This is a genomic window from Aeromonas sp. 84A, from assembly GCF_051919345.1.
In the GTDB taxonomy this organism is placed as follows: Bacteria; Pseudomonadota; Gammaproteobacteria; order Enterobacterales; family Aeromonadaceae; genus Aeromonas; species Aeromonas veronii.
Genome location: NZ_JBQBEW010000001.1, coordinates 3,270,080 through 3,384,247 on the forward strand (window position 1 = coordinate 3,270,080; position 114,168 = coordinate 3,384,247).

The window sequence follows — 114,168 nt, forward strand, 5'->3', positions numbered from 1 at the left end:
TTTTCAAACATGGTATTCCCTGTATTCCGTTGAGTTCGTTGGGTGGCAAAGCGGCTTGATAAACAAAAGCGCTCATCTGGCGAGCGCTTCGTCAACTCTTTATATCACCGCGTTCAATGGGGGAAAACCGCTTTTTGGCTCGCTTTCAGGCCAATTTCAACCAACGGCATGCCACGCTGGCGCCAGCGCACACACCTCGGCCGACAAGCCACCATTGGACTCAACCAAACCGCTACAAACTGCTAACAATGGCTTGGGGATCCGGCTCGGTTCCCAGGGCCGGGCCTCAGTCAAAGGTTGGGCATACGCACTGAGGATGGGGGCCAGATCACGGGGCAACCACCAGCTGGCCGGACGGCCCAAGCGCTGGGCCAGCGCCTGCAGCCGATCCACCCCTGCAGGGTCGAGGGCGGTGAGATGACTCCACAACACATTGGGGGGCAAGGCGGCCACCACCTGCTGCAAGGCTAGAGGAGCCGATGGGGGAGCCCACACCAGCAAGGTACCGGGTTCAAGAGGCATCTCGGCAAAGGCGCCGACGCTATCTGTGGTGATCACCCGCTCGATACTCCCCTCCCCCCACAGGATCTTGCCAAGACCCGCCAGAGTGCGCTCGGGTAGGGCCACCTCCCCCAGCGCCTGCAACCAGGGGGCTGCGTCGATCAGGGTACCGCCGCTGAAAAAGAGGCTGAACGGCTGGGCGGCGCGCAAGCGCAACAGCTGATCGGCACAGAGCCGGATCCCCTTGTCCTCGAAATCGATCTGCTCGTTGGGGGTGAAGTTCACTTCGCTCTTGCGATAGAGCGCCGCCAGCACCCGTTCGTTGACCTGCTCCCCCAATTGCCAGCCCTGAGCATGCAACCACTCCTCGGGCTCGGGGGGCGCGGTGGCAATCTCGGCCAGCATCAGCTCGCGGGTAAGATAGCGCCGTCCGGCCGGGGTGAGCTCATAGCTGTGGCTGCCGTGGGCGAGCAGCAGCTGGTTATCCTTGAGCAGGCCCACCAGCGGTTGCCACTGGCGGCCACGGATCACCACAGGTGAGTGGCTCAGCAACTGCTGCGCCAGTGCCCGCCATTCGGGGTGACTAAAGTCGATCAATTACAATCCATCCCTGTCAGTGCTCAATCGGATAAACAGCCTGAAAAGGTACCGTTACAGACCGATGACGCCAAGCCTCCCGCGCCAATTACGTGACTTCGCTCCCTGCAATTTTCCCCAAACAGAAGAGCCCACCGTGGGGTGGGCTCTTCCTTGCATAACACTCGACGCTTATTCGACGTTAAGGCGCAGTTCGGCGTCGTGCCAACCCAGTGGCAGGGTCAACAGCTGATCGATCAGCTCCCGGCGATCGGATTTCTCCAGATAGGCGAGATAGAGCGGACGGCTCAGCGGTTGGCCCCCCTCCACCAGATGGAGCGCCCCCTTCTCGAGGAAGGGGCTGACCATGCGCCGTGGCAGGTAGGCAGCACCACCGTTGGCAAGCACGAACTGCAACGCCATGCTGGCGGAGCTGGAGTGCAGCACTGGGGTCTTTTGCAGGCTCTGCAAGCGGCTGGGTTGCGGCTCGAAGCTGGTGCCCCAGTCGAGGTGGATGTGCGGCATCTGCATCAGGTTGTCGGCATTGGCGGCCGGATCCCGGCTCACCAGCTCGAACACCAGCTCACCGATGGGATGCAGGGCAATCTCGTCGATCTTGGTGGGCTCGGAGAGCAGGGCCAGATCGAGGGAGCGCTCCAGCAACTGGCGGCAGAGATGCTCGCGGGAGGCTGTTTCCAGCCGTACCGCCAAACCGGGCGCCAGCGCATAGATGTGATTGAGCCAGTCGTTGAAATCGAGCTCCCAGAACACCGCTGGCGCGCCGATAGCCAACTGCTGGCTGAATCCTGGCGAGAGCGCCACATCCTGCTTGGCGCGACCAAGGGTGTGCAAGATGGCGTCTGCGTAGGGCAGCAGACGCTCACCGGAGGCGGTCAGGCGGATGTTGTTGCGATGACGGGCAAACAGACTGACACCCAGTTGCTGCTCTAGCTGGCGGATCCGGAAACTCACCGCCGACTGGGTCAGGTAGAGATTTTCAGCAGCCCGGCCAAAATGCCGGGTCTTGCTCACCTCGATAAAGGTCCGAAGCAGCTCGGTATCCATTAATCGATGGACTCGTCACTGCCACCGCCGCTGCCACCACCGACATCAAAGCTGCCGCCACCGCTGCTCTCTTCGCTGGCGCCGCCAACGACGGTGCAGAGGCGATGAACGCGCTTGGGACCGATCACCTTAAGGTACTTGAACCACACCTTGGCATGGGGATTGGCACCGGCTTCGCCGGATTTGACCTGCTCGACGAAGGCGGACTCGACATCGTCACGGGGTGCAAGGTTGCCCTGGTAGAGTGCCAGCATGGCGGTACCATACTTTTCCAGACTGTCCGCTTCGGCCACAGTGAATTCGCCACTGCGACGCAGGCCACGGGGAAAATGTTTGAAGTCGTTGAAACGCTTGTCTGATTCGAAGCTCATAGTGCTCTTTTTTCTGGTTAGTTTGACCTTTGCGGGCAAGTATCATCAGGCCATCGCCGAGTGCAAAATCAATTTTCTCACTATGTTAATAAATATCTTTTATCGAAGTCACTTTGCCCCATCGCTGACGCCGATTTTGTGGCATAACACACAAAAAACGTTGATAAATAATAAACTTATGTAAACGTGCAGCCAATTTGCACGTCACTTTTGGGACTTCGCAGGCAAAAATAAAGCGCCATACGGCGCTTTATTTATCACATCAGGTGAACCAGCTGAACCTTTGGTTCAAACATGCTTACTCAATCATGGCCGGTTGGGCCAGGTTGTCGGCACGCCACAGACGGTAGCGCACTTCATACTCCTGCGGCACGTAGATCACGAACGGCAGTTTTGAGTTGTAGTTCACGAAGAAGCCCTGACCGTAGATCTGGACGAAGGTCTCTTTCTGCTGGTTATCCGGGCACATCATCAGGGTGCTGATGGGGTCGGAGACTTTGCCCAGTTTCAGGTAGTTGTAGCCCCAGCCTTTGACGCTGTGCTGTTCCAGGTTGCCTGCAAAACGCGGTACGTTGCAATCAACCATCATCTTTTTGCCGACCTGCAGCTCGACCATCATGTCGGCTTCTTTCTCGACTTCAGGCAGGCGGATCACCACACGTTCCTGATTCACGTCAGCGGCTGGGAACATGCTGATATCAAATTTTTTCGGCTCGGCGGCGAAGGCATGGCCACCCAGCAACAAGGCGCCCAGCAGGCTAAAACGCAATACGGTTTTCATCTGTACCTCATGGGGTTGGTTCAACGCCGCTAGACTAACCGCTCTGCCGATTTCATGCCAGCGATCTGCTACGTAAAAACTGCGTAAAATGATGCAGATCCGGCACACCATGACGTGATCTGGCTATTTTCTGACAGGGCGCACACTCCCGTTACGGGAACCTGAAACAAAAAGCGAGGCCAATTGGCCTCGCTTTGCATTCAAATGGCGCCAGAGTGCTATTTAGCCGCCTCTTGATGGGCCTTGATGACGGCAACCGCCTTGTCGGGGAAGTCGCTGAACACCCCGTCCACATCGGCCTGATAGAGGAAGATGTTAAGGAGGTCGGTGAAGTCCTTGGCATAGGCCGGGATCTGCCCCTCATCCTGACGGAAGGTATAGGGGTGAACTTTCAGGCCCGCCGCATGGGCTTCTTTTACCATGCCGGTGAAGACCGGCTTGCCCAAAGTGCCAGGCTCGGTGACGATCATCGGCTTCCACGGGCCAATCCCTTCGGCATAGCTGGCGATGGTTTTCATCGCCCCCGGCTTGAACATCCAGTCATAGTTGTAGGGGGTCGCCTTGCCCTTGGCGTCGTAGACCATGGTCTCGTTCCAGTCGGTCTCGGCCATCAGCTGCACCAGTTTCAGATCCATACCCATGGCGGGCATCAGTTCGCTGTTGATGCGCTTGAGTTCATCGGCATCGAAGCACTGCAGATAGACCTTGTCATCCTTCCCGGTATAGCCGTACTCCTTGAGCACCTTCAGCACCGCCTTGGAGATATCCTTGCCTTCGTGACGGAACAGCCAGGGCGCTTTGATCTCCGGATAGATCCCGATGTTCTTGCCGGTGCTCTTGTTGAGCCCCTGGATCATCTCGATCTCCTCCTGGAAGGTGTGGATCTTGAAGTCTGACTTCCAAAGCGGGAAGCGGGCCGGATAGACCGGCACCTGCTTGCCATCCACCAGCTGGAACGGCTCGGTCATACGCAGGGAGCGCACCTCGTCCAGGGTGAAATCCACCACATAATAACGGCCGTCCGGACGGGCACGGCCGGGGAAGCGCGCCGCCACATCGGTGATGCCATCGAGGAAGTGATCGTGCATCACCACCAGCTGGTCATCTTTGGTCATCACCAGATCCTGCTCCAGATAGTCAGCCCCCATGCCATAGGCCAGCGCCTTGGACTCCAGGGTATGCTCGGGCAGGTAGCCGGAAGCGCCACGGTGGGCTATCACTACCTTGCCCTCATCGGCAGCCAACACGGGTAATGAGAGGGATGCCCCAAGGCTCAAGGCGATGAGGGAAACGGCGAGTTTTTTCATATGTGATGCTCTTTATTATTGTGTGTAGGTAATTGTTCTATCAGAGGTTTGTTGCATATTTACGGTGGAAAGCGGTGGGCAGCAGCGCACTGCCCACCGTCACGCATCAGCTCGCCTTGCGCAGAGCCTGATGGTATTGGTCAAGCCAGATCTTCAGCATCTGCTGCTCTGAATCGTTCAGGCGCAGCCCCAGCTTGCTGCGGCGCCAGAGGATATCGTCCAGTGAACAGGCCCACTCCCGCTCGATGAGATAACGCACTTCCGACTCGTAGAGGCCACCACCGAAGTGAATGCCGCGATCCTCTTTCAGCCAGAGACGGGCATGGGCGCCATAAGCTTCGGCAATGCGCAGGGCGCTGCGATCATCGAGCCAGTCAAACTCCAGCGCAAAGGCGCGGGCCAGCTCGCGTACCGAGCAGTCAAACTCGCCGCCGGGCAGCCGGCTGGTCGCAGTCCAGTCATCCCCCATCTGGCTAAACCAGGGCTTGAGCTTGTTGCAGGCGGCCTGCGCCAGCTTGCGATAGGTGGTGAGCTTGCCGCCAAACACCGACAAGAGCGGCGCACCGTCAGACTCGCCAGAAAGTTCGAGGGTGTAGTCACGGGTCACCGCCTGCGGTGAATCTGACTCGTCATCACAGAGCGGGCGCACCCCGGCATAGGTCCAGATCACATCTTTCGGCGCAATTTGGCGAGTGAAGTGGGCGTTGACCACCTTGCACAGGTAGGTAATTTCGGCCTCGCTGATCTTCGCTTCCCGCGGACTGCCGTGGTGCTCCACATCCGTGGTGCCGATGAGGGAGTAGTCCTGCTGATAAGGGATGACGAAGACAATGCGGTTGTCTTCGTTTTGCAGGATATAGGCCTCTTCGCGCTCATGGATGCGCGGCACTATCATGTGGCTGCCTTTAATAAGGCGAATGCCGCGGGGGGATTTCTCGTGCAGGCTCTCGTCGTAGAAGGTCTTGACCCAGGGGCCCGCGGCATTGACCAGACCACGACAGGTGACGGTGAACTGCTCGCCCCCTTCCCGCTCCAAAGTGAGCGTCCAGTGTTTGGATCCGCGCACCGCCTTGATGCAGCGAGTGCGGGTCTGCACATCGGCCCCCTTGTCACGGGCCATCATGGCGTTGAGCACAACCAGCCGGGCATCGTCGACCCAGGCATCCGAGTATTCAAACCCCTTATTGATCCCTGCGGTCAAGCCATCTTGCGGCAGGAAGCGTACACCACAGCTCCCCTTGAGCTTGTCGCGCTTGGCCAGATTGTCATAGAGGAACAGACCGGCGCGGATCATACAGGCCGGACGCAGGTGTGGACGGTGCGGCAGGCGAAAACGCATGGGACGGGCGATGTGAGGCGCCATACCGAGCAGCACCTCACGCTCCGCCAACGCCTCTTTCACCAGCCGGAATTCGTAATGCTCGAGATAGCGCAAACCGCCGTGGATCAGCTTGCTGGAGTTGGACGAGGTGGCAGAGGCGAGATCTTGCGCCTCAAACAGGGCAACCTTCAGACCCCGTCCTGCCGCATCGGCTGCGATGCCGACCCCGTTGATGCCGCCACCGACGACGACCAGATCATAATGTTCGCTCATGTTCACCTACTTTCATTTTTATGATTGCTATAACAGCAATGTTTGATTTCGCTCATTTTAGAACATGAAAATACAACAAACGAACATTTTATGATGAAAGTGTGATCGCCACATCCCGCCAGAGGTGGCAAAGGGGACAGGTCAGCGGAGCAAATGGCGTCGGGCCAAAATCGGCGGGTTAATAGCCAAAAAAACCAGATTGAATAGTGGTTTTTGCAATACCTATAAAGGGGTGAGATGGGTGCAGAGATGGGGGATAAAAAGAGAAAGGAGGCCGCCCTGACGGGCGACCGGCACAGCCTTGGCGTGTTTCGCCGTCAGCAGATGTGGCAGGCGATCTGGTGTTGCGCCATCAATCGCGTCAGCTTTTCCGGTGGCTCCTGATCGGTAAAGAGGGCGTGGATCTGGCTGAGATTGCCCAGATTGACCATGGCATTGCGACCGAACTTGGTGTGGTCAGCGGCCAGAAAGACCTGACGGGAGTGGGCGATGATGGCCTGGGCAATCTTCACCTCGTGATAGTCGAAATCGAGCAGGGAGCCGTCGTTGTCGATCCCCGAAATCCCGATGACACCATAGTCCATGCGAAACTGACCGATAAAGTCGCGGGTCGCCTCCCCCACGATGCCGCCATCGCGGTTGCGGATCTCGCCGCCGGCAATGATGACGGTGAAGTCATCCTTGGCCGTCAGAATGCTGGCCACGTTGAGGTTGTTGGTGACGATGCGCAGCTCGCGGTGATCGAGCAGGGCGCGGGCAATGGCTTCGGTGGTGGTGCCTATGTCGATAAAGAGCGATGAGCCGTCGGGAATATTGGCCGCGACCTCGCGGGCGATGCGCTCTTTCTCCTTGAGTTGCATCACTTTACGGGCGCTGTAGGCGGTATTGACGGTACTCGAATGCAGGGAGGCACCGCCATGATGGCGCCGGATCTTGTTCTGTTCGGCGAGATCGTTCAGATCCCGGCGAATGGTCTGGGGGCTGACGTCAAAGTGGGTCACCAGATCGTCGGTCGAGACAAATCCCTGCCGCGTCAGGACGTCCAGGATCTCCAGATGTCGTTGGGTTTGCTTCACGCTTGCACTCCGATGATGAGACAAAAAAAGGCCCCGGCAGATGCGGGGCCTTTTGGCAGTTTACCTGATCCCCTTTGGGATCAATAAGCTGAGGATCACGTTTTATGCCTTATGGGCAGCCGCTTTCTTGGCCGCAACGGCAATGTTCTCATGCTTGAGGGTCATCGCCAGCAGAATGATGGAGAGCACGCAGGAGACGGTCAACACCATGAAGCCGCCATCCCAACCGAAGTGGTCAACGGTATAACCCAGCATGGCGTTGGCTGCCACGGCGCCGCCCAGATAACCGAACAGACCGGTGAAACCTGCCGCAGTACCGGCTGCTTTCTTCGGTGCCAGCTCAAGAGCATAGAGGCCGATCAGCATGACAGGGCCGTAGATAAGGAAGCCGATTGCCACCAGCGCCATCATGTCGATGGTCGGGTTGCCGGCCGGGTTGAACCAATAAACCAGCACAGCCAGGGTCACCAGCACCATGAACAGGATACCGGCCGGTGCACGGCGGCCCTGGAACATCTTGTCAGAGATCCAGCCACACAGCAGGGTGCCCGGAATACCGGCCCACTCGTAGAGGAAGTAAGCCCAGGAGGAGTTGTCGACGGTGAAGTGCTTGGCCTCTTTCAGGTAGGTTGGCGCCCAGTCCAGCACACCGTAACGAATGAGGTAAACGAAAGCGTTGGCGATCGCGATGTACCACAGCAGTTTGTTGTGCAGCACGTACTTGACGAAGATCTCCTTGGCGGAGAACTCCTGCTCGTGGCTCTCGTTGTAATCCTTCGGATAGTCGTTCTTGTACTCCTCGATGGGAGGCAGACCGACCGATTGCGGGGTATCACGCATCACGAAGAAGGCGATCACCGCGATGGCGGCCGCCGCTGCCGCAGGCACATAGAAGGCGCTGCGCCAGTCGTTGAACCAGCCCATCCCGAGGATAAACAGCGGGCCAATCATGCCGCCACCCACGTTGTGCGCCACGTTCCAGACCGCAACCACTTCGCCGCGCTCTTTCTGTGACCACCAGTGCACCATGGTGCGACCGCAGGGCGGCCAGCCCATGCCCTGTGCCCAACCGTTCAGGAACAACAGCACAAACATGATGGCAATGCTGGAGGTGGCCCAGTGCATGGTACCCATCATGAACATGATGGCAGCCGAGAGCAGCAGACCGGCGGAGAGGAAGTAACGGGCGTTGGAACGGTCAGAGACGTTCCCCATCAGGAACTTGGACAAACCGTAAGCGATGGAGACCCCGGAGAGCGCGAAACCGAGATCACCACGGGAGAAGCCCTGCTCGACCAGATAGGGCATCGCCAGACTGAAGTTTTTCCGTACCAGATAGTAGCCGGCGTAACCGAAGAAGATCCCGAAAAACACCTGCCAACGCATGCGTTTGTAGAAGGGGTCGACCTTGTCAGCCGGGAGCCTGTCGATGTGCGCCGCAGGCCTGAAGAGACTAAGCATGTTCTGCTTCCTTATTGTTGTTATGGGCGGTTGAGGATGCCCTGACCATTCCGACGAACCATGTGAGTCCGCTGATTCGTAAGCGAGCCTATTGTGCTCATATGCGCTCATTTAATCTGTGATGCATGCTCAAATATTGCAGTTTTATTACAAATAAAAGCTCCAAATGAGAGATCACTCAGCAAGCGCCAGCCCTTGTGTGGCAAGGGTTGCAAGCTACCTCCTAAGTGGTAAGTGGCGGTTATCAAGATGCTTTACGTCACATTTTCTTAGCAATGAGTGGGATCTTGTCCACATTTCCTATGGAGGGGGGATGGTGAAATTATTGGGAAGGGTTATTTTCTGTCACGACCGATAACGAGCGCAAACGAGCATAACGTTTGCGCAAGACGCAAAAACAACAAGGAAACGTTTTCGGCAGCAACGGATAGACACAAAAAGATAAAACGGAACATCAAACCTCTACGGGTGGATATAAGGAACAAAAGTATGAGCATACAAAGACCCCATACCCTGCTTGGCGAGTGCATCGCCGAGTTTATCGGAACCGGCCTGCTGATATTTTTCGGCGTCGGATGTGTGGCTGCACTGGTGCTGGCAGGCGCCAACTTCGGGCAGTGGGAAATCTCCATTACCTGGGGTCTGGGTGTGGCCATCGCCATCTATGTGACCGGCGGCATTTCAGGTGCTCACCTGAACCCGGCTGTAACCCTGGCGCTGATGACCTTCTGCGGTTTCGACAAGCGCAAAGTGGTACCCTACATCATCGCCCAGATGGCCGGTGCCTTCTGCTTCGCAGCCCTTGTCTACTTCCTTTATGGTAACCTTTTCACCCAGTGGGAAGTGACCCATAACGTGGTGCGCGGCAGCGTCGAGAGCCTCGGCACCGCCGGGATCTTCTCCACCTACCCCAATGCCCTGCTGACCAATATGCAAGCTTTTGCCGTCGAGTTGGTGATCACCGCCGTCCTGATGCTGGGCATCATGGCGCTGGGTGACAACAACAACGGCGCCCCCAAAGGTTTCGCCGCCGCTCTGCTGATCGGTATCCTGATCGCGGTGATCGGTGCCTCCCTTGGTCCGTTAACCGGTTTTGCCATGAACCCGGCCCGTGACTTTGGTCCGAAACTGTTCGCGTTCTTTGCTGGCTGGGGTGATGTTGCCCTGACCGGTGGTCGTGACAACCCCTACTTCTGGGTTCCGATCCTTGGCCCCATCGTTGGCGCCCAGATTGGTACCGCTCTGTATGTCAAAGTGCTGGCTCCCTGCGTCCCGGGCAACCGTGTCGTCACCACCGAGCAAGCGACCCAAACCGCCAAAGAAGAGGCTGCCGCATAAGAGCGGCCCCCTCCAACGTATAAAAACGTGGAAAATAGAAACGTGGAGAACATCATGTCTGCTGAAAAGAAATATGTCGTCGCTCTGGACCAGGGAACCACCTCTTCCCGCGCCATCGTGTTTGATCAGGATGCCAACATTGTCGGTACCTCCCAGCGCGAATTCACCCAGCACTACCCGAAAGCGGGCTGGGTAGAGCACGACCCGATGGAGATCTGGGCAACCCAATCCTCCGTCTTCACCGAAGTGCTGGCCAAGACTGGCCTTCGCAGTGAAGAGATCGCCGCCATCGGTATCACCAACCAGCGTGAAACCACTGTCGTGTGGGAAAAGGCCACCGGCAAACCCATCTACAACGCCATCGTCTGGCAGTGCCGCCGCACCGCAGCCATCTGTGAAGAGCTGAAAGCACGCGGTCTGGAAGAGTACGTACGTGAAAACACCGGTCTGGTGCTGGACGCCTACTTCTCCGGTACCAAGGTGAAGTGGATCCTCGACAACGTGGAAGGTGCCCGCGAGAAGGCGATGAACGGCGAGCTGCTGTTCGGCACCATCGACACCTGGCTGGTCTGGAAGATGACCAACGGTGAAGTGCACGTCACCGACCCGACCAACGCCTCCCGTACCATGCTCTACAACATCCGCGACCTGAAGTGGGATCAGCGCATGCTGGACGAGCTGGGCATCCCCATGTCCATGCTGCCGGAAGTGAAACCCTCTTCCGAGGTGTATGGCTACACCACCCGTGGCGGCGGCTCCCGCATCCCTATCGCCGGTATCGCCGGTGACCAGCAGTCAGCCCTGTTCGGCCAGCTCTGCTTCGAAAAAGGGATGGCCAAGAACACCTACGGCACCGGCTGCTTCATGCTGATGAACACAGGTACCGAGCCGGTTCGCTCCAGTAACGGCCTGCTGACCACGGTCGCCATCGGCCCGAAAGGGGAAGTGAACTACGCGCTGGAAGGTGCGGTGTTTATGGGCGGCGCTACCATCCAGTGGCTGCGTGACGAACTGAAGATCATTCACGATGCCCGCGACACCGACTACTTTGCCTCCAAAGTGGGCGATACCAACTGCGTCTATCTTGTACCGGCCTTCGTTGGTCTGGGCGCACCCTACTGGGATCCGTATGCTCGCGGCACCATGGTCGGCCTTACCCGTGGCGCCAACCGCAACCACATCATCCGCGCTGCGCTGGAATCCATCGCCTACCAGAGCCGCGATGTGCTGGATGCGATGCAGCAGGACTCCGGCATCAAGCTGGCAGCGCTGAAAGTAGACGGCGGCGCCGTAGCCAACGACTTCCTGATGCAGTTCCAGGCTGACATGATGCACACCCCGGTGGTACGTCCGACCCGCATCGAGACTACCGCCATGGGCGCCGCCTTCCTGGCTGGTCTGGCAGTCGGCTTCTGGAAGAGCTCGGACGAGCTGGAAGACAAATTCAGCGTGGACCGCGAGTTCATCCCGCAAATGGACAGAGACGATCGCGCCAAACGTTACAGCGGCTGGCAGAAAGCGGTTGAGCGTTCACGCCGTTGGGCTGAAGAGGATTGATCGGGCACCCGACATTCCGTTGAGATAAACACCAGAGAGGCCGACCGCAATGTCGGCCTCTCTTTTTATGCTTTCCCTTGCCGGTATCAGCCCCCTTCCCGCTCATTGCTCCCTCCCTTTTTCTGCCGTCCTCTGTTGTTACCATCCGTCACAACGCAATTGAGTTCTCTATCTATAATCATCATCTGGGTCGCATATGCGACCTTATTTATGAGGAGAGCGATATGGAGAGGGCGATACACCGTTTTACACTGCACTCACTCTGGTCAGGGCTCGGGATCCGCACCCGGATCCTCGCTGGCGTGGCGATACTGATGGCCATCGCCATCAGCTGCATCACCTTGATCCTCGAGCAGATATCCCACAGTCAGGCCCAGCAGCGGGTCGAACGCTACGAGCTGCCAAGCAGCGTGGATCGCATTGCCAACCAGCTGACAGCGCAGCTTATCCAGCACCTGACCGAGGCGCAGGCGCTGGCCAGCAACCGTTTTGTCATCGACTGGCTGACCGCAGGCATGCCAGAGCAAGAGTGGCCCGCCATGGAGCGCTACTTTCAGGATCTGCAACGGCGGATCGGCGGCAACGTCTTTATCGCACCCCGCCAGAGCAGCACCCTGATCAACTTCAGCGGCGGCCCCACCGCCCAGAAATCGCTGAGCGAATCAGATCCGAAAGATGGGTGGTTTTTCGGCTTTCTCAAACGCAGCAAACCCTATGAGCTGAACCTCGACATCTCGGATTTTGACAAGCGCGCCTCCCTCTATATCAACACCGCCGTCACCCACGAGGGCAAGACCCTGGCAGTGGCAGGCACCTCCATCGACATGAGCGCCCTGAGCAAACTCATCAGCGGCTACCGGATCGGCAAGAGCGGTCAGGTCTATCTGGCGGACATGGAGGGCAATATCGAGATCCACCCCGAGCAGGAGGTGGAAGGCGCCGCCCACCACCAGCAATCCTTCCTCGATACCGTCAAGCGGCTTATTCCCAATGCCCGGGAACAGGTGGCCGTAGAGGCGCTAACACTGGAGGGGCAAACCTACCTCATCGCGGTGCGTTACATCCCCACCCTCAACCGGCTGCTGATTGGCGAGATCAACAGCGCCGAGCTGGAAGAGGGCCTGCAGGAATCCCGCCAGCTCATCATCATGGTCTCGCTCGCCATCGGCGGGATCGCCATGCTGGCATCCGCCTGGCTGGCTCACTCCATCAGTCGCCCCATTCGTCAGGCAGCCGATGGCATGCATCACATCACCGCCGATCGGGATCTGGCGACCCGCCTCGACTTCTCTGACGAGTCGGAACTGGGCATGATGGCCCAGAGTTTCAATCAGCTGATCCAGAGCCTGAACCAGAGCTTCTCCCGCTTCCAGCAGTCAGGCAGCGCCCTCTCCGCGCAGTCGTCCCAATCCATGCAGCAGGCCCAGGCACTGGCAGGAGAAGCGTGCCAGCAGGCCCAGAGCATTCAGGAGCTGACCACTGTGGTCACCACCATCGGCGACAACGCCGAGCAGATCGCCAGCCGCTCTGAAGGGGTCAACGACGTGACCCAACGCATCGCCAACCATATGCTCAGCATCGAGCAGGATGTGACCCAGAGCGCCGCGCAACTCGACACCTTGCGCAGCAGCATCGGCAGCTCCTCGGCCCTGCTCGATGAGGTAGTGAAAGACAGCAACAACATCACCCAGATCATGAACCTCATCCGCGATGTCTCGAACCAGACCAACCTGCTGGCCCTCAATGCGGCCATCGAAGCGGCCCGGGCGGGGGATATGGGACGGGGTTTTGCAGTAGTGGCCGACGAGGTACGCCAACTGGCGGTGCGTACCCAGACCGCCACCAAGGATGTGCAGGATCTCATCTTGCGCCTGCAGGAGGGAACGCGGCAGGCCAGCAGCTCGATGGCAGACTCCCGCAACCTGAGCGAAGAGGGATACAACCGGATGAATCAGGCCAGAGAGGTGCTGGTTGATGCCACCAGCCAGATCAACCAGACCGCCCTCGAGATCAACGAGATCAGTGCGCTGGCGCAGGCGCAGAATCAACAAATGGGGCAAGCCAGAACGGCGCTCGATGAGTTGGCCATGGTGGCCGAACACCAGCGGGAACACGCGCAGGAGAGTAATGCCGCCAGCCGCGAACTGTTCGAACTGGCCAAGGCCATCGACGAGCAGATCCGCCAATACCGGATTGGCTAGGCCCGGCGCTTCCCCCTCTCCCTCTCAATAACCAAAACGCCACCGCAGGGTGGCGTTTTCATTTTGCAAATCATTTTGCCTGCCCTCTCGAAACGGGAATAACGAACAAGACAGCAAGCCATTGATAATTAACATGAAAAAATGTGGAACAGCCATTGCTTAGTGATATCAGGCTCAACAGAGGGATATCGCCATGAAACCGACCACCAATCAAGCGCCCGTAGCTCACGTCGCCACTCAAAAAGAGACACTGACCCCCCGCGAAGGCACCTTCCTGATGATGGTGGCCCAGCTGGTGGTGCTCACCTGCATCGTACTTGCCGCCACCGTCGGCGGCCTCTCCTGGCAGTGGACCCTGCTGCTGGCCATTCCGCCGGTGATCGGCGGCGCCCTGCTCAGCCGGGTATGGGGCAAACTGCCCCGCTAACTGCGTTTCAGCTCACACACCTTCCCGAACCGGCGGCCGACCCTCAAGTCGGCCGTCTGTTTATCTGCCACCTGGCTCATGCTGATTGGCCGCAACGAAGGCGCGGCTTGTTCTTCGCCAAGCAAACCGCAGCGACGAACCGTTCAAACAAACCGCACAAACCAACCTGCACTAAAGGGTATGGCTGCCAAGCTGCTCTTTAAGAAAGTCGAGCCAGACCCGTAGCCGGATATCCCGCTGGGCATCGGAGTAGAAGACCGCATTGATGGGGCGCGAGGCGCCGCTGTTGCTGCGGGCCAGCACCTCCACCAGCGCGCCGCTCTCCCGATCCGGCCCGGTCATGAAATCTGACAGACAGACAATCCCCTGACCCGCCAGCGCCAGCTGACGCAAGGTTTCACCGCTGCTGGCACGCAGGCTGGGGGTGATGGCAAAGCGATCCCCCTGCTCGGCACTGAGCAGCGGCCAGTGGTTGAGGTGATCGGGATGCAAAAAGCCGAGCAGCTCGTGACCGCTCAGCAGATCCGCCGGTTGGCGTGGGGTGCCGCGCTCGCTCAAAAAAGCGGGAGAGGCCAGCAGCCGCAGCCGCGAACGGCCAAGGGGCAGCGCGCGCAGGGAGGAGTCGGTCAGCTCGCCGATGCGGATGGCCATGTCCACCCGCCGCTCCATCAGATTGATAAAACCCTCCGAGCTGTGCAGCTGTAGCTCGATAGCGGGGTAGCGGCGGCGAAACTCGCCGATGAGCGGCACCAGCCGGTGCAGGATAAAGGGGGTGGCGGCATCGACTCTTAACACCCCTTCGGGTTGTTCCCGGCGCATCAGCAGATGCCCCTCCGCCTCGCTCATCTCGGTCAGGATCTTCACCGCCCGCTGATAGAACCAGCTCCCCTCCTCGGTCAGGCTGACCCGGCGGGTGGTGCGATTGAGCAGCACGGTGGAGAGCTTCTCCTCCAGCCGCTTGATGCCGCGACTCACCACCGAGTTGTCCATGCCGAGGTTCTCCGCCGCCTGGCGAAAACTGCCCGCCTCCACCACCGCCACAAACAGGGTCAGTTCATCAGAATGGGTCTTCATTGCTGTTATCCGGACAAGAGTAATGGGCCTTTATAGGCGTAGCTACTGTGGATTGGCAAGCGTGCGGTGAGGAGAGTTCTTTTTTTCTACAGAGAAAGAACGTGACCGCGAGCCCACATCATGCTCGCGATTTGTCAGTACAATGCAGCCAGAAAAGCACCGTATGGCACCACTTATTTCACAAGGATCAATACCATGACATTTGAAGAGCGGCTGGCCGCCGCCCATCAGGAGCTGGCTAACAAAGGGGTCTGGCATGCCAACTACAATCCCCCGCTGTGCAGGCTGCTGCGCAGGTTCGGTTATCCCGTCAAACCGCCTCACTATGAGGGCTGGTTAACCAACGTTCTGGTATTCGGGGTCGGCATTGGTCTTGTCTGGGGCATGGCGATGTGGTTTTTCAGCTGGCACCCCATGGGGATAGATCCGCTATTTGCCCTGCGCCAAACAGCCCTGTTTGCGGGATTCTTCGGCCTGACTATGGCATCTTGGCTCTGGCTGCGGCGCAAGCAGCTTAAACTGACCCCGTGGGAGCAACTTGCTGAGCCCACCGATGCTGATGATGAGGGAGACGAACTGAATGAAAGCCCATGAAAAACTGAACTATGTGGAGTTTGCAGCCAGAGATCTTGCCGTCACCAAGGCCTTCTTTCAGGCCGCTTTCGGCTGGCAATTTGCCGATTACGGCCCCGATTATTGCGCCTTCGAGGGAGAAGGGCTGGATGGCGGCTTCTATCGCGCCGATCTGTGCAGCCAGAGTGCGCAGGGCGGCGCCCTGCTGGTGTTCTACAGCGCCGATATTGAAGCGACTCAAGCCAAGGTGAGCCAACACGGTGGCTCCATCAACCGCCCTCTTTTCGACTTCCCCGGTGGCCGCCGCTTTCACTTTGTCGAGCCCAGCGGCAATGAATTTGCGGTCTGGTCGGAGCCGGCCAGCATCTGACGGCAGGAGGGGGAATAGCAAAATATCCGCCCCTCTAGCCACACCTGGAGTAAACCAGTATCTCTTTATGCAACCAAAATATTCCTGACAGAACACCTGTTTTGTGATCTTGCAATAGCCAAATGGGAGAGAAAATGATTTACCATAGTGTTCGCATTGATATGGCAAGAATATTTTTTAACTTTATTTAATACTATTTCTATATTGAGAGGTTATAAATTGGACCCTTATGGGATAATCACTATTATAGGTCTTGCTGTTGCTGTGTATGCAACATTTCCTGTAGAGAAAAGATTGGATTTAGTTCTTAGATTTTCAATTTTTGATAGAGTTATTATTGCGCTGACTTTATTGGCAGTTCATTACATCATATACCTCCCTGTACTTGAATCCTTGGGGCTTTATATTTACCTAGGCCCTTGGAAATATGGTTTCAATGAATCAAACACCATATACCTTATGTTCTTATCCCTTAGCGTCTATATTTTCATTAGAATAAAGTCAGCAAAGGTTACACGTTCAAATATAGATACCGCATATGAACTATTTGAAACGCTTTTACTAGAAAATAAATATAGTGAATTAACTCTGTTAGTTAAAAAACATATACGAAGTATTATCGAGATTAGTGGCAGCAGAAGCTTAAGAAACTCCATTGCAGGAAAAATAAAACCACGTTCTAATTTTCATACTTTACTTTTAGAGGGAAAAACCTGTGATGAGCCATCATTATCAAACAAACTAATGGTTAATATTTATGAAAAATTAGTCCACGATGATAAAAAACCAGAGGTGGCCGCCAATATACTTCGCAGGTTGGTAAGCAATTATGGCTTCGTAAATTACATTTCAATTGCACAACCATACTTAGGAATAGATATAATAAAATATGAAAATTCATTTACAAGAGATTTTATCAGTGGATTTATATCATGCCTAATAGAAAACCCTAATAGTATTTACTACTATGAATTAGAAAACACTCAAAATTTAACTCATGGCCATAGATATTATATTTCTGACAACAATAAGTTTCTTTATTTTTTCCTTGGGGATATAAATATTGCCAAGAAATTTTCCATTTACAAACCAATTGGAGATAAAGTATGTTTCTATATTGAGAATGGCACAGAAATATCCTCTAGATTTAATCGCTCTTTAGGTACATATGTAGATCACCAAAGATTCAAATGCCCTATCTATAGCTCTATGCATTTTTTTGACATTATGATAATGGAATCTATACATAATAATGTCCGCTGGCATATGTGGTTATTTTATTTTGTATCATTCACAAAACTAATTTTAAGCAAACTAAATCCATCGGCAAATGTAGACCTTGAGGCCGAATGGCCAACACCATACCATTATACGATTTATAATATAATTACCATTATGCTTCGATGGTTAGAGGAGTCAGAATATCTAGCAGATAAATCACAGCTATATATAAAGAACCAGGATTTATCTCATGATAATGGCTCCATTATGAAGAGCACGGCACTAGCTCTTGGTAGTATCGTGTACATGGTTATAAACTCATCCAATATCACAGAAAAGTTTAAAATATATATTCTTGAGATTGTTTGTCGATACCTTGCAGATACAAAACATGAACCATTGCTAAATAATTTAAATAAAGTTCTTATGTTGTCCATATTGAGAAATGGAGTACATAACAAACATCACAATGAATATGTGCGCACACTCAGTTACTGTTTCAATAAAATAGATCACTGTTTGATATATGAACTTAAGGATTTTGAGGCGTTTATAAGTAATGCTCTCATGGAATAATAGCAATTCCATTCCCCCAAAACAAAACCTAGTTATTAAAATATCAATTACTGATTATTGCTTATGTCTCAATTCACTGCTGCGCCATTAACTCTGTTTCCAGCCAGTCACGGCAGGCATACTGACCCTTCGTTTTTGCCAAGGAGGTTCAGATGTCATCACCCGTGATTGTGATTGCCCAGCTTGAAGCCAAACCCGAATTCGCCGCCCAGTTTCGCACCGCCCTTGAGCCGCTGATTGCGGCCACCTTGCAAGAGGCGGGCTGCCAGCGCTATCAGTTGCATCAGGACTTGGACAATCCACACAGCTGGATGCTCTACGAGGTGTGGGAGAGTAACGCCGCCCTCACCGCCCATCAGGGCCAACCCCACTTTACCGAATTTGTCGCCAAGGCCAAGCCCTGGTTTGCCAGCAGCACCATTCGCCGCTATCAGCCACTGGGCGCCTGACTGGCCCTAGAGCCTGTTTCTGTTCAGCCCATCAAGGGCCAACCACCACCCCATTGAGGAACGAGATGATCAATATGCCACCCATGGGTCTGGGCACCTTCCGCCTGAAGGGCGAGCCGCTGCTTGCCACCCTGACCAACGGTCTGGAGCTGGGCTATCGCCATATCGATACAGCACAGATCTATGACAATGAAGCCGAGGTCGGTGCCGTGCTGACCCGCAGCACTGTTGCTCGCCACGAGACCTACCTGACCACCAAGGTGTGGACCAGCGAGTTTGGCCCGGGCAAGCTGATCCCGAGCCTTGAGGTGAGCCTCGAAAAACTGGGCACCGACTATCTGGATCTGGCGCTGATCCACTGGCCCTCCCCCAAGGATGAGGTGCCGATGGCAGTCTATCTGGAGCAGCTGGCCGAGGCCAAGGCCCGGGGCCTGACCCGGGAGATCGGGGTCTCCAACTTCACCGTGGCCCAGCTCAAACAGGCTATAGAGATTTTGGGGCCGGGGGCCATCGCTCACCAGCAGATCGAGGTTCATCCCCTGCTGCAAAACCGCAAGGTGGTCGAGTTCTGCAAAGCCCAGGGTATCGCCGTCACCGCCTATATGCCGCTCGCCTATGGCAAGGTGCTCGCCGAGCCGCTCTTGATGGAGATTGGCAAGCGCCACGGGGTATCGGCGGCGCAGGTGTCGCTGGCCTGGCTGCTGGCGCAGGAGATGACAGTGATCCCGAGCTCCACCAAGCGGGAGAATCAGGCCGCCAATCTGGCCGCTCTCGATATCACCTTGAGCAGCGAGGAGATGGCCGCCATCGCCACGCTGGATAGGGGCGAGCGCTGCGCCAATCCCGACTTTGCCCCTGCATGGGACTGACGCGAAAGGCGTGAGACTAACGCGAAAGAAAAGCTGGCTCGCCAGCAAGCCAGATATAACAGGGAGAGCATCATGCTCTCCCTGTCTCTTTTCTTGCCTCACGCTTTGCAGCGCTTGCTGAACGTCCAGCCGCCACATTGATGCCAGATGCAGCCCCGCAATCAGGGCGCGTTCTGGCAAAGGGCGGGATCGAATACCTGATTCCAGTCTGATTTCATATCGACCACCACCCAGCCCCGCGCTTTTGCCTGTGCCAGCCCGTCGATCAGCTTGCCGCTGGCTGGCGGATGGCTGTCGTAGGCGTATTCGCGCTTGGCATCGGTGTGGTGCACCAACAAACCAAAAGTGTGGTAATCCGGGTTGGTCGAGGTGTATTGCAGCATGGGCACGTCGCCATCGCTGTTACCAAAGGCGCCGACCGGACGCTGCCCCATAAAGAGGTGAATGGCGGCCGGTTTCGCCTTGCTGTCATCGAAATAGGCGCCGTTCATGGTCTTGCGGATCTCGCTGCCCTCCCCGGTCAGGGCAAACTCGCCGAGGGTAAAGGAGCCAATCACCTGCTGGGGCGGGATGCCATACATCTGCTCGGACATCACCCGCATAAAATCGACGCCGCCGCCGGAGACAATCCAGGTCTGGAAGCCATTATCCCGCAGATACCCCAGCAGCTGCTTCATCGGCAGATAACCGAGCTGATCGTAGTGGCAGCCAAAACGGGGATCCTTACTGCTGTTGACCCAGCGAGTGACCCGCTCGGCAAACTCGGTGGTGGTCATGCCGCTGTGGGTCAGTCCCACCAGCTTGGCGAGCCCCTTCTCCCCCGATTTGGCCACGGCCTTGAGGTCGTTGTTCAGCACTGCCGTGACGATGGGGTCGGCCTTCCACTCCGGGTGTTCCGGCGCCAGGCGCTTGATCTCGTCCATCGCAAACTGCAGCTGATAGGTCATGGGCGCTTCCGGCCAGAGGGTGCCGTCATTGTCAAACACCACATGGCGCTTCTCTGGCGGAATAAAAGTGGCCTGCTGCTGATCGGTGGCATTGGTTACCCAGCGGGTGATCTCCTGCTTGGCCGCCGTGTCATTCCAGGCAGAGAGGGGATCGCTCTGGCCAGCCTGTACCGCAAAGGCGCCGCACAGCAGCAAAAGAGAGGAGAGTCGGTTCAATGTCATCATGTTACCTGTCAGCTGGATATTGCCTGTAGATGAAAGCGCACGGCCATCACAGCACCGGCGCACATGGGTTTCATAGGAAAAATCCTATGGCTGCCAGCTTGTACTGGAGCTTAAGCAAGCTCAGAAAAGGAGCAGCGGTCATCCCGTTCTGCGAGGCAGATCACTGCGTTGCGCTCACGCCGCGGGCAACACAATCCCCTCCTCCCCATCGCCATTGCTGCTGATTTGGCAAAAGTAATTTGATGTCACCGTCATTTTTGCCAACAAAACCCATCGGCATACTGGCGCCATTCTCCCGTCGGGAGTCCCAAACCAAGGAGTTGTTATGCCACTGGCGTTATTTGCCCTTACCCTGAGTGCCTTTGCGATCGGCACCACCGAATTTGTGATTGTGGGGCTTATCCCCACCATCGCCGAGCAGCTCAATGTCTCGCTCCCCTCGGCGGGCCTGCTGGTCAGTCTCTATGCCCTTGGGGTGGCCATCGGCGCCCCCGTGCTCACGGCGCTCACCGGCAAGGTGCCGCGCAAGTGGCTGCTGGTGGGGCTGATGGCGCTCTTTACCGCCGGCAACCTGCTGGCCTGGCAGGCCCCCGGTTACGAGAGCCTGATCGTGGCCCGCATCCTCACCGGGCTGGCCCATGGGGTCTTCTTCTCGGTGGGCAGCACCATCGCAACCGGCTTGGTCGCCAAAGAGAAGGCGGCGAGCGCCATCGCCATCATGTTCAGCGGCCTTACCGTGGCGCTGGTGACCGGCGTACCGCTCGGCACCTGGATTGGTCAGGTCTTTGGCTGGCGGGAAACCTTTCTGGTGGTAAGCCTGCTCGGCCTCGTCGCCATGGTGGGTAGCCTGCTGCTGATCCCGAACAACCTGCCCAAGGGGGCGGCCTCGACCATCCGCGAGCAACTCTCGGTACTGACCAAGAAGCCGCTGCTGCTGGTCTACGCCAAAACCGCCCTCGGTTATGGCGGCGCCTTCACGGCTTTTACCTTCCTCGCCCCCATTCTGCAGCAGGTGAGCGGCTTTAGCGCCGGTGCGGTGAGCCTGATCCTGCTGGTCTACGGGGTATCGGTTGCCGTCGGCAATATCTGGGGTGGCAAGCTGGCCGACAAGATGGGCCCTCTGCCCGCCCTCAAGCTGCTGTTTGCAGGTCTCGCATTGGTGCTGCTGGCCCTCACCTTCACCGCCCCCCATCCGGTGCTGGCCGTGCTCACCGTGCTGGTGTGGGGCGCCTTTGCCTTCGGTAACGTGCCGGGTCTGCAAGTACTGGTGGTGAAGCAGGCCGAACTGCACACTCCCAAGGCGGTGGATGTGGCATCGGGCCTCAATATCGCGGCCTTCAACGTTGGCATCGCGCTGGGCTCCGTCGTCGGTGGCTTGGTGGTAGAGCACCTCGGCCTGATGCACACCCCCTGGATCGGCGCCCTTATCGTGCTGCTTGCCTACGGGCTGACACATGTCAGCGAGCGCCGCGAAGCCGTCCGGCTCGCCGCCTGTCAGGCATAAGCTGCGCCAGCAGGCGTCACGCAAGAGCGTGGCGCCTGCTGCAATCGGCGCGGCAGGCTTCTATGCTGTGACACAGAGTTAACCCGGCAACCATTTCAGCAACTGTTTCAGCAACCAAGCCTGTCACCCTCGCATCATTTGCCACGGAGTCTGTTATGAAGGTGCTTATCGTCTATGCCCATCCCGAACCCAAAAGTTTCAACGGTGCCCTCTTCTGCCACGCCATCAGGGCGCTGGAGCAGGCGGGCCACACAGTGATGACCAGCGATCTCTATGCCATGGGCTTTGATCCCGTCTCGGATCGGCGCAACTTCACCGCCGCCAGCGATCCCGATTTTCTCAAGCTGCAGCTTGAAGAGCTGGCTGCCACCGAGCAGGACAGCTTTGCCCCGCAGCTGGAGCAGGAGATGCAAAAGCTGGAGGCGGCCGATCTGCTGATCTTCCAGTTCCCGCTCTGGTGGTTTGGCCTGCCCGCCATCCTCAAGGGGTGGGTGGATCGGGTCTTTGCCATGGGACGGGTCTACGGTCAGGGTCATATCTACGAGAGCGGCAAGTTTCGCGGCAAGCGGGCGTTGCTGAGCCTCACCACCGGCGGCCCTACCGAGACCTATCTGCCCGACGGCTTCAACGGCGATATCGACGGGGTGCTGCGCCCCATCCAGCGCGGGATCCTGCAATTTGTCGGCTTCGATGTGCTGCGCCCCCATATCTGCTATGCCCCGGTGCGGGTCTCGCAAGAAGAGCGGGAAGCCTGGCTCGCCCAGTGGGCCGAGCGCCTTGGCCAGATTGAGCAGGAGTCCCCCATCGCAGTCGGCCGCTACCAGTAGCGGCTGACGCAGCTGATACTCTCCCCACACAGCACAAAAACAGCGAGCGGCCCCCGGCCGCTCGCTGTTTTTCACGCTCTGTCGTTATGGTTTTTGTTATCCGTGGGCAAGCCTTATACCGCCTGTTGCACGCCTGCTTTGCCGGTCACCGCCCGCTTGAGCCAGTAGTCGAGGCTGACGTAGCGGCCCCCGCCGTAAACCAGCAGCACCAGCAGCATCACAAAGTAGGTAGCGGCAAACTCCATCCCGTTGTTGAGCATCACGGGATCCCCGAGCTCAGTGATGTAGTTGTAGCGACCGGGGAAGTTCGCCGCCAGCCACTCGATAAAGCCGTTGAGGCGCACAGTGGCCTCCATGCTGCCGGTGGCGATGGCGTCCCAGCCGTGCTTCCAGTGCACCATGGCGCTCGCCACGCTCATCAGGAAGATGGTGGGAATGGCCATGATGCGGGTAAAGAGGCCAAGGGCGATGCAGATGCAACCCAGTACCTCGGTGCCCGCCGCCAGAAAGGCGAGCAGGGTCGGGAACGGCAGGTTGAGCCCCCCTTCCGAGACCGGGGCCCCAAACCAGGCGACCGTGCCGGCAAAGCCCATCACCTTGGAGTGGGCCCCCACATAGATGACCGGAATGAGATAGAGGCGAATGGCCAGCAGGGCCAGAAAATCGAGCCGCTTGCACTGGGCCACCGCCCGCTCGTACCACTGGATAAGAGTGTTGTTCATGGGAATTCTCCTTGGTGTTTGCTAGATGAGGGCAAGGGCGCGCCAAACTGGCGCTCGCCAACGGACAAGGTCAGCAGACCCAGCCGGTGAAAATGGCGTGCCCACCTGGTCAGATCAAAGTCGCTGCGAACCTGTTGTACCTGTTGTTGGAACCCGGCTTGGGTGATCCCCGGCTGCTGTTGCAGCAGCTGGATCAGCGCCACGTCCCATTCACGCAAGCGCTGGGTCACCACCTGATGATCCGGGCTGCGAAACAGGCCATAGAAGTGGTTGCCCTGCCGGGTCGGCACCACGCCGCTGCGACGAATGGCGAAGGGGAGTTCAAGCAGTTGCAGGGTGGGATTGAGCCCGAGCGGACTCTCCGCAGTCACCTCCTCCCCCGCCATAACTTGCGGCACCACCCCTTCATCAATCTCGACACAGAGGCAGGCCCACTCGTACTCCAGCAGCGCCAACCGCTGCCTGGGCCAGTTGAGAGAGCCTTCACTGTGGCGATGCTGCACATAGCGGACAAACTCGGTGGCGATATGGTGAAACTCGGGGGCCTCGGCGCCGTGCGCGATGACAAAGCCCTCCACCAGTTGCCACCTGTCCACCGGTGCCCAGTGAGCGTGGGTGAGCGGAAAAGCGCTCTCCAGCACCGACTCCACATTGGCGCGCACGCTGCGGGCATAGTGGCTGGCGATGCCATCCTGCGGCAGCCGCACCCGGCTCGCCAGCCAGGCGGTCTGCTGCTGCATCCGCTGCGGTGCCGTTTTAGGCGCAGTGATCAGGGATAACCGTCTATCCATAGCGCACCTCCCGCACCTGACTGTCGATCGCCTCGCAACAGGCGCCGTGCACCCGCGCCAGCTCGGCCTCCAGCTCTGCCAGCGGTGGCAGATGGTGATCCCGCTCCAGCAACAGGGGACGCAGGCCATGGGTCTGCACCGTATAACGGGCCAGCGCCACCACCTCCTCGCACACCGGTTTGCCATGGGTATCCAATAAAGTGCCGTCCACCTCTTCCAGATGACCGGCGATATGGAAATAGCGGATCGCATTGCCCGGCAGCCCGGCGATCATCCGCTTGGGGCAGTAACCGTGGTTGCGGCTGTTCACAAAGACGTTGTTGATATCGAGCAGCAGCTCGCAGCCGCTGCGTGCCACCAGCTCGGCGAGAAAATCCTCCTCCAGCATCTCGTGGTCATAGCCGTGGTAGTAGGAGATATTTTCCAGCACCAGCGGGCGGGCCAGCGCATCCTGCACCTGCGCGATCCGCTCGGCCAGATAGGGGATGTTCTCCCACTGGCGCGGCACCGGTAAAAGCTCGTAAAGATACCCCTGCTGGTCGCGGGAAAAGCTCAGGTGCTCGCTGTAGATCTCGATGCCGAACTCGTCCAGAAAGGTGCGGATCTGGCTGAGCAAAGTGCGATTGAGGGGCTGACAATCGCCGAGGGAGAGGCTGAGACCGTGGGCCACCAGTGGGTAACGCTCGGCCAGCTGATGCAGCTGCGCCCGCCTGGCGCCGCCGATGGCCATCCAGTTCTCCGGCGCCAGTTCGAGAAAGTCGATGCCGGGGCGGACGGGGCCAACGCAGAGCGCATCCAGATGCTCCTGACGCAGCCCGATCCCCCGACTGCGGGAGCTTATTGGCCGCATACCCCCTCCGTCATCTTGCTGCCGTTGCTGGATCTGTCGCCATCAATCCCCTCGCCCGCCACGCCACACTTGCCATCGCGGGCGCGCACCAGCCGCCCCTGCGGATCGCTGTCGAGGACATGCTTTTCAAAGCGCTTCTCGGTGCCACACTTGCCCGCCGCGCACTTGCCGCCGTGCTGTTCGCTGGGGGCGGCCTTGACCGGCGCATCGCCCGGGGTGGCCGCCAGCGCCAGCCCCGGTGTCAGGGCAATCAGGCTGGTCATGGCGATGGAGAGGGTCAGTTTGCCGGTGGTTTTGTTGCTGCTTGAGTTACTCATGGGTGGACTCCTTGACGGATGAAACGGGGTAGCTGGAGAGATCGCGGGCGGCCACGATCTGGCCGTGGAACTGCTGTTTGACGATGGCCATCGCCTCTTTCTTGTGATTGAGGCCGACCCCCATCCAGTGGTTGAGCACCAGCAACTTGGGGTTCACCTCGGCGGCAATTTTGGCCACCACAGATGGCTTGGCATGGAGCGAGGCGGAGACCGGATCGGCCCCTTCGTGGATGGCGAGCGGCATCACCAGAATGTCGGCCCCCTTGGCAAACGGCACAAAGGCCGGGTTGCTGCCGTTCTGATCTGCCGAGATAACGATGGTCCCCTCGGCGCTCTCGATACGATAGGCCAGACAGGGCACGTCACCGTGGGGGATGCCGAGCGCGGTGATGGTCAGCCCATCCTGCTGATAGACGGTGTGGGGCTGCGGACTCTGGTAGGGCACATCGTGCAAGGTGATGGGGAAGAGGCCATCGGTGCCATCCTTGAAGCCGCTCAGGTAGGCATAGGCGCCCTTGTCCTTGTTGAAGAGGGCATCAAAGTAGCCGCTCATGCTGGGAAAGGCCGAGCCGGCCTCTGGCCCCGCCAGATCCAGCGGATCGCTGCGTTCGAAGAAGTAGGCCCCCTTGAGCAGGGCGGGCAGGTCGGTCACATGGTCGGTGTGGAAGTGGGTGATGCCGATAAAATCGACCTCTTCGAGCTTGGCCCCCGCCTGGCCGAAGCGCAGGTAGACGCCGCCACCGGCATCGATCAGGATGCGGGATTTCCCCTTCCACCAGATCACCTCGCTGGAGGAGGCGCGCAGATCGTCGGAGATGGGGCCACCACTGCCGAGCACCTGCAGGGTGAAGGTTTTATCCAGTGGTGTCAGTTGTACCGGCTCGGCACAGGCCGGGGCGACGGTGAGCGCGCAGCCGATGGCCAGCGCCACCGCTTTCAATCTCTGTTTCATCACAATTACCTGTCGGTTGGTTGTCGGTTGAAAGTGTGTCGTTTGTGTCGTTTGTGTCGTTTGTGTCGTTTAAAGAGGAGGAGAGAGGGGCCGATGGCGACGTGTGAACGCCAACCACCGGCCGTGGCGGGGCGCGAACCCCGCCGTCAGTTACCGTCCCTTTCATCGGCCTGCCAGCGTGCTTCCAGCCAGAGCAGGTTGCACAGGCCCAGCAGCAGGGCGAATCCGAGGCCCAAAATCCAGGTGAAGTACCACATAGCAGATCCCTTGAGGTCAGTAGAGTTGATGGCTGTCGCGCTTGATGCGGGCACGGTCGAGCTTGCCACGCACCACTCGATAGACCCAGCCGGTGTAGCCCAGGTTGACCGGCATCAGCACCAGCACGAGGCCGAACATGATGGCCAGGGTCTTGTAGCTGGAGGTGCTGTCCCACAGGGTCAGGCTGCTGACCGCATCGAGGGATGAAGGCAACACGAAGGGGAACAGGGCGATGGCCACCGCGCAGAGCATGGCGGCGCAGGCGATCGCGCTGGCCAGCAGCGCAATCCGGCCCCGCTCCAGCCAGGAGGCAATCCCGCTCACCAGCGGCGCCAGCGTCCCGATGATCGGCACCAGCCACAGCAGCGGATAGTCAAAGTAGTTGCGCAGCCAGCCTCCGGCGTGGGGGATCACCCCTTTCATCAGCGGGCTGATGGCGACATTCGGGTCAAAGGGTTGTGTGCCGACACCGGTCAGCTGAAACCCTTGCAGATCCACCAGATGCCAGCCGGCCAGCAAGTAGCAGAGGCTCACCAGCGGGGCCAGCAGAATGGCGATGCCCCGTGCGCGCACCGCAGGCGTCCCCGTGACCTTGGCCTGCAAGAAGCTGGCGCCGTGCAGCAGCAGCAAGGCGATGGCGGTGGCCAGTACCGAGAGCAGCCAGCCCCAGTGGAAGTCGAATGCGCCGTAGTGCAGACGCAGCGCCGTGTCGAAGCGAAACGGCAAGCCCTGCACCACCAGACCGATGGCGGCGCCGAGGATCAGGGTCGGTATCAGGCCCCCCGCCACCAGCGCCCGATCCCACCAGCGGCGCCACATCGGGTCGGTCAGCTTGCTGCGGTAGTCAAAGCCAACCGGGCGCAGAAACAGGCCGAGCAGCAGCACCACCATGGGGATGTAGAGCACCGAGAAGGCGGCGGCATAGACCAGCGGCCAGGCGGCAAACAGGGCGCCGGCACCGGCAATCAGCCACACCTGATTGCCCTCCCACACCGGCCCCACGCTGTTGATCACCAGTCGCCGGTCGTCGTCATCCTGCGAGACCACCGGCAGCAGCATGGCGATGCCGAGATCGAAGCCATCCATCACGATAAAGCCGACCATCATGAAGAGCAGCAGTGCCCACCAGATGAGTTTCAGGGTTGCGTAATCCATCAGGCGATCCTCGCAAGTTCGGGTTGTTCACTGCTGTAGCGGCCGGTATGGAGAATGGCGGGCCCCTTGCGGATCACCCGGCGCAGCAGGAAGAGCTCCACCACCAGCAACAGGGTGTAGATGGAACAGATGGCGATAAGGCTGAACCAGAGCTGGCCCGGAGTGAGCAGGGAGACCGAGGTCGACACCGGCAGCACGTCGCTGATAGTCCAGGGCTGGCGACCAAACTCGGCCACAAACCAGCCCGCCTCGATGGCGATCCAGGGCAGCGGAATGCTCCAAAGCAGGGTCTTGAGCAGCCGTGGCGAGTCTTGCAGCCGGTTGCGGCAGAGCTGGACAAAGCTCACCACCATCAGCCCCAGCATCACGACGCCCAGCCCCACCATCAGACGAAAACCGAAGAAGAGCGGCGCCACCTGCGGGATGGAGTCCTCCACCGCCTTGGCAATCTCTGCCTCCCCCGCCTTGGCGATATTGCTGGCATAGGGGGTGAGCAGCAGACCGTAGCCGAGATCCTTGCCGTGTTTGGCAAACAGCGCCCGGTTTTCGGCCGAGTCGTTGCCGGCGCGGATCTCTTCGAGCGCACCGGACGCCACCATGCCGCTGCGAATGCGCGCCTCGTGCTGCACCTTGAGATCCTTGATGCCGGTCACCGCCTCATCGAGGGAGCGGGTGGCGATGATCCCCATCAGATACGGGATCTTGATGGCGGCGTGGGTGGTCTCCCCCTGCTGATCCGGAAAGCCGAACAGGGTAAAGGAAGCGGGCGCCGGCTCGGTGTGCCACTCCGCCTCGATGGCGGCAAGCTTCACCTTCTGCACCTCGCCGGTGCGATAGCCAGACTCATCCCCGAGCACAATGACCGAGAGAATGGCTGCCAGCCCAAAGCCGGAGGCAATAGCGAATGAGCGCAGGGCAAACTGCACCTCGGTTTTGCGCAGCAGATACCAACTGCTCACCCCCATCACAAACATGGAGGCGGCCACATAGCCCGCCGCGACGGTGTGAACGAACTTCACCTGCGCCACCGGGTTGAACAGCACGGCGGCAATATCCACCAGCTCCATGCGCTGGGTCAGCAGGTTGAACTCGGCCCCCACCGGGTTTTGCATCCAGCCGTTGCCGATCAGGATCCAGAGCGCGGAGAGGTTGGAGCCGAGCGCCACCAGCATGGTCACCAGCAGGTGCTTGCCGCGAGAGAGCTTGTCCCAGCCGAAGAAGAAGAGCCCCACCAGGGTCGATTCGAGGAAGAAGGCCATCAGCCCCTCGATGGCCAGCGGAGTACCGAAGATGTCCCCCACATAGTGGGAGTAGTAAGCCCAGTTGGTGCCGAACTGAAACTCCATGGTGATCCCCGTGGTGACCCCCATGACGAAGTTGATGCCAAACAGTTTGCCCCAGAAGCGGGTGATGTCCTGATAGATCACCTTGCCGGTCATCACATAAGCCGACTCGGCGATCACCAGGATCCAGGACAGCCCCAGCGTGAGGGGCACAAACAGGAAGTGGAACAGGGCCGTGGCGCCAAATTGCAGGCGAGACAGGCTGACCACGTCATCCGGATTGATCATGCGTCACTCTCTTTTGTTGTATTTGCCTTGCACGTTTCGTGCGTGACAAGTACATCACGGAGCATGACACCTATAACAGATGCAGTCATATTGAATTACACCTATAACAGTTGATCCAGATCATGTCCCTTTACCAGCAGTTGGCCGACCGCCTGCAAAGCCAGATCGACGATGGTATCTGGCAACCGGGGGAGCGCATCCCCTCCATTCGCCAGAGCTGCAAGACCCACGGGCTCAGCCCCATGACGGTGTTGCAGGCCTATCAACTGCTGGAAAGTCAGGGGCGGATCCTCGCCCGCCCCCAGTCCGGCTACTACGTCAAAGCCGCCTCACCACAGGTCGTGCAGCACACGCCGAGCCAGACCCACTACAGCGGCTCGGTGGATATCAACGATCTGGTGTTCGAGGTGTTGCAGGCGAGCAAATCGCGGGATCTGGTGCCCCTTGGCATGTCGGTAGCAGACCCGACCCTGTTCCCCCATCCCCAGCTCGGGCGGGCGCTGGCCAGCTGCATGCGCAAGCTCGATCCCTTCAGCACGGTGGCCGACCTGCCCCCCGGCAACGAAGCGCTGCGCCGCGCCATCGCCCAGCGCTACGCCAGCGACGGTGTGGCGGTCAATCCGCAGGAGATCATCATCACCACAGGCGCCATGGAGGCGCTCTCCCTCAGTCTGCAGGTGCTGACCGAGCCCGGTGACTGGGTGGTGGTGGAGTCCCCCACCTTCTATGGCGCCCTGCAGGCCATCGAGCGGCTGAAACTCAAGGCGGTGGAGATCCCGGTCATTCCGGGGGTAGGCATCGATCTCGACCTGCTGGCCGACGCCCTCACCCGCATTCCGGTCAAGGCGTGCTGGCTGATGGGCAATGTGCAGCACCCGCTCGGCCACACCATGCCCGATGCACACAAACAGGGGCTGATGGCACTGCTCAACAGCCACGGGGTGCCGCTGGTGGAGGATGACGTCTATGCCGAGGTCTACTTTGGCCGCGAGCGCCCCAAGCCGATCCGCCACTGGGATCAGCGTGGCGACAGCCTGCTCTGCAGCTCCTTCTCCAAATGTCTGGCGCCGGGCTTTCGGGTCGGCTGGGTGGTGGCGGGGCCCCATGCCGAGCGGGTGCAGCGGCTGCAACTGATGTCCACCCTCTCCACCAATGTGCCGAGCCAGCTGGCGCTGGCCGAGATGCTGCGCCAGGGCGGGGTTGATGCCCACTTTCGCCGCCTGCGCCACACCCTGGCCCAGCGCCAGCAGCAGATGCGGGCGGCCCTGCAACGGCTGTTGCCGGACGAGGTGCGGATCTCCTCCCCCGATGGCGGCTACTTTCTCTGGCTGGCGCTGCCTGCCCATTTCGACAGCCGCGCCCTGCACGCCAAGGCTCTGGGCAGTGGTTTTTCAGTAGCCCCCGGCGCTCTCTTTTCCAGTCAGGGGCAACACAACCACTGCTTGCGCCTCAATAGCTCCCATCCCTGGAGCGAGCAGCTGGAGCAGGCCCTCACCCGACTGGCCGCGCTGATTGCCGCACAACTCGGCGAAAAGTAACGAGGCAAAGAGCCGCTGACGAAACGAACAAAGGCCCGTAACGGGCCTTTGTAGTTGGGGAGTGACGCGCCTTGGCTCGCCATCAAAAACGGATCATCTGGCCATGATCTGCGACTGCACCTTGAAGCCCAGCGCCTCATAGAGCGCTTGGGCACGCTCGTTGAAGGCCATCACCTCCAGCCGGATTTGTTGGGCATTGCGGGTCTTGGCCCAACTGTCGCAATGGGCGATCAGCGCCTTGCCAATCCCGCGAGAGCGGTGCTGCTCATCCACCACCACCGAGCCGATGCGGCAAATCGGCGCACGGGTGAGAAACGGCACAGAATCATTGATATCGATCCGCGCCGTCAAAAAGCCCACCACCCTGCCATCCTGCTCGGCAACGCAGAACAGACGCCCTTCTGCGGCAATGGCATCGAGCAAAAATGCCCGCTCCTCTGGTGACGGCGGGCAGAACACCTCGGGGTAATGTGCATGGTGGATCTCTCCTATCTGCCGGTTCAGCTCGACAATGGCATCGATATCCAGTTCGCTTGCCTTGCGTATCTCCAACGGTTGCTCCTTGCAAAAATGGTGATGGTCCTGCGCCATCTTAGGGGCTGTGCCCCGCAATCCAAATAGGCTCATCCGTATCTTTTGGCGGGCAGCAGAAACAACAACGCCCCTTGAGCGGGGCGTTATCGGCAATCCATGGCGATGAAGGATATCAGGCGGGGGCGTTAAGTTGGGCCACCTGCCGCTCGATGCTCCCTTTCAGGTTGTCATCTAGCTTGAGGGCGCGCGCCAGCTCGTCGAGATAACCGCGCTCCATAAAGTGATCCACCTCGATGGCGAGCAGGGAGGCAAGATAGACCTCGGTGGCCAGCTCCATATCGGTCACTTCCCGCGCCAGCGCGTGGGGGTCGAGGGGGCGGGCCAGCTCGGCGTCAATCCAGCGGGCGACGTCGCTCTGACCCTGTTCGGTCAGGTACTCCTGAATTTTCTGGCGCTCGGCACCGTCGATATGGCCATCGGCCCGGGCCGCTGCCACCATGGCGCGCACCAAAAGCGCCGCGCGGGCATCCAGCGCATTGCCTTCCAGCCCACTGATGGGATGGGTGGGCTGGGCGGGCGCCGCCTGCTGGGCCTGCCAATCCTGATAGAGCTTGTAGGCCAGCCCGCCAAGGGCCGCAGCGCCCCCCACGGCAGCGGCCTTGCCACCATATTTGCGCACTTTTTTATTGCCCAGCAGCAGACCGAGCGCGCCACCGGCCAGCGCCCCCTGCATCTGCCCCTTGCGCTTCTCTCCGCCTTCGTTGAGCCAGCCTTTGCCAGCCCCCAGCAACTGTTCCAGCATCTGTTTCATGGTGTCACTCCTGCGGCTATGTTCCCGTCGATAGAGCCAGATAGTGACCCCGCCCCCCTGAATCGGGGATGAACCCTTGACCGGGCAGGCCGATGGGGCAAAGCTCAGGGAAACCCTTCAGGCAATAAGGATGTAACTGTGCCAAATCGCGAACTGACCCTGCAATTTCTGGCCGAACCCTCTGACGTCAATTTCGGCGGCAAGGTACACGGCGGCATGGTGATGAAGTGGATCGATCAAGCGGGCTATGCCTGCGCCGCTGGCTGGTGCGGCGGCTATGCGGTGACCGTCTATGTGGGGGGGATCCGCTTTTTGCGCCCCATCCAGATTGGCCAGCTGGTAGAAGTTCACGCCCAGGTGATCCACACCGGCACCACCAGCATGCATCTGGCGGTGGATGTCTACAGCCGCCACCCCACCGACACCGAGCGCCACAAGACCACCCACTGCATCATTATCTTTGTGGCGATGGATGAGCAGGGCAAACCGACCCCTGTGCCTCAGTGGCAGCCGGTGAGCGAGAGCGATCTGCAGTTGCAGCAGTACGCCAAAAAGCTGATTGCCCTGCGCGAGGAGATCGACAAGGAGATGCGTCAGCACCTCTGACCTTCATGCCTCACAGCCCGACAGAGCGGGCGCTTTCGGCCAACGGCGGCGCCCCTGTATAATCCCCCCTCTTCCCGCAACCGGAACCCTGCCCATGTCACTGGAAACTGCCCCGCCCGAGGTAAAACTCGCGGTGGATCTGATTGAACTGCTGGAAACCAACCAGCTGGCTCCCGAGCTGGTACTGGCGGCGCTGGCCATCGTGAAACAGGATTACGAGCGCAAGCTGGCGGAGGGGAAGGATCACTGATCCCCCCGTTTATCTTTCCGACTTCAGTTTTCCCCATACCGCAAATTACTGCGGCCCCATCACCTCGTCACAGAGGGCGATCAGGGCCGAACTCAAGCGGGTGAGCGGCTCGCTCCCGCGTCCCCCGGCATGGAGCGCCAGCTCCACCGGCGCCACCTTGGGCCACTGGGTCAGGGCCAGCTGATCGGCGGGCATCAACCGTTTGGGCAGCAAGCTCACCCCGATCCCCGCGCTCACCGCCCCCTGCAAACTGGCAAGGCTGGCGCTGACATAGGCGATACGCCAACGCCGACCGAGGCTATCAAGTACCTCGGTCATCTGGCGCCGATAGAGTCCTTCGCTCGGGAACACCACCAGCGGCAGCGGATCCCGTTCCCGTGCGGGCCAGTCGCGACTGTCGACCCACACCAGCGGCTCGCGCCAGCTGGCAAGGGGCGAACCCTTTCCTCGAGCCTGCTTGACCAGCGCCAGATCCAGCTCCCCCGCCTCGAAGCGCTGCCAGATCTCGTGGCTCAGGCCGCTCTCCACCTCCAGCCGCACCTCGGGGTAGTCGCGGGCAAAGGCGGCCAGCACCGGGGTGATGGCGCCGGCGGCGAAATCCTCCGGCACCCCGAGGCTGAGCGATATGCTCCCCTCGCTCACCTGCTCCTCGGCCTGCGCCAGCAGCGCCAGAATGCGGCGGGCCAGCCCCAGCAATTTTTCCCCCTCCGCCGTCGCCACCACCTGTCGGCCAGCGCGATCGAGCAGCGGGCAGCCGAGCTGCTGCTCAAGGCGGCGGATCTGCTGGCTGATGGTGGATTGGGTCAGATGGACCCGTTCACCGGCGCGGGTAAAGCTGCCGGTGTCGATAATGGCGACAAAACTGCGCAGTAACAGGGGATCCAGCATGGGGCACTCCATTTACAAAACCACTGAACTCCATTCTATCATTTAATTTCCAAATGACTTTCGAGCCCGCTAGGCTGGCATTTTTGCCTCCTTTGACAGTGATCTGCCATGTTCAGCCCCGATGACTCCGCATCCCGAATGCCCCCTGTCTCTCCCAGAACCGGAAACAGCACCCGATGAATCAACGAAATACGGATCAACCCGCAGGCCAGACTGCCCTGTTGGTGCTGGTGATCCTGATTGGCCTGAATCTGCGCCCCTTTCTTACCGCCATCGGCCCGCTGAGCGGCGAGATTGGCCGCACCCTGTCGCTCGGGATGGATACCCTCGCCTGGCTCACCCTGCTGCCGCTCTGGCTGATCGGGATTGGCGTGCTGCTCACCCCCAGCCTGCGTAGACGCACCAGTGCGCGCCAACTGCTGGGGGCCGCCCTGCTGCTGCTCGGCATTGGCAGCGCTATGCGCTTCGATGCCCAAAGCGGTGCCTTGCTGATCGCCAGCGCGGCGCTTTGTGGATTGGGGTCGGCACTGGTGCAGGGAGTGCTGCCCGCGCTGATCAAGCAGGCCTTCGCCCGCAAGGTGCCGCTGGTGATGGGGATCTTCTCCGCCTGCATGATGGGGGGCGGGGCGTTGGGGGCCAGCCTCACCCCACGGCTGGCAGTCAGCCTCGACTGGTCGCGGGCGCTGGCGCTCTGGAGCCTGCCGGTGCTGCTGGCCCTCGTCTGGCTAGGATGGAAAGTGCGTCTGCCACGGGCCACCGCGGTCGCCATTCCCGATGGCGAACAACGGCTAATCACCCTGCCCCGCAGCTGGTTGCTGATCGTCTGCTTTGGCATCATCAACAGCGGTTACGGCATCGTAGTGGCCTGGCTGGCCCCCGCCTATATGGCAAATGGGTGGAACGCTGCACAGGCGGGCGAGCTGGTCGCCTGGCTGGCACTGGCGCAGACCGCCAGCGGCCTCGGCTTGCCGCTACTGGCGGCGCGCAGTCTGGATCGGCGGCCGTGGATGGGGCTTGCCATCGCCATGCAACTGGCGGGATTTGGCGGCCTCTGGCTGGCACCCGCCAGTGCCCCCATTCTCTGGTGCATGCTGTGCGGTGCCGGTCTTGGCGGCAGCTTTTCGCTCATCATGGTGATTGTGCTCGATCACCTGCCAGACCCGCGCCGCGCCGGCACCCTGAGCGCCCTGATGCAGGGGTTTGGCTTTATGCTGGCGGCCACAGGCCCTTGGGTGGCGGCGCGGCTCTATCACTATGTGGGCGACTTTGCGGCCGCCTGGCAGTGGCAACTGGGGGGATTACTGCTGATGAGCCTGCTGGTGCTGCGCCTCGACCCGCGCCACTACCCCCGCGTCATGGGGTTACCGACCGCCAGCGAGCCGACCCTTTCGGCACCTATCCCGGCAAGCGCTGCGGCCCAAAGCAACACACCGGCCTGAGGCCGGTGTGTTGGGGATAACCGTATTGGAGATGACTGGCGGCTGATGCCACTCAGAGGGGCAACTCAGCGCCCCTTCTTCTGCCGTCCGGTGTTAGCGGTGCGCGGCTTGCCAGCGGCCGGTTTGCCACCCTTGGGAGCTCCTTTGCCTGTACTGCCCTTGCCAGCACCGCCCTTGTTGGCTGCACCTTTGCCCGCGCCCCCCTTGCCCACCGGCAGCTTCTTCTCGAAGGCTTCCGGGCCCGGCACATTGGGGCGACCACCAATCTCGTGATCGTCATCGCGGCGCGGCTTCTTGCCCTGCCCCGGTTTGGCGCCTTGCGCCGCAGGAGCCTTGGCCGCCTTCGGTTTGTCGCCTTTGGCCGGTTTCACCTCGGAGGAGGAGTCCTCAATCAGCTTGAACAGATCGATCAGCTCGTCGTCGGTCAGATCGCGCCACTCACCCACCGGCAGCCCCTTGAGGCTGACGTTCATGATGCGAATGCGCTCCAGCTTGGTCACTTCAAAACCGAAGTACTCGCACATGCGGCGGATCTGGCGGTTAAGCCCCTGCACTAGCGTGATGCGAAAGACGAACGGCGCCTCTTTCTTCACCTTGCACTTCTTGGTCACTGTACCGAGGATCGGCACCCCGGCCGCCATGCCGCGCACAAACTCGTCAGTCACCGGCTTGTCGACGGTCACCAGATACTCTTTCTCGTGATCGTTGCCTGCCCGCAGGATCTTGTTGACCAGATCGCCGTGATTGGTGAGGAAAATCAGCCCCTGCGAATCCTTGTCGAGCCGCCCGATTGGGAAGACCCGGGTGCTGTGGTTGACGAAATCGACGATGTTGTCCTTCTCGCCCGCCTCTGTAGTACTGACGATGCCCACCGGCTTGTTGAGGGCGATCAGCACCAGACTGTCCGCCTCGCGCGGCTCGATCACCTGACCGTTCACCTTGACCAGATCGCCAACCTGCACCTGATCGCCAATCCCGGCGCGCTTGCCGTTGATAAAGACATGGCCCTGCTCGATAAAGCGGTCGGCCTCGCGGCGCGAGCAGATACCGCTCTCGCTGATGTATTTGTTCAGGCGCATGGATTCGTTAGCCAGCATGGGTCACCTGCCACAGGGTCTGGGCCGCGCCCGGTTGTGCCATCGCCTGTTCCGGCTGCGCCGGGGAGGCTGTCTGCTGCATCAGCCAATTCACTACGTCAAAGTTCTGCATACCATTCCATCTTCAAAAAAGGCCAATGCCAGCTTATCCATCAAAAAACGCCGCTACAGTAGCATAATTGCCCCCTTTCAGGGGCAGATAGTTGCAAGGTCGCAGCGCCCAAGCGGGCATCCGCGGATAAGTTCACGCCGCTGGATGGGCCGCGATGCAACCTTTGAACGGCCAGCCTGATGCCAACGGCGGGATCCAGCGCCCACAGCCAGCGCGGCCGAACGCCATCAACTATACATATCATCTTGTTTCCATTAGGCTTTAAGCCGGTTGGCTGCGCCTTGGATGCTGCGCCAAACTTGCCCGCCCAGAGGCGGCCCCCCCCCTATCGCCAAGGATTGCACCATGCTGGCTCACACTCGCCGCCTTGTTCGCCGTGCTCTGCTGACCCTGTTGCTGCTGTTGCTGACCGCATGGGCGGTGATCGCCTACTTCGCCTGGCAGGCAGCGCCGCTACAACTGTGGCACACTGTGGTGCCCCCCGAACTCAGCGCCGATGAGCTCGATCGCAGCGACTGGCAAGCCTATCTGGCCCGCGAAGCAAAGCTGTTCGAGCTGGTGGCCACCGAGGTAGTCGCCAAAACGCCGCCCGATCAGCAACTGGCCAGCAATCGCTACTATCAGGACGCCCCCATCAATCCCGCCCGCTTTCAGCAGAACTGGAACCGCTCCTACCTGCTGCGCCCCGAGGGGGAAGTCAAAGGGGTTGCTGTGCTGCTGCACGGCCTGACCGACTCCCCCTACAGCCTGCGCCATCTGGCCAGACGCTATCAGCAGCAGGGCTTTATCGCGCTGGGGCTGAGGATCCCCGGCCACGGCACCGTGCCCGCTGGCCTCGTGGATGTGGATTGGGAGACCTGGCTGGCCGCCACCCGACTGGCGGTGCGGGAGGCCAGATTGCGGGCACCGGGCAAGCGGCCGCTCCATCTGGTGGGCTTTTCCAACGGCGGTGCGCTGGCGGTGAAATATGCGCTCGATGCGCTGGCCGACCCGAGCGGCACGCTGGCAAAACCGGATCGGCTGGTGCTGATCTCCCCGATGATCGGGGTGACCCGCTTTGCCCGCTTCGCCGGGCTCAAGGCCGTGCCTGCCCTGCTGCCCGCCTTTGCCAACGCCGCCTGGCTCGACACCATGCCGGAGTTCAACCCGTTCAAGTACAACTCGTTCCCGGTCAACGGCGCGCGCCAGTCCTACCGCCTGACCCACGCCATCCAGCAGCAGGTGCGCCAGCTGGCCGCCAGTGGCGAGCTGGCGGCATTTCCCCCCGCACTCACCTTCCAGTCGGTGATGGACTACACCGTCAGCACCCGCTCCATCATTGCCGATCTCTACCACTACCTGCCGGCCAACGGCAGCGAACTGGTGCTGTTTGATATCAACCGCAGCACCCTGTTTGGCCCGCTGATGAGCTCGGCCTCCGAGCTGGCGCTGCACCGCTTGCTGCCAAACGCCCCCGGGCACTATCGCCTCACCGTGGTGGGCAATGTCGAACCCGCCTCACCCGCGACGCAGGCCAGAACGCTGGCCACCGGCGATCAGCCTGAGCAGGTCCGCCCGCTGGGTATCGATTATCCCAAGGAGATCTACTCCCTCTCCCACGTGGCGCTCCCCTTCCCGATGGACGACCCCCTCTATGGCATGGCGGCGCGCCCGCAGCAGCGGGAGCAATACGGCATCAATCTCGGTGGTCTGGCCCTGCGTGGCGAGCGCGGCGTGCTGATCGTCAACCCCGGCGCCCTCACCCGCACCTCCTCCAACCCCTTCTACCCCTATCTGCAGCAGCGGGTGATGGAGACCCTCACCGCCCCTCCCGTGGCCCCGTCTGCTGCCGTACCCCCTGCCAGCAGCGGTCAACCTGATGCGGCCTATCAGGCAGAAGTGGAGCAGTTTTTACAGGAGAGCGACGAGAGCAGCGCGCCTTTCTAGGGCGTGTGTGGCGAATCGACGAAGCTGCGCGGGTACTTGGCGCGATAGCGATAATAGAAAGGGGCCGTCAATTGACGGCCCCTTTCTATTGATGATGGCGATGGGACTGATGGCTTGGTGGGCTCAGGGATAGATGCTCACTTCTATCAGATTCTGGTCCGGCTCGAGGAAATAGGGTGATTCTGATAGGTGTTGCACCGTCAGGCGCCGCGCCAGCCCTGTCAGGGATAACGGCTCACTTCTATCAGGTTCTGGTCAGGGTCGAGGAAGTAGACTGATTCTATCGGCCCGCAGGCACCGCTTTTGGTCACCGGCCCCTCGACAATATCCACCCCGTGGCAGGCAAGCTGGGCCATCACCTGCTCCAGCGGCCAGCGGGTGATAAGGCAGACATCCCCCGACCCCACCTGCGCCCGGTTGCGCGGCTCCTGCCCCAGCAGTTGTAGATTGATCTTCTGGTTGCCAAACCCTACCGCCCGGCGCCCCGCACCGAAGGTGATGGCCTCCATATTGAGTACCGAGCTGTAAAAGGCCACGGCCCGTTCGATATCACTGACCGTCAATACCAGATGGTCGATATGGCTGATCATGGTTACCTCCTGGTGGTGATCTGGCTGATGTGACCGGCATATGCCCGCAAGCATCCGACTGTCGTCGCCACGGCGGGCAACCCCATCATACCCGGCAAGGGGAAGCCCATGTGTGCCGTGACGCGCAAAGCGAGCGCAAATGATCTGGTCAAATAAATTCGCGTTACTGCACCGCTGCGCACGCTTTATCCCGCTGGGCCAGCAGGGCTTCATCGTCACTGTCCATTGCCGCCAGAATCGCCTGATTGCAGGCGCGCTCCGCCAGCTTGGCAGGACTCTGCTTGGCATCCCCAATCTCTGCAATCATCGGCCGATAACTGACGACAGCCGAGCAATACATGGTGCGAAATTTGGGCAGTTGCCAACTGCTGTCATCCTGCCGGGTCAAGTCATCACACAGCTTGTGAAACAGGGCGGACGCCTTGACCGTGCACTGGCTAAAGCGCCGCACATCCTGCTGGTAGGGACGACAAACGCTCGGCTGCTGGATCTGCCACAGCTGAAAAGAGAACGGGACCGACTCCCCCTCATACTGCACCACCAGCGTCTTGGCCTCGGTGCCATAGATATCCGCAACCTGCTGCTGTACCAGATTGAGATAAGCCGAAAAAAGATAGGAAACCGGATCCATCACCACCTCCCTGTGGGTGTGTTACGTGCAACGCTACATAGTTGCGTAGCCTATCCAATAGCGTGTCTAAAACATGAAAATGAAAAATAGCTTACTGATTTATTTAGATAAATTTATGGACTGGACGCACGCTATCGCAAAATGACAGCTGAAATGCGGTGTCGTTTGGATTAATATGCCAGGCGATAAAAGCACACTCGGATGACGCCATCTATCACTGTGATACCGGCCAATCCCAACAGCATTATCTCCTCTACTTAGGATCTGGTTTTGAGCGATAACTGGACAGAAGAAGAGCTAAGGGCTGCGGTTATTGCATATTTGGATATGCAAACCAAAGCATCTCTTGGTGAGCCCTTCGTGAAAAAGCACTATTACCGGGAATTGGCGAGCCAATTCGGGCGTACGGAGAAATCCTTCGAATATCGGATGCAGAACATCTCATATGTCTGTGCCGAAATGGGACGAGAGTGGCTCCCCGGGTTAAAACCCGCAAAAAATGTGGGTGCAACCGCTTTTACGCATATCGAACGCCTGATCCGCCAACAGGAACTTAACCTTCGCTCTTACAAAAACGCGCTGGAACAGCCGCTTCCACAAGGGGTCGAAACACCCCAGTCACGGTATGTCATCACCAACAGTCATGAACGAGACCTGCAAGTCAGGGAGTGGGTACTGCAAAATGCAGCCCAACAATGTGAATCATGTAACGCACCTGCTCCCTTTATAACCGTCGCAGGGGAACCCTTCTTGGAAGTACATCACCTGAAAGGGTTAGCAGAGGGTGGCTCAGATACGGTTAGCAACACGGTAGCCCTTTGCCCTAATTGCCACCGAGAGATGCACTACGGCTGTAATAAAACGGAGATTGTCGAGGCTCTTTATCAACGGATTAAACGTCTCGTTCGCGAATAATCACCCACTCAGAGGTAGATTGTTCACGCAGTGTTGCTTACTGGCGCAAAACCCACCGGATTCTTGCCCAAAACCCCGGCTAAATTATCCAGTTGCATAATAACCATGCGGCCTTGCGGTTGTTTAACTGGCCCTAACGTCAGATAATACCGCCCGCCTTCAAACCCCGATAACCCGACTTTCAGTGACGGTAATTGATGACTGAGTACCTGCTTTTATTGATCGGCACCGTGCTGGTTAACAACTTCGTGCTGGTGAAATTCCTCGGCCTCTGCCCCTTTATGGGGGTCTCCGGCAAGCTGGAAACCGCCATCGGCATGGGGCTGGCGACCACCTTCGTGATGACCCTCGCCAGTGCCAGCTCCTATCTGGTGGAGCACTATATCCTGCTGCCGCTGGATATCGCCTATCTGCGCACCCTCGCCTTTATTCTGGTGATCGCCGTGGTGGTGCAGTTTACCGAGATGGTGGTGCGCAAGAGCAGCCCGACCCTCTATCGCCTGCTGGGGATCTTCCTGCCCCTCATCACCACCAACTGTGCGGTGCTCGGGGTGGCGCTGCTCAGCATCAATGAGCGACACGACTTTATCCAGAGCGTGATCTACGGCTTTGGCGCCGCCACCGGCTTCTCGCTGGTGTTGATCCTGTTTGCCGCCATGCGCGAGCGTCTGGTCGCCGCCGATGTGCCCGCGCCGTTTCGCGGGGTGTCGATTGCCATGATCACCGCCGGTCTGATGTCGCTGGCCTTTATGGGCTTTACCGGCCTTATCAAGATATAACCATGATCCATATTCTCTTTGCCATTCTGGTGCTGACCCTGCTGGCGCTGGCGTTCGGGATTATCCTGGGCTTTGCCGCCGTCAAGTTTCATGTGGAAGCAGACCCCATCGTCGACCAGCTCGATGCCCTGCTGCCCCAGACCCAGTGTGGCCAGTGCGGCTATCCCGGCTGCAAACCCTACGCCGAGGCGCTCGCCAACGGCGATCAGATCAACAAGTGCGTACCCGGTGGCGAGGCCACCATGCGCAAGATTGCCGATCTGATGGGGGTCGAGCCCCAGCCACTGGGGGGCAGTGACGAGGCCGCAGTGCCGGTCAAGAAGGTCGCCTTTATCCACGAAGATCAGTGCATCGGCTGCACCAAGTGCATTCAGGCCTGCCCGGTGGATGCCATCGTCGGCGCCACCAAGGCGATGCATACCGTGATTGCCAACGAGTGCACCGGTTGCGATCTCTGTGTCGATCCCTGCCCGACCGACTGCATCGAGATGATCCCGGTGCCCACCACGGTCGATAACTGGAAGTGGGATCTCAATAACGTGCATGTTCCGGGCAAGATTCCGGTCAAGATAGTGGAATAAACAGCGGAGCAACCATGCATTCCTTACTCGAACGTATCAAAGCCGGCACGCTCTGGGACTTTCACGGTGGCATTCACCCCGCCGACAACAAGCTGCAATCAAGCCAGAGCCCGGTGGTCGACGCCGGTCTGCCGCCGCGCCTCATCATTCCGCTGCGCCAGCACGCAGGCCCCGCCGGCGATCTGCTGGTGCAGGTGGGCGACAAGGTCAAAAAAGGGCAGCCGCTGACCCGTTATGCCAAGGGGCGGGTCGTCCCTGTCCATGCCTCCACCTCCGGCACCATCACCGAGATTGGCAACCACACGGTTGCCCACCCCTCCGGGCTCGGCGATCTCTGCGTCATTCTCACCCCGGATGGGGAGGATGAGTGGGGCGAGCGCAATGGCAAAGCCGATTACTGGAATCTGGAGCGGGGCGAACTGCTCGAGCGCATCCAGCAGGCGGGCATTGCCGGTCTTGGCGGCGCCGTCTTCCCCACCCACAGCAAGCTCGATGGCCGCGGCCAGCTCACCGAGATCCTGATCGTCAACGGGCTGGAGTGCGAACCCTATATCACTACCGACGATCGGCTGATGCAGCAGTACGCCGACGAGATCATGGATGGCATCCGGGTGCTCAAGCACCTGCTCAAGCCCAAGCTGACCCTGATCGGGGTAGAAGACAACAAGCCAGAGGCGATCGAGCAGCTGACCCGCCACGCCACCGATGAAGATGTGCTGGTCAAGACGGTGCCGACCAAGTACCCCTCGGGCGGAGCCAAGCAGACCATCGAGCTGCTCACCGGCCGTCAGGTGCCCAAAGGCGGCCGCGCGGTCGATATCGGCATCATGGTGCTCAACGTCGCCACCGTGTTTGCCATCAAGCGCGCCATCATCGACGGCGAACCGCTGATCGAGCGGATCGTCACCCTCACCGGCGACAGCTTCAAGAAGCCCGGCAACGCCTGGGTGCGCCTCGGTACGCCGGTACGCTGGCTGTTGCAGCGTTTCGAGCTGCAACCGGAAGCGGAGCAGCGGGTGATCATGGGGGGCCCCATGATGGGCTTTACCCTGCCCCACGCCATGGTGCCTGTGGTCAAGGCCACCAACTGCCTGCTGGCACCGACGCAGGCCGAACTGCCCGCCCCCGGCCCGGAGCAGCCCTGCATCCGTTGCAGCGCCTGCGCCGATGCCTGCCCAGCCACCCTGCTGCCGCAAGAGCTCTACTGGTACAGCCGGGCCAAGGAGTATGACAAGGCCGAGAAGCTCAACCTGATGGACTGCATCGAGTGCGGCGCCTGCGCTTGGGTCTGCCCGAGCGAGATCCCGCTGGTGCAGTACTACAAGATCGCCAAAGACGACATTCGCGAAGCCCGCGCCGAGGCCGAAAAAGCCGAGCGCGCCAAGCAGCGCTTTGAGGCCAAGCAGGCCCGCTTCGAGCGAGAGAAAGCGGCCCGCGAAGCGCGCCATGCCGAAGCTGCAGCCCAGCGCCGTCAGACCATGACGGCCGCAGGCGGCGAAGATCCGGTGGCAGCCGCCCTCGCCCGCATCAAGGCCAAGCAGGATGCCCCCATCACAGCCATTGCCGCCACCGCCGAGGGCTTGCCTGACAACAGCGCGGTGATTGCCGCCCGCGAAGCCCGCAAACGGGAAGCGGAGGCGCGCCGCGCCGCCAAGCTGGCAGAGAGCGCAAACAGCGACACTGCCGCCGCTGCGCCGCAATCCACCGAGGCGGTTGACCCCGCCAGCGATCCCAAGAAAGCAGCCATCGCCGCCGCACTGGCCCGCGCCAAGGCCAAGAAAGCCGCTCAGGCTGGCGATAGCGCCGAGCCTGTGACTGCCGAAGCCATTGCTGCGCCTGCGGTAGATGCTGATCAGCAAAAGGCAGAGGTTGATCCGAAAAAAGCGGCGATTGCCGCCGCCATCGCCCGTGCCAAAGCTAAAAAGGCCGAGGCGAATGGTGAACCGGTAAGCGCAGCCAACAGCGCGGTAGCAGACGCAGGCTCGCAAGGCGATGCGCCATCTGCTGCCAGCGAAGCAGTTGACCCCAAGAAAGCAGCTATCGCTGCTGCCATCGCCCGGGCCAAAGCCAAAAAGGCGGCCCAGCAGGGTGACAGCGCTGAGGGCGACCTGACTGCAAACGCAGGCACCAGCGAATCCGCTGCAACCCAAAGCGATGCACCATCTGCGGCCAGCGAAGCAGTTGATCCCAAGAAAGCCGCTATCGCCGCTGCCATCGCCCGCGCCAAGGCCAAAAAGCTGGCCCAACAGGGCGAAAGTGCCGGTGCTGAGGGTACGCAAGTTGAGCTATCAGCAAGCGCGGAGACCCGTGACGTGACGCTAGCCAAGAGCGAAGTAACCACCAGCCAAAGCGATACGGCTGCAAGCGAAGCGGTCGATCCCAAGAAAGCCGCTATCGCCGCGGCCATCGCCCGTGCCAAGGCCAAAAAGCTGGCCCAGCAGAGCGCAAGTACCAGTGCTGAGGTAGAAAGCGCTGGTACTCAGGTAGAGAGTGCCGGAACTGAGGGTGAGCGCGCACCGGCTGAGCCGAAGCAAACCGATGCAGCCAGCAGTGAGCAACCACTTGCCGTCGCAGAGGCTACTGAAGCGAGTGCTCCAGCGGTTGACGCCCCGGTTGATCCGAAAAAAGCGGCCATTGCAGCCGCCGTGGCCCGCGCCAAGGCGAAGAAGCTGGCGGCCGAGGCAGCCAGAGCCGCAGAGACCGCCGCTGAAGATGCCCCGTCAGCCGACCGAACAACCACAAGGTAATCGACAGACTCATGTTCAATATTGCGACTGCGCCGTTTGCCCATAACCGCAAACAGACCCGAACCCTGATGCTGCTGGTGATCCTGGCCTGCGTGCCGGGCTTGCTGGCCCAGACCTGGTTCTTCGGCTGGGGCTCCTTTATCCAGATCCTGCTGGCGCTGGTCACTGCGCTGCTGTGCGAGGCGCTGGTGCTCAAGCTCCGTGACCGCGCCATCAAGCCTGCCCTGATGGATGGCAGTGCGGCGCTCACCGCCGTGCTGATCGGTCTTTCCCTGCCGCCGCTGCTGCCGTGGTGGATGCTGGTGGTGGGCACGGCCTTTGCCATCATTGTCGCCAAGCACCTTTACGGCGGACTGGGCCAGAACCTGTTTAACCCGGCCATGGTCGCCTATGTGCTGCTGCTGGTCTCCTTCCCGGTGCAGATGACCAGCTGGCTGCCGCCGGAGAGCGTGCGCGCCTACAGCCTCGGCTTTGGTGATGCTGCGTCGGTGATCTTCACCGGCTTTAGCCTCGACGGCTACAGCATGGCCCAGCTCAAGCAGGGGGTGGATGGTCTCACCATGGCGACCCCCCTCGATACCCTGAAAACCGGCCTGACTCAGGGGCTCACCACCGGCGAGATCCTGAGCGGCCCGCTGTTTGAGGGTTGGGGTGGCATCGGCTGGAGCTGGGTCAACCTCGGCTATCTGCTGGGCGGCCTCTTCCTGCTGCAGCAGAAGGTGATCAACTGGCGCATTCCCACCGCCATTCTCGGTGCCCTGCTGGCGGCCTCCACCATCGGCTATCTGGTGAGCCCGGATGCGACTGCCACGCCCATGTTCCATCTCTTTAGCGGCGCGACCATGCTGGGGGCCTTCTTTATCGCCACCGATCCGGTCAGCGCCTGCACCACGCCGCGCGGCCGACTGGTCTATGGCGTGCTGATCGGGGTGCTGATCTACATCATTCGCCGCTTTGGCGGCTATCCCGATGCGTTTGCCTTTGCCGTGCTGCTGGCCAACCTTTGTGTGCCGTTTATTGACAGCCTGACTCGCCCGAAAGTGTATGGAGCCCGTCGCCAATGATGTTTCTGCCCTTTTCCCCCATCACAGCTGACGGAGCCCGGACATGTTAAAGAGCATGCGCAAGAACGGCCTTATTCTGGCAATGTTCGCGCTCGGCTGTACCGCGCTGGTGGTACTGACCAACGAACTGACCAAGGATAAAATCGCCCACCAGCAGCAGCTGGAGAAGCAGCAGACCCTCTCGGTATTGCTGCCGGAGGGGAGCTATGACAACGATCTGGTAGCCAGCTGCAAGCAAGTCACCAGCAGGAAGTATCTCGGCAGCGATCAGCCGCAAGCCCTCTATACCGCCAGCAAAAATGGCGTGGTGACCGGCTATGCGCTGGAGGCGATCGCGCCGGATGGCTACAGCGGGGCGATCCGCATCGTGGCGGGCTTTGATGCCAAGGGCACCATCACCGCCGTGCGCGTGCTCGCTCACAACGAGACCCCGGGCCTGGGTGACAAGATCGAGCTGAAGAAATCAGACTGGATCAACAGCTTTGCCGGAAAATTCCTGACCCATGACAACGAGCCCCAGTGGGCGGTGAAGAAGGATGGCGGCGAGTTCGATGCCTTTACCGGCGCCACCATCACCCCGCGTGCCGTGGTCAAGGCGGTGAAGAACCTGCTTAAACTGCAGCAGGAGCAACCCGAACTGCTCAGCAACGCCCCGGCTTGTCCGGCGGCGAACTAACGGAGTCGAACCATCATGAACCAGATGGAACAGATTGAAACGGGCGCAGCCCCGATTGCCGAGCTGGAAAGCCGCAAGGGCGAGCTCAAGGAGCTGATGAGTCAGGGGCTGTGGAAGAACAACCCCTCGCTGGTGCAGGTGCTGGGGCTCTGCCCTACCCTCGCCGTCTCCTCCACCTTTACCAATGCGCTGGGGCTGGGCCTTGCCACCATGGCGGTGCTGGTCTGCTCCAACCTCGCCGTCTCGCTGGTGCGCAACTGGGTGCCGAAGGATATTCGCATCCCTGTCTATGTGATGATCATCGCCTCGCTGGTGACCAGCGTGCAGCTGCTGATGAACGCCTACACCTATGGCCTCTATCAGGCGCTCGGCATCTTTATCGCCCTCATCGTCACCAACTGCGTCATCATAGGCCGCGCCGAGGCCTATGCCTCCAAGAACCCGCCGCTGCTGGCGGCCCTCGACGGTCTGATGATGGGCCTTGGTTTTACCCTGGTGCTGCTGGTACTGGGCGGCATGCGCGAGATCATCGGCATGGGCACCCTGTTTGATGGCGCCGAGCTACTGCTGGGCGAGTGGGCCAAATCCCTGCGCATCGAGCTGTTCCACGCCGATGCAAGCCTGCTGCTGGCGATTTTGCCGCCGGGCGGTTTTATCGGGCTGGGGCTGTTGATCGCCGCCAAGAACGCCATCAACGACTGGCGGGACCGCAAACAGGCCGCTACCGTAGCCCACTGCAACGTTGCCCCGGCTCGCGTCCGGGCGACCGAGCTATGATCGGACGCAAGGCATGAACAACCAGAAACGCAGAGAGATCCTCGAGCGGCTGCGGGAAAACAACCCCCACCCCACCACAGAGCTCAACTTCAACTCGCCGTTCGAGCTACTGATCGCCGTGCTGCTCTCGGCGCAGGCGACCGATGTCAGCGTCAACAAGGCGACCGACAAGCTCTATCCGGTGGCCAACACCCCGCAAGGGATGCTGAGCCTCGGGGTGGACGGGCTCAAGGAGTACATCAAGACGATTGGCCTCTTCAACACCAAGGCCGAGAACGTCATCAAGACCTGCGCCATCCTGCTGGAGCGCCACGACGGCGAGGTGCCGGAGAATCGCGAAGCGCTGGAAGCCCTGCCGGGCGTCGGCCGCAAGACCGCCAACGTGGTACTCAACACCGCCTTTGGCTGGCCCACCATCGCCGTCGATACCCATATTTTCCGGGTCTCGAACCGTACCGGTTTTGCGGTGGGCAAGAACGTGGATCAGGTGGAGGAGAAGCTGCTCAAAGTGGTACCCGCCGAGTTCAAGCTGGATGTCCACCACTGGCTCATCCTACACGGGCGTTACACCTGTCTGGCTCGCAAGCCCCGCTGTGGTTCCTGTATCATCGAGGATCTGTGCGAGTACAAAGAGAAGGTCTATCCAGAGAGCTGAATGACTGGGCGCCACAACCGTCCTACCTGTCTCGCTCGCAAACATCCGCTGCAGTGGTTCCTGTATCATCGAGGACCTCTGCGAGTACAAAGAGAAGGTCTATCCAGAAAGCTGATGGCCTCGCAACCGAGATTGAAAGCAGTACACATCACCAACCCGGAGAACTGAGCAATGAGAATTCTGCATACCATGCTGCGTGTCGGCGATCTGCAACGCTCCATCGACTTCTACACCCGTGTCCTTGGCATGAAGCTGCTGCGCAAGAGCGAGAACAGCGAGTACAAGTACACCCTGGCCTTCGTCGGCTACGGTGACGAGAAGGATGAAGCGGTGATCGAGCTGACCTACAACTGGGGGGTGAGCGAGTACGAACTGGGCTCCGCCTACGGCCATATCGCACTGGAAGCGGACGACATCTATGCCACCTGCGAAGCGCTGCGCGCCGCCGATGCCAAGATCACCCGCGAGCCGGGCCCGGTCAAGGGCGGTACCACCGTCATCGCCTTCGTCGAAGATCCAGACGGTTACAAGATTGAACTGATCGCCAAGAAAGATGCCGGTACTGGCCTCGGTGACAGCGTCTAAGCTACCCGATTCCGCTGCCGAATGGCAGGATCAAAAAAGAGCGCAGATGCGCTCTTTTTTATGCTTCTCTGACCGGGGACGGCGCTAGATCTCGCCGTTACGCCCCATGCTGATCACCACTCGCCGGTTCTTGGCACGACCCTGTTCGGTTTCGTTGGAAGCGACGTGCTGCTTCTCGCCATGCCCCTCCACCGAGATCTTGCCGGGATCTATCCCCAGATCGACAAACACCTTCTTGATGGCATCGGCCCGTTTCTCGGATAGCTTCAGGTTCGGCCAGCGGCCACCATAGCTGTCGCTGTAGGCATCGATCACCACCACATCGATGCTCTTGTCCGCCTTGATAAACTCGCTGATCATCGCCAGCCGCCGCTTGGAGGGGATGGAGAGCTGATCGCTGTTTTTGTCGTAGGTGAGCACGCTAAAGGCGATGTCGTTGAAGCTGTAGGGCAACAGCCCGCTTAGACAGTCGATAAAGGCCTGATATTTCACCCGAAAGTTGACCGACGAGAGGGACACCCGCACCGCGCGGTTCTGGCGATACCAGTCCCGATACTGGAAAGTGGGCATCCGCCCCCCCTCCAGCTCGTCGAGCATGGTCCAGGCGGTTTGCCCCTCCACCAGCCCATCGAACTGCTGATAGAAGCGCAGTTGACTCACTTCTCGCCCAGCTATTCCCGGGCGCCATACCGGCGGCATGATGCCAAGGCTCACCGTCTGGGTCTGGGCCTGCGGCCGCTTGCCCTTGAGCTCGAAGTCGAGGTTTATCTTGCGACCGGCACGACTAACAAAAGCCCCCGTTCCCCAGTTGGGAATAGGATGCTCGAGACGACACTCAATCTGGGTATCGGAGGTCAAACGCCAGACGGATTGATCCAGACCGGCACCAAATTCGGTAACCCCAGCCTGTAACTGCATACTCACGGATATGCTGACCAACCCCAACACCCAAGCGTTCAATTGCTTGCCCTCCACACGATCTCACAAGAGATATCGGCGGCAAGAGGCCAAGCTTTAGCGACAAACTGCAAAGGCGTGCCGTTGGTGTGGCAAAGGCTTGCCCCTCAGCGGCAACCGACCGCAAGCGACGCCTATTCCCCCCTCTTAGCTCCGTGCCAACCGGCAGGAAGCTCGCTACAGTAAAATCAGGGCAACCAGAAGCCGATTATCGGGAACCAAACTCATGCACCGCTCTTGCTCCTCTTTATTGCAGATGTTGTTGCCAATGCTGCTGGCGCTATCCGGCAGCGCCGTCAAGGCCGCAACACAGGATCAGGAGTGGGCACAGGAGCGCGCCAATGCGGTGCTTTCGCTGATGACCTTCACCGTGGTGCCCGACATCACCGCCAGCAACCTCGATATCGGCAGCGGCACCAATCAATCTGCCGCCCTTAACATGACCCAGATCGGTGGCGGCGCCACCATGAGTGAAGCCGTGCCCATCTATCTGGAAGGGGCGATCGGCTTTAGCCGCTACGATCCCCAGTTTGTGGTGAGCAACGGCACAGAGAGCCGCACCCTCCCGACCAAATGGAACAGCCTGACCGCCTCTGGCGGGATCGGCTGGGATATCGCCCTCCATGAAGACCCGCGCGGTGGCCACTGGGTGCTGCGCCCTATCGCCAACGTCTCGCTCGGTACCATGGCCAGCGATCTGCGGATCGGCAACTGGCTGCTGGAGCGCACCAAGGGCTACTCGCTGGATTTTCTCGATGGTGGACAGCTCAATATGTACGGACTGGGCGGCTCGCTGATGCTCGACTACGAGCTCTTTTCAAAGACGCAGGATATCGATATCGAAGTGCGCTACTCCTACCAGCACCTGCAGAGCTTTGGCAGTACATCGACCAGCGTCCGTGGTCACGCCGAGGCGGAGAACCTCGGCCTCTATCTGCGCCGCCGGGCCCCGCTATTCCACTGGACACTGCTCGACAGACCGGTGCGCTATGTACTGGAGGGGGCCCATACCGCATATCTGGGGGAGCAGCGGGGGTTGCTTGGCTTTGACTCCCTCAACTCTATCGGCGCCGGTCTGGAGCTGGACAGCAGCAAGTACGACATCATAGTCACCCGCACCCGGTTGGTTGCCCGCTATATGTTCAGCCACAACACCAGCGGTTATTCCATCGGGTTGGCCATGAGTTTCTGAGTCGTTATTTTTGCCTGACAAAAGTGGGCAATCCTCAGGGAAAGTACATTAACGTTCCAGATAATCATGCCTCTATTGATGGAGGGTTTATTTATTCGGTCCTTTTCATATATCTCACCACCCATTCATATCAGGTAAAAATATCCCCCTGCTGGTAGGCTAATTCCCCCTCACACACCGAATATTGGAGTTTTTTGTCTGTGTATTTACGGCGCGCAATGGCTGATTGGTCCTTGATATCACCAGCCTGTGCCCGCTTACAACAGAAAAAAACCAAACGCCCGACATCACAGACCGATGGCCAACTTTATCGATGCCCAGAAGGAACCAGCCCGGAGGTCCACCATCTTTTGAATAGTGACTTGAGCCGCACCTAAGTCATTGTTTTAAATGATTTATAGTTTTTCATATTTTATGAACCCAATTAATCCTGTTTTATTTTACTTACATCACCCGACTGCTAAATTTGGCGTCATCCCGGCAGGGCGAGGCGCACTGAAACGACTGACTGCGGGCTACCGATAACAGGTGTACAATGATCACAGAAATAACGTTAAGGCATAGCAACCGTTATTTTGATGACATCACACTTGCTGATCCTTGTTGCTTTGAGGTTATCTGATGAAAAAAACGCTGCTTGCTCTCTCTGTATTGGTCATGACCGGAACCGCATATGCAGGGGTGCCTGATTTATCCGCCAACTGTCCTGGACATATTAATCTTCGCGTCGAAGATGGCACGGCTTATATCAATAACCAGCAAGTTCCGCTTAAAAAAGTGAATTCAAATTTCTACGAGGCGAGCAAGGGGCGCACCACCCTCTCCATGGTGAAAAATGGCGACTGGGGGATCACCTATTTTGTCAAAAATGGCGACAGTGGCGCCTGCCAGCTCAATGACGATGAGAACGATGACGACGGCGATGATGATGAGAGCGCCAGTAGCAGTGCCTACAACGGCAGCACTGCACAAACCAAGGTTGCCGAGAACGCATGCATGAACGCCGTTGCCAGAAAAGCGGGCGTCAGCCGCAGCAAACTGACCCTCGACTATGTGGCCGACTCCCAGGCGGGGATGATGATTGATATCAAGGGGCCCCATGACCGGCTCTGGCACTGCCTCACCGACGCCCGCGGCCACATTTCTGGCATCAATCGGGACTGACTTCGAGCCACGGCTCAACGGGGCCCACACCGCCCGTGGGGGCTCCCCCCCTTATCCATTGCAATTATTTGATACAGGTAAATGAAGATGAAATCCAAACAGACTCTGCTCAATCTCACCCTCGGTTGCCTGCTGGCGGTCGGTATCTCCGGCTGCGCCGTGGCCAAAACCCATCACGGCCACAAGACCCATGCCCAAGCGCACGCTCAGGAAGGGGCCGTGCAGTATGGCGACGAAAGCCCGTGGGCTGGCAACTATAAAGCGGTTACTGACGATGGCCGCACCGTGGCCGAAATTCACGTCGATACCACAGGGGAGACCTATATCGATGGCAATCAGGTCAAACCAAGCCACAGCGGCAGCGACTACCTGAAATTCAAGCAAGAGACCATCACTTACACCCTGCGCAAAAGCGGCGCCAGCTGGAAAGACAGCGATGCCGGCACCAGCGGCCGCATCCTGTTCGATTGATAATCCCGACACCGGCCTTGCCAGACACCAAGCCCCGCCAAGGGGCTTTTTTGCACCTGCAAAATACTATCAGCCTCTGCATGATCACCAACGAGAAAATAGCACGTCGCAAACTCAGCCTGCTAGAGCTCGCCAAAGAGCTCAATAATGTCAGCAAAGCCTGCAAGCTCATCGGCTACAGCCGTCAGCAGTTCTACGAAATTCGCCGGAACTACCAGACCTATGGCGCCGAGGGATTGCTCGACAAATTGCCCGGCTGTAAAGGGGCTCATCCCAATCGGGTCGCTCCCGAGATTGAACAGGCCATCCTCGATTACTCCCTCACCAGACCAACCCATGGCCCGCTGCGGGTTGCACAAGAGCTGGCTCTGCAGGGCATCAATGTCAGTGCGGGTGGTGTGCGTGGCGTGTGGCAACGTCACGACTTGCTCTCCAAACACGACCGCTTGTTGCGCCTCGAGAAAACCCACCGGGAGCAGACCATTGAGCTCAATGACGAGCAGATTCGCCTGTTAGAGCGCTTCAGCCCCGAGTTTCGCGAACGCCAGATTGAGGTCCACTACACCGGGGAACTGGTGGCGGTCGACACCTTCTTCGTCGGCGCGCTCAAGGAGGTTGGCAAGGGGTATCTGCAAACCGTGCTGGACTGCTACAGTCGCCAGGCTTGGGGGCAGATCTACACCAGCAAGCTGTCGGTGACCTCGGTTCATGTGCTCAATGAAACAGTGCTGCCGTTTTTCGAAGCCCACGAGGCACGGGTCTAGACCATCCTGTCGGACAACGGGCGCGAGTTCTGCGGGCGCCCTGACCATCATCCCTACGAGCTGTTCCTGCAACTGGAGGGGATTGAGCACCGGACAACCAAGGTGCGCAGGCCGCAGAGCAACGGCTTTATCGAGTGACTGCATCGCACACTGCTGGATGAACACTTCCGTATCAAGGGGAGAACGACCTGGTATGAGTCGGTAGAGCAGATGCAGACAGACCTGGATAGCTACCTGGAGCACTACAACACCCAGCGGCCACATCAAAGCAGGATGATGGAGGGTCAAACCCCCTACAGCATGTTCAAGAAGGGTCTGAAATTGATACCGAAGGAAGTACGCTCTAAGGTAGCGTAAACAAGAAACCGGTTTGAGGCCGGTGTCAGGTGATAACTAGATCTGTACAAATTAACCGAGACCGGCAATTTGCCAACTATCACTAGAAATTACAATCCGGCGATTCACCAGAACTCCGTTACGCAATAGCAATGCCGCCAAAAAGAAAATGGCCGAGATATCATCTCGGCCATTCGTTGCTTGGTCAAAGACTCAAGCCTGGATATTACTCATGTGCAACTTATTAGAAGTTGTACTGCAGAGCAACAGTCCACTCGTCATCTTGCTTGTCGATGCCCTGGATCTTGTACTCGGTGTAAGCTTTCAGCTTCGGAGTGAAGGCATACTGAACACCCAGCAGGGTCTCGTCAACCAGATCCTTGTAAGTAGAACCGGCAGCTTGAGCGTTGGCCTTGCCTTCTTTGAAGTTGTAGCCAGCCAGGAAGGTCCAAGCGTCTACGTTGTAAGAAGCAGCCAGCTCGTAACCACGGCCGTCATCTTTCATACCCAGGCTCTTGTTCTTCACTTCGCCTTCAGTGTAAACACCAGCAAAGTAGAAACCATTGATAGCGTAGTGCGCGCCCACAGCCCACTCGTCTTTCTTACCAGTCTGACCATTAACTTTGTTTTGCAGGTCGGAGTAGGCATAACCGGCATTGAAGCCCAGACCGAAGTCAAAGTCATAACCAGCAGCTACGCCGTAAGCTTTCTTACGCTTAACGTCTTTACCCCAAATAGCGTCTTCTTTGATCTTCTGACCAACGTCAGTGATTTTGACCGCTACGTCATCGTTGGTTTGGTAGGAAACTTTACCTTTGAAACCACCGAAGGTGTTGGAGTAGATGATTTGACCTTCTTGACGACCGTCATAGAAGTTACCGGCATCGCCCCACTCGTTGAAAATATCGGTCGGCTCGAGTACGTCGTAGAAAGCGGTATCGGTCTGACCGAAGATGATTTTACCGTACTGGGAACCATCAAAACCGGCATAGATGTGACGCGGATCGATGTCGCTGGTGTTGCTACCAGAGTTTTCAGCAGCTACTTGCCACTCGGTTTTAGCAATGGCAGACCAGGTGTTGTTCAGAGCTACTTTACCAGACCAGCCCAGACGGGTTGCACCAACCAGTTCTGCTGATTTGTCGTTAGCTTCGCCGTAGTAGTTAGCCTGTACACGGCCGTATACGTCGAAAGTGGTGCCGTCTTTGTCATAGATCACTGCGGCGTTAGCGGCGGATGCAAACAGAGCCGGAATAGCAATAGCCAGAATTGTCTTTTTCATAGTTTCCAATGCCTACTGTAATTAAACACTAAGTTGTTGTTATTCCCTGTGTTAGCGATGTTCTTTGCATCACTATGCCGCCGAGACTAGCACCGGATTTTTTGAACCGCAATGAAAAAACTTGGAACTTTTTACGGAAACCATAGTCATGGAGGCAAAAATGTGAGCCAAGTCTCACCTAACGGCAAGGCAAAAGGAAAACGTTTACAATGAATCCTGCTGATTATTTGGACTCAAATAGTCTATTTTGCATGCAAATAACGCTAACTACCTGATAAACAACCAAAGTGGTCTGATCAGCGTAAAACAGCCGTGATAATGGCAGTTGCCTCGACCTCACCAAGGGGTTGCGGGTATCCTTGTCCTTCGATTAACCCCTAACTGGCCTTCTCTTCATGCTCTCTACTCGCCTTAAAGCCACCATTCGTCAAACCTATCGCCAGATTTCGGATGGATTACCCGGTTTTGTGCCGCGCAAAGAGCAGAACTTTCTGGTGGCAGAGATAGCCAAAACCCTGACCGGCGAGTACGACAAACAGCGCCGGATCCTGGTTGCCGAAGCAGGAACCGGTATCGGCAAATCTCTTTCTTATGCGCAGGGCGCCATCCCGGTGGCGCGACTCACCCAGAAGAAGCTGGTGATCTCCACCGCCACCGTGGCCCTGCAAGAGCAGCTGATCCACAAAGACCTCCCTTTTTATCATCGCCACAGCGAGCTGCCGTTTCGTTTTATGCTGGTCAAGGGGCGGCAGCGTTACTGCTGCGAGCATCTGCTGGAGCAGGCAGCCAGTGGCGCCGAGATGGCCAACTTCGAGCTCGACTTTGGCAGTCTGAGCAAATCCAAACCATCTGACAGCGACAAAGATCGCTACCAGGCTCTGTGGCAGGCCTACACCAATGGCAAGTGGGACGGGGATCGGGACAACTGGCCGGAGCCCATTTCCGACACTTGCTGGGATCGCATCGCCGCCGACCGCCACACCTGCAACAAGGCGCTAAGCCATCACCAGCACTGCCCCTTTCATCGCGCCCGCAACGACATGGAGAGCGCCGATGTGCTGGTGGTGAACCATGCGCTACTGCTCTCCGATCTCACCATGGGGGGCGGCATCATTCTGCCCCCCCCTGATGAGTGCATCTATGTGCTGGATGAGGCCCATCACCTGCCCACCATCGCCCGGGATCACGGCGCGGCGTCGGCCAGCGTCAAAGGCTCACGTCGCTGGCTGGAGAAGCTGGTACAAAGTGCAGGCAAGCTGGCGCGGACGCTTAATAAGGAGAGCCTGCTCGACCCCCAACTCAAACTGCAGGATGCACTGGCCTCCATCCAGCCCGACCTGAAGGCGGTCGAGCAGTGGCTCAGCGCCAACGATCGGCTGTTTGGCACAGAACCCCACTACCGCTTCGCCGAAGGGGTATTGCCGGATCCCCTGCCCATGCTGGCGGAGAATCTCAAGGAGTCGAGCAAGAAGGCACTGCGGGCGCTGGATCGGATGCAAGGGGCCATAGGTGAAGCGCTGAAAGATGGCGAGATCCGCCGCAAGGAGGCCGAACCTCTGCTGGCAGAGAGCGGTTTTCATCTGCAACGGCTGGAGAGTTTCTGCGCCCTCTGGGAGATGCTGGGGCGCCATGTGCCGACCGGCAAAACCCCGCTCGCCCGCTGGATGGCCAAGAGCGATGACGGCGATATCTGGCTGCACGCCTCACCGATTGAGGTGGGCTATCTGCTGGAAGAGTGGCTCTGGTCGAAATGTCTGGGAGCCGTTCTGGTCTCCGCGACCCTCACAGCACTCTCTTCCTTTAGTTATTTTCGCCATCAGGTGGGGCTCAAGGAGCACGACGGTACCCGCTATCTGCGCCTGCGCTCCCCCTTTGATTATCAGAAAGCCGAGCTCTATCTGCCCAAGATGGAGCACGAACCCAACTCGCCGGCCTTTACCAACGAACTCATCAGCGTGCTGCCACGTATTCTTGCGGGCAAGGAGGCGAGTCTGGTGCTCTTCTCCTCCTACCGCCAGATGAATGAGGTGGCTGTTGGCTTGCGAGCCAAGGGACTGTCACTGCTGGTGCAGGGGGAAGCCTCCCGCAATGCCCTGCTCACCCTGCACAAACAAAAATGCGATGGCGGTCAGTCCAGCATCCTGTTTGGTACCGGCAGCTTCTCGGAGGGGCTGGATCTGCCGGGTCACTACCTTACCAATCTGGTGATCACCAAACTCCCCTTTGCGGTGCCCAACTCGCCGGTCGAGGAGGCCACTGCCGAGTGGGTGGAGCAACGAGGCGGCAACCCCTTCCTGCAACTGACGGTGCCAGAAGCATCGCGCAAGCTTATCCAGGCCTGTGGCCGCCTCATCCGCAAGGAAGCCGATCGGGGACGGGTCACCATTCTGGACCGGCGCCTGCTGACCAAACGTTATGGCAAGGGGCTGCTCGACGCCCTCCCCCGTTTACACGGCGGATCGAGTAAATAAGCCGGCCGCTATTGATAAACAAACTGACAGCAGCGCGAACATCGACCACCAGAAAGAGCCATTGCCGCAGTAGGCCAAACCTGTAAAAATGAGCCCCTGTTTTCAGTGGGCAATCGCCTGACTGTTCAAGGAGATGAAATGAAACTGACTGTTATGGTACCGGCGCTGGCTGGTCTGTTGTGGGCCGGTAGCGCCCTTGCTGATGCCCAATTGGAAGTGACCACCCCGTATGTCGTCCAGCTGATCGATGGTCAATCCATCAACCCCAAGCTGCTCGACAAAACCAGCACCTTCCCCCTCTCTGCCGGCAAACACCAGTTGGTCGTCGCCTTTGAAGGCAACTACTCCAGCCGTAACGAAATCAAGCTGGTCACCGCAGAGCCGCTGGTGCTGAACTTCACCGCCGCCGACAATCAGCAGCTAGTGCTGGACTATAAAAAGCCCCGCAACGAAGCCGAAGCCAAGCAGTTTGTCAAAGAGCAGAAAGTGGCGCTGAAAGACAAGGTCAGTGGTCAGCAAGTGAGTAGCGAACAGTTCGTGATGCCGAAAGTAGAGGGCTTCCAGCTGACCCGTGACTATCAGCAAGAGCTGATCAACATGGGGAAAGCCTTCAACCAGCCCAAAGCGGTTGCCGTCTCCTCTGCTGCCGTGATGGCTGCCGCCAGCGCACCGGTTCAGGTTGCCCCCAGCAAGGCTCAAAGCAATCCGGAAGCGCTGACCCAGTTGCAAAACTGGTACAACAAGGCCGATGCGGAAACCCGCAAAGCCTTCCAGATCTGGGTTATCCAGCAGCAATAAGCCGGGCTGAGAGATTGACTGAAAGGGGAGCCAAGCTCCCCTTTTCCATATCCTGCGGTCTCACTCACGACGCGTCTTGATTTATGCGCTGCCACTTCCCCTTTATATAGGGAGTACATATATGGATTCATCTGCTGATTTCATATATAGAAAGCGCCACCTTGCCAGGGAGAATGGCACCATGTCGTTGCGCATTTTCTATCACCCCCTCTACTCCTCCCTGACGCTACCCGAGCGCCATCGCTTCCCGCTGGCCAAGTATCAAGGGCTGTTTGAACGCCTGCAGGTGCAGGGTTACCCCCTTGGCGAAGCGCCCGCCGCTACCCGGGAGCAAATCTGTCGCATTCACGATGCCGATTATGTCGCGGCGGCCCTGAGCGGCCAGCTGGAAGATCGCGCCATCCGCAAGATCGGTTTTCCCTGGTCACCCATGCTGATAGAGCGCACCTTGCGCTCGGTGGGTGCCACCGTTGCCGCCAGCCGCCATGCTCTTGAGCAGGGATGCGGCTTGCAGATCTCCGGCGGCTATCACCACGCCCATCGCGATCACGGCAGCGGTTTTTGTCTGTTCAACGATCTGGTGATTGCCGCCCAGGCTTGCCTCGACGAGGGGCGCTGCGAACAGGTGCTGATCGTCGATCTCGATGTGCATCAGGGAGATGGCAGTGCGGCCCTGTGCGCCGGACGGCGCGATATCATCACCCTATCCCTTCATGGGGAGCACAACTTCCCCCATCACAAAGCCGCCTCTCACCTCGACTTTCCGCTGCCAAGCGGCATGACGGACGATGCCTATCTCACCACACTGCAACAGGCGCTATCACTGGCACTGCGGCTCTATTCGCCGGATCTCATCCTCTATCAGGCGGGCGTCGATGTGCATCATGCCGACGAGCTTGGTTATCTCTCTTTGAGCGATGAAGGGGTTCGCCTGCGCGATGCCATGGTATTTGACTGTGCAATCAAGCATGGGTTGCCTGTCGCCGCTGTACCCGGTGGCGGCTATCGCCGCGACTGGCAGCAGCTGATCCCGCTTCATATGTCGCTGTTTGAGACGGCACGCCACCGTTTTGGCTGATGGCATGGCTTTATAGCGCGGACAAGCCATGAGAAGTGGGCGGCACTTCACCAGATAAGACAGAAGAGGCGACCCTTGGGGTCGCCTCTTCGTGTTTCGTCATCTCGCTCACACAAGCTCGCTCGTTGTCAGGCAAGCTCGGGATGCCTGAGGATGACTATTTCTGACGCTTGCGGGCGTACTTGCGACGGGCGCGGGCCTGACGCTCCTCTTCCCGCTCGGCCTTCTCTTTGGCTTTTTGCTCGGCTTCTGCCGCGGCTTCGACAATCTCGACGCTCACCATCTCCGGCGTCTCCAGCGAGATGCGGCCAAGCAAGCCGGAGCGGAACTCGTTAATCAGGATCTCGGACGCCTTGTGCAGGTCGGCCAGCCCCCCTTTGCGCATAAACGCCCGCTGGCGGGCGATCATCTCCAGCAGCTCGATCTCGGTCTCGGGCAACTCGTCAATCTGGTAGCGCGCCTTGATCCGCTCCGGATAGGCCTTGATGAAGTAGTCAGCGGCGAACATGGCGATATCGGCATAGTCGAACACCGTGTCCTTGATGGCCGCTGTGATGGCCAGACGATAACCACAGGAGGGCGGGTTGAGCTTGGGCCAGAGGAAACCCGGGGTATCGGTCAGGATAACGTTGTTATCCAGCTTGATCCGCTGCTGGGACTTGGTCACCCCCGCCTCGTTACCGGTACGGGCGATGATGCGCCCCGCCAAGGTATTGATCAGAGTGGACTTGCCCACGTTGGGGATCCCCATGATCATCGCCCGCACGCCGCGCAGCTCAAAATTGCGCTCCGGCAGCATCTCGTGGCAGAGGGTCAGCAGTTGCTTGATCTTCTCCGGCTCTTGTTGCGTCAGCGGCAGCGCCTTGATCCCCTTCTCTTTTTCCATGTGTGCCACCCACAGATCGGTGATCGCCGGATCGGCCAGGTCCGCCTTGTTCAGCACCTTGATCACCGGGGTATCACCACGCAGCTCGGGCACCAGCGGGTTTTCGCTGGAGAAGGGGATGCGGGCATCGAGCATCTCGATGATCACATCGACCTGGGGCATGACCTCGGCAATCTCTTTGCGGGCCTTGTGCATGTGACCGGGGAACCAGTTGATGGACATATCCGTTACTCTCTGTGGGGGCTGCGGACGCGCGCATGGAACAACAGGCGCGCTGCCGCGGGCATCGAACGAAGGGGGCGCATTTTACCTGCTGCGGGCCTCTTTTGACAGGTCATTCTAACCATCACCTCATCAAATCAGCAAACCGCCGAGGCGGAGCAACCTTGCCGGAAGCGACCGGACCAACTCGCTCAATTGATAGATAAAACATTGATATAGTGTAACATTTTCATCACTTTTTCACACAACCGTCACCGATAGTCAGTAAAAGTGTCATCTGCCCCCTCTAGGCTGCGCTCAGGTTTTACAAGGAGCGAACCCCAATGAGAAAAATGGCAGGACTTGCAGTGATGATCGGCGCCGCCCTGGCTGCCGGCTGCAAATCAGACAATGACACGGTGGCGACCAAACCCGCAGCCCAACCCACCAACGTCATCTTCTTCCTCGGTGATGGCATGGGTCTCAACACCCTGACGGCGGCCCGCATCTACGGTGTCGGCGAAGAGGGTGATCTCACCATCGATACCCTGCCAGAGACGGCCTTTATCAAGACCTTCTCCCACGATGCCCAGGTCACTGACTCGGCCCCCTCCATGGCGGCCTACATGACCGGGGTCAAGAGCAACAACGGCGTCATCAGCATGGACGGCGACGCCACCTATGAGAGCGACTGCAGCAAGAGCGCCGGCAAGCCGGTGACCACCCTGCTGGAGCTGGCCAAAGCCGATGGCCGCGGTACCGGCGTGGTGACCAGTACCCGGGTGACCCACGCCACCCCGGCGGCTACCTATGCCCATATCTGCAACCGGGATCTGGAAGCAGATATCGCCGTCCAGCTGGTACCGGGCGGCAAAGGCTATAACAGCGCCCTCAAGGAGGGGCTGGATGTGGTGCTCGGTGGCGGCAGCAGCTTCTTCCTGCCCAAAGCCGACAAGGGCAAGCGGGAAGATGGCCGCAACCTCATCAGCGAAATGCAGGCCAAGGGCTACCAGTTTGCCAGCAATCTGGATGAGCTGAACAAGGCCGATGCGGGCAAGCCGCTGCTGGGACTGTTTGGTTCCAGTCACATGAAATATGACCTGGACCGCCCTGCCAGCGAGCCGTCACTGGCCCAGATGACCCTGGCCGCCATCAAGCAGCTCAAGGGCAAAGAGAAGGGTTACTTCCTGATGGTGGAAGGGGGCCGCATCGACCACGCACTGCACGACACCAACGCCAAGCGGGCGCTGCAGGACACCATCGCCTTCGACAACGCCATCAAGGCCGCCATCGACGAGGTGAAAAAGAGCGACCCCGAGCTGAAAAACACCCTGATCGTGGTCACCGCAGACCACGACCACACGCTAGTGCTCAACGGCTATGCCAAGCGCACCGGCAAGACCACCGCCGACAACCCCGGCGTACTTGGGCTGGTGAAGAACTACGAGACTGGCGAGCCAAGCAAGGATAGCGAGGGCATGCCCTACACCATCATAGGTTTTGGCAACGGCTACAACCGGGTGGATGGCCCGCGCAGCAGCGTCGCCCCGCTCGACGATGCCACTGTCTCCGCCAATGACTACCACCAGGAAGTGGTGGTCAAGGTAGGCGAAATCGGCAATGAGACCCACGGCGGCACCGATGTCTTCCTCGGCGCCATCGGCAAGGGGGCTGACAGCTTCCATGGCTCACTCGATAACACCGCCGTGTTCGGCAAGATCAAGGCTGCGGCCAAGCTGTAAGGAGCACTTTCATGAGCAAACAGATGAACACATCCATCAAGCACACGCTGGTCTGCGCCGCCCTGTTCAGTGCGCTGGGCGCAACCTCCCAGGCACAAGCCGGTGATGCCAAAAACGTCATTCTCTTTATCGGTGATGGCATGGGCCCCACCGTGCTCACCGCCACCCGCCTGTTCAAGGTGGGAGAAGAGGGCAATCTGGAGATGATGAAACTGCCGCGCAGTGCCCGCATCAAGACCTTCTCCAACGATGCCCAGACCACCGACTCGGCCCCCTCCATGGCGGCCTACACCACCGGGGTCAAGATGAACAACGAGGTGATCGCCATGAGCAGCGACACCAAAGCCGTCGCCCCCGGCAAAGACGTCAATGGCAACAAAACCGTCAACAATTGCAGCAGCGATAACGGCAAGCCGGTGCCCACCATCCTGGAGCTGGCCAAGGCGGCAGGCAAATCGGTCGGGGCCGTCACTACCACCGAGCTGACCCACGCGACCCCGGCGGCTACCTACGCCCACATCTGCCATCGGGATGCCGCTTATGACATCGCCGCACAAGCTGTTCCGGGAGGCGCAGGTTTCAACCAGGCGCTGGGGGATGGGGTCGATGTGCTGATGGGCGGTGGTGCCAACCACTGGACTCCCTACAGCGCCAGCAACAAGGGCGGTCGCAATGACAACCGCGACCTGACCGCCGAGATGAAGGCGCAGGGGTACAGCTATGTCACCACCCAAAGTGAACTGGCCAAGGTCACCAGCGGTAAGGTGCTCGGTCTGTTCAGCAGCAAATCCCACTTGGACTACGAGCTTGATCGGGTCGCCAAGGGGGCTGCCAATACCCAGCCGTCCCTCTCCGAAATGACCGCCAAAGCGATCGACCTGCTGAGCAAGAACAGTCAGGGTTATTTCCTGATGGTAGAAGGCGGCCGGATCGATCATGCCCTGCACGGCACCAACGCCAAGCGCTCGCTCACCGACGCGGTGGCACTGGATGAGGCTGTCAAGACGGCGCTGGGTAAAGTGGATCTCAACAATACCCTGATCGTGGTCACCGCCGACCATGACCACACCATGACCATTAACGGCTACTCCGCCAAGGGCAATCCGGTGCTGGATCTGGTGAAAAATGGCGACGGCTCGACCCAGAACGACGTGGATGGCAAGCCCTTCACCACCCTGGTGTTCGGTAACGGCCCCAATCGTGCGGCCGTGCGCCCGGTCCTCACCAGCGATCAGGTGATGGCCAATGACTACCTGCAGGAGACCGGCGTCAAGCTGACATCGGAAACCCACGGCGGCGGCGATGTGATGCTGTTTGCCGATGGCGCTGGCAGCAACCGCTTCAAAGGCACGCTGGATAACACCAAGGTGTTTGGCAAACTGCGGGAGGCGCTCGGCCTGTAAGCAGCAGGGGCCCGGGTGCATCTGAGCAATCGACTCAGCGGCCCGGGCCCCGGCTCTTTCGAGCGACAGATGATGATGCGACTTTTGCTTTCGTTATGGCTGCTTGGCAGCACCCTCGCCTTCCCCCTGCATGCTGACGACACGCCCCCGGATCTCGCCGCGCGGATCAGCTATCACGACCGGAACACCGGCAGCGATGGCATCGCCAGAGAGAGTGTCTGGCAAGAGAAGTGGCTGCGCGTGGGCAATCAGGTGTGGAGCCAGCGGCTCATTCCCCTCCCCCTTGCCCGTGCCTATCACGCCACTCACGACGCCACCCCCGGCCACAAGCACTTTACCCACCAGATGGCGGCCCGCTGGGTCAGTCGCAGTGATGAGGGTGAACTTCAGCTGCGCTATGCCGACAGCTGGCACAACCAGCTGGTTGAGGTGCCGGTGGAAGAGTATGGCCAGGTGGCCTTCAAGCCCGACTGGCCGCGGCTCCGCCATCTCGTCAACCCGGTGCTGATCGAGGGGATGACCCCACTGGATGAGGCCGCCCCCGAGCAGGCCCGCTGGTATGAAAAGCGCGAAGGGCAGCAACGAACCCGCATTCTCTGGTCGAGTCAGTGGCAGATCCCGCTGGTAGTCGAATCGGCCAGTCTCGACGGCTATCGCAGCTACCGGATGGAGGTGACCCTGCGCAAGCTGCCTGCTCAGCTCCCCTGGCAGCAACTCGCTGATTACGAAGTGCGCGATCTGCGGGATTTCTTCGACTGAGATCCCAACCCCTCTGCGGGCACAACGACAACGCAGGCAGGAATGCTACACTCTGCATATTCGACTCTGGCTCACGACCTTGATGCGCGCTCTCTGCCTGCCCTTTTTTGCCCTGCTGTTATTGCTGGTACACACCGGTGCCCAGGCTATTGTGCTGGTGGCGGCCGAGTTGCCCCCCTATGTCATACGTTCCCAGCAGGGGGCTCCAAGCGGCATGGCCATCGAGGTCATGGAAGAGGCCGCCCGGCGCTTAAAAGAACCGCTCACTATCGAGTTGATGCCGCTGGCCCGAGCCCTCATCGAAGTGACCCACCGCAAGGATGTACTGCTGATCCCGCCAGTGCGGAGCTCTCGACGAGAGCACCTCTTTTATTGGGTAGCACCAATAATCGACGAGGAATTTGTTATCGTCAGCGATCGCCGCTTTCATCCTGTTCCAATCAAAGCCGGTGAGCTGTCCACCCTCAAGGTCGGTACTCTGCGCCACTCTTTCGGCCAACATTTACTCAAACAAAGACTCAATCTGACCAGTCAAACTGTCGCCACCGAAGAACTCAATGCGCACAAACTACAACGAGGGCGTATCGATGCATGGGTAGCAGCCTGGAACGCTATTCTCTACAACCAACAGCAAGAAGGATTTTCTACTGGGCAACTTGTTCGTGGTGAAACCCTGATGCGCACCCAGTTATTTATTGCCGCTCACAAAGAGTTCCCCTTCACCGAAGGGCGTCGCTGGCAAGCCGTGATAAACGAGATGCGCCGTGATGGCTCGCTCACGCGGATCATCCGTCAGTACAACTATCAGGCTCCTGAGTAGTCACTCAATCACGGTTGCCAAGGCCAGCCAGAATGGTTATGGTAGCCCCATGAAAATACTCGCTATTTCCTCGCATTTGCTCACACCCTGCTGAGCCCCGCCTCGCTCCTTCGGCCGCGAGTCGCTTGGGGGCATGGCATTTTCAATCGATTGAACCTGTTGAATCCATTTTTGTAACACTTTGCGTGATGGCCAACCTGAACCCGCCGGTATGGGCATATCCGCTATTGATAAGGAATATCTTATGAAACAACCTCATCTGGTTATCTCCAGCCTTGATCTGGACCGTATCGAACAACTGCTTGGCAACCACCCGCAGCATCTGGCCCTGCAAGAGGAGCTGGACCGCGCCGAGATCCGTGAACCGGCCGACATGCCGCCGGACGTGGTCACCATGAACAGCAAGGTGCGCTTCAAGATGCAGAGCAGCGGCAACGAGTTCTGCCTCACCCTGGTCTATCCGCGCGATGCCAAGGGCGACGAGAGCAACATCTCGGTACTGGCGCCGGTGGGCAGCGCCTTGCTCGGTCTGAAAGTGGGCGACAGCATCGCCTGGCCGGGCCCGGCCGGTCGCACCATCGAGGTCGAAATTCTGGAAGTGGTCTATCAGCCGGAGCGCGCCGGCGAGCTGCACCGCTGAGTCCCCCGGGCTGGTCATCCCCCTGTTGATCAGCCCGCTTGTTCGCCCTTGCCAGCTGATCCCGATCAAGCTTTGCGCACCTTGCCCCCCGGTTTTTAGCCCCTTTTCCTGCTGCTGCTTGAGCCTGACTCGGGGGGCAGGTATCTTGTTGGCCGCGTCATGGTCATGACGCACCGAATTTCAGGCTGACATCATGATAAAAATTGCCCTCATCGACGATCACCAGATCGTCCGATCCGGTTTTGCCCAACTGCTCAATCTGGAGCCCGACCTGCAGGTGGTCGCCGAATTCGGCTCCGCCAGCGACGCCCTTGCCGGCCTGCCCGGCAGCGGGGCGCGGGTCTGTGTCTGCGACATCTCGATGCCCGACCAGTCGGGACTGGATCTGCTCAAGCAGCTCCCCTCCGGCCTTGCGGTTGTGATGCTCTCGGTGCACGACAGCCCGGCCCTCATCGAGCAGGCCTTGCAAACCGGCGCCAAGGGGTTTCTCTCCAAGCGGTGCAGTCCGGACGAGCTGATCGCTGCCGTGCGCACCGCCGCCCAGGGGGGGTGTTATCTTACGCCGGACATCGCCCAGAAACTGGCCAGCAGCAGCCGGGATCCCCTCACCAATCGGGAGCGGGAGATTGCCCAGTTGCTGGCGCAGGGGTTGGAGGTGAAAGCCATCGCCGAGCAGCTTGGACTCTCCCCCAAGACGGTTCACGTCCATCGCGCCAACCTGATGGACAAGCTCAAGGTCAGCAACAACGTCGAGCTGGCCCACCGCATGCTGGATAGCTGGTGATCTCCCGTTTTGTCAGCTATGTCGCCATCACGCTGGCGGCCTGCTTCATCTTTGCCGCCGGCTGGTTTTGCCTCTGGAGCATCAGCCTGCATCTGGCCGGTGGCCCGGCGCTGGCGGTGCTGCTCTTCCCCTTCGGCCTGCGCCTTGGCTTGCTGCTGCAAAGTCCCGGCCACTACTGGCCGCCGCTGTTGCTGTGCGAAGGGCTGCTGCTCTACTGGCTCAATCTGGAGGTAGGGCTGCCCCACTGGCCTTGGCTGGTCGCGGGCAGTCTGCTGACCCTGCTACCGCTGCTGATTGCCCGTCGCCAGCAGGTGCGCAACGACTGGCAGCAACTGTTGCTGCTGCTCGCCACCGTCACGGCGGCGGCGCTGCTGCAAGCCCTGCTCTGGCATCTGGCCGGGGAAGATGGCCTCTCGGCCCTGCTGCTCAGCCTGACAGGCGGGCTGACGCTGACCTCCACCTGCATGCTGATCTGGCACTACCTCACCCGCGCCACCTGGGTGCCGCTGGGGCCTGCGCTGGTGGATCAACCGGTGGAGTGGCGCTTTCGCCATCTGGTCTGGTATCTGTTGCTGTTCGTATTGAGCCTCTGGCTGCAACTGGGATTGCCCAACTCGCTGGTACGCTTCACCCCGTTTTGTCTCGCCATCCCCATCATCGCCATGGCGTGGCGCTACGGCTGGCAAGGGGCGCTGCTCGCCACCCTGATGAACACCATCGCCCTGCTGGCCAGTCAGGCCTGGCATGATCACCCGCTGGATCTGCTGCTCTCCCTGCTGGCCCAGAGCCTCACCGGCCTGCTGCTGGGTGCCGGGATCCAGCGCCAGCGGGAACTCAATCAGGCGCTGACCCGCCAGCTCGCCCACAATCGCCAGCTCACCGAGCGGCTGCTGGAGACCGAGGAGAGCATCCGCAAGGAGGTGGCGCGCGAGCTGCACGACGATATCGGCCAGACCATCACAGCCATTCGTACCCAGGCGGGGATCGTTCGCCGCCTCGCCCCCGATAATGCCGGTGTGGGCCAGAGCAGCGCCCTCATCGACACACTGTCGCTCGGGATCTATGACGCGGTGCGCGGCCTGCTCGGGCGGCTGCGCCCGCGCCAGCTCGACGACATGACGCTGGAACAGGCGGTACGGGCACTGCTGAGGGAGCTGGAGCTGGAACGTCACGGCATCGTCACCCGTCTGGAGTGGCAGCTGGCGGATGGGGATCTCTCGGATGCCCAGCGGGTCACCCTGTTTCGGGTCTGTCAGGAGGGGCTCAACAACGTGGTCAAACATGCCAACGCCCACTCGGTCACCATTCGCGCCCGGACCAGCGGCGAGCAGTTGCAACTGGTGCTGGAAGATGATGGCCGCGGTCTGCCGGAAAGCCGCCCACAACAGGGCTATGGCCTGCTCGGCATTCGCGAGCGGGTACAGGCGCTCGGGGGCAGTCTGCAACTCTCCTGCATCCACGGCACCCAACTGACGGTCAACCTGCCCAGTCGCAGACGGGAGGAGAGTCATGGCTAATCACCACCAGAGGGCCTGCCTGTGCTGAGTTTTATGAGAAGCGCGCCGCCCCGGCCCCTTATCCGGGATCAGGCCGAGATCGATGCCACCTATCGCCACTGGCGGCTGCACCTACTGCTGACCATGTATCTGGGCTACGCGGTCTTCTACTTCACCCGCAAGAGCTTCAACTTCGCCATGCCAGACATGCTGGCGAGCGGCATGCTGGACAAGTCCGACATCGGCATGCTGTGGACCCTGTTCTACATCACCTACGGCTGCTCCAAGTTCTTCTCCGGCATCATCAGTGATCGCGCCAACCCGCGCTACTTCATGGGTGTCGGACTGATGGCCACCGGCGTTATCAATATCCTGTTCGGCCTCTCGTCGGCACTCTGGATGTTTGCCGCCCTCTGGGTCGCCAACGCCTTCTTCCAAGGCTGGGGCTGGCCCCCCTGCTCCAAGCTGCTTACCAGCTGGTATTCGCGCACCGAGCGCGGCGTCTGGTGGTCGGCCTGGAACACTGCCCACAACGTCGGCGGCGCGCTCATCCCCCTTATCGTCAGCACCATCGCCCTGCAACATGGCTGGCGCTACGGCATGATAGTGCCCGGCCTTATCGCCATCATCGCGGGATTGTTCCTCTGCTGGCGGCTGCGGGATACCCCGAGTGCCATGGGACTGCCGACAGTAGGCGAGTGGCGCAAGGATGCGATGGAGCTGGCCCAGCAGACTCAGGATGCGGGGCTCTCCCATCGCCAGATCCTGCGTAAATATGTGTTGGGCAACCCCTATATCTGGCTGCTCGCCTGCTGCTACGTGCTGGTCTATGTGGTGCGTACCGCCATCAATGACTGGGGCAACCTCTACATGACCGAGCAGCGCGGCTTCAATCTGATGAGCGCCAACTCGGCCATCTCCATGTTCGAGGTGGGAGGCTTTATCGGTGCGCTGGTGGCGGGCTGGGGATCGGACAAGCTGTTCAACGGCAACCGTGGCCCGATGAACCTGATCTTTGCGGTGGGGATCCTGCTGGCGGTGGGATCGCTTTGGCTGATGCCCTTTTTCAGCTATGTGATGCAGGCGGCCTGCTTCTTTACCATCGGTTTCTTCGTGTTTGGCCCCCAGATGCTGATCGGCATGGCGGCGGCGGAGTGCTCCCACAAAAACTCGGCTGGAGCGGCCACCGGCTTTGTCGGCCTGTTTGCCTACATGGGGGCGGCGCTGTCGGGCTATCCGCTGGCCAAGATGATGGAGATCTGGCACTGGAACGGCTTTTTCGTAGTGATCTCGGTGGCGGCGGGCGTCTCGGCCCTGCTGCTGCTCCCCTTCCTCAAGGCGCAGGCACCGAGAGCCGCTCAAACAAATGCAGAGTAGCGGGTGGCAGCTGACGAGCTATATCCGGCAAACAGAAACAGCCAGGGCGCGGATCACCTCGCCCTGATTTTATTCCTGAACCTATTCCTGCATCAGGCAGCCTGACAGACCCGGTTCTTTCCTTCCCGCTTGGCCCGATAGAGAGCGTCATCCGCACGGCTGAACAGGCTGTCAAAGTGCCACTCCCCCTGCCAGTGAGCAATACCCATGCTGACGGTGATATGGATCCCCTCTACCTCGCTGGCCGCAAGCTGAACCCGCAGTGACTGACAACGGGCGATCGCCTCCTCTGCGGTGGCATGGCGAAACAGCAGCACAAACTCCTCGCCCCCAAAGCGACTGGCCAATACTCCCTCCAGCTCGCGCAGTGCCAACCCGACCCGCTCCAGCACCCGATCCCCCACCTCATGACCATGCCGATCGTTGATCTGCTTGAAGTCATCCAGATCGAGCACCACCAGCGCCCCCTGCTGTGCAGGGCGTCCCCGGGCCAGACGCTCCATAAAACCACGGCGATTGAACAAGCCGGTCAACGGATCATGACTGGCCTGATAGCGCAGCTCCAGCGCTCGGTGCTGGTTGCAGAGCAGCAGCACCCCGAAAGTGAGCATGGAGCTACCCACCAGCATGGAGACATAGGGCAACACGTTGAACAACTGACGCTGGAACGGGCTTTCGATCACCTCGCCCCACACGGTAAATATCCGCATCAGGGTCATAACGATCAGCACTAGGTTGAGGCCAATCAGCACCCAGACTGCCACCTGATAATCGGGTCGGCCGTGACGCCAGAGCTGCCAGATAATGAGCGTACTTAGCACGAGGAAGGTGGCGCTGCTGATCATCACCCGTACCGCAATCCGGCCATCGATGGCGACCGACCAGGTCATGACGGCGGCAAACAACAGGATGAATCCCCAGCAGACAGGCCAGCCCGGCGATTGACGGAAGAAACAGCGTTGGGCGACCAGCAATAACGACACATGAAAAATCAGGAAGACATTGCCTACCCAGGAGCCATAGGGGGTGGGTGTCAGCAGCAGGCTGGCAAATCCCGCCTGACCCAGCATGGCAAACAGACTGGACCACCACCAGACCCCGACGCCGGGAATATCGTTGTGGGTAACGCGAATGATGGTGAGAGTGAGGAAACCGAGACAATAGCCACACAAGGCCATGATCATCAAGGTAAAAATATCCAGCTTAAGCAGTAGTGAGGCGTCCATACCAAAGCCATGCAGAGAGGGTAACTGAGTATATGAGAAGCGTTTGCCAAGACCCAGTGCGACTTGATGGTTTTCACAATAAAGCCCGTTCGTTTGCTGACAAACAGAGCAATGCGTGTGATATCCCACCAATGCGTATTCGTATTAACCCCATAAAAAGCCTCTTACGGAGCCCGGCAACTCAGTAAGAGCCGCAATCGGCGCCCTGACTTTGTAACAAAATGTCTTGGGGATAATTTGGGCTTGAACCCACCCCATTAGATAGATATGTTGTTTTCGTGTGATTTTATGAATGAAGCCATGAGCAATAAATGTCTCTAACCTGTTGAGTCTTCTGACACAATCTGTTTTTTGTACATTTTTCACTCAACCACTATTCATAGCATCTCATATGGGGCTTTTGTCCCGCTCAAGACATTCATCCTGTCTTGCCTGTTGCCGGATGCAGCAGTCTCTTGTGCCACGGAGTCGCACGGGATCAGGTTCAAGGCCGAACACACCACCGACAGAGACGTCACTTATGATCAAAAAACTGATTCTTTCTACCCTATTGTTTTGCGGGATCGCCACGGCGGCCCCGACCCCTGCCCCCACCTCCACCCTGGATGCCGTGCTCGAACGCGGCGTGCTGCGAGTCGGCTTCGATGCTGGCTATCAACCCTTCGAGATGACCAACAAGCAGGGCCAGTACATCGGCTTTGACGTGGATCTCGCCAAGATGGTCGCCAAAGAGATGGGCGTGAAGGTCGAGTTCGTCAACACCGCCTGGGATGGCATCATTCCGGCGCTACTGACCAACAAGTTCGACGTCATCATGGGCGGCATGACCGTCACTCCCCAGCGCAACCTGCGGGTCAACTTCGCCGATCCTTACATCGTGGTCGGCCAGACCATAGTCCTGCGCAAAGAGAAGGCGGGCGAAATCAAATCCTTCACCGACCTCAACGACCCGAAATACAAGATCGCGGTCAAGCTCGGCACCACCGGCGAGCAGGCAGTCAAGCGCCTGATCCCCAAAGCCACCCTGCTGCAGTTTGAAACCCAGGATGACGCCAAGCTGGAAGTGATCAACGGCAAGGTCGATGCGTTCGTCTATGACCTGCCCTACAACGCTATTTTCGCCTCCCAGAACAAGGGCGCCGTAGTACACCTCGACAAGCCGTTCACCTTCGAGCCACTAGCTTGGGCCATCCGCAAGGGGGATCAGGACACCCTCAACTGGTTCAACAACTACCTGCGCCAGATCAAGGGCGATGGCAGCTACGACCGTCTCTACAAGAAGTGGTTCGAATCCAACGCCTGGCTGAATCAGCTCAAATAACCTCCGGGGGGCGGCACATGCCGCCCCTGCACCACGCAGCTCCCCACACAATAACGAGAAGAGGTTGTGACTGTGCACACACCCAAACCGACAAGACAGATGGAAAAACAGCCCAATCAGCTACTCTGGCATGGGGTTTTCCTGCTGATGCTGCTGGTTGCCGTATTCGGCATCTACAAGGCTGTCCAGTCAGTGGATTACACCTGGCGCTGGGAACGCATTCCCCAGTACATCGCCTATCAGGCGGAGCAGAAGAATCTCGCCGAATTTGACGGCACCGTGATGGCGGGCACCAGCGAGGCCGAGAAGGGCAAGCTGTTCCTGCAAGACGATCTCGACCCCAATGTGCGGCAAGCCATCGCCAGTACCGGCGTACAAGTCGCCGAAGGGGATACCGTTTTTCGTGGCGATACCCTCGACACCCAACTGAGCTGGACCGCAGGCCCCATCGCCTGGGGCGTCTGGGTCACCGTCAAGCTCTCGCTGGTGGCGGGCATCTTCGCCATCCTGCTCGGTACTCTGGCCGGGCTGGCGCGTCTCTCCCCCAATCCGGCCCTGCGCAATCTGGCGGTCACCTACGTTGAGCTCATCCGCGGCACGCCGCTGCTGGTGCAGATCTTCATCGTCTACTTCTTTATAGGCACCGTGCTGAACCTCGACCGCTTCACCGCCGGGGTCGCCGCGCTGGCGGTCTTTACCGGCGCCTATGTGGCGGAGATCGTCCGCGCCGGTATCAGCTCCATCCACAAGGGGCAGATGGAGGCGGGCCGCAGCCTGGGTATGACCTCGGCCCAGACCATGCGCTACGTCATCCTGCCGCAGGCGTTCAAGCGGGTGCTGCCACCGCTGGCGGGCCAGTTCATCAACCTGATCAAGGACTCCTCGCTGGTCTCGGTCATCTCCATCACCGATCTGACCAAGGCCGGTCGCGAGGTAGTCAGCTCCACCTTCAGTCCGTTCGAAGTATGGTTTACCGTCGCCTTGCTCTATCTGGTGCTGACCGGCACCCTCTCTTTCTTGGTACGCCGTCTCGAGGTGAAATATGCGCGCAGCAACTGATCCCATCATCAAAGCGACCGGTGTCGAGAAGTTTTACGGCAGCGAAGTGCACGCCCTGAAAAATGTCAGCACCCAGGTCGCCGAAGGGGAAGTGGTAGTAATCGTCGGCCCCAGCGGCTCGGGCAAATCGACCTTCCTGCGCACCCTCAACCAGCTGGAGACCATCAACGACGGCAATATCGTGGTCGATGGCATCAGCCTGACCGAGCCGGGCGATGTCAACAAGCTGCGGGAAGAGGTGGGCATGGTGTTCCAGTCCTTCAACCTCTTCCCCCACCTGACGGTGCTGGATAATATCTGCCTCGCTCCGCAGAAGGTGCGTGGCCTGTCGCGCCGTGAGGCCGAAGACAGAGCCAAGGCGCTGCTGCTGAAAGTGGGGCTGTCGGTGAAAGCGGCCAGCTATCCCTCCCAACTCTCCGGCGGTCAGCAACAGCGGGTGGCCATCGCCCGGGCGCTCGCCATGCAGCCACGCATCATGCTGTTTGACGAGCCCACCAGTGCGCTCGACCCGGAAATGGTGGGGGAAGTGCTGGATGTGATGAAGGGGCTGGCCCGCGAAGGGATGACCATGGTGGTAGTGACCCACGAGATGGGCTTTGCCCGCGAGGTGGCGGATCGGGTGCTCTTTATGGAGAGTGGCGAACTGCTGGTGGATGAAAAACCGGCAGACTTCTTCGACAATCCCCCCTCCCCGCGTCTGCGCCAGTTCCTCAGTCAGGTGCTGTAGCCAACATGCTCTGCTGGATAAACGAAGAGGGACCGCAAGGTCCCTCTTCTTGTGTGTCACGCTGAGCAGGCTTAACCCAGCTGAACCCGAGTGCCCATCTCATCGGCTCAGCGCGGGGACTTTCCCAGATAGCGCTCCACGATCACTTTCACCCCGTCACGTTTTTTGAGCTGATAGAGCTCCTTGTCAAACTGGTCGATAAAGGCCTGTTTGTAGGGGTTCTCCCCCTTGCGGCTGTAGCCGAGAAACCCCTGCTCCTTGCTGAGCACCGGCCCCTGTTTGAGCAGGGACATATCGGCCACCGCCAGCTGATCGGCCTTTATCATGTTGAGCAACTCATAGAGCAGGGAGAGGCGATCATTGATGGTGCAATCGACCCGGCCGCGGACAATCTTGAGCAGGTTCTCCCGATTGCTTTTCACCTCCTCCACGTCGATCTGCTTCTCTTTTACTGCCTGCCAAAAGGCATCGCCGCCGACGGCAAAACCGGCGTTCATGCCAAAGCGTAAACCATGATAGTCGAGCGGAAACCTGGCCTGCGGGGTATTGGCCGCCACACTGGCGCCGCACATCACCACCAGCTCCTCATCCAGCATCGGCTGGGAGTAGGGCCACATATAAGGGCGGGTATCGGGCATGTAGTAGGGTGGAAAAATGGCGAAGGCGGTCCCCTGCTCCACCATGCTCAGACCGCGCCGCCACGGCATGGGCTTGAGCACCACCTCATAGTCAGGCATGGCAGAGGTTACCTCGCGGATGATGTCGGCATAGATCCCCCTGACCTCCTCCCCCTCCTGCCAGGAGTAGGGGGGATAGGCGGCATCTGCCAGGATCTCGACCCGGGTCTTGGCGTGCGCCATCATGCACAACCCCAGCAACAAGCAACACCAGACGCGCATAAGCCAGCACCTCCTGAAAAAGCCTGCATCAAGCATAGCCATCCAGCGCGCCTTCCTCTGCTGGCGCGCCATATTTCATGCCATCTCTTCGTTGGTTGAAAAATGTTAATGAAATATTAAAAGCATCCTTTATGCTGGGGAGCAATTGCTCTGAATGGATGGCCGCATATGGATGTGCAACTGCTTCTGCTCTACCTCTCCCCGATTTTTCTGGCCTTTATCGGCTGGGAGATGCTCTACCTGCGCAAACATGGCGCGGCCTTTCCCACCGCCACCTACCAGTGGCGGGATCTGTTCGCCAACGCCGCCCTGGCCCTGATGCACCAAGGGGGCGATGCGCTGGCGGCCATCGCCATTGCTTATCTGTATGACACCCTCTGGGGCTGGCGACTGTTCGATATCGAGCTGAATCTCTGGAGTGTGCTACTGCTGTTCCTGTTGCAGGATCTCTTTTACTGGCTGTTTCACTTCACCAGCCACCATGTGCGCTGGCTGTGGGCCTCCCACGTGGTGCACCACAGCTCGGAGCGCCTCAACCTCTCCACCGCTTTTCGCCAGAGCCTGATGTATCCCATCTCCGGCATGTGGCTGTTCTGGATCCCGATGATTGTCATCGGCTTCCCGCCCGAGGCGGTGGTCGCCACCGTGCTATTGAGTCTGGGTTTCCAGTTCTTCGTCCACACCCAGGTGGTGGGCAAGCTCGGCTGGCTTGAGTGGATCTTCAACACCCCCTCCCACCACAGGGTGCACCACGCCAGCAACGCCAAATACATAGACCGCAACTTCGCCGGGGTGCTGATCATCTGGGATCGTCTGTTTGGCACCTTTGTGGAAGAAGACCCGGCCGAGCCGTGTCGCTTTGGCATCACCAAGCCGATCCACAGCTTCAACCCCCTCACTCTCACCTTCCATGAGTGGCGCGACATGCTGCGCGACGCCCGTGGCCTGCCGTGGCGACAAAAACTCGCCGTGCTGTTTGGCAAACCGGCCGGCCCCGCCAGTCGCTGAACCTTCGCCCCGGATAGCAAGTCCCTGATAACAAGAGAGCGCCACAGTGGCGCTCTCTTTTATGGTCAGTCACATTTTCGATGTCAGAGATGGGCAAACGACCAGACGGCGGGGATCAGGCTCAGCAAGGTCACTCCGGCCAACAGCCGCTCGCGACCACTCAGGCAAAGATCTGCGCCCAGCTGACGACGGCTGTAGAGAAACAGCAGCAGACCCGGCCCGTAGAGCAACAACGACAGCAGCAGATACTCCACCCCGGCAGCATAGAGCAGCCAGAAGCCGTAACCGCTCGACACCAGTGCCACCGCCCGCATCAGGCCTCGGCCCTGCCCGCGATTCCCCTTCCTGCTGAACGAGAGCTTGAGTAAGAACAGGCCGATCAGCAGGTAAGGCACCAAAATCATCGAGGTCGATATAAGCAGCAAACTGGTGTAGCCCTTGCCGAGCAGCCACACCAGCAGCAGGCAAGTCTGCACCGTCAAGCTGGTGAGCCAGAGCGATGCGATGGGAGTGCCGTTGCGGTTCTGGCGCCGGAAGATGGCGGGAAACGCACCGTGGCGGGCCGCGCTGAACGGCACCTCCGCCGAGAAGAGGGTCCAGCTCACGTAGGAGGCGAGCACCGAGACGATAAGGCCGATGCTGATGAACAGCTTGCCCCAGGAGCCGGTCATCTGGGCCATCAGCCCTGCCATGGAGGGGTTGGGCAGCGCCGCCAGCTCGGGCCGACTCAATATCCCCAGCGCCAGCACCGAGATAAGCACATAGAGCAGCAGTGCCAGCACCACACCAAGCACAGTGGCGGTACCCACATCCAGCCGGTTTCTGGCGCGGGCCGACAACACCGCCGCCCCCTCGATGCCGGTGAAGACCCAGAGGGTGATGAGCATGGTGTTGCGCACCTGCTCGGAGACCGGCGTCGCTAGGGTACTGCCCTGCTGATCCGCCGCGAAGGTGACCGGATCGAACCAGTAGCAAGCGAACAGGATAAACAGCAGCAGCGGCAGGCTCTTGGCCAGGGTCGCCACCAGGTTGAACAGGGCCGCCTGCTGCACGCCGCGGGCCACCAGCAGGTGCACCGCCCAGAGGATGCAGGACTCGCCGATGAAGGCCACCAGGGTATTGCCGTCACCAAACCAGACCTGCTCCGGGGTATCGACGAAGCTGCCCAGCGCCGCAAAGGCGATGACCAGATAACCCACCACACCGATGGTGGCGCAGAGCCAGTATCCCCAAGCGGAGAAGAAGCCCACCAAATCGCCGAAACCGGCGCGGGCATAGCTGTAGATGCCTCCGTCGAGATCGGGCCTTAACCGCGACAGATAGAGAAAACTCATGGCGAGCGCCAGGATGCCCACACCCGTCACACCCCAACCGATCAGCACGGCGCGGGCGCCTGCCACCTCGGCCATGTTCTGGGGCAGGCTGAAAATCCCCGCCCCCACCATGGAGCTGAATACCAGCGCGGTGAGGGACCAGAGCCCAATCTTGCTCTCTTTCATGGGTGCTCCTTAGCGCAACCGGCTGCTCAGCGCCTGAATATGCTCGGGACCGATACCGCAGCAACCGCCGATCAAATTCGCCCCGGCCGCGCGCCAGCGCTCGGCCCAGCCGAGATAATCCAGCGGCCCCAGATCGGCGCGGATCTCGTCCAGCCCATCGTTAGCGGTGGCCTCTTTGGGCTGCGGCGGGAAGGCGTTGGCGTAAGCACCGAGGCGAATGTCTGCGCGGCCCAGCGCCTGCAATCGGGTGCGGGCAACCTCGAGGGCCCCCTCGATCACCTCGGGCTGACAGCAGTTGAACAGGATGGCATCGACCCCGGCCGCCACCAGCGCGCTAACCGAATCGGCCACCCGCTCGCCGGAACGCAGTCGCGGTTCGTTGCCCGGCGCCTCATCTTCCAGCGTGAAGGAGACCCAGAGCGGCTTGCCGTCATCAGGCAGCAGCGCTTTCAGGGCCAGTGGCTCGGCAATCAGGCTCATGGTCTCGGCCAACCAGATATCCACATAAGGGGATAGCGCCCGGATAAGCGGCGTCGCCAGCTCGCTCACCCTGTCCGCCTTGAACAGGTCGGCACGGTAGGAGCCAAAGAGCGGCGGCAGAGAACCCGCTACCTGCACGGCACCCTCCTGCTCGTCAGCCACCTCACGGGCCAGTTGCCCAGCAAGCGCTGCCAGCCCCTCCCCTTCGGCAAAGAAACGCGCATCGCCGATATGAAACGGCACCAGCGCATAGCTATTGGTAGTAATGACCCTGGCACCGCTCGCCACATAGGCCTGATGCACGTCACGCACCGTCTCTGGCGCCTCCATCAAGGCCAGCGCCGACCACTCCGGCTGACGAAACGGTGCCCCCCGCCTTGCCAACTCGCGCCCCATGCCCCCATCCAGCACCCACAATTCCCTGGTTTCCATCTGTCGTGTCTCTTTGTTATGTGCGTTGTTTATTTGCGTATTTATCTGTTTGTTTTGTTGATCTGCGGTTTCGCATCGAATCGCTGCAGATCGTCCAGCTTCATCTTGGGAAGCCCTTTTATTATTTAGCCATAAAAACACATAGATGTTTAGATGGCCAAAGCAAGATAAAACAAAGTGCCACGGGCGGCAATCAGTATCAGCAGAAATCAGCGTGCAAACGGCGAGGCAAACGCAGAAATGCAAGAGGCCACCCGAAGGTGGCCTCATCACACTCTTGATCCGCTGGCGACTTAACGCCCGGCCAGCACTCGCTTAATCTGTTTGACCCAGTCGGAGACCCGACCCTGCTGCGGCAGACCGCGCCAGATCTGCTCCCACTGGGCAGGGCTGAGAGGACGACCGAGGCGACGCTGCACACCCGCATAGAGGTAGTCATGGGCCGTAGTGGCCGCATGCTCGGAGGTGAGGAATTTGGAGACCGGATCGGTCAACCGCACATCCCGCATGCCGAGCAGCGGATAGTCGTTGTGCACCGCCGCCAGCATGGTCTCGCGCATGGCGGACTCGATGTAGCCACGGGCAAACAGAGCGGTCACCGACTCCAGCGACCCCTGATCCGGGCCGTGATAATGCTCGTCAAAGACCGGGCTCGGCTCGGCCATGCCGCTTTGTACCACCGCATCGGGATCCGGCTGCGGCACGACCACGGCAGGCTTGGGGGCAACCGGCTTGGCTGCCACTGTGGCTTTACGCGGCGCACTCTGGCTACAGGCACCCAGTGCCAGGGCGAGCGCGACACAGGCCAGCGCACGGGAATGAGACTGCATCTTCATGACTCTTATGTCGCTCCTTTTACGATTCCTGAGCTGGCTTCTCGGCCACAGCCGGTTCGACCCGGGTAACCAGCAGCTGATCAATCTTGTAACTGTCGATATCCACCACTTCGAACTTGTAACCGGCGTATTTGACCGAGTCAGTGCGCTTGGGGATCTTGCGCAGCATATACATGATAAAGCCGGCGATGGTCTCGTAGTTCTGGTTCTCGGGAAACTCTTCGATATCGAAGGCGCGCATCACGTCGGAGATGGGGGTAACCCCGTCCACCAGCCAGGAGTTCTCGTCGCGCTGGACGATCTGCTCTTCCACCACGTGGGTGGCCCACTCGCCCATGACGGTACTCATCAGGTCATTCATGGTGACAATCCCCACCACCAGCGCGTACTCGTTCATCACCACGGCAAAGTCGCCACGATGATTCTTGAAGTACTCCATCGCCTCATAGAGGTTCAGGGTATCGGGGATGATGATGACGTTCTGCACCAGGTTGCCACCGATCAGGTCGATGCTCTGCCCGCCGATAACGCGGATCAGCAGCTCTTTGGCATCGACAAAGCCCTTGATGCTGTCGAGGTTGTGGTCACAGACCAGAAACTTGTTGTGGGGATGTTCGGCGATCTTCGCCTTGATGCTCTCTTCACTCTCTTGCAGGGTGAAGTAGATGAGGCTCTCGCGGGCCGTCATGGCAGAGGTGACACCAAGGGACTGCAACTCGAATACGTTCTCGATGAGCTGATGCTCCTCGCGCTGGATAACCCCCGCCTCGGCACCAGCATCCATGACCGCATAGATATCGTCGGAGGTGATCTCGTCGTTACGCACCGTGGAGACGCGCATCAGACGGAACAGGGAGTTGGCCAATCCGTTGAAGACCCACACCAGCGGCATCAAAACGGTGACGAAGAAGAGCATGGGGCGCACCACCACCACGGCAATCTGCTCGGGCATGGTCATGGCCAGACGCTTGGGCATCAGGTCGGCGATCAGGATAAACATGCCGGTGACGAACACGAAGGAGGCACCGGAGCTGATCTCGCCAAGCCAGGGTCCCTGGTAGAACTGGGAGACAATCCCCTTGATGGCGGGGTTGAGGGCTGACTCACCCAGGATACCGCCCAGAATGGCGACGGTATTGAGGCCAATCTGCACCACGGTGAAAAAGTTGCCCGGTTGGGCCTGCAGGGCCAGCACCTTTTCGGCCTGGCGATTACCTTCATCCGCCATCACCTGCAATTTGATTTTGCGAGACGCGGCGAGAGAGATCTCGGAGAGGGAGAAGAACACACTGCCGCCAACCAGCAGCATTAAAAAGAACAAACTATCGGCAAAACTCATGATTAACCTATTGCTACACCCGCCTTAGCACAAGACGGCAAACTGGGCCCGGGAGACCGGACCGTGAGCCCATCCGGGACTCACACAGGGGGAGTATTCTATCAGAAAACAGCCAGTTGGGGGCTTTATCTTACTCCGACCAGTTATGCAACAAAAAAGGCGCTTCACGCGCCTTTTTATTCACTTCCGGTTAGCCCTTGCCCAGCAGGGTGCCCAGATCGTCCGCCTTGGTGTGGCGCACATCCTTGCCTTTCACGTAGTAGACGATGTACTCGCAGATGTGCTGGCAGCGATCGCCGACCCGCTCGATGGCTCGCGCCGCCCACAGGACGTTGAGAACCTGGGGGATAGTGCGGGGATCTTCCATCATATAGGTCATCAGCTCGCGAATGATGGACTCGTACTCGCGGTCTACCTTGTCATCTTCCTTGTAGACCGCCAGCGCCGCATCCAGATCCATGCGGGCGAAGGCGTCGAGCACATCGTGCAGCATCTTGATGGTGCGACGGCCCATGTTCTCCAGCGACACCAACGGCGGCTGCGGCTTGTTGGCGTTGTCGGTCAGCATGCGGGCGATCTTGTCGGCCACATCGCCAATGCGCTCCAAGTCGGTGATGGTCTTGATGATGGCCATCACCAGTCGCAGGTCGGAGGCGGTCGGCTGACGCTTGGCGATGATGCGGGTGCACTCCTCGTCGATCGCCACTTCCATCGCGTTGACCTTGTGGTCGTTGGCCACGATTTTGCGGGCCGCATCGAGATCCTGATCGTGGATCGCCGCGATGGCGTCAGTGAGTTGCTGCTCTACCAGACCGCCCATCACCAGCACCTGGTTGCGCACGCTCTCTAGCTCGGCATTGAACTGACCGGAGATGTGTTTATTGAGGTTCATATTGTCCATACAAATAATCCTTGATTGCTCCGATTATGCCTTAGCCGTTGAACCGACTGCCAATCTGTTTGCTGAGATTCATCCTCTCCTCTCCTTAGCCGTAACGACCGGTAATGTAATCTTCGGTCTTTTTCTTGGCCGGGGTGGTGAAAATGGTGTTGGTATCCGAGTACTCGATAAGCTCGCCCATATACATGAAGGCGGTCTGATCCGATACACGCGCAGCCTGTTGCATGTTGTGGGTCACGATCACCACGGTGAACTGGCTCTTGAGCTCGTTGATCAGCTCCTCGATGGTCAGGGTGGAGATGGGGTCGAGCGCCGAGGTCGGTTCATCGAGCAGCAACACTTCCGGCTCGATGGCGATGGCACGGGCAATCACCAGACGCTGCTGCTGACCACCGGAGAGACCGAAGGCGTTGTCATGCAGACGATCCTTCACCTCGTCCCACAGGGCCGCACCGCGCAGAGAGCGCTCGGCGGCCTCATCCAGGGTACGGCGATCATTGATCCCCTGCAGGCGCAGACCATAGACCACGTTCTCGTAGATGGACTTGGGAAACGGGTTCGGGCGCTGGAACACCATGCCCACCTGACGGCGCAGGGCAGAAACATCGACGCTCTTGTCATAGATGTTGTGGCCGTGCAGCTGAATTTCCCCCTCGATGCGGCAGATCTCCACCAGATCGTTCATCCGGTTGATGCACCGCAGCAGGGTCGATTTACCACAGCCTGACGGGCCGATAAAGGCAGTCACCTGCCCTTTGGGGATCTTCATGTTGACGTTGAACAGCGCCTGCTTGCTGCCGTAGTACAGGTTGAGATCCTTCACCTCCAGCGCGGTCTGCTCCGGGGTCAGGTTGAGCAGGTCCAGCGCGGTGTGCTGGGTAGACGTGGTCGTTACGTTGATCATCTGTTACCTCAAAATCAATCTGGAGTGGCCGGACTGCTGCCGGCGCCCCTCACGTATTGGTGCAGAGAGATGGCGGCTCGCGCTCGGCCGCCCCTCTGTTATCTCACTCTTGTATCACTCAAGCGGCGCCGGATTAATGCTCCAGCGACCGGAATTTCTCGCGCAAGTGGTTACGAATGCCGATAGCGGTCAGGTTCAGACCCACGATCACCGTCACCAGCAGGAAGGAGGTGGCGTAGACCAGCGGGCGGGCCGCCTCGACGTTGGGGCTCTGGAAGCCGACGTCATAGATGTGGAAGCCCAGGTGCATGAACTTGCGCTCCACATGCAGATACGGGAAGTTGCCATCCATTGGCAGGGTCGGTGCCAGTTTCACCACCCCCACCAGCATCAGCGGCGCCACTTCACCGGCCGCACGGGCAATCGCCAGAATAAGGCCGGTCATGATGGCCGGGCTCGCCATCGGCAGCACGATGCGCCACAGGGTCTCAGCCTGGGTGGCGCCCAGTGCCAACGAGCCCTGACGGATGGTGCTCGGGATCCGCGCCAGCCCCTCTTCGGTGGAGACAATCACCACCGGCAGGGTCAGGATGGCCAGGGTCAGCGCCGACCAGATCACGCCGGGTGAACCAAAGGTGGGGCTCGGCAGCGCTTCCGGGTAAAACAGCTGATCCAGCGAACCACCGAGCGTGTAGACGAAGAAGCCCAGACCAAACACGCCGTAGACGATGGAGGGCACGCCCGCCAGATTGATCACCGCGATGCGGATGATCTTGGTCAGGCTGTTCTTGCCCGCATATTCGTGCAGGTAGACTGCCGCAACCACCCCCAGCGGGGTCACGATGATCGCCATCAGGAACACCATGAACACAGTACCGAAGATGGCCGGGAACACCCCGCCCTCGGTGTTGGCTTCACGGGGATCGTCAGAGACGAACTTGCCGATCTGGTGGAACCAGTGACCCACCTTGGCCAGCAGGCTCATGTCGTTGGGCCATACCACATCCAGTACCTTGGACATCGGCATGGTCACCAGCTCGCCACGCATATCCTTGACGGTGAGGGCATCGCGATCGGCCTGACTGCGCAGGGAGAAGAGCTCTTTTTCCAGCACCTGATAGCGATCGTTGAGGGCCTGACGCTCGCTGGCCAGCTCGGCTTTGAGCTGATCGGTCAGCTTGTCATCCAGCTCGGCCTTGCGCTCTTTCAGGCGCAGCCGCTCCAGTTGATAGTTGATGCTGCCGATGTCCCCTTTTTGCAGATCGTTGGCCTGTTCTGAAAGGGCATTGGCTCGCGCCAGCACCCGCTGCAGGGCAGGATGCAGATCAGAGGTGAGCTCGCGACCATCCTCTTTCACCCCGACGATATAGCCATAGAAGTTGCCGTTGGTGGCACGCTCAACCATGGCCAGCTCGGCTGGCTGGCTCTGGGACTTGATGTCCGTCTCCAGCACCCAGCGAAAATCGAGGTCAACGAACTCGCGGTTGCCGGTCTTGACCAGATAGCGGGTCAGCAGCTCGCGCTCTTCCCCTTCCAGTGGCAGACCTGCAGCGCGCAGTCGCTCCACCGGTACCTGCTCGCGATCGTTGATCTCGCCGATCAGTACGCTCTTGTTGCCGCTGGCGTCTTCCAACTGCCACTCATAGATGGGGTGGGGCCAGAAGTAGACCAGACCACGCCAGCCGATCAGCAGCAGCAGACCCAGTACCGCCACCAGACTCAGGCTGACGGCACCGCCGGTCATCCAGATCCAGGGGGCCCCTGATTTAAACCACTTACCCATTGTCGATTCCTTGTCCATTACAGAGTCGCCCCTTACATCGAGCTGTATTTTTCACGCAACCGCTGACGGACAAACTCGGCCAGGGTGTTGAACAAAAAGGTGAACACAAACAGGACGAAGGCCGCGAGGAACAGTACCCGATAGTGGGAGCTGCCCACTTCCGATTCCGGCATCTCCACCGCGATGTTGGCGGCGAGGGTGCGCAGCCCCTGGAACATTGAGAAGTCCATGATGGGGGTGTTGCCGGTAGCCATCAGCACGATCATGGTCTCGCCCACGGCGCGGCCAAGGCCCATCATCACCGCAGAGAAGATGCCCGGGCTGGCGGTGAGGATCACCACCCGGCTCAGGGTCTGCCACGGGGTGGCCCCCAGCGCCAGCGAGCCTTGGGTCAGGTGCTTGGGCACCGAGAAGACCGCATCTTCAGCGATGGAGAAGATGGTGGGGATGACCGCAAAGCCCATGGCGATACCGACCACCAGCGAGTTGCGCTGGTCAAACTTGATGCCCATTTCGTGAGTCAGCCAGATACGCGAATCGCCGTGCATAAAGGCATTCTCGATGAGCGGGCTCAGGGCGAAGGCACCCCAGCCAATCAGCAGCAGCACCGGGATCAGCAGGATGGCGTGCCACCCCTCCGGCAGCAAGGACTTGCCGCGCTCCGGCAGATAGTTCCAGAGCAGTGCAGTCAGCAGCATCCCCATCGGCAGCAATATAAGCAGCAGGATCACCCCGGGCAACGCCCCCTCGATGATGGGCGCCAGCCACAGACCCGCCAGGAAGCCCAGGATAACGGTCGGCAGCGCCGCCATGATCTCGACCGTCGGCTTGACGTATTTGCGCAGCCCCGCCGACATGAAGTAGGCGGTATAGATGGCACCAGCCACGCCGAGCGGCACAGCAAACACCATGGCGTAGAAAGAGGCTTTCAGCGTACCGAATACCAGCGGCACCAAACTCAGCTTGGCTTCAAAGTCGTTGCTGGCGGAGGTGGATTGCCACACATACTGGGGCTCCGGATACCCTTCATACCACACCTGTTGCCAGAGGGCAGACCAGGTCACTTCGGGGTGTTCGTTCTCCACCGAGAAGAGCTTGAAGCTGTTCCCTTGCTGCATCAGCAACAGGTTGTGACGGGGGGAGATGGCCAGGGCAGAGAGTTCGCCCCCTTCCACCGTCTCGGTCAGCAGCTTGGTCTCGCCGGTGGCGTGGAAGAAGCTGATGATGCCATCCTTGTCGGCACTGATGAAGCCTTTGCGAAAGTGCTCGGGAGTCAACAGATCTACCGCACCATCACCCTTGAAGTCACGAATTTGGGTGAACTGGCGTTTGCCATCCTTCGCCACTTCGAACCACTGGGAAATCACGCCGTTGTCATTACCCACCAGCAGTGAAGAAGCGCCGGAGAGCAGCTGAACCCGGGTCACATTGGCGTTGGGGGCATTGATCTCCAGCACGTTGCGCAGGGAGATCTCGCTCAGGTTATGAATGTCATAGACGGAGAGGCGATTACCCTCGCGCACGAACAGGATCCGCAGATTAGGGGTCAGCAACATCTGATCCACATGGCGCGGCAGGGAGGGAATCGTGTAGTTTTCACTGCTCCACTCAATCTCCCCGGAGATGAAGTTCTCCTCACCGCTCATCACCGTCATCACGCCACGACCATCTTCGGTCACGGCGGCGGTCGCCATCTTGTCCTTGGTGGCTTCGAACACCATCAGTTGCAGCGCCTTCCCTTGCGGGTCGATCACCAGCGGCTCTTCGCCGAAGGGATATTGCAGGCTGGGCTCAATCACCCGAACATCGTTGGGATAGGAGACCTTGAACGCTGGCTGGACGACCTGCGCCTTACCATCAGCAAAGCCGTAGGCGATCAGCCGCTGACCAGGAGCAGGGGTCGCTACCGTGGTGATGTCACCAGCAACCTGGGCCTGACCCAGTGACTGGCCGACCTTGATCTTGTCATCTCCCTGCACCGCAAAGAAGTTGACCTGCCCTTTATCGCTGAAGCGATAGCCGATCTCGTTCTGCTCTTCCACGCCGAGCCAGGCGGTCTTCCCTGCGGCAGGCAGGGTAAACGAGGCGGTCGGCTCCATGGAGGCGCCATTGAAGATGGGTTTCACCACATAGAGCAGATAAAAGAAGATAAGCAGCAGCGCCACCAGTACCAGGGCTCCGCCTGTGGTGACGCCATATTTGGCCAATTTATCCTTGATCCGGCGTTTTCTACTGCCCGCCATGACCAGGTTTAACGATTCCGATGACATGCAAGACCTCAATGTAAGCTAGGCTTCGCGGCATTATATGGCGGTTGCATGACAGTTTTGTTACATCGAGAGCGCTTTAACAGAGGTTGTTAACGGAAAAGTGGGCGGGGATCCCTTCGAAGGCGGGCGAGCGCAATATATTGTTTATAAAGGGATATTTATGCTGGTGATCAGCAAGGGCAGCCTGCGCTGCCCCCGAATGATTCAGGAAAGGGTATCGTTTGATTGTTGCAGCGCCAGTTTGGCTGCCTTTTTCTCGGCGCGGCGGCGCTTGAAGAAGGCCGACAACTGGGCCGAGCAGGCATCGGCCAGCACACCGCCGGTCAGCTCGACTCTATGATTGTGGCGCGAGTCCTGCAAGATCTCGAACACCGACCCCGCGGCACCGGTCTTGAGATCTCGGGCGCCATAGACCACCCGCTTGACCCGGCTATGGATCAGCGCACCGGCACACATACAGCAGGGCTCCAGCGTCACATAAAGAGTGGTGTCGAGCAGCCGGTAGTTCGCCAGCTGCTGGCCCGCCGCACGGATCGCCATCACCTCGGCATGGGCACAGGCATCGTGTTCGCTGATGGAGCGGTTCCACCCCTCTCCCACCACCTGACCATCCAGCACCAGTACGGCACCGACCGGGATCTCGCCAATCCCTTCGGCCCGAGCGGCCAATGCCATGGCATGGCGCATCCACTGTTCGTCCAGCTCGATCTGACTCTGTGCCTGACTCGGTATTTCTGGGACCTCTGATGGTTTCACGCCCATCCCCTCTTTATTATATTGTTCAAGTTTGCATTCCAGCTATCCATACCTGTCAGATGATTCCATAGATAGCAGGCATGATAGCTCGCGGTGACAGGGCGGCGATTATGCCAAATCTGCACGTCAGACCCAAGCCGCATCCCGACTGAGCAATAAAGAAGCAATCGGCATCTCTATGATAAAAAAGGAGTTGCACCCGTTTGGTCATGCTATTAGACTTCCTCCCCGTCAGCCGAGTCTGACTCCGTCGGTGTGTAGCGCAGCCAGGTAGCGCATCTGCATGGGGTGTAGAGGGTCGGAGGTTCGAATCCTCTCACACCGACCATTTTCCCCGAGAATAGCCCAGTCAAACGACTGGGCTATTTTTTTGCCTCCGATTTATCCTCCTGACGATGCCAGCCCATCAAGAACAAAAAACACTCAGAACCACTTGAATCTTTTTTCCGAACTCATTAAGATGCGCAACTTTCCGCCGGTAGACAACACAGGGAGGTGGAAACACGAGTGAAGGGATCACTGTCCGGCTTGCGTGCAACACAGGACCAGGCATGAACCAGAACACCGATTTCGCACCCGCCATTACGCTTTATTCCGTTCCTCACGACACCCCTTGCCACACCGAAAGCGAAAATGAACAGGTCATCCAGCTGGATGTGATCGATCTGGCCGAACCGGATGATGACTATTGAGCACGGCCAGATGGCTGCTCAATCACCGGCACATCGCCTGTTCAACGCTCTCCGTTTCAGGTCCTTGGCGAGAAATCTGCAAAAAACGACAAACTGCTAATTCTATCAAGGATGGCAGTATTATTGACTGATGTGTCTCCCCCTTCCCTCTCCGGCATTCCCCCCGACAACTGATACAAACCTACGTTATTGCGCTTCACTTTCCATCGCTGCAACCGCTGGTGCCAAGAGAGCCTGCATCACCACACCAAGTTTAAAACGCACGTTCACCAATCAGGTCTAGCATTAGCAAAACATTCATTGCCACATTCAAACGCGCTTTATACGGCTGTTTTGGCAAAGCCTGGAGTTAGGTCGGGATTTGTTTTTGCATTTGTAATTTTATTACGTAATAAGTTACAAAATGAGGGGCAGGGTAACGGCCCAAATTAGCCGTTGTCCGATGGGAAAAAGCAGGAGCATAACCATCTGCGTAGAGCTTTTATACCAACCCAATAAAGTAATAAAAAACATCAACTTAACCATATCCAAAAAACAAGTGTTTAAAAAAAACTGTTGACGTACTCAACAATATTTCGCACCTTATCAATCGTGTTATCCCGTTGTTGCGGGAACGTTTCAGGAACAGGGATTCGACTTTAGTCGTAGTTAGTAAGTTCAAAATGTAATTCTCAAAGGAGTGAACCTTATGTCGGCACCGGCTCAGACCCACTGCAGCGCCCGCCTTCGCATCCAGGGCGAGATGCAACCCGAATACGCGCAAATTCTGACGCCGGACGCGGTGGCTCTGGTCTCCGAACTGGTGGAACGTTTTGCTCCCCAAAGAGGGGAATTGCTGAAACAACGTGTGGCACGTCAGGCCCGTATCGATGGCGGCGAGCTGCCGGACTTCCTGCCGGAAACCGCCCACATCCGTGAAGGTGACTGGACCATTCGCGGCATTCCCGCCGACCTGCAAGACCGCCGTGTGGAGATCACCGGCCCGGTCGAGCGCAAGATGGTGATCAACGCCCTCAACGCCAACGTCAAGGTGTTTATGGCGGACTTCGAGGACTCACTGGCCCCCGCTTGGAATAAAGTGATCGAGGGTCAAATCAACCTGCGCGATGCGGTCAACGAGAGCATTTCTTACACCAGTCCGGAAGGAAAGGCCTACACCCTTAACCCCAATCCGGCCGTCCTCATTTGCCGGGTGCGCGGTCTGCACCTGCCGGAAAAACATGTCACCTTCGATGGCGAGCCCATCCCCGGCGGCCTGTTCGATTTTGCTCTCTACTTCCTGCACAACTATCAGGCGCTGCTGGCCAAAGGCTCGGGCCCCTACTTCTACGTGCCCAAGTTGCAGAGCCATCTGGAAGGGCGCTGGTGGAGCGAGGTATTTGCCTGGACCGAGGACAAGTTCGGCCTGCCCCGCGGCACCATCAAGGCCACCGTGCTGATTGAAACCCTGCCAGCCGTATTCGAGATGGATGAGCTGCTCTACCAGATGAAGGATCACATCGTCGCCCTCAACTGCGGCCGCTGGGACTACATCTTCAGCTATATCAAGACCTTGAAGAACCACCCGGATCGGGTACTGCCCGACCGTCAGGTGGTGACCATGGACAAGCCGTTCCTTTCAGCCTACTCGCGGCTGCTGATCAAGACCTGCCACAAGCGCGGTGCGCTGGCGATGGGTGGCATGGCCGCCTTTATTCCGGCCAAGGACGCGGCCGTCAACGAGCAGGTCTTCGCCAAGGTCAAGGCCGACAAGGAGCGCGAAGCCAACAACGGCCACGACGGTACCTGGGTCGCCCACCCCGGCCTTGCCGACACCGCCATGGCGGTGTTCAACGCCACCATTGCGGCTAGTGCCAAGAACCAGATCGGCGTGCTGCGCGAGCAGGATGCCCCCATCACCGCCGCCGACCTGCTGGCACCCTGTGAGGGCGAGCGCACCGAGGCAGGGATGCGCACCAATATCCGGGTTGCCCTGCAATATCTGGAGGCCTGGATCAACGGCAACGGCTGCGTGCCCATCTACGGTCTGATGGAAGATGCCGCCACCGCCGAGATCTCCCGTACCTCCATCTGGCAGTGGATCCGCCACGGCAAGAGCCTGTCTAATGGCAAGGTAGTGACCAAAGAGCTGTTCCGCCAGATGCTGGCCGAGGAGCTGGAGGTGGTCAAAGCCGAGGTGGGCGCCGCACGCTGGCAGGCAGGACGCTTTGCCGAGGCGAGCGAGCTGATGGAAGAGATCACCTGCGCCGACACCCTGATCGATTTTCTGACGCTGCCCGGTTACGAGCGGCTCTGAATCACGGGCCCCCAGCGGGGCTCGCCAATAACAAGTCAATGGAAACGTGAAATCAATGAAAGAGGGAACTGATATGGCACTGACCCGTGAGCAACAGATCCAGGCTATCGAGAAAGACTGGGCGGAAAACCCCCGCTGGAAAGGGATCAAGCGCGGCTACAGCGCCGAAGATGTGGTAAACCTGCGCGGCAGCTTGCAGCCGGTGCACACCCTGGCCCAGCGTGGTGCCGACAAGCTGTGGGGTCTGATCCACGGCGACGCCAAGAAAGGCTATGTCAACTGCCTCGGCGCCCTGACCGGCGGTCAGGCGGTGCAGCAGGCCAAGGCAGGGATCGAGGCGATCTACCTCTCCGGCTGGCAGGTGGCGGCGGACAACAACTTGTCCTCCACCATGTATCCGGATCAGTCCCTCTACCCGGCCAACTCCGTACCGTCCGTGGTGGAGCGCATCAACAACTCCTTTGCCCGTGCCGACCAGATCCAGTGGGCTAACAAGGTAGGACCGCAGGATGAGGGCTTTATCGACTACTTCCTGCCCATCGTGGCGGATGCGGAAGCCGGTTTCGGCGGCGTGCTGAACGCCTTCGAATTGATGAAGGGGATGATTGAAGCGGGCGCCGCCGGCGTGCACTTCGAGGATCAGCTCGCTTCTGTCAAGAAGTGCGGTCATATGGGCGGCAAGGTGCTGGTACCGACTCAGGAAGCTGTGCAGAAGCTGGTTGCTGCCCGTCTGGCAGCCGATGTGTGCGGCACCACCACCCTGGTGATCGCCCGTACCGACGCCAACGCCGCTGACCTGTTGACCACCGACGCTGACCCGTACGATGCAGACTTCCTGACTGGCGAGCGCACTGCCGAAGGGTTCTACAAGGTACGTGCCGGTATCGATCAGGCCATCGCTCGCGGTCTGGCTTACGCCCCCTACGCCGACATGGTGTGGTGTGAAACCGCCAAGCCGGATCTGGACGAAGCACGTAAATTTGCCGAAGCGATCAAGGCCAAGTTCCCGGATCGCATCCTGGCCTACAACTGCTCCCCGAGCTTCAACTGGAAGAAAAATCTGGACGATGCCACCATCGCCCGCTTCCAGCAGGAGCTCTCTGACATGGGCTACAAGTACCAGTTCATCACCCTCGCGGGTATCCACAACATGTGGTTCCACATGTACGAGCTGGCCTACCAGTACGCCCGTGGCGAAGGGATGAAGCACTACGTCGAGATGGTGCAGGAGCCGGAATTTGCCGCCGCCAGCCGTGGCTACACCTTCGTGGCCCACCAGCAGGAGGTCGGCACCGGTTACTTCGACAAGGTGACCACAGTCATTCAGGGTGGCCAATCCTCGGTGACCGCACTGACCGGCTCTACCGAAGAAGATCAGTTCCACTGATAGACAGAGCCCCCTTGAGATAGCAAAACCCCGGCCTGATGCCGGGGTTTCTTTTTATCTACCATTCAAACGAAAGTCAGGCCACAACCGCACACCGCAGAGAGGATCAGAGCTCGAGGATCTCTTTGACAAAGGGGATGGTCAGCTTGCGCTTGGCGCGAAATGAGGCGTTGTCGAGCTGATTGAGGGTGGTAAGCAGGGTGCGCATATCGCGAGAAAGTCGGTTGAGCAGGAAGCGGCCCACATCGATGGGCAATTTGAAGCCCCGCAGCTCGGCACGCAACTGCAGGGCACTGAGCTTGCCTTCATCATCCAGCTCTTCGAGATGGAAACTGACACCCCAGTCGAGGCGCGAAGCGAGATCCGGCAGTTGCAGTCCCAGTTTGCGCGGTGCGCTGCAGCCGGTGACCACCAGCGTCCCCTCGCCCTTCTCCTGCCAGCGGTTGTAGAAATCGAACAGCGCCCGCTCCCACACGGCATTGCCGGCGATCGCCTCGAGACTGTCGAGACAGACCAGCGGCAGGCTTTCGAGGGCATCGAGCATGCTGGGATCAAGCTGTTCAAACTGATCGAGGGAGAGATAGGCCGCAGCTGCATCGCGGGCGTTGACCTCGGCACAGGTGGCGTGGAGCAGGTGAGAGCGTCCGGATCCCTTGGCTCCCCAGAAATAGAGGAAAGGTGATCCCTGACCGATGGCCGCGTTTTTGAGGGCGGTGATCAGATGAGCATTGTTGCCGGGATAAAAACTGACGAAGGTTTCATCATCCGGTAGTTGTACGGCTAAAGACAGTTGGGCCGGTTGCTTCACTCGTTGGGCTTTGACTGTGACATTTGTGGCTAAGTGTATCATCGCAAAGGCAGATAGAGAACCGCCCGGACAAGCCGGGCGGTCTACAAAAGCCTTATAAAATCAGGGCTGCGACCATTGGTAACGCAAACCGCTGCCATTATCGTCAACCTTGCGCAAACGACTCTCAAGTTGCAGCGCCCGCACCAATTCGGCCTGCTCCCCTTGCAGGGTAAAGTGGAAGGTGACCTGGTCCCCCTCCAGCTTGCCGATCGCCACCTTGCTGACGTTGGCCATCCCCTGCAGCATCTTCTGCACGGCGATCATGCTGTCCACTTCGGAGAGGCCATCTACCACCAGGGTCTGGCTGGTTGCCGGACCAGAAATGCGGGCACCGTAGTTTTTCACTAGCCAGGCCGCCAAGGTATCGGCAAACCCTTGCGCCACTTCGGCCTGAGTGCCGGTGCTATTGCCACGGGTCAGCTCGGTCACTTCACCGGCCGCTTTGGGGCCGTAGAGTCCCCATTCGATGCTCCACTTGTCACCTTCCGGTGTCAGCTTGCCCAACACCACCATCTCGGCGCCATAGCGCTGGCTTGCCTGCAAAATCGGGTCGGCAAAGCGTCCCCAGACGTCGGTGGCACTGACCGCCATGTTGTCATCGAGATCCATCAGCGGAATGCTGATGGGTAGCCCCAGCGTCTGGGCCTGCTCGCGCAAGGCTTGCGCCCAACCATCGCTGGATTGATCCGCCAGCAGGCGACGCTCACCCTGATCCACCACCAGCCAGATGGCCATTTGGGGACGAGCCGGGCCAAGCAGGGCAAACTGGCTCTCGGAAACCAGGCTGTTGACCTTGTCACTCTTGAACTCGGCTTTCAGATACTTGACGGAGTCCTGATCCTGATAACCATAGCTTTTGACATAGTCGCCCGGGGCCGCCAGCGCCTTGACCACCACCGGCTGGGTGAGGATGTCGCGCTTGCCGGTCACCTTGATCAGCACCTGACCCAGTGCCTGCCCCTGAGCGGCCACCATGTCACCACTGGTCGGGGCCTTGCCCTGATAGAGGTCGGTCACCTGAGCGGCCGAGGCCATGAATGACAAGCCGCAGCAGAGGGCGGTCACAACACGTTTGAACATGAACAGAGTCTCGAAATGGGAGAGTGTGCTTATGGTAGCGGCAAGGCGCGTCCTGCGGCAAGGCTGGCACAAGCGGCCACAAACAGCAGAGCCGGCGATGCGCCGGCTCCGATCACCCCTTCCACATGGGAAGCAGGTCAAGGCATAAACTTATTTGGTACCGAAGATCTTGTCGCCTGCATCGCCCAGACCCGGCACGATGTAGCCTTTCTCGTTCAGCCCCTGATCGACAGAAGCACAGTAGAGCTCTACGTCAGGGTGAGCGGCTTCCAGCGCCTTGATCCCTTCCGGCGCGGCAACCAGTACCAGCACCTTGATGGATTGGCAGCCTTTCTTCTTCAGCAGATCGATGGTAGCGATCATGGAACCACCGGTGGCCAGCATCGGATCGATGACCAGCGCCAGACGCTCTTCGATGTTGCTGACGATCTTCTCGAAATAGGGAACCGGTTGCAGGGTCTCTTCATCGCGGTAGATACCGACCACGCTGACGCGGGCGCTCGGCATGTGCTCCAGCACACCATCCATCATGCCAAGGCCAGCACGCAGGATGGGTACGACGGTTACCTTCTTGCCTTTGATCTGGTCAACTTCTACTGGCCCATTCCAGCCATCGATGATAACCTTCTCGGTTTCGAAGTCAGAGGTCGCTTCATAGGTCAACAAACTGCCCACTTCTTTGGCCAGTTCACGGAAACGCTTGGTGCTGATATCGCCTTCACGCATCAGACCGATCTTGTGTTTGACCAGGGGGTGTTTGACTTCAACGACTTTCATTATTATCTCCTCTAACCTGCCGCAAAAAAAATCGCGGAATCATACAACAAAAGCCACCGCTTGTAGAGCATTTCCGCGCAAAAACGCGCAAACGATTTCCTTTCTGGTTTTTCACCGCCACTGTTAGAATACGCCCCGAATTTTACCCTCCACTTCTTTACATGACGGGGAATACTCGTGACTGACAAAACCTCACTGAGCTACAAGGATGCTGGCGTAGATATCGATGCCGGCAATGCACTGGTTGAACGTATCAAGGGCGTGTCAAAGCGCACTCGTCGTCCTGAAGTCCTTGGTGGTCTTGGCGGCTTTGGGGCCTTGTGTCAAATCCCTGCGGGCTACAAGGAGCCGGTACTGGTCTCCGGTACCGATGGTGTGGGCACCAAGCTGCGGCTGGCCATCGACCTGAAGAAGCACGACACCGTGGGCATCGATCTGGTGGCCATGTGCGTCAATGACCTGATCGTACAGGGCGCCGAGCCGCTGTTCTTCCTCGACTACTATGCGACCGGCAAGCTGGACGTGGACACCGCGGCCGCGGTAGTCACCGGGATCGGTGCCGGTTGCGAGCAATCAGGTTGTGCCCTGGTGGGCGGCGAGACCGCCGAGATGCCGGGTATGTATGAAGGGGAAGACTACGACATCGCCGGTTTCTGCGTCGGTGTGGTGGAGAAGAGCGAAATCATCGACGGCAGCAAGGTCGGTGAAGGGGATGCCCTGATCGCCCTGGCCGCCAGCGGCCCTCACTCCAACGGCTTCTCCCTGATCCGTAAAATTCTGGAAGTCTCCAAAGCCGACGTGCATCAGCCGCTGGGTGACCGCACCCTCGCAGATGCCTTGCTGGAGCCGACCCGCATCTATGTGAAACCTGTGCTCAAACTCATCAAGGAGTGCGAGATCCACGCCCTCTCCCACATCACAGGTGGCGGCTTCTGGGAGAACATCCCCCGCGTATTGCCTGCCAATACTCAAGCGGTGATCGACGAGCAGAGCTGGCAGTGGCCGGCGGTGTTCAGCTGGCTGCAGCAGGCTGGCAACGTCACCCGTCACGAGATGTATCGCACCTTCAACTGCGGTGTCGGCATGATCATCGCCCTGCCCGCCAACCAGCTGGAGAAGGCGCTGACCCTGCTCAAGGCGGAAGGCGAGAACGCATGGCACATCGGTCATATCGCCAAGGCAGCAGACGGTGAGGAGCAGGTCGTCATCAAATGATGCGGATCCTCGTCCTAATCTCTGGCAGCGGCAGCAACCTGCAGGCGATCCTCGACCACTGCGCCAGCGGCAAGATTGCCGGTGAAGTGGTCGGCGTTATCAGCAACAAGGCCGATGCCTATGGTCTGGTTCGCGCTAAAGAAGCAGGCGTGGCGACCTCTATTCTGGCCCAGCAGCAGTTTGCCAGCCGGGAGGAGTATGACGCCGCCCTCCTGGCGCTGATGGCAGACTATCAGCCGGATCTGGTGGTGCTGGCCGGGTTTATGCGGATATTGAGCGGCGATCTGGTGCGCCATTTCGCCGGCAGGATGATCAATATCCACCCCTCCCTGCTGCCCAAGTATCAGGGCCTGCACACCCACCAGCGCGCTATCGATGCCGGTGACAGTGAACACGGCGCCAGCGTCCACTTCGTCACCGAAGAACTGGATGGCGGCCCGGTGATCCTGCAGGCCCGCGTGCCCATCTTTGAAGGGGACACGGCGGAGGAGGTAGCGGCACGGGTACAGGCGCAGGAGCACAGCATCTACCCGCTGGTGGTGCGCTGGTTCTGCGAAGGCAGGCTGCAGATGATAGATGGCGCCGTGCAACTGGATGGCGCCCTGCTGGGCCCCGCGGGTTACGCCTGCGAGTAACAGCTAACAACTGCATGTCAGATACAACAAGGGAGGCTTAGGCCTCCCTTGTCATTTCTACCTACCGCACGATGGCAGCGGTTAGGTCGGATTACTCGGCCAAGCGACCCTACACCGGATTGTCGATATCGATAAAGGTCACATCCAGCCCGTGCACAGTCGCCAGCCACTCCCCCAGCGCCTTGACGCCGTAACGCTCTGTGGCGTGATGGCCAGCGGCGTAGAAGTGCATCCCCATCTCGCGAGCGGTGTGAATGGTCTGCTCGGAGGCTTCACCGGAGATAAAGGCATCGATGCCCTGCTCCGCCGCCAGATTGATGTAGCTCTGACCGCCGCCGGTGCACCAGGCCACGGAACGGATAAGCTCGGGGCCGGTATCGCCACAATAGAGTGGTTCACGGCCAAGGCGCTCGGCAATCAGCTTGGCAAAATCGCGGCCGCTCATCGGCTCTTCCAGCTTGCCCACCATGGCGACGCTCTTGCTGTTCCACGGCTCCAGACCACGACGCACCTTGATGTCGAGCAGCTTGGCGAGCTGGGCGTTGTTACCCACCTCGGGATGGACATCCAGCGGTAAATGGTAGGCAAACAAGTTGATATCGTGGGTCAGCAGGGTCTTGAGCCGACGCTGCTTCATGCCGGTGATCTGGGCCGGTTCACCGCTCCAGAAGTAGCCATGATGGACCAGAATGGCATCGGCCTCGGCAGCCACCGCCGCGTCGATGAGCGCCTGACTGGCGGTGACACCGGTCACTACCTTGCGAATACGTTCGCGCCCCTCCACTTGCAAACCGTTGGGGCAGTAATCCTTGATGGCGTGCGGTTCGAGCAGATGGTTCAGTACGGTTTCGAGTTTTCGATGAGAGATCATAGGGGTCCCTTATTAAGGCTCGGTCCCCTGCTTTACCAATAAAAACAGGGCCTAGGCTCAAAGCGCCAAGGGCCCCATGATAATCGAGCCGGGCCGTCAAGACCATGACAGCCCCCACACAGTGCGGTTTCCCTCCCGGCCTCAGGCTGGCAGGTCGATCCCCGCCTCCCGCATCTGGGCCAGTTTGTAGCGCAGAGTGCGCGGGCTGATGCCGAGTCGGTCGGCCACCGCCTTGCGGCTGCCGTTACAATCTTGCAGGGTGTCGAGGATGATCTGGTGCTCCTGCTGCTTGAGCTCGCTGCCGAGGCGATCGCCGCCATAGCTGCGCTCCACGCTGACAAACTCCATCTCCTGCTCGTCCAGCTCCTCCAGAATGAGGTGGTCACAATCAATGACCCCGTCCGGGCTGAGGATCAGGGCGCGCTGTACCACGTTGTCCAGCTCCCGCACATTGCCGGGCCAAGGGTGGGCCAGCAGCCGATCCCGCGAGGCATCCGTCAACTGTGGTGTCGGTAACCCCTGCTGACTGGCATGAAGCGCCAGCAGGTGCTCCGCCAGCGGCAGAATGTCGCCGGGCCGCTCGCACAGGGCAGACCAGCGCAGCGGAAAGACGTTGAGGCGATAGTAGAGATCTTCGCGGAACAGGCCATCCTGCACCGCTTTTTTCAAATCCCGGTTGCTGGTAGCGATGACCCGCACATCCAGCGGGATCATCTTGCGACTGCCGAGCCGCTCCACCTCTTTCTCCTGCAACACCCGCAGCAACTTGGCTTGCAGCCCCTGATCCATCTCGGTGATCTCGTCGAGCAACAAAGTGCCCCCCTGCGCCTGCTCGAACTTGCCGGGGCACCCCTGTACCGCACCGGTGAAGGCGCCCTTCTCGTAGCCAAACAGGGTAGCCTCCAGCATGTTTTCCGGAATGGCGGCGCAGTTGATGGCGACGAAAGGCTGCTCGGCGCGGTTGGAGTTATCGTGAATGTAACGGGCCAGCACCTCTTTCCCCGTCCCGCTCGGGCCGGTCACCATCACGGTCGCTTCGCTTCTGGCCACCCGGGTCGCCAGCTGGAACAGCTCGGCGGTTTTGGGATCCCCGTAGACCACGGCGCGCTTCTCCACCTTCTGGGCGGGCACATAGCGGCTGACCTGATTGAGCAGCACCTCCGGCGAAAACGGCTTGGCCAGATAGTCGATGGCCCCTTCGCGCATGGCGCGCACAGCGCCATCGATGTTGGCGTAGGCGGTCATCAGCAGCACAGGTATCTGCGGATATTGCTGGCGGATGGTGGCCAACAGGGTGAGGCCGTCCATTCCCCCCATCTGGATATCGGAGATCACCATGTCAAACGGCTGACGGGAGAGGGCCAGCAGAGCCCGCTCGCCGCTGTCCGCTTCACGGCACTCATAACCGCCGAGCAACAAGGTATCCACCAGCGCTTCGCGCAGGCCATTGTCATCTTCAACTACCAGGATCCTGGCCTGTGTCATGCTACACCTCCAAGCTGCACCGGTTGCTGGTGCAGGGGGAACGACAGAGTAAAGCAGGTGCCTTCACCGGGAACCGAGGCCACACCGACCTCCCCCTGATGGGCACGCACTACAGATTGCACCACCGCCAGCCCGAGACCTGTGCCCTGGGAGCGAGTGGTAAAGAAGGGTTCGAATACCTGACCGAGCTGATGGGAAGGGATCCCCTTGCCATTATCGATGACCCGCATCTCCACCCGGGCACCGCTGCGCACCGCGCTGACCAAGAGTGACGTGGCCCCTGCCTGCTGGGCATTGGCAATCAGGTTGTTGATGGCACCCGCCAGCGCACTGCTGTTGGCCAGCAGACAGAGATCGGGCTCTGGCGCCTCCATGTGCAGCTCGCAGCCCTGTTGCTGACAGAAGGCCTCGGCACCAGCCTGCACTTCGGCCAGCAGCCCTTGTACCGAGATGGGGGTGACCACCTGATTGTCGCCATTGCGGGCGAACAGCAGGATGTCGTTGATCTGCTTCTCCAGATCCTGCAAACGGGCCATCAGCTTTTGCTGAAACTGAGTGCGAGATTCCGGCTTGAGGGTGCGGTTGGCCAGATTGGCGGCATAGAGCATGGCAGCGGAGAGCGGCGTGCGGATCTGGTGGGCGAGCGAGGCCGCCATATTGCCCAGCGCCGACAGCCGTTTCATGTGGTTGATGCGGTCTTGCAGTTTACGGGTTTCGGTCAGGTCATTGATAAAAACCAGCTGGCCGGGCTGATCCGGCAGCGGTTGGGTCGAGAGCTGGACCCGGCGCCCGTCGCGCAGGGAGATCTCGTGACCATCATCCTCGCGCGGCTCGAAGCAGCGGGCAATGATGTGACGCCAGAGCTCCCCTTCCAGCGGCTCCCCCAGCAGGGAGATGGCCGCCGGGTTCGCGCGGGTGACCACCCCTGCCCCGTCAAGCAGCAACACCCCGGTGGGGAGCGCCTTGAAGATGGCATAGAGCTGGCTCACTTCGTGGGACTGGAGTGGCATGTCCTGCTGCTGGATTGTCATAAACCTGACCTCAAACTGGCTATTGGGTCAGGTTATTCAATTTCCATGCCACTAAATTATCTCAATTAAAACAATTAATTGCGCATTGGCGTCAAGGCTTTGACCCTCAGACGTCCTTGCTCATCCCGTACTTTTTCATCTTCTCCACCAAAGTGGTACGCCGCATGCCGAGCAGATCGGCGGCGCGGGCCACCACCCCGTCCTGAGACTCCAGCGCCTGACGGATCAGCTCCACTTCGAGGTCGGCCAGCATCTCTTTGAGGTTGACCCCCTCCTCCGGCAGCTGCATGGTGCGGGCCGAGGCGAGGGCGTGATCCAGCTCGGGCGGATCCTGGAACACCGCCGCCAGCGCATCCCGTTCATCCATCTCGGTCAGCCGCTCATCCCGCGGCTCGCTCGGCAGCAGGCGATAACGGCTCGGTAGATCGGCCACATCGACGATCTGGTGCGGGTAGAGGATCAGCAGCCGCTCCAGCAGGTTGGATAGCTCGCGCACGTTGCCGGGCCAGGGGTACTGCATCAGCGACTCCAGCGCCCGCTGGGTCAACCGGATAAAGCCGTGGTGCTGCTCGGCATGGCGGTTGAGCAGCTCCTGCAGCAGCAGCGGTATGTCGTCGATGCGCTCCCGCAGCGGCGGCGTCTCAATGGGGAAGACGTTGAGGCGGTAGTAGAGATCTTCACGAAAACCCTGAGTGCGGATCATCGCCTCCAGATCCCGGTGGGTCGCCGCTATGATGCGCACATCGGCCTGAATGGGCTTGCCGCCACCGACCCGGTCGAACAACCGCTCCTGCAATACCCGCAGCAGTTTGACCTGCATCGGCATCGGCATGTCGCCGATCTCGTCGAGAAACAGGGTGCCCCCCTGCGCCAGCTCGAAGCGACCGCGACGAGCCGCGATGGCACCGGTAAAGGCTCCCTTCTCGTGGCCAAACAGTTCGCTCTCCAGCAATTCGGCCGGAATGGCGCCGCAGTTGATGGGCACGAAGGGGCCTTGACTTCGGGAAGAGAGTTCATGGATAGCGCGCGCCACCACCTCTTTACCGGTGCCGGACTCGCCGAGGATCAGCACGTTGGCATCGGTCTCGGCCACCTGGCTGATAAGGCGGCGTACCTCCTGGATCCCCTTCCCTTTGCCCACCAGCAAACGCAGCAGGGCCTGCCCCTTGTCATGGGTCTGCTGACGGGGATGCAAGGATACAAAGGCCTGACAGAAGTGCAGATGACGAGTAAGGGATTCATAGGTAAAGGGCGAGAGCGCGACCCCGATAAAGTTGCTGTTGGGCAGATCGGCCTCAACCAGCGAGAGGAAGGGGGTACGGGGGAAGGCAGCCAGCAGCTCTGACAAGGGACGGTCGGTCAGCTCACCCACCAGCACCCCTTGCAGCGGACCGGAGGATTCGATGGCTACATCCAGATCGCTTTGTGCCACCTCCTGCCACGGGATCCCCATAAACGAGAGCACGGTTCCCAACTGTTGGCGCCGCTGCGCATCGGCATCAACAATCAACACGCCCATCTCCACCATATCCATTCCTCGCGATGTCCTGAACTAACTTATTGTTTTATTTGATGATAAAACAGCTACCAACTGTCTTTTTGCTGGCACACAAAGTGCCAAAATTCCGACACATTGTCAAAAATTGTCGTATTCAGGCTAAGTGTATCGACAGAAACGAGAGATTAGATAAATTTTACCGAGGAATTTTCTGCATTGGCGCCGTTAACAAACGCCGCCAATAGCGGAAAGAAAACTGCCCTCGTCAGAGGGCAGCATGGGACACGGTGAAGCGCATTCAGTGGCGGTTATGATGGTGCGGCGCCGCGTAACGACACTCGGGAAAACGGCTGCAAGCCAGAAAGAGTCGACCGGCGTGGGGGCCTTTTTTCGCCTCCCGCTCCACCAGCGGCGCATCACAACGAGGGCAGTGGCGTACCTCGTGCTCTTCATCATCCTCTACATCGGCGAACAGGCTATCGACCAGCTCACCCTCACTCTGTGGCGCCTCACCCCCCCCCTTGGACTGGATGACGGGCTCGTGAAATGGCGCGGGCGAGATCGCCTCGGCATGGGGAGTGCGGCCACGCATCCCGGCACCAACATCCACGCCGTCCAGCAACAGAGGGTTGAAAGTCGGCTCGCGGCGCGCCCCGTGCGGCAGATCGTCGATCACCGGTTCGCTGGTTTTGACCAGCAGCGGCAGGATCTGTTCGCGCAGCTCTTCCACCAGATAGCTGGCACTTGCCGGGATCTGCAGCAACGGCAGACCGGCGCTGTCGCAGGCGGTTTTCAGAAAGAGATCCCGCGCCTTGCGCTTCTGGTGACGATGGGAGCTGTCATCGAGTTCGATGGCGCAGATAAAGGAGAGATCCGCGGGGTGGCAAAGCAGATAGTCGAAATGCTTGGCGCTGATCTTGTTGAAGTACTGCTGCCATTTGCTTTTGCCGATCCCGGCCTGCGGCGTCAGCACATCGGCCACCCGCACCTTGGCAAAGACCCGGGCCTTGTCACCCACCGCCAGATCCAGCACCCCGAGGAAGGATCGCTCGGCGGGACTGAACAGGGTCTCCTGCACATCATAGGGCAGGCGCTTTTGCTGTCTGCCTCTGCTCCAGAAGATCGCCAGCACAAGCAGCGCCAGCAACAACAATCCCGATAGGACAAGGGTATTCATGAGAGCACGATCCAGTTCACGACACGAAAGGGGAATCACTTTACCACAGCCGCCACGGAGCAAGGCAGCAGACCCGTGTATAGAAAGTGAAAAGTCCCGTCTTTTTATCTATTTGTCAGCAGGCGGGGGTTCATATGACCAGCCCCAGCAGGCACAATAGGGATAGAGCAAGAAATCCCATTTCAAGGAGAGCAGGATGCAAAAGCAATTGGTGGTCACCGTGATCGGTGCAGACAAACCCGGGATCGTCGAGAGTCTGGCAGCTGTCATCAGCCGCGAGCAGGGCAACTGGCTGGGCAGCGCCATGAGCGAACTGGCGGGCCAGTTTGCCGGTATCCTCCATGTTTCCGTCCCCGATGAGCACTATCGCAGCCTGTGCGAAGCACTGGCCCTGCTGCCCGGCCTCACCATCAGTTTTGCCGAAGGGACACCTACCGCCGAGCCAGCCCATCAAGTCATGATGACGGTGACCGGCAACGACCGCCCCGGCATCGTCCATGAAGTAGCCAGCATCCTGCGCCAGCTCGAGATCAACGTGGCCGATCTTACCACCGGCTGTGAACCGGCTCCCCACTCCGGCGCCCCGCTCTTCTATGCCCATGCGCTGGTTGCTCTGCCCGACGGGCTCGCGATGGATACGCTGATCACCGCGCTGGAATCCCTCTCCGACGATCTGGTGGTCGACATCGACGAAGCGTTCAGCGAGCAGTAACAATACTGTCATTTATTTGTCATATATTAACGCCATAACTGCCGCGCAGACGCGACCTGAAACAGAGGCACAAGATGAGCACCGACAAGCAGTATGAAGAGAAAGAGCTGAGCTGGCTCTCATTCAATGAACGGGTGTTGCAAGAGGCAATGGACAAGACGGTGCCCCTCATCGAGCGGGTTCGTTTTCTGGGGATCTTCTCCTCCAACCAGGATGAGTTCTTCAAGGTACGGGTATCGGACGTCAAGCGCCGCATCCTCATCAATGAAGTACATGGTGGCGACGATGAAGCGAAAGTGCTGCTGCGCGCCATCCAGCAAAAAGTGATGGCGCTCGGTGAAGCGTTCGACAATACCTATAAAGAGCTGTTGATTGCGCTGGCCCGCCACAACATCTTTCTGGTCAACGAGAACCAGCTCTCCGATGCCATTCAGAAGTGGCTGCGGGTCTTCTTCAAGGAGAAGGTGCTGCGTCACATCATCCCGATCCTGCTCAACAAAGAGGTCAATCCGGTCAAATTCCTCAAGGATGAGTACACCTATCTGGCCATCGAGATGAAGAAGAACGGTCAGGTGATCCAGTACGCCCTGGTGGAAGTGCCGACCGACGACCTGCCCCGCTTCTTCCAGCTGCCGCCGGAAGGGACCCGCCGCAAGAAGCAGATCATCATTCTGGATAACGTCATCCGCTTCTGCCTCGACGAGATTTTCAAAGGCTTCTTCGACTACGACGAGATTGCCGCCTATGCGGTGAAGCTGACCCGGGATGCCGAATATGATCTCTCCGACCAGCTGGACTTGAGCCTGGTGGACAAGATGAGTGACGGCTTGAAGCAGCGCCTCACCGCCATGCCAGTGCGCTTCGTCTACGAGCGGGAGATGCCCGCTGCCATGATAAGCTTCCTCAAGCTCAAGCTGCAGATCAGCTCCTACGACGCCATCATGCCGGGCGGACGCTATCACAACTTTAAGGATTTCATCGGCTTCCCCAACGTGGGCCGTGACTATCTGGAAAACCCCAAGCTGCCGGCCCTCGATTGCCGCGATTTTGACGGCTTCGTCAACGCCTTCGATGCGATTACCAAGCAGGATATCCTGCTCTACTACCCGTATCACAAGTTCCACCACTTCACCGAGTTGGTGCGCCAGGCGGCGTTCGATCCGGCGGTGAGCGCCATTCGCATCAATATCTACCGGGTCGCCAAGAAGTCGCGGATCATCCACTCCCTCATTGATGCCGCCAACAACGGCAAGAAGGTGACCGTGGTGGTCGAGCTGCGCGCCCGTTTCGACGAAGCGGCCAACATCGACTGGGCCAATATTCTCACCGATGCCGGGGTCAAGGTGGTGTTCGGGGTGCCGAGCCTCAAGATCCACTCCAAGCTCTGCCTCATCACCCGCCACGAAAATGGCGAGGCGGTGCGCTATGCCCATATCGGTACCGGCAACTTCAACGAGAAGACCGCCAAGATCTACACCGACTTCTCGCTGCTGACCCGCAATCCGGATATCACCGCCGAAGTGGAAGGGGTGTTTGAATACATCGAGTACCCCTATAAGCGTTACAAATTCAACCACCTGCTGGTCTCCCCCATCAACAGCCGCCGTCAGCTCTACCGTCTCATCGACAACGAGCTCTCCAACGCCAAGGCGGGTCAGCCGAGCGGTATCATCCTCAAGATCAACAATCTGGTGGACAAGGATCTCATCAACCGCCTCTATGCCGCCGGCCAGGCGGGGGTGCCGATCCAGATGATCATCCGTGGCATGTGCGCCCTGCGTCCGGGCGTACCGGGCCTCAGTGACAACATCAAGGTGATCAGCATCATCGACCGCTTCCTCGAGCACCCGCGGGTGATGGTGTTCCACAACAAGGGCAACCCCCAGCTCTATATCTCCAGCGCCGACTGGATGAGCCGCAATATCGACGGCCGTATTGAGGTGGGCACCCCCATTTATGATGAGCGCCTCAAGCAGCGCATCATGGACATTCTCGAGCTACAACTGAGTGATACCTGCAAGGCGCGGGTCATTGATGCCGACCAGCAGAACGAATATGTGAAGCGGGGCAACCGCCGCAAGATCCGCTCTCAGGTGGCGATTTACGACTATCTCAAACGTATCGAGTCAAACAATGGACAATAGTCTCTATGCCGCCGTGGATCTCGGCTCCAACAGTTTTCACATGGTGATCGCCCATCTGAGCGAAGGGCGTTTTCGCATCGTCGATCGCATCAAGGAGCGAGTGCGTCTGGCGGAAGGGATGGATGAGCAAAAGCGAATGAGCCCGGAGGCGATGGAACGCGGCCTCGCCTGCCTGTCGCTGTTTGCCGAGCGCCTCACCAATATCAAGCCGGATCAGATCCGCATCGCCGGTACCTATACCCTGCGCCGCGCCAGCAACGCCCGCGAATTTGTGAGTGAAGCAGCCAAGGTGCTCAACCACCCCATCGAGATCATCAGCGGGCAGGAAGAAGCACGGCTCATCTATCAGGGGGTTGCCCATACCCAGCATATCGAGGGCCAGGTACTGGTGATCGATATCGGCGGCGGCAGCACCGAACTCATCATCGGTGAAGGGTTTGAACACAAGGCCCTCACCAGTCGCAAGATGGGCTGCGTCAGCTTTACCCAGAGCTTCTTTGCCAGCGGCAAGCTGAGCGACAAACACTTCACCAATGCCGTACTGGAGGCGCAGCACCAACTCGCTCCCATCGTCAACCAGTACCGCAAGCTGGGCTGGCAGAGCTGCCTTGGCAGCTCAGGCTCCATTCGTACCGTGCGCGACGTGCTGCAGGGTGAAGGGCTGACTGACGGCAGCATTACGCTGGAAGGGCTGGAGCGGCTCAAGGCGCTGATGATTGAGCGCAAGCGAGTGGATAACCTCAAACTGGTCGGGCTTACCGAGGAGCGTCAGGAGGTGTTTGCCGCTGCGGTCGCCATCCTGCTCGGGCTGTTTACCTCGCTGCCCATCGAGCGGCTCGACTACTCCGATGGCGCTCTGCGCGAAGGATTGCTGTATGAGTTTGAGGAGCGCTTGCAGCACCACGATATCCGTGAGCGCACCGCACAAGCGCTAGGCACCCACTACCGGATGGATCGCAAACAAGCAGCCCGGGTGGAGCAGAGCGTGCTGACGCTGTTTGATGCCCTGCAAGAGCCCTGGCAGATGGAGATAGAGCCCTATCGCGCCATTCTCGGCTGGGCGGCGCGGCTGCACGAAATTGGCCTTGCCATCAACTACAGCGGCATTCACCGCCACTCCGCCTATATCCTGCAACACACCGACCTGCCTGGCTTCAACCAAGACGATCAGGCATTGCTGGCCGCGCTGGTGCGCTTTCAGCGCAAGGGGCTAAAACTCTCCGAGCTGCCGCCCCTGCCCAACCACGACATGCAGACGGTGCTGCGTTGCATCCGCATCCTGCGCCTCGCGGTCGCCGCTCACCACAAGCGCCAGGACAACCTGCTGCCTGAGTGGAAAGTCGCAGTGCAAGGCGATCAGCTGGTCGTGACCCTGCCGATCGACTGGTGCGAGGAGAACCGTCTCCTGATGCAGAATCTGGAGAAGGAGCATCGTTATTGCCAGGAGCAGGGCTGGCCACTGTTGTTCCAGCTCGGCTAAACCGGAAAGATAAATGAAAAAGGCAGCCCACTGGCTGCCTTTTGCATCTCAATCTCCCGGTTACTGCAACTCGGGCAACAACCACTTGGCCATCTCGAAGTAGATGATAAGGCCGGTGCCATCCACCAGTGTCGCGATGAATGGCGCAGAGACCACCGCCGGATCGATGCGGAAACGACGCAGCACCATGGGAATAATGGATGCGACCGTGGCACTCCAGAGCACGATGGCGATGATGGTAAAGGTCACCACCATGCCAATCTGGGGACCGACGCCGAGACTCCATGCCCGTACCCAGGCCGCCATGGCAATGGCACCCGAGATGAGCAAACCGGTGGAGAGCTCCTTTTTCAGCACTGTGCCGAGATTGCGCAGACTCACCTCCCCGACCGCCATGGCACGTACTATGGTGGTGGTGATCTGGGTGCCGCTGTTACCGCCAGTACCGATCAGGAGCGGAATAAAGAAGGCCAGCGCAATGGCCGCTTCCAACTGCTCCTCGAATGCCCGCAACACGGTGCCGGTGTAAGCTTCCGCCACAAACAGGATAAGCAGCCAGCCCACCCGTTTGCGCCACAGCTGCCAGGGCGTCGCCTGCAAGTAAGGGGTATCGAGCGGTGATGAGCCCCCTTGCATCTCGGCATCCTCGGTGGATTCGAGCTCCAGAATATCCGCCGCATCATCGACGTGGAAAATACCGACCAGTCGCCCCTGATCCTCGACAGGCAATACCGACAGGTCGCGGTCGATGAGCAAGCGCGCTGCCAACTCCTGATCCGCACGGGCGTTGATCCGCACCGTCTCCCGATCCATCAGGGTCGCGACGTTGGCCAGCGGGTCGGCGATCAGCAAGGTCTTGAGGGAGAGGCTTCCTTGCAGACGACCATCCCCGTTGACCACATAGATATGGCGAAACAGCTGGGCATTGTCCCAGGCATCGTGGATCAGCTGTTTGGCGTGACCGACCGTGTCCTCCTCCCGCACCGCCAGATATTCGTGGCGCATGTTGGCCCCCACAGACTCGGTGGGCCAATCCAGCAGGGAGTAATACATGGCCTGCGCCTGGGTCGGGAAGCGAGCCAGCAACATGGTGCGATCCTGACGACTCAGTTTGCGCAGGATGGCGACCATCTCACGGCGGGGAATGGCCTCCTGCAACACGCTGACGATGCTGCCATGGAGCCGCTGCAACAGGCGCCCGGCACTCTCGGCCGAGAGTGAGCCGAGCAGTTCGGCACCTTGCGGAATTGGCAGGGTATCAAAGATGCAGTTGAGCTCTTCCGGACGCAGGGTCAGCAGTTGATCGGCGCGCTGAACCGGATCCAGATTATGTTCCAGCCAACCCTGCAGGGCGGCCAGATCGAGCAGTTGGTGACGGTTAAGAATGGTATGTGTTTTCTTCATCACAGATATCCTCATGTGATTTCAGGCGAGCCTGAATGCCTCCGGAAATAACCGGATGCAACGACAAGAAAACAGCAATTTGATTGACGAGTAATAGGCAGGAAATGACGCCGTTCGGCGTGTCATCATCCCCACGTACCAGCTTTAGCACTGTATAACGTATCCGGCATGCCGGAAGCCACTTGGGTTTACACCTTAATCCGATGAAAACTGTCCTGATCTTGGGCGTCTCTGGACGTCGTGAGATCAGTGGCCTGTGTTTATACAGGAGCCTCGCCTAACGAGATGCTGCAAATAATTCGCACAACCCTCTGTTGTGCGGGCGGCATGATTATCCAATCCCGCAGGGAGGTCAACCCCACAGCTCCCATTAAATGGGCAACGGCAACAGCTTGTTACAATTGGCAGGAGATGACACGGAACCAATTTTCATAGTCTGGACAAAAGAAAAGGCCCCAAAGGGGCCCTTATTTATTAGCGAATATAGTCAAATAGTGTCAGACGGCTTATTTTGCTGAAAGAGAGTTGCGAGGCACTCAATGCCGCATCCTCTTTTGACAGCGCGGAAATCACGTCATAGAGATCCGCTTCCGACACCTTGGCTCTCGCCTCGGCGTTGAGGGTACTCAACCCCTCGTTAGAATCCATGACTGCCTCGAGACTGTTCATCCTGCCACCCAACTCCCCCAATCCATGATCGATATTCAGGCGGGCATTTTTCATATGAACGGTGGCATCTGCCACTTCCAGCGCAAAGTTGTCAGCTGTGATAGCGGGGTCACGCAAGGCGGTAATAAAATCCGACATACCATTCAATATGTTGTCATTCTTCGGTGGATTAAGATCAAACTGCTCAGAACTGCCCGCAGGCGAGCTGATGGTCAACTCCAACCCATTGAAAGGGATCTTGGTGCCAGCAGTGTAGTTACCCGTTTGCAGGGTAGTACCACCGGCATCCTTGATATCATAGGTATCAGGCGGGCCTATGGTGGTTGATACGGTATAGGTGTTGCTGGGCAGTGCCGAGTTATAATTGGACTTATAGAAATTATCAAAGTTGCCCTGATCGCCGACTCCGACCTTGATATTTGCGGTGGTTGCACTGGCAGTTCTTCTGGTCGCCACGATTTCAAACAGATCCTGCCCGGAATCATTGGCAGCAATTTGTACTGTGGGTGAGACCTGAATATTTCGCTGACCAGGGTCCCCCTGATAAATATATTTTCCGTTAGCGTCTTTTATATATGGCTGGGTCTTGCTCTGATTACCGCCAAATATAAATTCACCCGAGGAGTTTTTGCTATTCATCAGGTCAAACATCTGCTGCTGCAACCCTTCCAGCTCGCTGGCAATAGCCTTGCGATCATCCATGCTGATAGCGCCATTATTTGACTTCTGGATCAGGGTCTGGGCACTAAGCATCGCATTATTAATCGACGTTAATACCGTCTCCTCATGCCCCAGGCTGTTTTCCAGCAAGCTGCCATTGACACTGTACTGCTTGAACAGGTCAATCTCCTTGGTCAGTGCCATCTTCTGGCTCATCCCCGCGGGATCTTCGCCGGCAGTTTGAAATTTATTGCCGGTTTGCAGCTGTTGATAGGCAGTATTCAACCGCTCGTTGGCACTGTTGAGGGAATAGATATTCCGGTCGTAGATCATGTTGGTGGTGATGCGCATGACGTTACCTCACGGAAGAGAGCAGTGTATCGAAAATGGTTTTGGCCGTGCTGACGATTTGCGCCGATGCCGCATAGGATTGCTGGAAGCGGATCAGATTGGCCGCCTCCTCCTCCAGATTGACCCCTGACACGCTTTCAAAGATGCCGGTGCTCTGGATAAGCTTGGACTCATTGGCCTTGAGCAGCGTTTTTGCCTGGCTGGTATTGTTACCCACTTCCATCACCAACCCGGAATAGGCCTGATTGAAGGTCATCTTGTCGTTGGTCGTCCCACCATTGGTGCTCTTGCGCACCAGATCCTTGTTTTGCAGCTCAGCCAGAACCAGGCCATTGCTGTTATCGGCAAAGCCATTGCTGTTGTAACTGAGCTTGAAGCTGTCACCGGCATCTACCGTTCCGGTGATGCTGAACTCGTAGCCGGGCGCCTGTTTCGGGTTGGCATAGACTGCGGCTCCGGCGGGGAAAGGGTTGACGATCGCAGACATCAGGTTTTGCCCTTTGCTGCTCGCAGGGGCAGTGCCAATCAGGGTAGTGCCATCGGCTTGAAACACCTGATAGTTACCGTTGGCGTCAATCTTGACGACCTGAGGCGCTGTCGGGCTCAGACTATTGGTACCAAAACCTGATCCTGCACCTGTATTGAATACGCCACCCAGTTTGATATCAGCCCCGCCGCCATTATTGGTGGTCTTTTCCGCTTTAAGCGGAGAGGCCAGGGCCAAATCTTCCGGTCGGGTGATCAGCTGACCCAGACCGGCGGCCGCACTTTTGGTCGGTTGCAGCAACAGTCTGTCACCCGCAGCCGGCGCACCGGTGAGATCGATTGAAATGCCATGACCCGTGAGTTCAAACGTTGCAGGAGGGGTCGTGCCAGTCGCCACAGAAGTTCGATTACCAGACTTGTCCAGCGAGAACACCTCATAACCGGTAGCGCTGCTAAATTGCACTTCGTAATCAAACGGGGTCACTGATGTCCCCTTGCCCGGCACGAAGCTGACATTCGCCCCGACCGTCCCCGTGTTATTGCCGTAGGGTAAGCCCTTGCTGGTAGGCAGGGTGAAGATATCGCCGCCAATCTCGTTATCCAGATCCATCCCGAGGCGGTTCTGCTGATTCATCGCATCGGCCATCGCCACGGCCAGCTGCCCCAGTTCGCGCTTGGTCGGCTCAAGGTCGGTACGCGCCTTGAACAGCCCGCCCATGGCGCCACCAAACGTATCGTGGTCGATGGTTGCCTTGTTCGCCCCCAGGGTCAGCTGCAGCTCCTGATCCCGGGAGTCAGGATCTCCTGCAATCACCTTGAACTGGGCGACGCCCCCATCGAGGATAAGCGAATGGCCAGTGCTCATATTGACCAGCATGCTGCCGTTGGGTTGGGCTACGGTGCGAATATCCATCTTCTCCGACAGCTGGCGGATCGCCTCATCCCGCTGATCAAACAGCATCAGGTTCTCTTCGGGTGACCCCTGGGTGCGGATGATGGCCTGATTAAGATCATTGATGCTGGTGAGCAGGCTGTTGACCTGCTTGGTTTCATCTTCGATACGGGTGTTGAGGGTATCGCTCTGCTTGTCGAGCTGCGCCGAGAGGGTATGAAAACGGTTGACCATGCCACTCAACTCCGTCATCACCACCTTGCGCCCACCGATCTCGGCAGGCGATTCATTGGCTGAGTGAAATGACTTGAAGTAGGAGGTGATGGCTGCCCCCACGCTGTTGCTGGTATCCCCAAGCAAGCTGTCAACGCCAGCCAGCTGTTCATAATGGGTCAGGGAGGCATGATAGGCAGAGGTATCACGGCGCACCTCCCCCTGCATATAGTCGTTGATTACCCGCTGGGTCTTGATGTCACCGGTCCCCAGACCGATGGTATTGGTATACACCAGCGTACGCTCACGCACATAGCCCTGGCTATTGACGTTCACTATATTGTTACTGGTGGTCTGCAGCAGGCGTTGCTGTGCCAGCACGCCCGATGAACCAATCCCAAGCAGGTCGCTTGCCATACGTTACAGCTCCATCTCGTTGTATTGAGCAATGGCGTCACTGCGCAATACCTGTTTCAATTTTCTGGCGTAGTGCGGGTCGGTGGCATAACCCGCCTGTTGCAGCGCCTCAAAGTAGCGATCAGGACTATCCACCTTCGCCAGGGCTCCCTTGTAGCGAGAGCCGGAAGTGAGGAAATCCACATAGTCGTTGAAGCTCTCTTCAAACGACTCATAGGAGCGAAATGCCGCTTTCTGGCGGGAGGCGACACCTTGCTCATACTCGAGCGTGCTGACCACCGCCTTTGGCCCTTCCCAGCGCGGGTCGGCCTTGATACCAAACAGGTTATGGGTCACCTGCCCCTCGCCATCCTTGATCACCCGCTTGCCCCAACCGCTCTCCAGTGCCGCCTGAGCGACCAGTACCGCCGGGCTTAACCCCAACTTGTCGGCCGCTTTCTTGGCCAGCGGCATCAGGCGATTGACGAACTCTTCCGGTGTATCGAACTCTTTGCCCCCACTACCGGTGGCACTGCCCTCTTCGCTGGTCATGCGTCCCATGGGCGGAATGCTGCGGTGCGGTCGACGGGGCATAGTGAGTGCGTGACTCTCCTTTGCCCCCTCGGCCATCTCTTTTTCAGCAAAATCTTTGCCAACTTTTGATGCCGCGATCAAATCATCTGCTGCGGCCGTGGGTGGCTGATAGGGTTTGTAGGTCCGTTCGGTGCGCTGCGGCATCTTGAGCACCCGTCCATCCTGATGGGTAAAGGTCTCGGGAGAGAGCTGTTTGGCCACCATGTCAGCCAATCCCAGCCCCCCCTTGCTGGACATGTCGGCAACCCGCTGCTCATCAAGCATCCCTTCATAGAACTGGGTATAGCTGCTGTTCATCGGGTTGTCCTGAGTCAACACCCCGTTGGCCTGACGCATGCTCTGAAACAGCATCTGGGTAAAGATTGACTCGAACTGGCGTGACGCACTCTTGAGCGCTTCGGCCTGTCCCTCTTTGCTTTGGCTCATCTGGCGCAAACGATCCAGGTTCTTGATGTCCTGTACCATCCCGAGATTCATGCCGCTGTTGCTGTCAAACTCCGCCATTTTGCTTACCTCATTGCCACCCGTGGCAACCACTTGCCGCTTGTTACAATATGACCAGTTGCCCTTCGATGGCGCCTGCCTGCTGCAGCGCCTCAAGGATGGCCATCAAATCACCCGGGGCGACCCCGACCTGATTGACCGCCCGGACCAGATCGTCCAGGGTCGCACCGGTATCAAACTTGAACATCCGCCCCGGCTCCTGCTGGACATTGATGGTCGAGTTGTTGGTCACCGTCGTCTCTCCTCCCGCCAGCGGGTTGGGCTGGGAGACCTGCTGGTTTTCGGCGATGGTCACCGTCAACCCGCCATGGCTGATGGCCGCCGGTTTGAGCTTGACCTGACTGCCGATCACTATGGTGCCGGTGCGGGAGTTAACGATGATCTTGGCCGCCTCGTTGGCCGGATCCACCTCCAGATTCTCGATGGTGGCGAGATAGGAGACGCGCTGACCCGGATCTCGCGGGGCATAGACCTTGACCGAGGTGGCATCGAGCGCCTGAGCGGTATTCGGCCCCACCAGATCGTTGACCACATCGGCCAGACGGCGCGCCGTAGTAAAGTCGGGTCGGTTAAGGTTGAAAGTGATGGTATCCCCCTGACTGAAGGAGTTGGGCACCTCCCGCTCCACGGTCGCACCGTTGGCAATCCGTCCGACGGTCGGGGTATTGATCACTACCTTGGAACCATCAGCCCCCTCGGCCCCCAGACCACCGACCACCAGACTGCCCTGGGCAACCGCATAAACCCGCCCATCGAGCCCTTTCAGGAAGCTCTGCAGCAGAGTGCCGCCCCGCAGGCTCTTGGCCTCGCCAATGGCAGAGACCGTCACATCGATGGTCTGGCCCGGCTTGGAGAAGGGGGGCAGGTCGGCATGGATCGCCACCGGAGCCACATCCTTGATCTTGGGCTTGATGTTGTCCGGCACCTTGATGCCAAAGTTGTTGAGCATGGTACGGAAGGTCTGCTCGGTGAAGGCGTTGTTCTTCTCGCCAGTGCCGGGCAACCCCACCACCAGACCGTAACCAATCAGCTGGTTGTTACGCACCCCTTCAACCGAGCTGATGTCCTTGATCCGGGCCGCATTGGCCACACCCAAGGGCAGCAGACAGCAAAGCAGAGTGACAAGACGGAGTGACTTCATAACATCTCCTAGAGCGGCCACCAGGGACCATTGAAAAAGCTGGTAAGCCACCCTTGCTCCTGGCTATTGGCCAGATCGCCGGTACCACCGTAGTAAATGCGGGCATTGGCCACTTTCTGGGACGAAACACTGTTATCAGACGTCACGTCCTCCGGGCGAATAAGGCCGGTGATCCGGATATATTCATTGCCATTATTAAGCATGATCCACTTCTCGCCGCGCACCACCAGATTGCCGTTGGGCAGTACCTTGGCCACGCTGACCGAAATATTGCCCTGCAGGCTGTTGCTCTGATCCGCCTTGGCCTGCCCCTTGAACGCGCTGTCTTGAGCAATGGAGGCTGAGAGATCATAGGGGCTGGCGGTCACGGGCACGCCACCCAACTTGACCGGGTCCAGATTGAACTTGTTATTCTTGCCACTCTGGGTATTGGCCTTTTTCGAGGCGGAGGTCGACTCCGACAACTCGATGGTAATGATGTCGCCTACCTTGTGTGCCTTGATATCCGAATAGATGCCATTGACCTGATCCGGCTGGAAAATCGCCCCTGTCGGCCGCACCGACACCGGCTCCGACTCCCCGTAGACGGGGGAAAACTCGGGATCATCAGGCTTGGGCGTATTGGGAGTGCTGCTACACCCTCCCAGCACCAACAATCCCAGCATCCATACGGCTTTCATCATGCACCTCCTAATTAGGTACGCTGGATCAGGAAGGACATCATGCCGTCCACGGCGGAGAGCACCTTGGAGTTCATCTC

General features: G+C 59.1%; 105 protein-coding genes, 1 tRNA gene, 3 pseudogenes and 1 riboswitch (2 of these 110 only partly in view). Of the genes and pseudogenes, 54 read left to right on the forward strand and 55 right to left on the reverse strand.

Translation table 11 applies throughout. The annotated features are described in order from the left end of the window. From ACTG20_RS14760 to glpT, 9 genes are all read right to left on the reverse strand, one after another. Positions 1 to 11 carry the start of an amino acid aminotransferase gene (locus tag ACTG20_RS14760; protein ID WP_194496670.1) on the reverse strand. It extends 1,180 nt beyond the left edge of the window, so the window shows 11 of its 1,191 coding nt (coding positions 1-11); the start codon lies at positions 9 to 11; its stop codon lies off the left edge, out of view. 145 nt (positions 12 to 156) lie between these two features. Then, positions 157 to 1,098, reverse strand: a complete 942-nt coding sequence (locus ACTG20_RS14765; protein ID WP_194496671.1) for a hypothetical protein — start codon at positions 1,096 to 1,098, stop codon at positions 157 to 159. Positions 1,099 to 1,269: 171 nt separating this feature from the next. Then, positions 1,270 to 2,142: an HTH-type transcriptional regulator HdfR gene (gene hdfR, locus ACTG20_RS14770; RefSeq protein WP_005337525.1), complete on the reverse strand. Its 873-nt coding sequence runs from the start codon at positions 2,140 to 2,142 to the stop codon at positions 1,270 to 1,272. Then, positions 2,142 to 2,513, reverse strand: a complete 372-nt coding sequence (locus tag ACTG20_RS14775; protein WP_005350885.1) for a DUF413 domain-containing protein — start codon at positions 2,511 to 2,513, stop codon at positions 2,142 to 2,144. Before ACTG20_RS14775 ends, hdfR begins: the two co-directional genes overlap by 1 nt. A 298-nt stretch (positions 2,514 to 2,811) precedes the next feature. Then, on the reverse strand, positions 2,812 to 3,294 hold the full coding sequence (gene eco, locus ACTG20_RS14780) for a serine protease inhibitor ecotin (protein WP_005337529.1): 483 nt from the start codon (positions 3,292 to 3,294) through the stop codon (positions 2,812 to 2,814). Positions 3,295 to 3,512: 218 nt separating this feature from the next. After that, entirely contained in the window at positions 3,513 to 4,601 is a 1,089-nt protein-coding gene (gene glpQ / locus ACTG20_RS14785; RefSeq protein WP_005337531.1) for a glycerophosphodiester phosphodiesterase, read from the reverse strand. Positions 4,602 to 4,707: 106 nt separating this feature from the next. Beyond that, complete coding sequence (gene glpD, locus ACTG20_RS14790) at positions 4,708 to 6,195, reverse strand: glycerol-3-phosphate dehydrogenase (RefSeq protein WP_194496672.1); 1,488 nt, start codon at positions 6,193 to 6,195, stop codon at positions 4,708 to 4,710. A 317-nt stretch (positions 6,196 to 6,512) separates the two neighbouring features. Continuing rightward, positions 6,513 to 7,271 (reverse strand): DeoR/GlpR family transcriptional regulator, encoded by a 759-nt coding sequence (locus ACTG20_RS14795; RefSeq protein WP_005347045.1) that lies wholly within the window; start codon positions 7,269 to 7,271, stop codon positions 6,513 to 6,515. A 102-nt stretch (positions 7,272 to 7,373) separates the two neighbouring features. After that, entirely contained in the window at positions 7,374 to 8,732 is a 1,359-nt protein-coding gene (glpT, locus tag ACTG20_RS14800) for a glycerol-3-phosphate transporter (RefSeq protein ID WP_194496673.1), read from the reverse strand. A 489-nt stretch (positions 8,733 to 9,221) separates the two neighbouring features. Here glpT and ACTG20_RS14805 point away from each other — a divergent pair, with 489 nt between their 5' ends. The 4 genes from ACTG20_RS14805 (at position 9,222) to ACTG20_RS14820 (ending at position 14,255) form a co-directional block, all read left to right on the forward strand. Next, complete coding sequence (locus tag ACTG20_RS14805) at positions 9,222 to 10,070, forward strand: MIP/aquaporin family protein (protein WP_194496674.1); 849 nt, start codon at positions 9,222 to 9,224, stop codon at positions 10,068 to 10,070. Positions 10,071 to 10,124: 54 nt separating this feature from the next. Beyond that, entirely contained in the window at positions 10,125 to 11,627 is a 1,503-nt protein-coding gene (gene glpK, locus ACTG20_RS14810; RefSeq protein ID WP_194496675.1) for a glycerol kinase GlpK, read from the forward strand. A 224-nt stretch (positions 11,628 to 11,851) separates the two neighbouring features. Next, the gene (locus ACTG20_RS14815) at positions 11,852 to 13,828 is read left to right on the forward strand and encodes a methyl-accepting chemotaxis protein (protein ID WP_139460739.1); all 1,977 of its coding nucleotides are present in this window, start codon (positions 11,852 to 11,854) and stop codon (positions 13,826 to 13,828) included. A gap of 193 nt (positions 13,829 to 14,021) precedes the next feature. Continuing rightward, positions 14,022 to 14,255 carry a hypothetical protein gene (locus tag ACTG20_RS14820; RefSeq protein ID WP_019446771.1) on the forward strand — a complete coding sequence of 78 codons (234 nt, stop codon included), beginning with the start codon at positions 14,022 to 14,024 and terminating at the stop codon, positions 14,253 to 14,255. 171 nt (positions 14,256 to 14,426) lie between these two features. Here the strand turns inward: ACTG20_RS14820 and ACTG20_RS14825 are convergent, their stop codons facing one another. After that, the gene (locus ACTG20_RS14825) at positions 14,427 to 15,329 is read right to left on the reverse strand and encodes a LysR substrate-binding domain-containing protein (protein ID WP_440008031.1); all 903 of its coding nucleotides are present in this window, start codon (positions 15,327 to 15,329) and stop codon (positions 14,427 to 14,429) included. Between the two features lie 195 nt (positions 15,330 to 15,524). Between ACTG20_RS14825 and ACTG20_RS14830 the strand changes: the two genes are divergently transcribed. The 5 genes from ACTG20_RS14830 to dkgB all read left to right on the forward strand — a co-directional run bounded on the left by ACTG20_RS14830 (position 15,525) and on the right by dkgB (position 19,387). Then, positions 15,525 to 15,923 (forward strand): DUF6404 family protein, encoded by a 399-nt coding sequence (locus ACTG20_RS14830; protein WP_194496676.1) that lies wholly within the window; start codon positions 15,525 to 15,527, stop codon positions 15,921 to 15,923. Next, positions 15,910 to 16,272: a VOC family protein gene (locus tag ACTG20_RS14835; RefSeq protein WP_194496677.1), complete on the forward strand. Its 363-nt coding sequence runs from the start codon at positions 15,910 to 15,912 to the stop codon at positions 16,270 to 16,272. Before ACTG20_RS14830 ends, ACTG20_RS14835 begins: the two co-directional genes overlap by 14 nt. A 147-nt stretch (positions 16,273 to 16,419) precedes the next feature. Continuing rightward, positions 16,420 to 18,069, forward strand: coding sequence for a hypothetical protein (locus ACTG20_RS14840; RefSeq protein ID WP_194496678.1), 1,650 nt, complete (start codon positions 16,420 to 16,422; stop codon positions 18,067 to 18,069). 152 nt (positions 18,070 to 18,221) lie between these two features. Next, positions 18,222 to 18,518, forward strand: coding sequence for a putative quinol monooxygenase (locus ACTG20_RS14845; protein WP_194496679.1), 297 nt, complete (start codon positions 18,222 to 18,224; stop codon positions 18,516 to 18,518). Positions 18,519 to 18,583: 65 nt separating this feature from the next. Beyond that, entirely contained in the window at positions 18,584 to 19,387 is an 804-nt protein-coding gene (dkgB, locus tag ACTG20_RS14850; protein ID WP_194496680.1) for a 2,5-didehydrogluconate reductase DkgB, read from the forward strand. Between the two features lie 161 nt (positions 19,388 to 19,548). Here the strand turns inward: dkgB and ACTG20_RS14855 are convergent, their stop codons facing one another. Further along, a complete protein-coding gene (locus ACTG20_RS14855) occupies positions 19,549 to 20,559 on the reverse strand; it encodes an HAD family hydrolase (RefSeq protein WP_234915363.1) in 1,011 nt (336 codons plus the stop codon). 325 nt (positions 20,560 to 20,884) lie between these two features. Between ACTG20_RS14855 and ACTG20_RS14860 the strand changes: the two genes are divergently transcribed. Beyond that, a complete protein-coding gene (locus ACTG20_RS14860) occupies positions 20,885 to 22,063 on the forward strand; it encodes an MFS transporter (RefSeq protein ID WP_041208527.1) in 1,179 nt (392 codons plus the stop codon). A 155-nt stretch (positions 22,064 to 22,218) separates the two neighbouring features. Further along, on the forward strand, positions 22,219 to 22,890 hold the full coding sequence (locus ACTG20_RS14865) for an NAD(P)H-dependent oxidoreductase (RefSeq protein ID WP_194496681.1): 672 nt from the start codon (positions 22,219 to 22,221) through the stop codon (positions 22,888 to 22,890). 113 nt (positions 22,891 to 23,003) lie between these two features. Here ACTG20_RS14865 and ACTG20_RS14870 read toward each other — a convergent pair whose 3' ends face one another. The 8 genes from ACTG20_RS14870 to ACTG20_RS14905 form a co-directional block, all read right to left on the reverse strand. After that, positions 23,004 to 23,612, reverse strand: coding sequence for an HvfX family Cu-binding RiPP maturation protein (locus ACTG20_RS14870; RefSeq protein WP_194496682.1), 609 nt, complete (start codon positions 23,610 to 23,612; stop codon positions 23,004 to 23,006). Beyond that, positions 23,609 to 24,403 carry an HvfC/BufC family peptide modification chaperone gene (locus ACTG20_RS14875; RefSeq protein WP_194496683.1) on the reverse strand — a complete coding sequence of 265 codons (795 nt, stop codon included), beginning with the start codon at positions 24,401 to 24,403 and terminating at the stop codon, positions 23,609 to 23,611. Before ACTG20_RS14875 ends, ACTG20_RS14870 begins: the two co-directional genes overlap by 4 nt. Continuing rightward, positions 24,396 to 25,253, reverse strand: coding sequence for a DUF692 domain-containing protein (locus tag ACTG20_RS14880; protein WP_194496684.1), 858 nt, complete (start codon positions 25,251 to 25,253; stop codon positions 24,396 to 24,398). Before ACTG20_RS14880 ends, ACTG20_RS14875 begins: the two co-directional genes overlap by 8 nt. Next, the gene (locus ACTG20_RS14885) at positions 25,241 to 25,570 is read right to left on the reverse strand and encodes a hypothetical protein (RefSeq protein WP_194496685.1); all 330 of its coding nucleotides are present in this window, start codon (positions 25,568 to 25,570) and stop codon (positions 25,241 to 25,243) included. Before ACTG20_RS14885 ends, ACTG20_RS14880 begins: the two co-directional genes overlap by 13 nt. Further along, positions 25,563 to 26,522 (reverse strand): MBL fold metallo-hydrolase, encoded by a 960-nt coding sequence (locus ACTG20_RS14890; RefSeq protein ID WP_194496686.1) that lies wholly within the window; start codon positions 26,520 to 26,522, stop codon positions 25,563 to 25,565. The genes ACTG20_RS14885 and ACTG20_RS14890 overlap by 8 nt, the downstream gene beginning before the upstream one ends. 146 nt (positions 26,523 to 26,668) lie before the next feature. Then, positions 26,669 to 26,779, reverse strand: coding sequence for a cytochrome bd-I oxidase subunit CydX (gene cydX / locus ACTG20_RS14895; RefSeq protein ID WP_005337572.1), 111 nt, complete (start codon positions 26,777 to 26,779; stop codon positions 26,669 to 26,671). A 16-nt stretch (positions 26,780 to 26,795) separates the two neighbouring features. Then, entirely contained in the window at positions 26,796 to 27,935 is a 1,140-nt protein-coding gene (cydB, locus tag ACTG20_RS14900) for a cytochrome d ubiquinol oxidase subunit II (RefSeq protein ID WP_439987767.1), read from the reverse strand. Further along, a complete protein-coding gene (locus ACTG20_RS14905) occupies positions 27,935 to 29,506 on the reverse strand; it encodes a cytochrome ubiquinol oxidase subunit I (RefSeq protein ID WP_439987768.1) in 1,572 nt (523 codons plus the stop codon). The genes cydB and ACTG20_RS14905 overlap by 1 nt, the downstream gene beginning before the upstream one ends. Before the next feature lie 122 nt (positions 29,507 to 29,628). Here ACTG20_RS14905 and ACTG20_RS14910 point away from each other — a divergent pair, with 122 nt between their 5' ends. Further along, on the forward strand, positions 29,629 to 31,044 hold the full coding sequence (locus ACTG20_RS14910; RefSeq protein WP_021230656.1) for an aminotransferase-like domain-containing protein: 1,416 nt from the start codon (positions 29,629 to 29,631) through the stop codon (positions 31,042 to 31,044). Positions 31,045 to 31,137: 93 nt separating this feature from the next. Here the strand turns inward: ACTG20_RS14910 and ACTG20_RS14915 are convergent, their stop codons facing one another. Together ACTG20_RS14915 and ACTG20_RS14920 are read right to left on the reverse strand one after the other, a co-directional pair. Then, positions 31,138 to 31,596 carry a GNAT family N-acetyltransferase gene (locus ACTG20_RS14915; protein ID WP_194496689.1) on the reverse strand — a complete coding sequence of 153 codons (459 nt, stop codon included), beginning with the start codon at positions 31,594 to 31,596 and terminating at the stop codon, positions 31,138 to 31,140. 154 nt (positions 31,597 to 31,750) lie between these two features. Then, on the reverse strand, positions 31,751 to 32,389 hold the full coding sequence (locus ACTG20_RS14920) for a tellurite resistance TerB family protein (protein WP_139428430.1): 639 nt from the start codon (positions 32,387 to 32,389) through the stop codon (positions 31,751 to 31,753). Positions 32,390 to 32,527: 138 nt separating this feature from the next. Between ACTG20_RS14920 and ACTG20_RS14925 the strand changes: the two genes are divergently transcribed. Next, entirely contained in the window at positions 32,528 to 32,995 is a 468-nt protein-coding gene (locus tag ACTG20_RS14925) for an acyl-CoA thioesterase (RefSeq protein ID WP_021230653.1), read from the forward strand. Between the two features lie 94 nt (positions 32,996 to 33,089). Further along, positions 33,090 to 33,245, forward strand: a complete 156-nt coding sequence (rsmS, locus tag ACTG20_RS14930; RefSeq protein ID WP_074042636.1) for a pleiotropic regulatory protein RsmS — start codon at positions 33,090 to 33,092, stop codon at positions 33,243 to 33,245. A gap of 45 nt (positions 33,246 to 33,290) precedes the next feature. Here the strand turns inward: rsmS and ACTG20_RS14935 are convergent, their stop codons facing one another. Further along, entirely contained in the window at positions 33,291 to 34,133 is an 843-nt protein-coding gene (locus ACTG20_RS14935) for a LysR family transcriptional regulator (RefSeq protein ID WP_194496690.1), read from the reverse strand. A 176-nt stretch (positions 34,134 to 34,309) separates the two neighbouring features. On the opposite strand from ACTG20_RS14935, the gene ACTG20_RS14940 reads away from it, so the two are divergent. Continuing rightward, positions 34,310 to 35,572: a cyanate transporter gene (locus ACTG20_RS14940; RefSeq protein ID WP_194496691.1), complete on the forward strand. Its 1,263-nt coding sequence runs from the start codon at positions 34,310 to 34,312 to the stop codon at positions 35,570 to 35,572. Between the two features lie 65 nt (positions 35,573 to 35,637). Here ACTG20_RS14940 and rluF read toward each other — a convergent pair whose 3' ends face one another. Together rluF and ACTG20_RS14950 are read right to left on the reverse strand one after the other, a co-directional pair. Next, the gene (gene rluF / locus ACTG20_RS14945; RefSeq protein WP_194496692.1) at positions 35,638 to 36,669 is read right to left on the reverse strand and encodes a 23S rRNA pseudouridine(2604) synthase RluF; all 1,032 of its coding nucleotides are present in this window, start codon (positions 36,667 to 36,669) and stop codon (positions 35,638 to 35,640) included. Beyond that, positions 36,659 to 36,781 carry a hypothetical protein gene (locus ACTG20_RS14950; protein ID WP_005350832.1) on the reverse strand — a complete coding sequence of 41 codons (123 nt, stop codon included), beginning with the start codon at positions 36,779 to 36,781 and terminating at the stop codon, positions 36,659 to 36,661. The genes rluF and ACTG20_RS14950 overlap by 11 nt, the downstream gene beginning before the upstream one ends. A gap of 345 nt (positions 36,782 to 37,126) precedes the next feature. On the opposite strand from ACTG20_RS14950, the gene ACTG20_RS14955 reads away from it, so the two are divergent. Then, positions 37,127 to 38,707, forward strand: coding sequence for an alpha/beta hydrolase (locus ACTG20_RS14955; protein WP_439987769.1), 1,581 nt, complete (start codon positions 37,127 to 37,129; stop codon positions 38,705 to 38,707). A gap of 221 nt (positions 38,708 to 38,928) precedes the next feature. On the opposite strand, the gene ACTG20_RS14960 is transcribed toward ACTG20_RS14955, so the two are convergent. Continuing rightward, positions 38,929 to 39,297 carry a VOC family protein gene (locus tag ACTG20_RS14960; RefSeq protein ID WP_194496694.1) on the reverse strand — a complete coding sequence of 123 codons (369 nt, stop codon included), beginning with the start codon at positions 39,295 to 39,297 and terminating at the stop codon, positions 38,929 to 38,931. A 163-nt stretch (positions 39,298 to 39,460) separates the two neighbouring features. Continuing rightward, complete coding sequence (locus tag ACTG20_RS14965; RefSeq protein ID WP_194496695.1) at positions 39,461 to 39,928, reverse strand: hypothetical protein; 468 nt, start codon at positions 39,926 to 39,928, stop codon at positions 39,461 to 39,463. Positions 39,929 to 40,198: 270 nt separating this feature from the next. On the opposite strand from ACTG20_RS14965, the gene ACTG20_RS14970 reads away from it, so the two are divergent. From ACTG20_RS14970 to gloA, 10 genes and pseudogenes are all read left to right on the forward strand, one after another. Beyond that, positions 40,199 to 40,843 (forward strand): HNH endonuclease, encoded by a 645-nt coding sequence (locus ACTG20_RS14970; RefSeq protein WP_100653475.1) that lies wholly within the window; start codon positions 40,199 to 40,201, stop codon positions 40,841 to 40,843. 197 nt (positions 40,844 to 41,040) lie between these two features. Beyond that, entirely contained in the window at positions 41,041 to 41,622 is a 582-nt protein-coding gene (gene rsxA / locus ACTG20_RS14975; RefSeq protein WP_005337600.1) for an electron transport complex subunit RsxA, read from the forward strand. A gap of 2 nt (positions 41,623 to 41,624) precedes the next feature. After that, complete coding sequence (rsxB, locus tag ACTG20_RS14980) at positions 41,625 to 42,203, forward strand: electron transport complex subunit RsxB (RefSeq protein ID WP_005350799.1); 579 nt, start codon at positions 41,625 to 41,627, stop codon at positions 42,201 to 42,203. Between the two features lie 14 nt (positions 42,204 to 42,217). Then, complete coding sequence (gene rsxC / locus ACTG20_RS14985) at positions 42,218 to 44,950, forward strand: electron transport complex subunit RsxC (RefSeq protein ID WP_194496696.1); 2,733 nt, start codon at positions 42,218 to 42,220, stop codon at positions 44,948 to 44,950. A gap of 11 nt (positions 44,951 to 44,961) precedes the next feature. Continuing rightward, on the forward strand, positions 44,962 to 46,014 hold the full coding sequence (gene rsxD / locus ACTG20_RS14990; RefSeq protein ID WP_194496697.1) for an electron transport complex subunit RsxD: 1,053 nt from the start codon (positions 44,962 to 44,964) through the stop codon (positions 46,012 to 46,014). A 43-nt stretch (positions 46,015 to 46,057) separates the two neighbouring features. Then, entirely contained in the window at positions 46,058 to 46,690 is a 633-nt protein-coding gene (rsxG, locus tag ACTG20_RS14995; RefSeq protein WP_005359614.1) for an electron transport complex subunit RsxG, read from the forward strand. Between the two features lie 15 nt (positions 46,691 to 46,705). Continuing rightward, positions 46,706 to 47,467, forward strand: a complete 762-nt coding sequence (locus ACTG20_RS15000; RefSeq protein WP_005337608.1) for an electron transport complex subunit E — start codon at positions 46,706 to 46,708, stop codon at positions 47,465 to 47,467. A 13-nt stretch (positions 47,468 to 47,480) separates the two neighbouring features. Continuing rightward, positions 47,481 to 48,122 carry an endonuclease III gene (nth, locus tag ACTG20_RS15005; RefSeq protein ID WP_194496698.1) on the forward strand — a complete coding sequence of 214 codons (642 nt, stop codon included), beginning with the start codon at positions 47,481 to 47,483 and terminating at the stop codon, positions 48,120 to 48,122. Between the two features lie 12 nt (positions 48,123 to 48,134). Then, positions 48,135 to 48,237 (forward strand): annotated as a pseudogene (locus ACTG20_RS15010) (endonuclease III); the annotation flags it as partial. 56 nt (positions 48,238 to 48,293) lie between these two features. After that, entirely contained in the window at positions 48,294 to 48,707 is a 414-nt protein-coding gene (gene gloA / locus ACTG20_RS15015; RefSeq protein WP_194496699.1) for a lactoylglutathione lyase, read from the forward strand. 84 nt (positions 48,708 to 48,791) lie between these two features. On the opposite strand, the gene ACTG20_RS15020 is transcribed toward gloA, so the two are convergent. After that, positions 48,792 to 49,667 carry a flagellar protein MotY gene (locus ACTG20_RS15020; protein WP_005337611.1) on the reverse strand — a complete coding sequence of 292 codons (876 nt, stop codon included), beginning with the start codon at positions 49,665 to 49,667 and terminating at the stop codon, positions 48,792 to 48,794. Positions 49,668 to 49,890: 223 nt separating this feature from the next. On the opposite strand from ACTG20_RS15020, the gene ACTG20_RS15025 reads away from it, so the two are divergent. From ACTG20_RS15025 to ACTG20_RS15040, 4 genes and pseudogenes are all read left to right on the forward strand, one after another. Beyond that, positions 49,891 to 50,856: an autotransporter domain-containing protein gene (locus tag ACTG20_RS15025; protein WP_194496700.1), complete on the forward strand. Its 966-nt coding sequence runs from the start codon at positions 49,891 to 49,893 to the stop codon at positions 50,854 to 50,856. A gap of 621 nt (positions 50,857 to 51,477) precedes the next feature. Further along, positions 51,478 to 52,020 carry a hypothetical protein gene (locus ACTG20_RS15030; RefSeq protein WP_194496701.1) on the forward strand — a complete coding sequence of 181 codons (543 nt, stop codon included), beginning with the start codon at positions 51,478 to 51,480 and terminating at the stop codon, positions 52,018 to 52,020. A gap of 87 nt (positions 52,021 to 52,107) precedes the next feature. Then, positions 52,108 to 52,491 (forward strand): hypothetical protein, encoded by a 384-nt coding sequence (locus tag ACTG20_RS15035; protein ID WP_194496702.1) that lies wholly within the window; start codon positions 52,108 to 52,110, stop codon positions 52,489 to 52,491. Between the two features lie 80 nt (positions 52,492 to 52,571). Next, positions 52,572 to 53,612: pseudogene (locus ACTG20_RS15040) on the forward strand (IS481 family transposase). A 223-nt stretch (positions 53,613 to 53,835) separates the two neighbouring features. Here ACTG20_RS15040 and ACTG20_RS15045 read toward each other — a convergent pair. Beyond that, on the reverse strand, positions 53,836 to 54,873 hold the full coding sequence (locus ACTG20_RS15045; RefSeq protein ID WP_064336762.1) for a porin: 1,038 nt from the start codon (positions 54,871 to 54,873) through the stop codon (positions 53,836 to 53,838). 395 nt (positions 54,874 to 55,268) lie between these two features. Between ACTG20_RS15045 and dinG the strand changes: the two are divergent. From dinG to ACTG20_RS15060, 3 genes and pseudogenes are all read left to right on the forward strand, one after another. Further along, positions 55,269 to 57,340 (forward strand): annotated as a pseudogene (dinG, locus tag ACTG20_RS15050) (ATP-dependent DNA helicase DinG). A 142-nt stretch (positions 57,341 to 57,482) separates the two neighbouring features. Then, on the forward strand, positions 57,483 to 58,142 hold the full coding sequence (locus ACTG20_RS15055) for a YccT family protein (RefSeq protein ID WP_439987772.1): 660 nt from the start codon (positions 57,483 to 57,485) through the stop codon (positions 58,140 to 58,142). 181 nt (positions 58,143 to 58,323) lie between these two features. After that, the gene (locus ACTG20_RS15060) at positions 58,324 to 59,220 is read left to right on the forward strand and encodes a histone deacetylase family protein (protein WP_194496705.1); all 897 of its coding nucleotides are present in this window, start codon (positions 58,324 to 58,326) and stop codon (positions 59,218 to 59,220) included. A gap of 157 nt (positions 59,221 to 59,377) precedes the next feature. Here the strand turns inward: ACTG20_RS15060 and ylqF are convergent, their stop codons facing one another. Then, complete coding sequence (ylqF, locus tag ACTG20_RS15065) at positions 59,378 to 60,328, reverse strand: ribosome biogenesis GTPase YlqF (protein WP_005334061.1); 951 nt, start codon at positions 60,326 to 60,328, stop codon at positions 59,378 to 59,380. 323 nt (positions 60,329 to 60,651) lie between these two features. Between ylqF and ACTG20_RS15070 the strand changes: the two genes are divergently transcribed. The 8 genes from ACTG20_RS15070 (at position 60,652) to ACTG20_RS15105 (ending at position 69,328) form a co-directional block, all read left to right on the forward strand. After that, the gene (locus tag ACTG20_RS15070) at positions 60,652 to 62,049 is read left to right on the forward strand and encodes an alkaline phosphatase (RefSeq protein WP_005334065.1); all 1,398 of its coding nucleotides are present in this window, start codon (positions 60,652 to 60,654) and stop codon (positions 62,047 to 62,049) included. Between the two features lie 11 nt (positions 62,050 to 62,060). Beyond that, positions 62,061 to 63,452: an alkaline phosphatase gene (locus ACTG20_RS15075; RefSeq protein WP_213389098.1), complete on the forward strand. Its 1,392-nt coding sequence runs from the start codon at positions 62,061 to 62,063 to the stop codon at positions 63,450 to 63,452. Positions 63,453 to 63,524: 72 nt separating this feature from the next. Beyond that, positions 63,525 to 64,211 carry a hypothetical protein gene (locus tag ACTG20_RS15080; RefSeq protein ID WP_429098754.1) on the forward strand — a complete coding sequence of 229 codons (687 nt, stop codon included), beginning with the start codon at positions 63,525 to 63,527 and terminating at the stop codon, positions 64,209 to 64,211. Positions 64,212 to 64,293: 82 nt separating this feature from the next. Then, on the forward strand, positions 64,294 to 65,031 hold the full coding sequence (locus ACTG20_RS15085) for a substrate-binding periplasmic protein (protein WP_439987896.1): 738 nt from the start codon (positions 64,294 to 64,296) through the stop codon (positions 65,029 to 65,031). Between the two features lie 244 nt (positions 65,032 to 65,275). Continuing rightward, positions 65,276 to 65,671 (forward strand): nucleoside diphosphate kinase regulator, encoded by a 396-nt coding sequence (gene rnk / locus ACTG20_RS15090; RefSeq protein WP_005334070.1) that lies wholly within the window; start codon positions 65,276 to 65,278, stop codon positions 65,669 to 65,671. Positions 65,672 to 65,864: 193 nt separating this feature from the next. After that, positions 65,865 to 66,455 (forward strand): transcriptional regulator UhpA, encoded by a 591-nt coding sequence (uhpA, locus tag ACTG20_RS15095; protein ID WP_005334071.1) that lies wholly within the window; start codon positions 65,865 to 65,867, stop codon positions 66,453 to 66,455. Beyond that, entirely contained in the window at positions 66,452 to 67,972 is a 1,521-nt protein-coding gene (gene uhpB / locus ACTG20_RS15100; protein WP_439987774.1) for a signal transduction histidine-protein kinase/phosphatase UhpB, read from the forward strand. Before uhpA ends, uhpB begins: the two co-directional genes overlap by 4 nt. 21 nt (positions 67,973 to 67,993) lie before the next feature. After that, a complete protein-coding gene (locus tag ACTG20_RS15105) occupies positions 67,994 to 69,328 on the forward strand; it encodes an MFS transporter (protein WP_439987776.1) in 1,335 nt (444 codons plus the stop codon). Positions 69,329 to 69,420: 92 nt separating this feature from the next. Here ACTG20_RS15105 and ACTG20_RS15110 read toward each other — a convergent pair whose 3' ends face one another. Continuing rightward, positions 69,421 to 70,554 (reverse strand): GGDEF domain-containing protein, encoded by a 1,134-nt coding sequence (locus ACTG20_RS15110; protein WP_439987777.1) that lies wholly within the window; start codon positions 70,552 to 70,554, stop codon positions 69,421 to 69,423. A gap of 520 nt (positions 70,555 to 71,074) precedes the next feature. Between ACTG20_RS15110 and ACTG20_RS15115 the strand changes: the two genes are divergently transcribed. The 3 genes from ACTG20_RS15115 (at position 71,075) to ACTG20_RS15125 (ending at position 73,661) form a co-directional block, all read left to right on the forward strand. Next, the gene (locus ACTG20_RS15115) at positions 71,075 to 71,875 is read left to right on the forward strand and encodes a transporter substrate-binding domain-containing protein (RefSeq protein ID WP_201955798.1); all 801 of its coding nucleotides are present in this window, start codon (positions 71,075 to 71,077) and stop codon (positions 71,873 to 71,875) included. Between the two features lie 99 nt (positions 71,876 to 71,974). Next, a complete protein-coding gene (locus ACTG20_RS15120) occupies positions 71,975 to 72,934 on the forward strand; it encodes an amino acid ABC transporter permease (RefSeq protein ID WP_019445267.1) in 960 nt (319 codons plus the stop codon). Beyond that, positions 72,918 to 73,661, forward strand: coding sequence for an amino acid ABC transporter ATP-binding protein (locus ACTG20_RS15125; RefSeq protein ID WP_120414562.1), 744 nt, complete (start codon positions 72,918 to 72,920; stop codon positions 73,659 to 73,661). Before ACTG20_RS15120 ends, ACTG20_RS15125 begins: the two co-directional genes overlap by 17 nt. Positions 73,662 to 73,768: 107 nt before the next feature. On the opposite strand, the gene ACTG20_RS15130 is transcribed toward ACTG20_RS15125, so the two are convergent. Continuing rightward, positions 73,769 to 74,560 carry a substrate-binding periplasmic protein gene (locus tag ACTG20_RS15130; RefSeq protein ID WP_439987778.1) on the reverse strand — a complete coding sequence of 264 codons (792 nt, stop codon included), beginning with the start codon at positions 74,558 to 74,560 and terminating at the stop codon, positions 73,769 to 73,771. 168 nt (positions 74,561 to 74,728) lie between these two features. Between ACTG20_RS15130 and ACTG20_RS15135 the strand changes: the two genes are divergently transcribed. Continuing rightward, positions 74,729 to 75,568: a sterol desaturase family protein gene (locus ACTG20_RS15135; protein ID WP_439987779.1), complete on the forward strand. Its 840-nt coding sequence runs from the start codon at positions 74,729 to 74,731 to the stop codon at positions 75,566 to 75,568. 83 nt (positions 75,569 to 75,651) lie between these two features. On the opposite strand, the gene ACTG20_RS15140 is transcribed toward ACTG20_RS15135, so the two are convergent. From ACTG20_RS15140 to tadA, 9 genes are all read right to left on the reverse strand, one after another. Next, complete coding sequence (locus ACTG20_RS15140; protein WP_439987781.1) at positions 75,652 to 77,067, reverse strand: basic amino acid/polyamine antiporter; 1,416 nt, start codon at positions 77,065 to 77,067, stop codon at positions 75,652 to 75,654. Positions 77,068 to 77,076: 9 nt separating this feature from the next. Beyond that, positions 77,077 to 77,979: a homocysteine S-methyltransferase family protein gene (locus ACTG20_RS15145; protein ID WP_194496714.1), complete on the reverse strand. Its 903-nt coding sequence runs from the start codon at positions 77,977 to 77,979 to the stop codon at positions 77,077 to 77,079. Between the two features lie 293 nt (positions 77,980 to 78,272). Beyond that, complete coding sequence (locus ACTG20_RS15150) at positions 78,273 to 78,815, reverse strand: hypothetical protein (RefSeq protein ID WP_194496715.1); 543 nt, start codon at positions 78,813 to 78,815, stop codon at positions 78,273 to 78,275. A gap of 19 nt (positions 78,816 to 78,834) precedes the next feature. Next, complete coding sequence (locus ACTG20_RS15155) at positions 78,835 to 80,154, reverse strand: hemolysin family protein (RefSeq protein ID WP_005334094.1); 1,320 nt, start codon at positions 80,152 to 80,154, stop codon at positions 78,835 to 78,837. A gap of 190 nt (positions 80,155 to 80,344) precedes the next feature. Beyond that, positions 80,345 to 81,055, reverse strand: a complete 711-nt coding sequence (phoU, locus tag ACTG20_RS15160) for a phosphate signaling complex protein PhoU (RefSeq protein ID WP_005334097.1) — start codon at positions 81,053 to 81,055, stop codon at positions 80,345 to 80,347. A gap of 85 nt (positions 81,056 to 81,140) precedes the next feature. Continuing rightward, positions 81,141 to 81,959, reverse strand: a complete 819-nt coding sequence (pstB, locus tag ACTG20_RS15165) for a phosphate ABC transporter ATP-binding protein PstB (protein ID WP_005334102.1) — start codon at positions 81,957 to 81,959, stop codon at positions 81,141 to 81,143. A gap of 133 nt (positions 81,960 to 82,092) precedes the next feature. Next, positions 82,093 to 83,742, reverse strand: coding sequence for a phosphate ABC transporter permease PstA (gene pstA, locus ACTG20_RS15170; RefSeq protein WP_439987782.1), 1,650 nt, complete (start codon positions 83,740 to 83,742; stop codon positions 82,093 to 82,095). A gap of 32 nt (positions 83,743 to 83,774) precedes the next feature. Continuing rightward, the gene (locus ACTG20_RS15175; RefSeq protein WP_439987784.1) at positions 83,775 to 86,012 is read right to left on the reverse strand and encodes an ABC transporter permease subunit; all 2,238 of its coding nucleotides are present in this window, start codon (positions 86,010 to 86,012) and stop codon (positions 83,775 to 83,777) included. A 204-nt stretch (positions 86,013 to 86,216) separates the two neighbouring features. Further along, positions 86,217 to 86,699 carry a tRNA adenosine(34) deaminase TadA gene (gene tadA / locus ACTG20_RS15180; protein WP_234915373.1) on the reverse strand — a complete coding sequence of 161 codons (483 nt, stop codon included), beginning with the start codon at positions 86,697 to 86,699 and terminating at the stop codon, positions 86,217 to 86,219. A 320-nt stretch (positions 86,700 to 87,019) separates the two neighbouring features. Here tadA and ACTG20_RS15185 point away from each other — a divergent pair. From ACTG20_RS15185 to aceA, 4 genes are all read left to right on the forward strand, one after another. Then, positions 87,020 to 87,096 (forward strand) — tRNA-Pro (locus ACTG20_RS15185). A gap of 223 nt (positions 87,097 to 87,319) precedes the next feature. Next, complete coding sequence (locus tag ACTG20_RS15190; RefSeq protein ID WP_005334106.1) at positions 87,320 to 87,460, forward strand: hypothetical protein; 141 nt, start codon at positions 87,320 to 87,322, stop codon at positions 87,458 to 87,460. 688 nt (positions 87,461 to 88,148) lie between these two features. Further along, a complete protein-coding gene (gene aceB / locus ACTG20_RS15195) occupies positions 88,149 to 89,756 on the forward strand; it encodes a malate synthase A (RefSeq protein ID WP_194496718.1) in 1,608 nt (535 codons plus the stop codon). 73 nt (positions 89,757 to 89,829) lie between these two features. Then, positions 89,830 to 91,143 carry an isocitrate lyase gene (gene aceA / locus ACTG20_RS15200; RefSeq protein ID WP_005344572.1) on the forward strand — a complete coding sequence of 438 codons (1,314 nt, stop codon included), beginning with the start codon at positions 89,830 to 89,832 and terminating at the stop codon, positions 91,141 to 91,143. A gap of 106 nt (positions 91,144 to 91,249) precedes the next feature. On the opposite strand, the gene hda is transcribed toward aceA, so the two are convergent. The 3 genes from hda to upp form a co-directional block, all read right to left on the reverse strand. Beyond that, a complete protein-coding gene (hda, locus tag ACTG20_RS15205; protein WP_013723920.1) occupies positions 91,250 to 91,951 on the reverse strand; it encodes a DnaA inactivator Hda in 702 nt (233 codons plus the stop codon). A 102-nt stretch (positions 91,952 to 92,053) separates the two neighbouring features. Beyond that, positions 92,054 to 93,073, reverse strand: coding sequence for a DUF2066 domain-containing protein (locus ACTG20_RS15210; protein WP_194496719.1), 1,020 nt, complete (start codon positions 93,071 to 93,073; stop codon positions 92,054 to 92,056). Positions 93,074 to 93,223: 150 nt separating this feature from the next. Next, the gene (upp, locus tag ACTG20_RS15215; protein ID WP_005334115.1) at positions 93,224 to 93,850 is read right to left on the reverse strand and encodes a uracil phosphoribosyltransferase; all 627 of its coding nucleotides are present in this window, start codon (positions 93,848 to 93,850) and stop codon (positions 93,224 to 93,226) included. 177 nt (positions 93,851 to 94,027) lie between these two features. Between upp and purM the strand changes: the two genes are divergently transcribed. Together purM and purN are read left to right on the forward strand one after the other, a co-directional pair. Then, positions 94,028 to 95,065 carry a phosphoribosylformylglycinamidine cyclo-ligase gene (purM, locus tag ACTG20_RS15220; RefSeq protein ID WP_042080181.1) on the forward strand — a complete coding sequence of 346 codons (1,038 nt, stop codon included), beginning with the start codon at positions 94,028 to 94,030 and terminating at the stop codon, positions 95,063 to 95,065. Next, a complete protein-coding gene (purN, locus tag ACTG20_RS15225) occupies positions 95,062 to 95,700 on the forward strand; it encodes a phosphoribosylglycinamide formyltransferase (RefSeq protein WP_194496720.1) in 639 nt (212 codons plus the stop codon). Before purM ends, purN begins: the two co-directional genes overlap by 4 nt. Before the next feature lie 109 nt (positions 95,701 to 95,809). Here purN and ACTG20_RS15230 read toward each other — a convergent pair whose 3' ends face one another. The 5 genes from ACTG20_RS15230 to ACTG20_RS15250 form a co-directional block, all read right to left on the reverse strand. Continuing rightward, the gene (locus ACTG20_RS15230) at positions 95,810 to 96,571 is read right to left on the reverse strand and encodes a Nif3-like dinuclear metal center hexameric protein (protein ID WP_005350685.1); all 762 of its coding nucleotides are present in this window, start codon (positions 96,569 to 96,571) and stop codon (positions 95,810 to 95,812) included. 141 nt (positions 96,572 to 96,712) lie between these two features. After that, positions 96,713 to 98,056 carry a sigma-54-dependent transcriptional regulator gene (locus ACTG20_RS15235; protein WP_194496721.1) on the reverse strand — a complete coding sequence of 448 codons (1,344 nt, stop codon included), beginning with the start codon at positions 98,054 to 98,056 and terminating at the stop codon, positions 96,713 to 96,715. After that, positions 98,053 to 99,087 carry a sensor histidine kinase gene (locus ACTG20_RS15240; RefSeq protein ID WP_005334126.1) on the reverse strand — a complete coding sequence of 345 codons (1,035 nt, stop codon included), beginning with the start codon at positions 99,085 to 99,087 and terminating at the stop codon, positions 98,053 to 98,055. The genes ACTG20_RS15235 and ACTG20_RS15240 overlap by 4 nt, the downstream gene beginning before the upstream one ends. 106 nt (positions 99,088 to 99,193) lie before the next feature. Beyond that, positions 99,194 to 100,615, reverse strand: a complete 1,422-nt coding sequence (locus tag ACTG20_RS15245) for a sigma-54 dependent transcriptional regulator (protein WP_194496722.1) — start codon at positions 100,613 to 100,615, stop codon at positions 99,194 to 99,196. A gap of 268 nt (positions 100,616 to 100,883) precedes the next feature. Beyond that, entirely contained in the window at positions 100,884 to 101,762 is an 879-nt protein-coding gene (locus tag ACTG20_RS15250) for a DUF2726 domain-containing protein (RefSeq protein ID WP_194496723.1), read from the reverse strand. Positions 101,763 to 101,958: 196 nt separating this feature from the next. Here ACTG20_RS15250 and ACTG20_RS15255 point away from each other — a divergent pair, with 196 nt between their 5' ends. From ACTG20_RS15255 to ppx, 3 genes are all read left to right on the forward strand, one after another. After that, complete coding sequence (locus ACTG20_RS15255; protein WP_047437655.1) at positions 101,959 to 102,474, forward strand: glycine cleavage system protein R; 516 nt, start codon at positions 101,959 to 101,961, stop codon at positions 102,472 to 102,474. Between the two features lie 74 nt (positions 102,475 to 102,548). Beyond that, positions 102,549 to 104,618, forward strand: a complete 2,070-nt coding sequence (ppk1, locus tag ACTG20_RS15260; protein WP_005350671.1) for a polyphosphate kinase 1 — start codon at positions 102,549 to 102,551, stop codon at positions 104,616 to 104,618. After that, complete coding sequence (gene ppx, locus ACTG20_RS15265; protein ID WP_139444045.1) at positions 104,608 to 106,098, forward strand: exopolyphosphatase; 1,491 nt, start codon at positions 104,608 to 104,610, stop codon at positions 106,096 to 106,098. Before ppk1 ends, ppx begins: the two co-directional genes overlap by 11 nt. 60 nt (positions 106,099 to 106,158) lie before the next feature. Here the strand turns inward: ppx and mgtE are convergent, their stop codons facing one another. From mgtE to flgG, 7 genes are all read right to left on the reverse strand, one after another. Next, positions 106,159 to 107,502 carry a magnesium transporter gene (gene mgtE / locus ACTG20_RS15270; RefSeq protein WP_021231054.1) on the reverse strand — a complete coding sequence of 448 codons (1,344 nt, stop codon included), beginning with the start codon at positions 107,500 to 107,502 and terminating at the stop codon, positions 106,159 to 106,161. Positions 107,503 to 107,624: 122 nt separating this feature from the next. Continuing rightward, positions 107,625 to 107,794, reverse strand: a riboswitch (M-box (ykoK) riboswitch). 182 nt (positions 107,795 to 107,976) lie between these two features. Then, entirely contained in the window at positions 107,977 to 109,182 is a 1,206-nt protein-coding gene (gene flgL / locus ACTG20_RS15275; protein ID WP_194496724.1) for a flagellar hook-associated protein FlgL, read from the reverse strand. Between the two features lie 4 nt (positions 109,183 to 109,186). Beyond that, positions 109,187 to 111,190, reverse strand: a complete 2,004-nt coding sequence (locus ACTG20_RS15280; protein WP_064338290.1) for a FlgK family flagellar hook-associated protein — start codon at positions 111,188 to 111,190, stop codon at positions 109,187 to 109,189. 3 nt (positions 111,191 to 111,193) lie between these two features. Then, positions 111,194 to 112,267, reverse strand: coding sequence for a flagellar assembly peptidoglycan hydrolase FlgJ (gene flgJ, locus ACTG20_RS15285; protein WP_100654062.1), 1,074 nt, complete (start codon positions 112,265 to 112,267; stop codon positions 111,194 to 111,196). A gap of 43 nt (positions 112,268 to 112,310) precedes the next feature. Next, on the reverse strand, positions 112,311 to 113,408 hold the full coding sequence (locus ACTG20_RS15290) for a flagellar basal body P-ring protein FlgI (RefSeq protein WP_005350664.1): 1,098 nt from the start codon (positions 113,406 to 113,408) through the stop codon (positions 112,311 to 112,313). Positions 113,409 to 113,416: 8 nt separating this feature from the next. Continuing rightward, positions 113,417 to 114,088, reverse strand: coding sequence for a flagellar basal body L-ring protein FlgH (gene flgH, locus ACTG20_RS15295; RefSeq protein ID WP_005350662.1), 672 nt, complete (start codon positions 114,086 to 114,088; stop codon positions 113,417 to 113,419). A 14-nt stretch (positions 114,089 to 114,102) separates the two neighbouring features. Beyond that, a protein-coding gene (flgG, locus tag ACTG20_RS15300; protein ID WP_005334158.1) for a flagellar basal-body rod protein FlgG crosses the window boundary here: on the reverse strand, positions 114,103 to 114,168 show its end. It continues 723 nt past the right edge of the window; 66 of the gene's 789 nt are visible here — the last part of the coding sequence; its start codon lies off the right edge, out of view — the gene reads right to left on this strand; the stop codon is at positions 114,103 to 114,105.

Excerpts from the sequence above, each read along its gene's own strand:
- hdfR (WP_005337525.1), bottom strand. The coding sequence starts at position 2,142 with ATGGATACCGAGCTGCTTCGGACCTTTATCGAGGTGAGCAAGACCCGG.
- ACTG20_RS14775 (WP_005350885.1), bottom strand. The coding sequence starts at position 2,513 with ATGAGCTTCGAATCAGACAAGCGTTTCAACGACTTCAAACATTTTCCC.
- eco (WP_005337529.1), bottom strand. The coding sequence starts at position 3,294 with ATGAAAACCGTATTGCGTTTTAGCCTGCTGGGCGCCTTGTTGCTGGGT.
- glpQ (WP_005337531.1), bottom strand. The coding sequence starts at position 4,601 with ATGAAAAAACTCGCCGTTTCCCTCATCGCCTTGAGCCTTGGGGCATCC.
- glpD (WP_194496672.1), bottom strand. The coding sequence starts at position 6,195 with ATGAGCGAACATTATGATCTGGTCGTCGTCGGTGGCGGCATCAACGGG.
- glpT (WP_194496673.1), bottom strand. The coding sequence starts at position 8,732 with ATGCTTAGTCTCTTCAGGCCTGCGGCGCACATCGACAGGCTCCCGGCT.
- ACTG20_RS14805 (WP_194496674.1), top strand. The coding sequence starts at position 9,222 with ATGAGCATACAAAGACCCCATACCCTGCTTGGCGAGTGCATCGCCGAG.
- glpK (WP_194496675.1), top strand. The coding sequence starts at position 10,125 with ATGTCTGCTGAAAAGAAATATGTCGTCGCTCTGGACCAGGGAACCACC.
- ACTG20_RS14815 (WP_139460739.1), top strand. The coding sequence starts at position 11,852 with ATGGAGAGGGCGATACACCGTTTTACACTGCACTCACTCTGGTCAGGG.
- ACTG20_RS14820 (WP_019446771.1), top strand. The coding sequence starts at position 14,022 with ATGAAACCGACCACCAATCAAGCGCCCGTAGCTCACGTCGCCACTCAA.
- ACTG20_RS14825 (WP_440008031.1), bottom strand. The coding sequence starts at position 15,329 with ATGAAGACCCATTCTGATGAACTGACCCTGTTTGTGGCGGTGGTGGAG.
- ACTG20_RS14830 (WP_194496676.1), top strand. The coding sequence starts at position 15,525 with ATGACATTTGAAGAGCGGCTGGCCGCCGCCCATCAGGAGCTGGCTAAC.
- ACTG20_RS14835 (WP_194496677.1), top strand. The coding sequence starts at position 15,910 with ATGAAAGCCCATGAAAAACTGAACTATGTGGAGTTTGCAGCCAGAGAT.
- ACTG20_RS14845 (WP_194496679.1), top strand. The coding sequence starts at position 18,222 with ATGTCATCACCCGTGATTGTGATTGCCCAGCTTGAAGCCAAACCCGAA.
- dkgB (WP_194496680.1), top strand. The coding sequence starts at position 18,584 with ATGATCAATATGCCACCCATGGGTCTGGGCACCTTCCGCCTGAAGGGC.
- ACTG20_RS14855 (WP_234915363.1), bottom strand. The coding sequence starts at position 20,559 with ATGATGACATTGAACCGACTCTCCTCTCTTTTGCTGCTGTGCGGCGCC.
- ACTG20_RS14860 (WP_041208527.1), top strand. The coding sequence starts at position 20,885 with ATGCCACTGGCGTTATTTGCCCTTACCCTGAGTGCCTTTGCGATCGGC.
- ACTG20_RS14865 (WP_194496681.1), top strand. The coding sequence starts at position 22,219 with ATGAAGGTGCTTATCGTCTATGCCCATCCCGAACCCAAAAGTTTCAAC.
- ACTG20_RS14870 (WP_194496682.1), bottom strand. The coding sequence starts at position 23,612 with ATGAACAACACTCTTATCCAGTGGTACGAGCGGGCGGTGGCCCAGTGC.
- ACTG20_RS14875 (WP_194496683.1), bottom strand. The coding sequence starts at position 24,403 with ATGGATAGACGGTTATCCCTGATCACTGCGCCTAAAACGGCACCGCAG.
- ACTG20_RS14880 (WP_194496684.1), bottom strand. The coding sequence starts at position 25,253 with ATGCGGCCAATAAGCTCCCGCAGTCGGGGGATCGGGCTGCGTCAGGAG.
- ACTG20_RS14885 (WP_194496685.1), bottom strand. The coding sequence starts at position 25,570 with ATGAGTAACTCAAGCAGCAACAAAACCACCGGCAAACTGACCCTCTCC.
- ACTG20_RS14890 (WP_194496686.1), bottom strand. The coding sequence starts at position 26,522 with ATGAAACAGAGATTGAAAGCGGTGGCGCTGGCCATCGGCTGCGCGCTC.
- cydX (WP_005337572.1), bottom strand. The coding sequence starts at position 26,779 with ATGTGGTACTTCACCTGGATTTTGGGCCTCGGATTCGCCCTGCTGCTG.
- cydB (WP_439987767.1), bottom strand. The coding sequence starts at position 27,935 with ATGGATTACGCAACCCTGAAACTCATCTGGTGGGCACTGCTGCTCTTC.
- ACTG20_RS14905 (WP_439987768.1), bottom strand. The coding sequence starts at position 29,506 with ATGATCAATCCGGATGACGTGGTCAGCCTGTCTCGCCTGCAATTTGGC.
- ACTG20_RS14910 (WP_021230656.1), top strand. The coding sequence starts at position 29,629 with ATGTCCCTTTACCAGCAGTTGGCCGACCGCCTGCAAAGCCAGATCGAC.
- ACTG20_RS14920 (WP_139428430.1), bottom strand. The coding sequence starts at position 32,389 with ATGAAACAGATGCTGGAACAGTTGCTGGGGGCTGGCAAAGGCTGGCTC.
- rsmS (WP_074042636.1), top strand. The coding sequence starts at position 33,090 with ATGTCACTGGAAACTGCCCCGCCCGAGGTAAAACTCGCGGTGGATCTG.
- ACTG20_RS14935 (WP_194496690.1), bottom strand. The coding sequence starts at position 34,133 with ATGCTGGATCCCCTGTTACTGCGCAGTTTTGTCGCCATTATCGACACC.
- ACTG20_RS14940 (WP_194496691.1), top strand. The coding sequence starts at position 34,310 with ATGAATCAACGAAATACGGATCAACCCGCAGGCCAGACTGCCCTGTTG.
- rluF (WP_194496692.1), bottom strand. The coding sequence starts at position 36,669 with ATGCTGGCTAACGAATCCATGCGCCTGAACAAATACATCAGCGAGAGC.
- ACTG20_RS14950 (WP_005350832.1), bottom strand. The coding sequence starts at position 36,781 with ATGCAGAACTTTGACGTAGTGAATTGGCTGATGCAGCAGACAGCCTCC.
- ACTG20_RS14955 (WP_439987769.1), top strand. The coding sequence starts at position 37,127 with ATGCTGGCTCACACTCGCCGCCTTGTTCGCCGTGCTCTGCTGACCCTG.
- ACTG20_RS14960 (WP_194496694.1), bottom strand. The coding sequence starts at position 39,297 with ATGATCAGCCATATCGACCATCTGGTATTGACGGTCAGTGATATCGAA.
- ACTG20_RS14965 (WP_194496695.1), bottom strand. The coding sequence starts at position 39,928 with ATGGATCCGGTTTCCTATCTTTTTTCGGCTTATCTCAATCTGGTACAG.
- rsxA (WP_005337600.1), top strand. The coding sequence starts at position 41,041 with ATGACTGAGTACCTGCTTTTATTGATCGGCACCGTGCTGGTTAACAAC.
- rsxB (WP_005350799.1), top strand. The coding sequence starts at position 41,625 with ATGATCCATATTCTCTTTGCCATTCTGGTGCTGACCCTGCTGGCGCTG.
- rsxC (WP_194496696.1), top strand. The coding sequence starts at position 42,218 with ATGCATTCCTTACTCGAACGTATCAAAGCCGGCACGCTCTGGGACTTT.
- rsxD (WP_194496697.1), top strand. The coding sequence starts at position 44,962 with ATGTTCAATATTGCGACTGCGCCGTTTGCCCATAACCGCAAACAGACC.
- rsxG (WP_005359614.1), top strand. The coding sequence starts at position 46,058 with ATGTTAAAGAGCATGCGCAAGAACGGCCTTATTCTGGCAATGTTCGCG.
- ACTG20_RS15000 (WP_005337608.1), top strand. The coding sequence starts at position 46,706 with ATGAACCAGATGGAACAGATTGAAACGGGCGCAGCCCCGATTGCCGAG.
- nth (WP_194496698.1), top strand. The coding sequence starts at position 47,481 with ATGAACAACCAGAAACGCAGAGAGATCCTCGAGCGGCTGCGGGAAAAC.
- gloA (WP_194496699.1), top strand. The coding sequence starts at position 48,294 with ATGAGAATTCTGCATACCATGCTGCGTGTCGGCGATCTGCAACGCTCC.
- ACTG20_RS15025 (WP_194496700.1), top strand. The coding sequence starts at position 49,891 with ATGCACCGCTCTTGCTCCTCTTTATTGCAGATGTTGTTGCCAATGCTG.
- ACTG20_RS15030 (WP_194496701.1), top strand. The coding sequence starts at position 51,478 with ATGAAAAAAACGCTGCTTGCTCTCTCTGTATTGGTCATGACCGGAACC.
- ACTG20_RS15035 (WP_194496702.1), top strand. The coding sequence starts at position 52,108 with ATGAAATCCAAACAGACTCTGCTCAATCTCACCCTCGGTTGCCTGCTG.
- ACTG20_RS15045 (WP_064336762.1), bottom strand. The coding sequence starts at position 54,873 with ATGAAAAAGACAATTCTGGCTATTGCTATTCCGGCTCTGTTTGCATCC.
- ACTG20_RS15055 (WP_439987772.1), top strand. The coding sequence starts at position 57,483 with ATGAAACTGACTGTTATGGTACCGGCGCTGGCTGGTCTGTTGTGGGCC.
- ACTG20_RS15060 (WP_194496705.1), top strand. The coding sequence starts at position 58,324 with ATGTCGTTGCGCATTTTCTATCACCCCCTCTACTCCTCCCTGACGCTA.
- ylqF (WP_005334061.1), bottom strand. The coding sequence starts at position 60,328 with ATGTCCATCAACTGGTTCCCCGGTCACATGCACAAGGCCCGCAAAGAG.
- ACTG20_RS15070 (WP_005334065.1), top strand. The coding sequence starts at position 60,652 with ATGAGAAAAATGGCAGGACTTGCAGTGATGATCGGCGCCGCCCTGGCT.
- ACTG20_RS15075 (WP_213389098.1), top strand. The coding sequence starts at position 62,061 with ATGAGCAAACAGATGAACACATCCATCAAGCACACGCTGGTCTGCGCC.
- ACTG20_RS15080 (WP_429098754.1), top strand. The coding sequence starts at position 63,525 with ATGATGCGACTTTTGCTTTCGTTATGGCTGCTTGGCAGCACCCTCGCC.
- ACTG20_RS15085 (WP_439987896.1), top strand. The coding sequence starts at position 64,294 with ATGCGCGCTCTCTGCCTGCCCTTTTTTGCCCTGCTGTTATTGCTGGTA.
- rnk (WP_005334070.1), top strand. The coding sequence starts at position 65,276 with ATGAAACAACCTCATCTGGTTATCTCCAGCCTTGATCTGGACCGTATC.
- uhpA (WP_005334071.1), top strand. The coding sequence starts at position 65,865 with ATGATAAAAATTGCCCTCATCGACGATCACCAGATCGTCCGATCCGGT.
- ACTG20_RS15110 (WP_439987777.1), bottom strand. The coding sequence starts at position 70,554 with ATGGACGCCTCACTACTGCTTAAGCTGGATATTTTTACCTTGATGATC.
- ACTG20_RS15115 (WP_201955798.1), top strand. The coding sequence starts at position 71,075 with ATGATCAAAAAACTGATTCTTTCTACCCTATTGTTTTGCGGGATCGCC.
- ACTG20_RS15120 (WP_019445267.1), top strand. The coding sequence starts at position 71,975 with ATGGAAAAACAGCCCAATCAGCTACTCTGGCATGGGGTTTTCCTGCTG.
- ACTG20_RS15125 (WP_120414562.1), top strand. The coding sequence starts at position 72,918 with ATGCGCGCAGCAACTGATCCCATCATCAAAGCGACCGGTGTCGAGAAG.
- ACTG20_RS15130 (WP_439987778.1), bottom strand. The coding sequence starts at position 74,560 with ATGCGCGTCTGGTGTTGCTTGTTGCTGGGGTTGTGCATGATGGCGCAC.
- ACTG20_RS15135 (WP_439987779.1), top strand. The coding sequence starts at position 74,729 with ATGGATGTGCAACTGCTTCTGCTCTACCTCTCCCCGATTTTTCTGGCC.
- ACTG20_RS15140 (WP_439987781.1), bottom strand. The coding sequence starts at position 77,067 with ATGAAAGAGAGCAAGATTGGGCTCTGGTCCCTCACCGCGCTGGTATTC.
- ACTG20_RS15145 (WP_194496714.1), bottom strand. The coding sequence starts at position 77,979 with ATGGAAACCAGGGAATTGTGGGTGCTGGATGGGGGCATGGGGCGCGAG.
- ACTG20_RS15150 (WP_194496715.1), bottom strand. The coding sequence starts at position 78,815 with ATGAAGATGCAGTCTCATTCCCGTGCGCTGGCCTGTGTCGCGCTCGCC.
- ACTG20_RS15155 (WP_005334094.1), bottom strand. The coding sequence starts at position 80,154 with ATGAGTTTTGCCGATAGTTTGTTCTTTTTAATGCTGCTGGTTGGCGGC.
- phoU (WP_005334097.1), bottom strand. The coding sequence starts at position 81,055 with ATGGACAATATGAACCTCAATAAACACATCTCCGGTCAGTTCAATGCC.
- pstB (WP_005334102.1), bottom strand. The coding sequence starts at position 81,959 with ATGATCAACGTAACGACCACGTCTACCCAGCACACCGCGCTGGACCTG.
- pstA (WP_439987782.1), bottom strand. The coding sequence starts at position 83,742 with ATGGGTAAGTGGTTTAAATCAGGGGCCCCCTGGATCTGGATGACCGGC.
- ACTG20_RS15175 (WP_439987784.1), bottom strand. The coding sequence starts at position 86,012 with ATGTCATCGGAATCGTTAAACCTGGTCATGGCGGGCAGTAGAAAACGC.
- tadA (WP_234915373.1), bottom strand. The coding sequence starts at position 86,699 with ATGCGCCATGCCATGGCATTGGCCGCTCGGGCCGAAGGGATTGGCGAG.
- ACTG20_RS15190 (WP_005334106.1), top strand. The coding sequence starts at position 87,320 with ATGAACCAGAACACCGATTTCGCACCCGCCATTACGCTTTATTCCGTT.
- aceB (WP_194496718.1), top strand. The coding sequence starts at position 88,149 with ATGTCGGCACCGGCTCAGACCCACTGCAGCGCCCGCCTTCGCATCCAG.
- aceA (WP_005344572.1), top strand. The coding sequence starts at position 89,830 with ATGGCACTGACCCGTGAGCAACAGATCCAGGCTATCGAGAAAGACTGG.
- ACTG20_RS15210 (WP_194496719.1), bottom strand. The coding sequence starts at position 93,073 with ATGTTCAAACGTGTTGTGACCGCCCTCTGCTGCGGCTTGTCATTCATG.
- upp (WP_005334115.1), bottom strand. The coding sequence starts at position 93,850 with ATGAAAGTCGTTGAAGTCAAACACCCCCTGGTCAAACACAAGATCGGT.
- purN (WP_194496720.1), top strand. The coding sequence starts at position 95,062 with ATGATGCGGATCCTCGTCCTAATCTCTGGCAGCGGCAGCAACCTGCAG.
- ACTG20_RS15230 (WP_005350685.1), bottom strand. The coding sequence starts at position 96,571 with ATGATCTCTCATCGAAAACTCGAAACCGTACTGAACCATCTGCTCGAA.
- ACTG20_RS15235 (WP_194496721.1), bottom strand. The coding sequence starts at position 98,056 with ATGACACAGGCCAGGATCCTGGTAGTTGAAGATGACAATGGCCTGCGC.
- ACTG20_RS15240 (WP_005334126.1), bottom strand. The coding sequence starts at position 99,087 with ATGACAATCCAGCAGCAGGACATGCCACTCCAGTCCCACGAAGTGAGC.
- ACTG20_RS15245 (WP_194496722.1), bottom strand. The coding sequence starts at position 100,615 with ATGGTGGAGATGGGCGTGTTGATTGTTGATGCCGATGCGCAGCGGCGC.
- ACTG20_RS15250 (WP_194496723.1), bottom strand. The coding sequence starts at position 101,762 with ATGAATACCCTTGTCCTATCGGGATTGTTGTTGCTGGCGCTGCTTGTG.
- ACTG20_RS15255 (WP_047437655.1), top strand. The coding sequence starts at position 101,959 with ATGCAAAAGCAATTGGTGGTCACCGTGATCGGTGCAGACAAACCCGGG.
- ppk1 (WP_005350671.1), top strand. The coding sequence starts at position 102,549 with ATGAGCACCGACAAGCAGTATGAAGAGAAAGAGCTGAGCTGGCTCTCA.
- ppx (WP_139444045.1), top strand. The coding sequence starts at position 104,608 with ATGGACAATAGTCTCTATGCCGCCGTGGATCTCGGCTCCAACAGTTTT.
- mgtE (WP_021231054.1), bottom strand. The coding sequence starts at position 107,502 with ATGAAGAAAACACATACCATTCTTAACCGTCACCAACTGCTCGATCTG.
- flgL (WP_194496724.1), bottom strand. The coding sequence starts at position 109,182 with ATGCGCATCACCACCAACATGATCTACGACCGGAATATCTATTCCCTC.
- ACTG20_RS15280 (WP_064338290.1), bottom strand. The coding sequence starts at position 111,190 with ATGGCAAGCGACCTGCTTGGGATTGGTTCATCGGGCGTGCTGGCACAG.
- flgJ (WP_100654062.1), bottom strand. The coding sequence starts at position 112,267 with ATGGCGGAGTTTGACAGCAACAGCGGCATGAATCTCGGGATGGTACAG.
- ACTG20_RS15290 (WP_005350664.1), bottom strand. The coding sequence starts at position 113,408 with ATGAAGTCACTCCGTCTTGTCACTCTGCTTTGCTGTCTGCTGCCCTTG.
- flgH (WP_005350662.1), bottom strand. The coding sequence starts at position 114,088 with ATGAAAGCCGTATGGATGCTGGGATTGTTGGTGCTGGGAGGGTGTAGC.